100 protein-coding genes, 5 pseudogenes and 1 other annotated feature (1 of these 106 only partly in view) are annotated in these 115,343 nt (G+C 41.4%); of the genes and pseudogenes, 74 read left to right on the top strand and 31 right to left on the bottom strand.

Annotated features, from left to right (window positions below):
* Nucleotides 1-241 precede the first annotated feature (241 nt).
* The 6 genes and pseudogenes from IEW05_RS20820 to IEW05_RS20800 all read right to left on the bottom strand — a co-directional run bounded on the left by IEW05_RS20820 (nucleotide 242) and on the right by IEW05_RS20800 (nucleotide 4,366).
* Nucleotides 242-1,276: pseudogene (locus IEW05_RS20820) on the bottom strand (IS630 family transposase).
* 336 nt (nucleotides 1,277-1,612) lie between these two features.
* Nucleotides 1,613-2,560: a tyrosine-type recombinase/integrase gene (locus IEW05_RS20815; protein ID WP_229753619.1), complete on the bottom strand. Its 948-nt coding sequence runs from the start codon at nucleotides 2,558-2,560 to the stop codon at nucleotides 1,613-1,615.
* Complete coding sequence (locus IEW05_RS25860) at nucleotides 2,554-2,829, bottom strand: hypothetical protein (RefSeq protein WP_229753618.1); 276 nt, start codon at nucleotides 2,827-2,829, stop codon at nucleotides 2,554-2,556. The genes IEW05_RS20815 and IEW05_RS25860 overlap by 7 nt, the downstream gene beginning before the upstream one ends.
* Before the next feature lie 75 nt (nucleotides 2,830-2,904).
* Nucleotides 2,905-3,171: a helix-turn-helix domain-containing protein gene (locus IEW05_RS20810; RefSeq protein ID WP_188541785.1), complete on the bottom strand. Its 267-nt coding sequence runs from the start codon at nucleotides 3,169-3,171 to the stop codon at nucleotides 2,905-2,907.
* A 559-nt stretch (nucleotides 3,172-3,730) separates the two neighbouring features.
* Nucleotides 3,731-3,937 (bottom strand): helix-turn-helix domain-containing protein, encoded by a 207-nt coding sequence (locus tag IEW05_RS20805; RefSeq protein WP_188541784.1) that lies wholly within the window; start codon nucleotides 3,935-3,937, stop codon nucleotides 3,731-3,733.
* Nucleotides 3,938-3,985: 48 nt separating this feature from the next.
* Nucleotides 3,986-4,366 carry a sigma factor-like helix-turn-helix DNA-binding protein gene (locus IEW05_RS20800; RefSeq protein WP_188541783.1) on the bottom strand — a complete coding sequence of 127 codons (381 nt, stop codon included), beginning with the start codon at nucleotides 4,364-4,366 and terminating at the stop codon, nucleotides 3,986-3,988.
* A 936-nt stretch (nucleotides 4,367-5,302) separates the two neighbouring features.
* Between IEW05_RS20800 and IEW05_RS25660 the strand changes: the two genes are divergently transcribed.
* The 8 genes from IEW05_RS25660 to IEW05_RS20760 all read left to right on the top strand — a co-directional run bounded on the left by IEW05_RS25660 (nucleotide 5,303) and on the right by IEW05_RS20760 (nucleotide 11,845).
* Complete coding sequence (locus IEW05_RS25660; protein WP_194434153.1) at nucleotides 5,303-5,455, top strand: hypothetical protein; 153 nt, start codon at nucleotides 5,303-5,305, stop codon at nucleotides 5,453-5,455.
* 63 nt (nucleotides 5,456-5,518) lie between these two features.
* Nucleotides 5,519-5,740, top strand: coding sequence for a hypothetical protein (locus IEW05_RS20795; protein WP_188541782.1), 222 nt, complete (start codon nucleotides 5,519-5,521; stop codon nucleotides 5,738-5,740).
* Nucleotides 5,741-5,913: 173 nt separating this feature from the next.
* Nucleotides 5,914-6,318, top strand: a complete 405-nt coding sequence (locus tag IEW05_RS25655; RefSeq protein WP_194434152.1) for a hypothetical protein — start codon at nucleotides 5,914-5,916, stop codon at nucleotides 6,316-6,318.
* A gap of 27 nt (nucleotides 6,319-6,345) precedes the next feature.
* Nucleotides 6,346-6,579 carry a hypothetical protein gene (locus IEW05_RS20780; RefSeq protein WP_188541779.1) on the top strand — a complete coding sequence of 78 codons (234 nt, stop codon included), beginning with the start codon at nucleotides 6,346-6,348 and terminating at the stop codon, nucleotides 6,577-6,579.
* 631 nt (nucleotides 6,580-7,210) lie between these two features.
* Nucleotides 7,211-8,629 carry an MFS transporter gene (locus tag IEW05_RS20775; protein WP_188541778.1) on the top strand — a complete coding sequence of 473 codons (1,419 nt, stop codon included), beginning with the start codon at nucleotides 7,211-7,213 and terminating at the stop codon, nucleotides 8,627-8,629.
* Between the two features lie 628 nt (nucleotides 8,630-9,257).
* The gene (locus IEW05_RS20770) at nucleotides 9,258-9,500 is read left to right on the top strand and encodes a hypothetical protein (RefSeq protein ID WP_188541777.1); all 243 of its coding nucleotides are present in this window, start codon (nucleotides 9,258-9,260) and stop codon (nucleotides 9,498-9,500) included.
* Between the two features lie 134 nt (nucleotides 9,501-9,634).
* The gene (locus IEW05_RS20765) at nucleotides 9,635-10,585 is read left to right on the top strand and encodes a sensor histidine kinase (protein WP_229753616.1); all 951 of its coding nucleotides are present in this window, start codon (nucleotides 9,635-9,637) and stop codon (nucleotides 10,583-10,585) included.
* A 267-nt stretch (nucleotides 10,586-10,852) separates the two neighbouring features.
* On the top strand, nucleotides 10,853-11,845 hold the full coding sequence (locus tag IEW05_RS20760) for an alpha/beta hydrolase (RefSeq protein ID WP_188541776.1): 993 nt from the start codon (nucleotides 10,853-10,855) through the stop codon (nucleotides 11,843-11,845).
* Here IEW05_RS20760 and IEW05_RS26200 read toward each other — a convergent pair.
* The 3 genes and pseudogenes from IEW05_RS26200 to IEW05_RS20750 all read right to left on the bottom strand — a co-directional run.
* Nucleotides 11,841-11,986: pseudogene (locus tag IEW05_RS26200) on the bottom strand (IS256 family transposase); the annotation flags it as partial. The gene IEW05_RS20760 and the pseudogene IEW05_RS26200 overlap by 5 nt on opposite strands.
* A gap of 143 nt (nucleotides 11,987-12,129) precedes the next feature.
* Nucleotides 12,130-12,222, bottom strand: a pseudogene (locus tag IEW05_RS20755) (IS3 family transposase); the annotation flags it as partial.
* 48 nt (nucleotides 12,223-12,270) lie between these two features.
* Entirely contained in the window at nucleotides 12,271-12,447 is a 177-nt protein-coding gene (locus IEW05_RS20750) for a helix-turn-helix domain-containing protein (protein ID WP_188541775.1), read from the bottom strand.
* Between the two features lie 36 nt (nucleotides 12,448-12,483).
* Between IEW05_RS20750 and IEW05_RS20745 the strand changes: the two genes are divergently transcribed.
* Complete coding sequence (locus IEW05_RS20745) at nucleotides 12,484-12,876, top strand: hypothetical protein (RefSeq protein ID WP_188541774.1); 393 nt, start codon at nucleotides 12,484-12,486, stop codon at nucleotides 12,874-12,876.
* 27 nt (nucleotides 12,877-12,903) lie between these two features.
* Nucleotides 12,904-13,200, top strand: coding sequence for an IS3 family transposase (locus tag IEW05_RS20740; RefSeq protein WP_194434151.1), 297 nt, complete (start codon nucleotides 12,904-12,906; stop codon nucleotides 13,198-13,200).
* Between the two features lie 142 nt (nucleotides 13,201-13,342).
* On the opposite strand, the gene IEW05_RS20735 is transcribed toward IEW05_RS20740, so the two are convergent.
* Nucleotides 13,343-14,560 (bottom strand): AraC family transcriptional regulator, encoded by a 1,218-nt coding sequence (locus IEW05_RS20735; protein ID WP_188541772.1) that lies wholly within the window; start codon nucleotides 14,558-14,560, stop codon nucleotides 13,343-13,345.
* A 341-nt stretch (nucleotides 14,561-14,901) separates the two neighbouring features.
* Here IEW05_RS20735 and IEW05_RS20730 point away from each other — a divergent pair, with 341 nt between their 5' ends.
* The 6 genes from IEW05_RS20730 (at nucleotide 14,902) to IEW05_RS20705 (ending at nucleotide 23,894) form a co-directional block, all read left to right on the top strand.
* Nucleotides 14,902-17,259, top strand: coding sequence for a glycoside hydrolase family 2 TIM barrel-domain containing protein (locus IEW05_RS20730; protein WP_188541771.1), 2,358 nt, complete (start codon nucleotides 14,902-14,904; stop codon nucleotides 17,257-17,259).
* A 372-nt stretch (nucleotides 17,260-17,631) separates the two neighbouring features.
* On the top strand, nucleotides 17,632-20,220 hold the full coding sequence (locus tag IEW05_RS20725) for a family 78 glycoside hydrolase catalytic domain (RefSeq protein ID WP_188541770.1): 2,589 nt from the start codon (nucleotides 17,632-17,634) through the stop codon (nucleotides 20,218-20,220).
* Nucleotides 20,221-20,352: 132 nt separating this feature from the next.
* Complete coding sequence (locus tag IEW05_RS20720) at nucleotides 20,353-21,810, top strand: family 43 glycosylhydrolase (RefSeq protein ID WP_188541769.1); 1,458 nt, start codon at nucleotides 20,353-20,355, stop codon at nucleotides 21,808-21,810.
* A gap of 2 nt (nucleotides 21,811-21,812) precedes the next feature.
* Nucleotides 21,813-22,940 carry a GDSL-type esterase/lipase family protein gene (locus tag IEW05_RS20715; RefSeq protein ID WP_188541768.1) on the top strand — a complete coding sequence of 376 codons (1,128 nt, stop codon included), beginning with the start codon at nucleotides 21,813-21,815 and terminating at the stop codon, nucleotides 22,938-22,940.
* A 327-nt stretch (nucleotides 22,941-23,267) separates the two neighbouring features.
* Entirely contained in the window at nucleotides 23,268-23,561 is a 294-nt protein-coding gene (locus IEW05_RS20710; RefSeq protein WP_194434150.1) for a hypothetical protein, read from the top strand.
* Between the two features lie 12 nt (nucleotides 23,562-23,573).
* The gene (locus tag IEW05_RS20705; RefSeq protein WP_188541766.1) at nucleotides 23,574-23,894 is read left to right on the top strand and encodes a hypothetical protein; all 321 of its coding nucleotides are present in this window, start codon (nucleotides 23,574-23,576) and stop codon (nucleotides 23,892-23,894) included.
* A 718-nt stretch (nucleotides 23,895-24,612) separates the two neighbouring features.
* Here IEW05_RS20705 and IEW05_RS20700 read toward each other — a convergent pair.
* Entirely contained in the window at nucleotides 24,613-25,545 is a 933-nt protein-coding gene (locus IEW05_RS20700) for a carotenoid biosynthesis protein (RefSeq protein WP_188541765.1), read from the bottom strand.
* Nucleotides 25,546-25,682: 137 nt separating this feature from the next.
* On the opposite strand from IEW05_RS20700, the gene IEW05_RS20695 reads away from it, so the two are divergent.
* Both IEW05_RS20695 and IEW05_RS20690 read left to right on the top strand, forming a co-directional pair.
* Entirely contained in the window at nucleotides 25,683-26,225 is a 543-nt protein-coding gene (locus IEW05_RS20695; RefSeq protein ID WP_188541764.1) for a TetR/AcrR family transcriptional regulator, read from the top strand.
* Nucleotides 26,226-27,787: 1,562 nt separating this feature from the next.
* Nucleotides 27,788-27,979, top strand: coding sequence for a hypothetical protein (locus tag IEW05_RS20690; RefSeq protein ID WP_188541763.1), 192 nt, complete (start codon nucleotides 27,788-27,790; stop codon nucleotides 27,977-27,979).
* A gap of 56 nt (nucleotides 27,980-28,035) precedes the next feature.
* Here the strand turns inward: IEW05_RS20690 and IEW05_RS20685 are convergent, their stop codons facing one another.
* Nucleotides 28,036-28,326: a transposase gene (locus IEW05_RS20685; protein WP_188541762.1), complete on the bottom strand. Its 291-nt coding sequence runs from the start codon at nucleotides 28,324-28,326 to the stop codon at nucleotides 28,036-28,038.
* 306 nt (nucleotides 28,327-28,632) lie between these two features.
* A complete protein-coding gene (locus IEW05_RS25650) occupies nucleotides 28,633-28,842 on the bottom strand; it encodes a helix-turn-helix domain-containing protein (RefSeq protein WP_194434149.1) in 210 nt (69 codons plus the stop codon).
* A gap of 540 nt (nucleotides 28,843-29,382) precedes the next feature.
* On the opposite strand from IEW05_RS25650, the gene IEW05_RS20680 reads away from it, so the two are divergent.
* The 24 genes and pseudogenes from IEW05_RS20680 (at nucleotide 29,383) to IEW05_RS20570 (ending at nucleotide 60,330) form a co-directional block, all read left to right on the top strand.
* The gene (locus tag IEW05_RS20680) at nucleotides 29,383-32,280 is read left to right on the top strand and encodes a family 78 glycoside hydrolase catalytic domain (RefSeq protein ID WP_188541761.1); all 2,898 of its coding nucleotides are present in this window, start codon (nucleotides 29,383-29,385) and stop codon (nucleotides 32,278-32,280) included.
* 324 nt (nucleotides 32,281-32,604) lie between these two features.
* Complete coding sequence (locus IEW05_RS26150; RefSeq protein WP_188541760.1) at nucleotides 32,605-32,757, top strand: alpha/beta hydrolase fold domain-containing protein; 153 nt, start codon at nucleotides 32,605-32,607, stop codon at nucleotides 32,755-32,757.
* 591 nt (nucleotides 32,758-33,348) lie between these two features.
* Nucleotides 33,349-33,645 carry a hypothetical protein gene (locus IEW05_RS20670; protein ID WP_194434148.1) on the top strand — a complete coding sequence of 99 codons (297 nt, stop codon included), beginning with the start codon at nucleotides 33,349-33,351 and terminating at the stop codon, nucleotides 33,643-33,645.
* Nucleotides 33,645-33,827, top strand: a complete 183-nt coding sequence (locus IEW05_RS20665) for a hypothetical protein (RefSeq protein ID WP_188541758.1) — start codon at nucleotides 33,645-33,647, stop codon at nucleotides 33,825-33,827. Before IEW05_RS20670 ends, IEW05_RS20665 begins: the two co-directional genes overlap by 1 nt.
* Nucleotides 33,808-34,548, top strand: a complete 741-nt coding sequence (locus IEW05_RS20660) for a hypothetical protein (RefSeq protein WP_188541757.1) — start codon at nucleotides 33,808-33,810, stop codon at nucleotides 34,546-34,548. Before IEW05_RS20665 ends, IEW05_RS20660 begins: the two co-directional genes overlap by 20 nt.
* Nucleotides 34,549-34,666: 118 nt before the next feature.
* Nucleotides 34,667-36,940, top strand: a complete 2,274-nt coding sequence (locus IEW05_RS20655) for a beta-glucosidase family protein (RefSeq protein WP_188541756.1) — start codon at nucleotides 34,667-34,669, stop codon at nucleotides 36,938-36,940.
* A 165-nt stretch (nucleotides 36,941-37,105) separates the two neighbouring features.
* Nucleotides 37,106-38,050, top strand: coding sequence for an ABC transporter permease (locus IEW05_RS20650; RefSeq protein ID WP_229753612.1), 945 nt, complete (start codon nucleotides 37,106-37,108; stop codon nucleotides 38,048-38,050).
* A gap of 13 nt (nucleotides 38,051-38,063) precedes the next feature.
* Entirely contained in the window at nucleotides 38,064-38,954 is an 891-nt protein-coding gene (locus IEW05_RS20645) for a carbohydrate ABC transporter permease (protein WP_188541755.1), read from the top strand.
* A gap of 115 nt (nucleotides 38,955-39,069) precedes the next feature.
* Nucleotides 39,070-40,815, top strand: a complete 1,746-nt coding sequence (locus IEW05_RS20640) for a sensor histidine kinase (protein ID WP_188541754.1) — start codon at nucleotides 39,070-39,072, stop codon at nucleotides 40,813-40,815.
* Nucleotides 40,816-40,831: 16 nt separating this feature from the next.
* Nucleotides 40,832-42,427: a helix-turn-helix domain-containing protein gene (locus IEW05_RS20635; RefSeq protein WP_188541753.1), complete on the top strand. Its 1,596-nt coding sequence runs from the start codon at nucleotides 40,832-40,834 to the stop codon at nucleotides 42,425-42,427.
* Nucleotides 42,428-42,794: 367 nt separating this feature from the next.
* On the top strand, nucleotides 42,795-44,342 hold the full coding sequence (locus IEW05_RS20630; RefSeq protein ID WP_229753608.1) for an ABC transporter substrate-binding protein: 1,548 nt from the start codon (nucleotides 42,795-42,797) through the stop codon (nucleotides 44,340-44,342).
* A gap of 760 nt (nucleotides 44,343-45,102) precedes the next feature.
* On the top strand, nucleotides 45,103-45,375 hold the full coding sequence (locus IEW05_RS26195; RefSeq protein WP_229753602.1) for a hypothetical protein: 273 nt from the start codon (nucleotides 45,103-45,105) through the stop codon (nucleotides 45,373-45,375).
* 148 nt (nucleotides 45,376-45,523) lie between these two features.
* Nucleotides 45,524-45,958 (top strand): hypothetical protein, encoded by a 435-nt coding sequence (locus tag IEW05_RS25645; protein WP_194434147.1) that lies wholly within the window; start codon nucleotides 45,524-45,526, stop codon nucleotides 45,956-45,958.
* Between the two features lie 9 nt (nucleotides 45,959-45,967).
* Nucleotides 45,968-46,165: a hypothetical protein gene (locus IEW05_RS20620; protein WP_188541752.1), complete on the top strand. Its 198-nt coding sequence runs from the start codon at nucleotides 45,968-45,970 to the stop codon at nucleotides 46,163-46,165.
* A complete protein-coding gene (locus IEW05_RS20615; protein WP_188541751.1) occupies nucleotides 46,137-46,616 on the top strand; it encodes a GDSL-type esterase/lipase family protein in 480 nt (159 codons plus the stop codon). The genes IEW05_RS20620 and IEW05_RS20615 overlap by 29 nt, the downstream gene beginning before the upstream one ends.
* Nucleotides 46,617-47,437: 821 nt before the next feature.
* Entirely contained in the window at nucleotides 47,438-50,065 is a 2,628-nt protein-coding gene (locus IEW05_RS20610) for a glycosylhydrolase-like jelly roll fold domain-containing protein (protein WP_188541750.1), read from the top strand.
* Between the two features lie 212 nt (nucleotides 50,066-50,277).
* A pseudogene (gene tnpA, locus IEW05_RS20605) lies at nucleotides 50,278-50,710 on the top strand (IS200/IS605 family transposase).
* A gap of 870 nt (nucleotides 50,711-51,580) precedes the next feature.
* Nucleotides 51,581-51,769 carry a hypothetical protein gene (locus tag IEW05_RS20600; RefSeq protein WP_188541749.1) on the top strand — a complete coding sequence of 63 codons (189 nt, stop codon included), beginning with the start codon at nucleotides 51,581-51,583 and terminating at the stop codon, nucleotides 51,767-51,769.
* Between the two features lie 602 nt (nucleotides 51,770-52,371).
* Nucleotides 52,372-52,644, top strand: coding sequence for a hypothetical protein (locus tag IEW05_RS26190; RefSeq protein WP_268238759.1), 273 nt, complete (start codon nucleotides 52,372-52,374; stop codon nucleotides 52,642-52,644).
* 35 nt (nucleotides 52,645-52,679) lie between these two features.
* Nucleotides 52,680-52,907, top strand: a pseudogene (locus IEW05_RS25960) (beta-xylosidase family glycoside hydrolase); the annotation flags it as partial.
* A 261-nt stretch (nucleotides 52,908-53,168) separates the two neighbouring features.
* Nucleotides 53,169-55,607 (top strand): glycoside hydrolase family 2 TIM barrel-domain containing protein, encoded by a 2,439-nt coding sequence (locus IEW05_RS20585; RefSeq protein ID WP_188541746.1) that lies wholly within the window; start codon nucleotides 53,169-53,171, stop codon nucleotides 55,605-55,607.
* 475 nt (nucleotides 55,608-56,082) lie between these two features.
* A complete protein-coding gene (locus IEW05_RS25845; protein ID WP_229753600.1) occupies nucleotides 56,083-56,466 on the top strand; it encodes a glycoside hydrolase family protein in 384 nt (127 codons plus the stop codon).
* Between the two features lie 134 nt (nucleotides 56,467-56,600).
* A complete protein-coding gene (locus IEW05_RS20575) occupies nucleotides 56,601-58,400 on the top strand; it encodes a family 43 glycosylhydrolase (RefSeq protein ID WP_188541745.1) in 1,800 nt (599 codons plus the stop codon).
* A 448-nt stretch (nucleotides 58,401-58,848) separates the two neighbouring features.
* Nucleotides 58,849-60,330, top strand: coding sequence for an ABC transporter substrate-binding protein (locus IEW05_RS20570; protein WP_229753598.1), 1,482 nt, complete (start codon nucleotides 58,849-58,851; stop codon nucleotides 60,328-60,330).
* A gap of 351 nt (nucleotides 60,331-60,681) precedes the next feature.
* On the opposite strand, the gene IEW05_RS20565 is transcribed toward IEW05_RS20570, so the two are convergent.
* From IEW05_RS20565 to IEW05_RS20540, 5 genes are all read right to left on the bottom strand, one after another.
* Nucleotides 60,682-61,457, bottom strand: a protein-coding gene (locus IEW05_RS20565) for an IS5 family transposase (RefSeq protein ID WP_188541743.1) whose coding sequence is annotated in 2 segments (ribosomal slippage) — nucleotides 60,682-61,130 and nucleotides 61,130-61,457 — 777 coding nt in all. Because the reading frame shifts where the segments join, the coding sequence is not laid out codon by codon here.
* A 273-nt stretch (nucleotides 61,458-61,730) separates the two neighbouring features.
* Nucleotides 61,731-68,291 carry a helicase-like domain-containing protein gene (locus IEW05_RS20560; protein WP_444543953.1) on the bottom strand — a complete coding sequence of 2,187 codons (6,561 nt, stop codon included), beginning with the start codon at nucleotides 68,289-68,291 and terminating at the stop codon, nucleotides 61,731-61,733.
* A gap of 44 nt (nucleotides 68,292-68,335) precedes the next feature.
* Complete coding sequence (locus IEW05_RS20550; protein WP_188541740.1) at nucleotides 68,336-68,791, bottom strand: DUF6075 family protein; 456 nt, start codon at nucleotides 68,789-68,791, stop codon at nucleotides 68,336-68,338.
* Nucleotides 68,775-69,845 (bottom strand): ParB N-terminal domain-containing protein, encoded by a 1,071-nt coding sequence (locus IEW05_RS20545; RefSeq protein ID WP_229753596.1) that lies wholly within the window; start codon nucleotides 69,843-69,845, stop codon nucleotides 68,775-68,777. Before IEW05_RS20545 ends, IEW05_RS20550 begins: the two co-directional genes overlap by 17 nt.
* On the bottom strand, nucleotides 69,814-70,626 hold the full coding sequence (locus IEW05_RS20540) for a ParA family protein (RefSeq protein ID WP_188541739.1): 813 nt from the start codon (nucleotides 70,624-70,626) through the stop codon (nucleotides 69,814-69,816). Before IEW05_RS20540 ends, IEW05_RS20545 begins: the two co-directional genes overlap by 32 nt.
* A 509-nt stretch (nucleotides 70,627-71,135) precedes the next feature.
* Between IEW05_RS20540 and IEW05_RS20535 the strand changes: the two genes are divergently transcribed.
* From IEW05_RS20535 to IEW05_RS20505, 7 genes are all read left to right on the top strand, one after another.
* Nucleotides 71,136-71,978: a helix-turn-helix domain-containing protein gene (locus IEW05_RS20535; protein ID WP_188541738.1), complete on the top strand. Its 843-nt coding sequence runs from the start codon at nucleotides 71,136-71,138 to the stop codon at nucleotides 71,976-71,978.
* Nucleotides 71,979-72,218: 240 nt separating this feature from the next.
* Complete coding sequence (locus tag IEW05_RS20530) at nucleotides 72,219-73,589, top strand: ABC transporter substrate-binding protein (protein ID WP_188541808.1); 1,371 nt, start codon at nucleotides 72,219-72,221, stop codon at nucleotides 73,587-73,589.
* A gap of 127 nt (nucleotides 73,590-73,716) precedes the next feature.
* Nucleotides 73,717-74,607 (top strand): carbohydrate ABC transporter permease, encoded by an 891-nt coding sequence (locus tag IEW05_RS20525; RefSeq protein ID WP_188541737.1) that lies wholly within the window; start codon nucleotides 73,717-73,719, stop codon nucleotides 74,605-74,607.
* A gap of 23 nt (nucleotides 74,608-74,630) precedes the next feature.
* The gene (locus tag IEW05_RS20520) at nucleotides 74,631-75,542 is read left to right on the top strand and encodes a carbohydrate ABC transporter permease (protein ID WP_188541736.1); all 912 of its coding nucleotides are present in this window, start codon (nucleotides 74,631-74,633) and stop codon (nucleotides 75,540-75,542) included.
* Between the two features lie 21 nt (nucleotides 75,543-75,563).
* The gene (locus tag IEW05_RS20515; protein WP_188541735.1) at nucleotides 75,564-76,421 is read left to right on the top strand and encodes a metallophosphoesterase family protein; all 858 of its coding nucleotides are present in this window, start codon (nucleotides 75,564-75,566) and stop codon (nucleotides 76,419-76,421) included.
* Nucleotides 76,418-77,626, top strand: coding sequence for a Gfo/Idh/MocA family oxidoreductase (locus IEW05_RS20510; protein WP_188541734.1), 1,209 nt, complete (start codon nucleotides 76,418-76,420; stop codon nucleotides 77,624-77,626). Before IEW05_RS20515 ends, IEW05_RS20510 begins: the two co-directional genes overlap by 4 nt.
* Nucleotides 77,623-78,153: a GNAT family N-acetyltransferase gene (locus tag IEW05_RS20505; RefSeq protein WP_188541733.1), complete on the top strand. Its 531-nt coding sequence runs from the start codon at nucleotides 77,623-77,625 to the stop codon at nucleotides 78,151-78,153. The genes IEW05_RS20510 and IEW05_RS20505 overlap by 4 nt, the downstream gene beginning before the upstream one ends.
* A gap of 77 nt (nucleotides 78,154-78,230) precedes the next feature.
* On the opposite strand, the gene IEW05_RS20500 is transcribed toward IEW05_RS20505, so the two are convergent.
* The 4 genes from IEW05_RS20500 to IEW05_RS20485 all read right to left on the bottom strand — a co-directional run bounded on the left by IEW05_RS20500 (nucleotide 78,231) and on the right by IEW05_RS20485 (nucleotide 81,485).
* Nucleotides 78,231-79,073: a YitT family protein gene (locus tag IEW05_RS20500; protein WP_188541732.1), complete on the bottom strand. Its 843-nt coding sequence runs from the start codon at nucleotides 79,071-79,073 to the stop codon at nucleotides 78,231-78,233.
* Between the two features lie 53 nt (nucleotides 79,074-79,126).
* On the bottom strand, nucleotides 79,127-79,621 hold the full coding sequence (locus tag IEW05_RS20495) for a cation:proton antiporter regulatory subunit (RefSeq protein WP_188541731.1): 495 nt from the start codon (nucleotides 79,619-79,621) through the stop codon (nucleotides 79,127-79,129).
* A gap of 106 nt (nucleotides 79,622-79,727) precedes the next feature.
* Nucleotides 79,728-80,084: a hypothetical protein gene (locus tag IEW05_RS20490; protein ID WP_188541730.1), complete on the bottom strand. Its 357-nt coding sequence runs from the start codon at nucleotides 80,082-80,084 to the stop codon at nucleotides 79,728-79,730.
* 123 nt (nucleotides 80,085-80,207) lie between these two features.
* Nucleotides 80,208-81,485: an ArsB/NhaD family transporter gene (locus tag IEW05_RS20485; protein ID WP_188541729.1), complete on the bottom strand. Its 1,278-nt coding sequence runs from the start codon at nucleotides 81,483-81,485 to the stop codon at nucleotides 80,208-80,210.
* Nucleotides 81,486-81,838: 353 nt separating this feature from the next.
* Between IEW05_RS20485 and IEW05_RS20480 the strand changes: the two genes are divergently transcribed.
* The 10 genes from IEW05_RS20480 to IEW05_RS20435 all read left to right on the top strand — a co-directional run bounded on the left by IEW05_RS20480 (nucleotide 81,839) and on the right by IEW05_RS20435 (nucleotide 91,016).
* Nucleotides 81,839-82,135, top strand: a complete 297-nt coding sequence (locus IEW05_RS20480; protein ID WP_188541728.1) for a hypothetical protein — start codon at nucleotides 81,839-81,841, stop codon at nucleotides 82,133-82,135.
* A 59-nt stretch (nucleotides 82,136-82,194) separates the two neighbouring features.
* Nucleotides 82,195-82,869: a PspA/IM30 family protein gene (locus IEW05_RS20475; RefSeq protein WP_188541727.1), complete on the top strand. Its 675-nt coding sequence runs from the start codon at nucleotides 82,195-82,197 to the stop codon at nucleotides 82,867-82,869.
* 4 nt (nucleotides 82,870-82,873) lie between these two features.
* Nucleotides 82,874-83,371: a PspC domain-containing protein gene (locus IEW05_RS20470; protein ID WP_188541726.1), complete on the top strand. Its 498-nt coding sequence runs from the start codon at nucleotides 82,874-82,876 to the stop codon at nucleotides 83,369-83,371.
* Between the two features lies 1 nt (nucleotide 83,372).
* Nucleotides 83,373-84,074, top strand: coding sequence for a PspA/IM30 family protein (locus IEW05_RS20465; protein ID WP_188541725.1), 702 nt, complete (start codon nucleotides 83,373-83,375; stop codon nucleotides 84,072-84,074).
* Nucleotides 84,075-84,184: 110 nt separating this feature from the next.
* A complete protein-coding gene (gene liaF / locus IEW05_RS20460) occupies nucleotides 84,185-84,835 on the top strand; it encodes a cell wall-active antibiotics response protein LiaF (RefSeq protein WP_188541724.1) in 651 nt (216 codons plus the stop codon).
* An 18-nt stretch (nucleotides 84,836-84,853) separates the two neighbouring features.
* Nucleotides 84,854-85,933, top strand: coding sequence for a sensor histidine kinase (locus IEW05_RS20455; RefSeq protein ID WP_188541723.1), 1,080 nt, complete (start codon nucleotides 84,854-84,856; stop codon nucleotides 85,931-85,933).
* A complete protein-coding gene (locus IEW05_RS20450) occupies nucleotides 85,917-86,561 on the top strand; it encodes a response regulator (RefSeq protein ID WP_444543954.1) in 645 nt (214 codons plus the stop codon). The genes IEW05_RS20455 and IEW05_RS20450 overlap by 17 nt, the downstream gene beginning before the upstream one ends.
* A 164-nt stretch (nucleotides 86,562-86,725) precedes the next feature.
* Nucleotides 86,726-87,517 carry a YwmB family TATA-box binding protein gene (locus IEW05_RS20445; protein ID WP_188541721.1) on the top strand — a complete coding sequence of 264 codons (792 nt, stop codon included), beginning with the start codon at nucleotides 86,726-86,728 and terminating at the stop codon, nucleotides 87,515-87,517.
* A 218-nt stretch (nucleotides 87,518-87,735) separates the two neighbouring features.
* Entirely contained in the window at nucleotides 87,736-89,283 is a 1,548-nt protein-coding gene (gene zwf / locus IEW05_RS20440) for a glucose-6-phosphate dehydrogenase (RefSeq protein WP_188541720.1), read from the top strand.
* 149 nt (nucleotides 89,284-89,432) lie between these two features.
* On the top strand, nucleotides 89,433-91,016 hold the full coding sequence (locus tag IEW05_RS20435) for a peptide chain release factor 3 (RefSeq protein WP_188541719.1): 1,584 nt from the start codon (nucleotides 89,433-89,435) through the stop codon (nucleotides 91,014-91,016).
* Nucleotides 91,017-91,131: 115 nt separating this feature from the next.
* Here IEW05_RS20435 and sspI read toward each other — a convergent pair whose 3' ends face one another.
* Nucleotides 91,132-91,365, bottom strand: coding sequence for a small acid-soluble spore protein SspI (gene sspI, locus IEW05_RS20430; protein WP_188541718.1), 234 nt, complete (start codon nucleotides 91,363-91,365; stop codon nucleotides 91,132-91,134).
* Nucleotides 91,366-91,492: 127 nt separating this feature from the next.
* Here sspI and IEW05_RS20425 point away from each other — a divergent pair, with 127 nt between their 5' ends.
* The 8 genes from IEW05_RS20425 (at nucleotide 91,493) to IEW05_RS20390 (ending at nucleotide 101,240) form a co-directional block, all read left to right on the top strand.
* Nucleotides 91,493-92,167 carry a potassium channel family protein gene (locus IEW05_RS20425; protein WP_188541717.1) on the top strand — a complete coding sequence of 225 codons (675 nt, stop codon included), beginning with the start codon at nucleotides 91,493-91,495 and terminating at the stop codon, nucleotides 92,165-92,167.
* Between the two features lie 38 nt (nucleotides 92,168-92,205).
* Entirely contained in the window at nucleotides 92,206-93,012 is an 807-nt protein-coding gene (locus IEW05_RS20420) for a TrmH family RNA methyltransferase (protein WP_188541716.1), read from the top strand.
* Nucleotides 93,013-93,266: 254 nt separating this feature from the next.
* Nucleotides 93,267-94,127, top strand: a complete 861-nt coding sequence (locus IEW05_RS20415; protein WP_188541715.1) for a DNA-binding protein — start codon at nucleotides 93,267-93,269, stop codon at nucleotides 94,125-94,127.
* A 421-nt stretch (nucleotides 94,128-94,548) separates the two neighbouring features.
* Nucleotides 94,549-95,829 (top strand): MerR family transcriptional regulator, encoded by a 1,281-nt coding sequence (locus tag IEW05_RS20410; protein WP_188541714.1) that lies wholly within the window; start codon nucleotides 94,549-94,551, stop codon nucleotides 95,827-95,829.
* A 164-nt stretch (nucleotides 95,830-95,993) separates the two neighbouring features.
* Nucleotides 95,994-97,805 carry an FAD-dependent oxidoreductase gene (locus tag IEW05_RS20405; protein ID WP_188541713.1) on the top strand — a complete coding sequence of 604 codons (1,812 nt, stop codon included), beginning with the start codon at nucleotides 95,994-95,996 and terminating at the stop codon, nucleotides 97,803-97,805.
* Between the two features lie 144 nt (nucleotides 97,806-97,949).
* Nucleotides 97,950-100,148, top strand: coding sequence for an ATP-dependent helicase (locus tag IEW05_RS20400; RefSeq protein ID WP_188541712.1), 2,199 nt, complete (start codon nucleotides 97,950-97,952; stop codon nucleotides 100,146-100,148).
* A gap of 113 nt (nucleotides 100,149-100,261) precedes the next feature.
* Complete coding sequence (gene yunB / locus IEW05_RS20395; RefSeq protein ID WP_188541711.1) at nucleotides 100,262-100,993, top strand: sporulation protein YunB; 732 nt, start codon at nucleotides 100,262-100,264, stop codon at nucleotides 100,991-100,993.
* Between the two features lie 40 nt (nucleotides 100,994-101,033).
* On the top strand, nucleotides 101,034-101,240 hold the full coding sequence (locus tag IEW05_RS20390; protein WP_229753594.1) for a hypothetical protein: 207 nt from the start codon (nucleotides 101,034-101,036) through the stop codon (nucleotides 101,238-101,240).
* Between the two features lie 129 nt (nucleotides 101,241-101,369).
* Here the strand turns inward: IEW05_RS20390 and IEW05_RS20385 are convergent, their stop codons facing one another.
* Nucleotides 101,370-102,383: a M23 family metallopeptidase gene (locus tag IEW05_RS20385; RefSeq protein WP_188541807.1), complete on the bottom strand. Its 1,014-nt coding sequence runs from the start codon at nucleotides 102,381-102,383 to the stop codon at nucleotides 101,370-101,372.
* Between the two features lie 228 nt (nucleotides 102,384-102,611).
* On the opposite strand from IEW05_RS20385, the gene lipA reads away from it, so the two are divergent.
* The gene (lipA, locus tag IEW05_RS20380) at nucleotides 102,612-103,505 is read left to right on the top strand and encodes a lipoyl synthase (RefSeq protein ID WP_188541806.1); all 894 of its coding nucleotides are present in this window, start codon (nucleotides 102,612-102,614) and stop codon (nucleotides 103,503-103,505) included.
* Between the two features lie 28 nt (nucleotides 103,506-103,533).
* Entirely contained in the window at nucleotides 103,534-103,866 is a 333-nt protein-coding gene (locus IEW05_RS20375; RefSeq protein WP_188541805.1) for a YutD family protein, read from the top strand.
* Between the two features lie 26 nt (nucleotides 103,867-103,892).
* Here IEW05_RS20375 and IEW05_RS20370 read toward each other — a convergent pair whose 3' ends face one another.
* The 3 genes from IEW05_RS20370 to spoVV all read right to left on the bottom strand — a co-directional run bounded on the left by IEW05_RS20370 (nucleotide 103,893) and on the right by spoVV (nucleotide 107,622).
* On the bottom strand, nucleotides 103,893-105,365 hold the full coding sequence (locus IEW05_RS20370) for a S41 family peptidase (RefSeq protein WP_188541710.1): 1,473 nt from the start codon (nucleotides 105,363-105,365) through the stop codon (nucleotides 103,893-103,895).
* 131 nt (nucleotides 105,366-105,496) lie between these two features.
* On the bottom strand, nucleotides 105,497-106,300 hold the full coding sequence (locus IEW05_RS20365; RefSeq protein WP_188541709.1) for an NAD kinase: 804 nt from the start codon (nucleotides 106,298-106,300) through the stop codon (nucleotides 105,497-105,499).
* 74 nt (nucleotides 106,301-106,374) lie between these two features.
* Nucleotides 106,375-107,622, bottom strand: a complete 1,248-nt coding sequence (gene spoVV / locus IEW05_RS20360) for a dipicolinic acid transporter SpoVV (protein ID WP_188541708.1) — start codon at nucleotides 107,620-107,622, stop codon at nucleotides 106,375-106,377.
* Nucleotides 107,623-108,094: 472 nt separating this feature from the next.
* On the opposite strand from spoVV, the gene IEW05_RS20355 reads away from it, so the two are divergent.
* Nucleotides 108,095-108,808, top strand: a complete 714-nt coding sequence (locus IEW05_RS20355) for a DUF2225 domain-containing protein (RefSeq protein ID WP_188541707.1) — start codon at nucleotides 108,095-108,097, stop codon at nucleotides 108,806-108,808.
* A 75-nt stretch (nucleotides 108,809-108,883) separates the two neighbouring features.
* On the opposite strand, the gene IEW05_RS20350 is transcribed toward IEW05_RS20355, so the two are convergent.
* A complete protein-coding gene (locus IEW05_RS20350; protein WP_188541706.1) occupies nucleotides 108,884-109,117 on the bottom strand; it encodes a hypothetical protein in 234 nt (77 codons plus the stop codon).
* Complete coding sequence (locus tag IEW05_RS20345; protein WP_188541705.1) at nucleotides 109,114-109,287, bottom strand: YycC family protein; 174 nt, start codon at nucleotides 109,285-109,287, stop codon at nucleotides 109,114-109,116. The genes IEW05_RS20350 and IEW05_RS20345 overlap by 4 nt, the downstream gene beginning before the upstream one ends.
* A 95-nt stretch (nucleotides 109,288-109,382) precedes the next feature.
* On the opposite strand from IEW05_RS20345, the gene IEW05_RS20340 reads away from it, so the two are divergent.
* Together IEW05_RS20340 and IEW05_RS20335 are read left to right on the top strand one after the other, a co-directional pair.
* On the top strand, nucleotides 109,383-111,194 hold the full coding sequence (locus IEW05_RS20340; protein WP_188541704.1) for a M3 family oligoendopeptidase: 1,812 nt from the start codon (nucleotides 109,383-109,385) through the stop codon (nucleotides 111,192-111,194).
* Nucleotides 111,195-111,434: 240 nt separating this feature from the next.
* Nucleotides 111,435-111,860, top strand: coding sequence for an O-methyltransferase (locus IEW05_RS20335; protein ID WP_188541804.1), 426 nt, complete (start codon nucleotides 111,435-111,437; stop codon nucleotides 111,858-111,860).
* 101 nt (nucleotides 111,861-111,961) lie between these two features.
* Here the strand turns inward: IEW05_RS20335 and IEW05_RS20330 are convergent, their stop codons facing one another.
* Entirely contained in the window at nucleotides 111,962-112,177 is a 216-nt protein-coding gene (locus IEW05_RS20330) for an alpha/beta-type small acid-soluble spore protein (RefSeq protein ID WP_188541703.1), read from the bottom strand.
* Nucleotides 112,178-112,351: 174 nt separating this feature from the next.
* A complete protein-coding gene (locus IEW05_RS20325) occupies nucleotides 112,352-113,326 on the bottom strand; it encodes an aldose 1-epimerase (RefSeq protein WP_188541702.1) in 975 nt (324 codons plus the stop codon).
* A 135-nt stretch (nucleotides 113,327-113,461) separates the two neighbouring features.
* Nucleotides 113,462-113,728: a binding site (T-box leader), on the top strand.
* A gap of 204 nt (nucleotides 113,729-113,932) precedes the next feature.
* On the opposite strand from IEW05_RS20325, the gene trpS reads away from it, so the two are divergent.
* Nucleotides 113,933-114,916: a tryptophan--tRNA ligase gene (gene trpS, locus IEW05_RS20320; RefSeq protein WP_188541701.1), complete on the top strand. Its 984-nt coding sequence runs from the start codon at nucleotides 113,933-113,935 to the stop codon at nucleotides 114,914-114,916.
* 226 nt (nucleotides 114,917-115,142) lie between these two features.
* Nucleotides 115,143-115,343, top strand: partial view of a heme o synthase gene (cyoE, locus tag IEW05_RS20315; protein ID WP_188541700.1) — the start only. 738 nt of this gene lie beyond the right edge of the window; only the first 201 of its 939 coding nucleotides appear in the window; its start codon is at nucleotides 115,143-115,145; the stop codon falls past the right edge of the window.

Genomic DNA, 115,343 nt, shown 5'->3' with positions numbered 1-115,343 from the left:
TATCTCTTATTAAGTACTATATCGATAAAGAAATAAAACAGATATTCGACAGCCCTCTTTAAAGAATTTTAATATGGATTATTGTGATGAACGAAAAAAATGTTCTCATGATTACAACAGATGGTTTGCTAAAGAGAAAGCGGAAATGGAAGTGAATCTTGCATTTATAAAATAGACATGGTTAATACAATATAGTTAGGCACTCTGTCAGCTTTTGAAGCTATATAAACCGCAATTAAGATTATAACCTGGCAAGCAGTCGATCGACGCTTCCTAGCGGTTGCTTATTGATACGCTTCATAAATTGACTTACATGAAGTCGAATCTTATAAAATTTCTCAAAAAAGATGTTGTTCACCACGTCCGCTTTGAGCCACAACCATAACCCTTCCACCGGATTAAGGTTAGGACTATGCGGCGGCAGAAAGACTAACTGCAGACGAGGATGATCCTTCAAAAAAGGCTGTAACTCCGTGGCGTGATGAATCCGGCTATTGTCCAGAATCAAGGCGATTTCCCCACTCGAATACGCTGAGAGAAGATCTTGAAGAAATCGAATAAAAGCTGCAGTATCCGCCTTTTCTTCTTCCCGATGATGGACTTGCCCGGTTTCATAATTAATGGCACCAAATAACTTGGCTCCTTCGTGTTTACCGTACGTTGACACTTTGCGTTGCTTGCCATGCGGAAACCAACTGTATTGCAAGGCTTGATAAGACCGGATCATCGATTCGTCTTCAAAGAGAAAATGACTGATTTTTTCGGCTTCAACCTGTTTTTTGAGCGCTGCAAAGGTGTGTTTTTTGAAATACGCTTGAGCATCTTCGTCCGCATTGGCCAGCGTATAGGTTGCTTTGGTAAAGCTGAAATTCATTCGTTTTAGCATAGCGCTAATCCCACGCACGCTCATTTTGACGTCAAATTATTGTAGGGTCTGTTCTGCAACTAGCGGTAGTGTCCAGGTATACAGAGCTTCAAAACCCATATCTACTGGTTGTTGCTGTTCCAGCATCGCCGCTAACTGTTTACGCTGTTCCTCCGTGAGTTTTGTCGGTTGTCCAGGAGAGTGTTCCATCTGTAGACCGCTCAAGCCTTCCGACTGGTACGAATACCAATACCGACTGATGGTATGACGTCCACGGCTCAGGAGTTCACCGATCTCATCGAAAGTATGTCCTTCCAAACGTAGACGGACCGCCAGATATCTTTCATAGAGCCGTTTATTTGAATCTTGTTTCATCGCTACATTCAATTGTTCGATTTCGTTGGTATTCATTTCATCGCCGCCTTGGATGGTATTGCTATTCATTCTCCGATTTGGCGATTAGAATGACTTCGGTTCTTTCTTAATTGCGTTCTATATAGATAGTTTTGTCCAAAGAAATATAGGATATGACTTAAAATCCTGCGGTACGTGAGTACCGTACGGGTTCGACCCCCGTCCTCGGCATCCTTGGTTTATAAGGTCTTTTTCCGAAAAACCTTGTTTTTTGAAGTGACTTGGGAGAGAACTTTTTATCCAGTTCTCTCCTGTAGTTCTCTCCTTTTTCTGAAAGAGAGACAATCGTGTTAAAGCGCTATTTCTCCTGATATGGAGGAGGATGCGCTTTTTTTAATTTAAAAAATTTAGAACTCCGTCCATTGTTTTTGCCGCAGAGACCTTGGATTTGTACTCTAGATGAGAATACGTATTTGCTGTTGTATTATAATTGCTATGACCCAACCATTCCTGTACTTCCTTCTTGCTTACACCATTTGCGAGCAATAAGATTGCGCAACTATGCCTTAAATCTTGAAAGCGAATATGACGAAAACTATGTTTTTTCAGAGTACTGGTAAAGTTTTGCGTGACATATCCAGGCTTTACTCGCTGTCCCATTTTGTCTAAGTAGATGTATTGCTCGTATTGGGTGCAATAGGAATCTCCGCAAATAACTTTGTTTAGTTTTTGCTGCTCAAGAATACGTTTCAACAAATCTTCAAAAGTTGGCACAAGAGGTAATGTACGGCGGCTGGGTTTATTTTTCGCCCGATCTTTCTCTACAATGTGTTCATGCCCTTCAAAGTAAACCGGAGTAACAGTGTGCTTGATGCTTATTGTCTTATTAATAAAATCAATCGCGGTCCACTTCAATCCAATGATTTCACTTCTTCGTAATCCATAAAAAGAAGCGAGAATTACTGCCAGTTCAATAAGCTGCCCTTTAACTTTGTTGAAAAGTAAGTTGATTTCTTCGTTGTTATAAAAACTTCCAACAAATTCGATTTTCTTCGGACCTTCCACTATATCCGCCGGGTTTATGTTGATTAAATTGTTTTTTAAAGCATACTTTAGGGCGGTATGGATATTAGCATGATAGTGGATCACCGTATTCGTCGTAACGCCATTTTCATCTAGCTCATACTGATAATAATCTTGTAGGTGACTTGGCAACAGTTCCTTTAGATGTAGTCCCAAATTTTCGAAATAAGGATTAATGTGATTTACGACAACATTGTGGTACGAAGCAAAGGTAATGAACTCAACTTTATACCTCATCATGGCAAGCCATTTCAACATAAAGTCAACGAATAGAGGATCTTTATCAGATTTTTCTGTAGGTGCCTCTTTTTTTGTGTTTCTTGGACAAAGCGATGTTCTTTCTCTTTTTCAACGGTAGTTTTGAAGGTGCGACGCATTTCGATTAACATTGCTTCGGCGCGCTTTTTATTGCCCTTTACCGGTAAGCCAGTAGGAATCCACTTTGGTTTGCGCTTGCCTTCCTCATTTTTGCAATTAAGAACAATGTAAAAAAGATCTTTCTTTTCTTGTAGGTGGCCTGCTATCAAAACTTTTCCCTCCTGAATATGCAGCCAAACTCCTACCATTGACTACTTTAATATAACATAGTTGAGAGTTTTGATTCAATGCAGTAAAGCGTTAAAGTTTGAGGTCTTTTTATTACCTATACTGATTGCGAGGTATTCAATGATATGGATTTTAGGTATCTTGTATATTTTTCCTATTCTAAAGTGTCCTATACGACCAGCCTGTAGAAGTTTATAGGCAGTTTTTTTACTGATATCTCCGAGCATGAGACATAGCTGATCAATATTAACTACATCAGGATAATCCTGATACATAAATTTTAGAATTGATTTTAGTTCAGCAAACTGTAAATCAGTATGCATACAAAGCTCCTCCTGATTAATATTCAAATATGCAGGTGTATTGAATGCTTGTGTGAATATGCAAGAATATATGGCCATCTTATAGATACCCTATTCAAGCTGCCGATGGTTAAGCGGCATCATAGCTTGTTAAGCTCCCCCTCTTCCGAGCAGGCTACCCCCAATACAGTGACGTTGGCCGGGTAGAAGTATCATTATCCCAAATGTCAACTATGGCGAATCATCCCACCACAGGATGATTTATGCCGGAAATTTATCGCTTAGGTTAAGATTTAACCTTCATGGCGTATCCGCATTGTCGCTTCTGTTTAACAGAGACATAAGGAACGTGCTTGAATAGGATTATATGTTATTTTCAATGAACAAAAAGTTTTAGCAAGTAGCCTAGTTATCGTGTGATGGCTACTACAATATAAATTGGAAAATGAACCTGAAATAGCAACTGAATAAATTAGTTTCTTATATCCGTTCGATAAATGAGAGAATATATAAATTATTCAGGAAGTAATGAGGAAACGCTATTAATAATAATATGAGAATACAATTTTGCTAATCAAATTTATGTTTTTTTTAGGTATCGACTAAGATCAAAACGTCGAAGCGCCAAAATGAACTCAAGAGTTAAGTGTTGTTTACAATCCTCATCTAAATGCCCATTTTTCATTGAGTACTTATTAATTAATGGTTGATATTGTAAGACTAGCTCAGCTTCGGCATTTTGATTGCCATTTTGCGCTAGCTCAATTAAGTCAATAAATTCATCCATGAGTCGTCATTCCCTCTAGTAGAAATTTAGGTAGAAGCGTGTTGTTATTTACAAATACAATAAAAGTTTATCTTTTATCTTAGATAATGTGTGTGCCTTAACTTTACTGATCGCTTGTCTTGTTACTCCTAAACTAATAGCTATTTCTTTATCAGTTAGGTCTTTGCAATACTTCATACGTAAAACTTTTTTTTCGATATTGCTTAGGTTTAGCTCGTCAATAATTTGAGTTAAGAATGAATGCTCTTCTACTTGAATGGAAGATGAAAAGTTTATATTAACACTGACGCTATAAAGAGATTTCTCATCAAGCGGTACAATTCGTGCAGAATAATATTTGTACCTTTCTGAAGTAATCTCTACTGGCTCGCTGTAAACAAAGCTTCGCGTAACTGCTGAATCCTTTCTGAATTGCATTATTTTCGTCATTACTATTAGGCATACTTTCATCTCCTCTCAGCAAAATAAATAGGAAAGACTGATGAAAAAGGCAACTTTAAACGCAAAAAAATGTAAAATAAAAGATTTGTAGTATTTTTTTTTGTATTAAAATGTCGATAATAAAAAGCCACAGATTCTGTTTGCGGCTTTTGGGGGATGACCTTTATTTGTTTTAAGGGTGTATATGGAATTTTAGGGTATATTGGTAAAACTTATTTCTCAAAATGTGAAAATAATAACATTGTTACTTAAAATCGTAACCTGTATGGATCATTATAATTCTTTTGAATAATACAGTAAACAACATAAAAAATATTGCAGTTGTTGTTTTCGATCTTGGTTATTGCCGACTAGTTTATAGCAATATGAACTTGAATAACTTGAAGCCTTAATTTATGACATCATAGAATCCCTACGTTTCTGTTCCTCATATTCACTAACACTCATTTTTTGTAATGTCATTTGTACTTTTAGTCCACCTTGAACGTTTCCTTCGAGATAGAGACCATATTCAGTACCGTAAAACAACTTTAGTCTTTGGTGTAAATTCTTAAGTCCATAGCTTCCATAGATTGTTGAAAAGGGTCATTTATTTTTTGTTTAGGCTTACAATATCTTTTTCTACCATTCCAAACCCATTATCCTTCATTATTAACACTATTTTATAATCACTCGTAGATTTTCCTATATAGCGAATCAAACTATCGTTTCCGAGTAGAAAGATCCGACAACTCGTTAGTAATTGCTAGCAAGACAGCATCCTCTTTTACAGTGGAAAATTTGGTTAACTACGGCCCTGCTACCATGACAACTGGTTATTTTTATGAGAACAACAGTTAAGTCTCAACGGGAGTCAGAAATTTCAGTTACAACGGGAATGACATTATTATTCAAATGAACGAATACGAAACAGTCTTTATAGAGATGGCGAATATTATACCGGCATTAAGTACGACATTTGCTATCCAGGATGACTTTAATAATCAAACATCAGGAGCATCTCCATCTGGCTGGACAACTTCGGGATTGAGCGAGGCAAGTATCACTATTACTAATAAGCCGGGTTATTTTGGATAAGAGTCTTCGTATCAGTCGTTCATCGACCTCAACCGGACAATCGTAGAAAAATCATTCGTTCCATTGAGCGAAATTATTAAGGTAGAGATGAAGGTTCGCACAGATGCGACGGACAAATGGTTTAGTGCGCCATCAATTTACGATAGCAACGGCACTGCTGCTGTAAATCTGGCCTTTGATGTTGCAGGGAAAATCTCATATCAAAACTCAAGCGGGACGGCATTACAATCGTATTCGTCTAAGACTTGGTATAAGATTCTACTCGTAATTAATACAGATAAGTAAACTTTTGTTTTAAATGTTAATGGGGTAAAGCTATTGAATCAAGAGGCGCTTACAACATCTGTAGCGAACATTGCCAAGGTGAAGTTTAATACCGAGAATGCAGCAGGGGCTTCCGATTTCGATAATGTCAAAGGCTATCAGCAAAACGTTAGCGACAAACTTACTATTACGATATGGGAAGTGGGCCTGTTGCGGATGGCTATATACAGGTTACCTCTTCCATCCAATTCAGTTCCGCAACTGGTTATGGGTTGTCCGGTAGTGGACTAGATCAGCGCAACCGGAACATTTCAGAGTCTTTTAAGGCGGATTTTGTCTTCAGTAAAAGTACTTATACTTTCTCCAAGACATTGAATAACGGAATGTATGAGGTGCGAGTACTAATAGGAGACGCCACTGCTGCTCAGTGTGGAAATATATCCGTTAATGCAGAGGGGCACACGAAAGTTCAAAGTTTAACTACTTTGACTGGTGAGTTTAAAAAAGAAGTGTTTCTATTTACCGTGGAGGATGGGCAACTTGATCTTGAATTCGCTGCAACAGGAACCGATACATCAGCGCGAGTGAATGCTATATAAATTACTCCTACTCAGTATTTCTATGATATGGGTAACGGTCCTGTAGAAACAGGTTATGAGCAGGTGACTCCAACAACATTGTTTGAAGATACCAATGATTATGGATTGGCAGGTACAAGTTTAGATCAAAGGAATAGAAATAATTCCGACGCTTTGAAGAGAGAGTTCATATTTAGTAAGAATCCCTTTGGCTTTTCAAAGATTGTTGAAAATGGAACATATGAGGTGGAGGTTCTGATTGGGGATGCCACTTCAGCTTAAACTGGAAGCATTAAAGGCCGAAGGGTAAACAAAGCTTCAGAATATTACAGCAGCAAGCGGAGTATTCAAAGAGGAGGTATTCAATATAACGGTATCGGATGGAAAGTTGGATCTGGAGTTTTCAGCAAGTACATCTATATAAGACATAAGTAAAGTTGTTGATCCCTAGTCCCTTAGCAATATCAACTATGCATTTACTTTATTATTTTGAATGGAATAATAATTTTTTTTGTTACAAAAAAAGTATTGTGGTGATATATATGAAGTTTACAAAATTGTATACTCCATTTCAGAAACGAAATGATTGAAATAAGGAGGAAAAATATATTTATCAATGTAAGCGTTAACTTTATATGCAGAATGATTTATATTTGGGAAATTAAATTTTGATTTTATACGTGTTGGAGGGGAAAATGATGAAATAATATATAAGCAGAAGTAAATGCAAGCTCATTCCAAAATGATTAAATTCAATTCGCAGGATCAGGTGAAGCAAATAGGAAGGGTTAACTTGTTTAAGTAATTTAGATTTAAAGTCAATTACTTAGCTGAATAACACTGTATTATGAGGTAAATATGATATTTGAAAAAGTTAGATGCATAATTCTGAGTGAATATGGAGGATTACAAAATGGGGAAAGCTGATAAAAAAATATGTAGGGAAGAAGCAGGTACAGGGAATATAGTGGGGATTGATAAAAGGATACCTTTTGGGGAAAAATTTTCTCTTGCATCATTAACAGGAGTAACAACATTTTATATTACTATGATAGGCACTTGGTTATTATTTTATTATACGGATATCATGAAGATAAATGCAGCATACGTAGGGGGAATGTTTGTTGTAATCAGAATTTTGGATGCCGTAGTAACACCTGTTTTTGGTATATATCTTGATAGACAAAATACCCGATGGGGTAAGTATAAACCATGGGTTATACTTATATTGATGGGGTTGGCCTTTTTTGGATTTTTTACCTTTATACCGGTTAATTTCGGAGAAGTAGGCAATATCATATATGTTACAGTGACATATTCCATTTTTAGCCTCTTTATGTCCTTGAACCAGGGGCCAGGGCTCGGTCTGACAACAGCAACAACAAAAGTTCAGGAAGACAGAATGAATATTTCAATTTGGAGTTTTGCAATATTGTTGATTGCTTCGATAACTGTAAATGTGGGAACGCTTCCAATAATTAATGCATTGGGAAGTGGAAACCAGGCAGTAGGGTTTAGAACGTTTATGATGATTGCAATGATAATTACTATTATTTATACGCTAGTAGTCATGCGTGTTTCAAAAGAAAGATTTGTAGTTACTAAAGAAAACACAGGTAAGATGGATATTAAAACGTCATTAGGATTATTTTTAAAAAATAAATATGCAGTTATTGCAGTGGTATATTCTTTTACAATAAATCTGAGTTCTGCTATTCGCTCAGGAGTTGGTATTTATTATTATAAATACTACTTTAATGATGAAAATATGATGATCACAATGGGGCTTATACAGCTACTTCCTTTGATTATTGGAGTAGCCTTAAGCTCAATTATGACAAAAAAATTAGGGCTCAAAAAGATAATGCTCGTTTCGGTAATTTTTAGTATGGTGACAGGCACTTTAATGTTCTTTGTACCCCCAACTGCGACTGGAAAAATAATGTTTTATATACTTAATGTTATCGGCGGGACTGTGACTGGGATAGCATCACCGGTACAAGGAACAATGACGCCACTTGCAGCAGATTATGGCGAATATAAATTTAATATGAGTAGTGGAGGCTTTATTGGTTCATTAAGTGGTTTCGCACAGACATTAAGCACTGCTGTTGCAGGAGGTTTTACAGCTATTACATTGTCTGCGGTTCATTATGTACCAAATGTTCCCCAGACAGCGACAGCATTGTGGGGGATTAAAGTTTTGATGAGTATCATACCAGCAGTTATCACCCTATTGGGTCTTATTTTGATCAAATGGGATATGACGGATGATAAACATAAAGCAATAATTAACGAAATAAATCAACGAAGAAGTGAAAAATCAGCATAAAAAAATAAGGTCCATTCGAGATTCTGAGGAATCCGCATCCAGATGATGAAACAAACACATCCTTTCACTCGCAGGTCTCGTCAGTGTTTAAGGGGGATGGGAAAAAGGATCTGTATATCATTATAGCTGACAGATGGCTGCCACATGTGATGGATCTAAAATAAAGTGAATACGCTTCGATGATTGAATCGATATTTAACCCTGGGCACTTCCCAACCAGATTTTGAAAAGATGGCTGTTATGAATCACATGGGTTCATCTACATCGGATTATGTTTGGCTGCCAATCCGGTTCGACGGGAAAATGGCTTTTCTGGATTGGAAGGATGAGTGGAAAATAGAAGACTATGAGTAATTAAAAGCAAGTTGGAGTAATCGCAGTATTGCCTGTTCTTCATTCATAACAAAAATAATACAAATCGATAAGTTCAAGGTATTTAAGCCGCTGAAGCCAATAATTAATGTCATTCTCATCAACTAATGAAGAAATTGAGGACTATTCCATACGGAGCAATACTTTCAGTAGGGAATAGTCTACCGGTTAAAGATTCCTCAAAATCAAATCCCACTTCTTCTTAATAATTAGAATAGGCAACCGAAATTAGACCAATAGAAAGAAGGTAATTACCTTGGAATTAAAAGATCACGTAAAGCTTGTAGATCTAATACAGAAAGCAAAACTATGTAGTGGTGATGTGTATTATAAAAGTGGAGAAGGCGATGTACTTAACTTGAAATCGCTTCTTACACAATTATTACTGCAGTCCATTGTAGATACTGATTCATCAATTCTAGCGGGAGGGCAAATTGTGTGTTTCAACGATGATGAGGCCATTCATTTTTCTGAGTACGTTAAAGACACTAAGAAGTAGTATTTGGTTGCTAGCGCTGCCTTGCACAATTATATGGCTGGCTGCTGATAATCAGATATAACATCAATGAGTCAAGTGCGAGTATACGATGATTGCAGTTTGTGAGATGGATTTAAGGGCGGTGCTACAAAAAAATGAAAAAATACATTCACAAGAGAATAAGCATTTCAATGAAATTGGTCTTGTTTGTTCTTGGTGTACTCATCGCGACATTCTTGCTGCTAATAGGCTTTACTCTTCTGCTTCGATACATTGGTATTATTTCACTTACATCTTCTCCAAGTAAAAGAAATGGAGGCATTCTGTTTACGGTTGTTTTTCTCTCAGGATTTTATATATTGATAGCTACTTCTATTACTACCTTTCTCAGCCATAGAGTATTAAATCCCATAAGTAAGGTTATTGAATCCATCCATAGAGTTGCAGGTGGAGATTTTAGCGTTGAGGTGGATTTGAAAGGAAGCAACGAGTTGGAAGAAGTTTCTATTAATTTAAATAAAATGATTAGAACACTGTCAGGTATTGAGACACTGCGAAACGATTTAATTAATAACTTTTCACATGAATTTAAAACACCTATTGGTTCCATATGCGGTTTTGCCCAAATGCTAAAAAAAGATACATTGTCAGAAAAAGAAAAACGGGAATATATTGACGCTGTCATTGAGGAATCCGAGCAATTAGCCTCGCTTATCGGCAGTGTACTTACTTTGGCAAAGTATGAGAATCTTGAATTCATGATGGATAAAACTTCATTTAGGCTTGATGAACAGGTCAGAAATACAATCATTTTGATGGAGCTCGAGTGGTCTGAAAAGAATATTACCGTCAATACCCACTTGGATGAAACGGTTTATAATGGGAATGAGGATATGACAAATCAAATTTGGGACAATTTGTTAGATAATGCAATCAAATTTTCCCATGAGAATGGCTTGATAAATATTATCGTTTTTTTAATGATTATACAAACTGCCCTAAGTCATCTGCTCTCCGGTGGTATTCATATTTCATCTGTCGCTGTGTTATATCAGAATGGTCAGGAGAAGCGATGTATTTCCATAAAACTGTATAGGAATTGCTGAGGAGACAAATCGACTGGATGTACTGCCGAAGGATATTAATCGAAAGAAAACAACTTCAAGCAGCTAAAGTGTTAAGAAGATAAGCTGTTAATAATGTCCATAAAAGACATCAGTCTTCACTTTGAGGTGGATATCTTTATTGAGATTTAAACGGAATTCTGCTAAATAATCGTCGGAAATCTGCTAGATAAGAAATATTTGGAATTGTATAGTTTTTTGAGGCTAACATAAAAGCAAAGATAATTCATGTTTAGAGGAGGAATTTAAATGATTCAAGAAACTTACTCGCTTTGGACAAAAGAAGAATTCGCGTATCCGGTTGTAGGAGAGTTTATACCCAATATAGTCACTTATATTCACGATGATCAACAGGTACGGCCTGCAATACTAGTTGTTCCAGGCGGAGGATATTGTGCTGTTTCTAATTCTGAAGGGGAAGTTGTTGCAAAGGAATTTTATAATAAAGGATATAATACATTTGTCGTTACTTACACGACCAATCTCTTAATGAACATACCATTAAAATGGCAACCATTGAGGGATTTATCTAAAGCAATCATGCTTGTCAGAAAAAATGCAAAGCGATTTCATATTCATACGGACCAAATAGCAGTATGTGGTTTTTCTGCTGGTGGACATCTGACAGGCAGTCTAGCAGTTCATTATGGTGACAATGAGTTGAAAATTAAAGAGGATTTTAATAGAATAAGTAATCGCCCAGATGCTGTAATCTTATCGTACCCAGTGATTACAACTGGAGAAAAAGCTCACCGAGATTCATTCATGGCTCTCTTGGGTAAGGACGCGTCAGATCAAGAGTTAGCGTATATGTCTTTAGAAAAACATGTTACTTCCACCACTCCTCCTGTATTTTTATGGCATACGGCGACAGATGAAGCCGTGCCAGTAGAAAATAGTATACTTTTTGCTGATGCATGCAAAGAACAAGGTGTACCTTATGAAATTCATGTGTTTTCAGAAGGTCAACATGGATTGTCGCTTGCGAATGAGGAATGGGCTTCTTACAGTTATGGCGGGGATTACACGATGCAGCAGTTATTTGAGACGTTGCAGAATTTGGTTGATAACGGTATCGAATTACCTGAGCCTTTTAACATGTTTGGTCATATTCCTAAAGGTTTGAGCATAAAAGAAGTTTTTAAAAATGCTGTCGACAAAATTCAACCAGCAAAGCCGGATAAAGGCATTGCTAGTTGGCCAGAATTAGCACATCACTGGTTAGGAAGGGTGCTCAATTAGGGCTGTTGCGTGCACCCGCCTCATCGCTCGACATGAATGCCTGGATTTCCACGCGCATGATGGACTCCATGTTATCTTTTATAAACTGAGTGACAAGATTTCAAATAGATTATTCATTAGATTTTCGGGTACAATAGTCATCAAGTAGGGTCCCTTCTTGGTGGTGTCGTAATCCCGAGAATACCCTACTTTTTTGCTGTCTGACTAGGCTCCAAATCCTGGTACACAGACTATTTTACGCCGTCGTCCCCCGTCAAGTAGACAGTATAAATAATAAAAGAATTTTAAGCGGCGTTGGTCCTAAATTTCACAGGACTGAGGCCGTTTAGTTTTGTCTTTAACTGTTCGTTATTATAAAAGTGAATGTAAAACTCGACACCTTTTTTGAGTCTTCAAAGGTCAGTTAGGTATGCAGATAGTATTTCTCACATTTTAGGTTTCAACCCTTCAAAACTGTACACTTTGTAACGCTGCCGCCACACCTGTATTGAAGCCTTGGATATACCAAACTTTCGGGCCTTCGCATTTAATCCGATAATTCCCTCTTTAATTTCTAGAAGGATCGCTAATTTCTCTACTGCTGTAATGTTCTTTGTTTCCATAAGAAACTCCGCATACATTATGGTTGACCCCATAAAGTGAAACAACCTTGGAGGTGTTATTGCATTGGCAACGAGAGTGATTTACACGGTAGAACTAAAGATGAAAGCCATCGAAATGAGGATATGGCAGGAGTTCCGGTACGAGAGGTTTTGGAGGAGCTGGGAATACAAAATAACACACAGTTAAAGACATGTAAAGACATGGATGAGATGGTACCGAAAAGACGAGTTGCATCGTCTGGAGTAGCCTGTAGGGAAACAATACAGCTATGGGAAAGGTCCAGAACACTCTTCAGAGCTCGAAAAAGTAAAGGCAGAAAACCGGTTCTTGAAGCAGTAAGTAGACCTTCTAAAAAAGTACAAGGAGTTGGAGAGGAAGTGGAATCAGCAGTACTGTTGTCTGGATCGAGTCCATTCGAGGCGAAGTGACGGTGTCTGAGGCTTGTTCATGGCTGAATGGCAAGGGCGACCTACTACCGCTGGAAAGCGGCTCTGGAGACAAAGGATGTGGACAAGACGATAGAGAACATTCGGGGAATTTGTATCCGCCATAGATTCCGGTACGGGTATCGAAAAATTACAGCACTGCTTAGAAGAGAACAACGCATAAATCACAAACGAGTTCAACGGATTATGCAACGTGAGGGGCTTCAGTGCCGCGTGAAGGTGAAAAAACGAAAGGTCACTGGGCACCCTGTACAACCAGCTGAAAATTTGCTCCAGCGCCAATTTCACACCGAAGCGCCTCTGTAAAAGCTTATCACGAACATTACCTATTTGCCATTTGGCGGTAAGGTGTTGTACTTCTCGAGCATTCGTAACGCTATTAATTTAAGTGAACTAAACAAGACCAAGGTTGTCTGAAAGGGGAATAGATCCAATCGTAAATAAGAAATTAAACTCTGTTGCTAAAATCCAGCAATTTATTTTTATCACGATACATTTTTGGCGTTTCGCCCATATATTGTTTGAACAACTTGCCAAAATGACTCTGCGATGAAAAGCAAAGATAATTAGAGATAGTTAATATACTTGCATCAGAAAATTTCAACATATTTGCACTAGCTTCAATTCTTTTCTTCTGGGTATATTGTTGTATCCCCATCCCAACTTCTTTAGAAAATTGTCGATTCAAATAGTTTTTATGAATTTTAATTACTTTTGCCAAATCTTCAATAGTAAATTGTTTGTTTAAATTCTTTGCAATATAGTTTTTACATTGCTCTACATAAGAATGCTGGCTCTTGCTATTGTTTAACTGTTGCACTCTTTCGGCATAACTTATTGAGACCTCTTGCATGAGTTGATATATAGAAGGAATATCTTTACATGTTTCTAATATTTGCAAGTACAAATCACTCATTAAAAAGGAGGTCAGAGGATCCAAGCCACCTTCGATTGCAGCACGAGAAGCAAGAATTATAGTTGTGCATGCTAAATATTCATTTTGCTTGAAAGATTTTTTTGCTAATTTTCCAACGCGATCCTCCTGAAATGAGAGTAAAACAAAGTTTTCGAAATCTTTAACAGCGTGAACATTACCGCATTTAATCATCTTTTGGAAATTCACTTCGTCGGTATAGTTATATCGTTGTAAATCGTATTCAGAATTTTCGAAAACATAATTTTCATAAATATTATTGAATCCTTCGGAATTATCTAAATTGTTGCTTGCGTTAGTAATTATATCATGATCTTTGACAGGTATTTCGGTAATTGCATAAAAAAGAGTCGATAAGGCCGAACATAACTCGTCAATCGATTTTGTAAGAATTCGGAATGTTTCAGATTTAATTTTGTGTTGAAGCATATATTGACTTAACAAATCATCAGAAATTGGTAGTGTGCAAACAGGTCCAAAGATGATGATATTTTCCATGGAATCTTTGAGTGAACCGTACAATATCTTCTCCTCAAATTCCAATATAGGAAGTTTATTATTATGCAATCGGTTTACTATTGAATTACATAATGATTCATCTGTAAGAAGAGGATTGCAACAAGTATCATTTCCGAGGCTAAATAAGGTAAAACTTCCAGTTGCGTCTAGATATAGAACTGGAATATGTGTCATTCGATAAATTCGTTCTAAAAAATAAAATATTTTTTCCATAAATACCTCCTTAATTATAAACTTCATTTTAAGACTATCACACAGCTTCCATATTCACTACAACATTAAGTTTTTAATGTTATAAAAAAGATATTATCGTTATAAAAAAAAAATGAACAACATTATATATTACGTTTAGAAGTCTAATAACATGCCCTAAGGAGTAAAGTGAAATCGATTATGTTTGTAGGGCGCAATAGAGAGCATGGTCATAGGAGAATTTTGAAAACGATTGCAAAAATGAAAGACAATAATTGTGTAAATCGCAGAAAAGTATGTATGTTCAACATTTAAACATCTTATGCTGCAGATTTATAAAAAAAAATTAAGGAGAATATGATATGCAAAAAAAAGATTTTAATAACAATTGGATACTTAAAGATAAGAACGGAAATGTGAAACATGTTACGCTTCCATACGATGCAATGATACACGAAATAAGAAAACCAGATTGTCCGAGTGAAAGTGGGGGAGCATTTTTCCCAGGTGGAATTTATGAATATGAAAAGAGTTTTGAAATTCCAATTGAGTGGGCAAGCATGAGCGTGACATTCCAATTTGAAGGAGTCTATAAGAATAGTAAGGTTTATATTAATGATCGAGAAGTGGGAGGCTGTGCATACGGATATTCTCAGTTTTATGTAAATGCTGATGGGGCACTACATTATGGCAAAAATAATACCATTCGTGTAATTGTTGATAACACTAAAATGCCTAATAGTCGATGGTATACAGGAACGGGAATATATCGCCCGGTATGGATGTTGGTATCAGAGCAAAGCCACATTGAGCTTAATGGTGTTCAGATTACAACGTTATCACATAATCCAGCATTAATTCGGATCACTACCGTTCATACTGGAGGAGAACGCGTATTTGTAGAAGTTCTTGATGATGGAGACGTAGTTGCTAAAGGCAATGGGAATATATTAGAGCTGTCTATTCCAAAAGCAAAACTATGGAGTGATAAGTCACCTAATTTATATCAATGCCGCGTGGCCTTGTTGGATAATGATGTTATTGTAGATGAGATAATTGAAACATTCGGTATAAGACTGATTGAGTGGAGCAATAAAGGTCTTTTTGTAAATGGACAAGAAACATTGCTGCGTGGAGGATGTATCCACCATGATAATGGAATTTTAGGTGCTAGCAGTTATAGAAAATCTGAAGAACGTAGGGTACGAATGTTAAAGGAAGCGGGATTTAATGCAATCCGAAGTGCACATAACCCAGCAAGTATTGCTATGTTGGAAGCGTGTGATCGTTATGGGATATACGTAATGGATGAAACATGGGATATGTGGTACAACCACAAAAACAAATTTGATTATGCAAGCGACTTTGAAGCAAATTATAAGTCTGATATTAAAACTTTGGTAGAAAGAGATTACAATCATCCAAGTGTAATAATGTATTCAATTGGCAATGAGGTAAGTGAACCGGCAACTAAAAAAGGACAAGACTTGACACGTGAAATGGTATCCTTTATACATTCATTGGATCAATCACGTCCGGTGACAGCAGGTATAAATCTGATGATTATTTATCGTTCAGCTCAGGGAAAAAGTATTTATAAAGAAGATGGTGGTCTTAGTAGTGAGGATCAAACAAAAAATACTAATATGAACAGTACAATGTTCAATATGCTTGCTTCCGTGGTAGGAACAGGCATGAATAAGGGAGCAAATTCAAAAAAAGCTGACACTATTACCACACCATGCTTAGATGCACTGGATATTGCTGGCTATAACTATGCTTCTGGCCGCTACCCACTAGAAGGAAAAGCACATCCCAACCGAATTATTGTAGGTGCAGAAACATTTCCGCAGGATATAGTTAAAAATTGGAATATGGTAAAAAAATTCCCTTATCTTATTGGGGATTTTATGTGGACTGCATGGGATTATCTGGGTGAAAGTGGAATTGGAGCATGGTCATATACACAAGATGGAAGAGGTTTTAGTAAACCGTATCCATGGTTATTAGCTGATGTAGGGGCATTGGATCTGTTAGGAAATCCAAATGGTGAAATGTTCTTGGCACAGGCAGCTTGGAACTTGCTTGAAAAGCCTGTAATTGCAGTACAGCCAGTAAATCACCCAGGAGTAAAACCGGCAAAGGCTGTGTGGCGTGGAACCAATGCAATGCCTAGTTGGGCTTGGAAAGGCTGCGAAGGGAACAAGGCTGTAGTAGAAGTTTATACAAATGCCTATGAGGTAGAGTTGCTGCTAAATTCCAAACGTATCGGAAAAAAGCGGGTAAAGGGATGTATGGCAAAATTTAGAATCAAATATGCTCCAAATAAATTGGAAGCTGTTAGTTTTGATAAACATGGTTATGAGTTGAGCCGTAGTGAGCTTTATCCTGCAACTGGAAAAATCTCCATAAGAGTTACTCCTGAAGAAAGTACAATTATAGCAGGGGATATCGTTTACATTAAAGTGGAGATGGTAGGTGAAAACGGTGTAATAGAATGTAATTCCGATGTAAAATTAAATGTTTTTGTCGAAGGTGGAGAATTGTTGGCATTTGGCAGTGCTAACCCTAGAACTTTAGAAAATTATGATGAGGGGAGTTTCACTACATATTATGGAAAGGCTCAGGCAGTGGTTCGGAGCAATGACATCGGCACCATTTCTGTAACAGTCACAGGAAACGGTATGTCACCGACCACCACCCATATTACTGTAATATAAAGATTCATTTGTAGAATTAGGCGAGTATAGATACACAAAGTTTGTGCTATCATGGTGGGATTTAATAGCTACTGGGAAAAATCAGGCTAAAGAAATATGGCGATTTATATGAAAAAGTGAAGGCTGTTGCACCATGTATTGCCAAAGAAGAATAGCATAGAACTCAATATAAAAGAAAAGTGAAATTTAAATTAAAAATAATTTATAACGATATATTTGTCCAATAAAGGAATTGAAAACGGATTCTTATTGGAAGGTAGTACAGATGAAAAAGATAGGTTTCTATCCGAGTTTGATTAGAATTTTGTAAGGTGCACTAACCATTAATTGAAGGTATATAGAAGTAGTATTTGGATGAAAGGAATGTAAAAAATGAAAGCAATTAATTTAAAAACAGAATATCTTGTAAAACCTATTGGAATTAGTACGACCAAGCCACGCTTCTATTGGAACTGTGATGAAGGAGAAAGTCAGAGTGCTTATCGGATCATATCTAAGCGGGATGGAGTACTTACATGGGACAGTGGGGTAATTAGGTCTGAACATATGACCCATATCCAGTATGAAGGTGTACAGCTTAAGAGTAGGGACAGAGTGGAATGGTCTGTGAAGCTGTGGGATGAGCAGGGTCTCGAGGGTGAATGGACGAACTCTTGGTTTGAAATCGGACTTATAAAAAAGGACGATTGGAAGGCAAAGTGGGTCAGCGGAAATTATAAACCAAAGAAAAATATGCGATATCCAGTAGATTGTTTTAAAAGAGAGTTCAAAATTGATAAAGCGGTTTCCAAGGCACGACTTTATATTACAGCTTGTGGATTATATGAGGCTAAAATCAACTTTGAAAAGATTGGTGATTTTTGCCTTGCACCAGGATGTACGGACTATAGGTATCGCTTACAATGCCAGACCTATGATCTCACCAGTATGATAAATAATGGGGTTAATATACTTGAATTACAATTAGCTGACGGCTGGTACCGCGGATCCACAGGATGCTTTGGATTTACAAATGTATATGGCCGTCAGACAAAATTATTATCTCAATTGGAAATCGGGTATGTGGATGGCACCACAGAGATGATTATCAGCGATGAATCATTTTGTTGGAGTAACGATGGACCAATCCGGTTTGCAGACCTTAAGGATGGAGAAATTTATGACGCTGCTTACGTTCCTACCTATCAAGGAATGGCTAAACGCACAACTGAAGAAGTAGTACCTACTGCATCTAATAATGTCGATTTGAAGGAACATGAGATCTTTGAAGCTGAGCTTATCACAACTCCTTCAGGTAAGCAGGTTCTTGATTTTGGACAGAACATTGCAGGATTCCTTGCATTTAATATAAAGGGAAAAAAGGGGCAGGAAATCACGTTGCGATGTGGTGAAATCCTGGATGAGCAGGGGGAATTTACACAGGAAAATATGCAGGTGAAAAAACCAGTAAAGGAAATTGGCAAGATAAAAGAAATATTATTTATTAGCGGAAAAAAACTGAAAGATGAGATGCAGGCAACTCCCAAGCAGGAAATTAAATTTTTCTGCAGTGGCAAGGAAGATCATTACAAGATGACTTTTTCTGTCTTTGGTTTCCGTTATGTGATAGTTGAGTCAGATATTGAATTTGAAGCTTCTTCATTTCGGGCTATTGCGGTATATTCTGCAATGGAACAGACAGGTAGCTTTAATTGTTCCAACGAAGCAGTTAATCAATTTGTTAAAAATACTTTATGGAGTATGAAGGGGAATTTTCTTGATCTACCCATGGACTGTCCAACACGTGAACGATTGGGGTGGACTGGCGATGCTCAGGTTTTCTTCCAAACAGCGACCTATTTTATGGACGTTCCTGCATTTTTTCGTAAATGGCTTTATGATGTAAAAGATGGACAATTAAAAAATGGAAAATCAAGCGCAGTAATTCCATATGCGGGAGCACGAGCTTTATATGATAGTACAGGGGGGTCTGTTGGATGGGCTGATGCAGTTGTATTGATTCCATACCGGTTCTGGAAATGCTATGGTGATCAAAGAATGCTGGATGAATTTTATGAAGTCATGCGCAAATATGCAATGTATATGATAAAGAATTCAGGATATCGTGATAAAAAACAGGATAAATTGAATCCTTACCATAAATATGTCTACGAAAAGGGAATGCATCTTGGCGAATGGCTGGAACCAGAGGAATTTATGGATAAAAGGATTGGACCGCGAGTTCTTCATACAGAGATATGTACAGCCTATTTGCATTATACAATGACATGTATGGCAGAAGTGTCCGATGTATTAGGAAAGAAAGAAGATGCAGTATTATTTCGAGAATATGGAGATGGCGCTAAAAAAGCATATAATTTTTTGTATCTAAAGCAAGGAAGTATAGATACAGATCGGCAGGCAAAATTAGTGCGCCCTTTGGCATTTGGCATAGCAAGTGGTGAAAAGAAAAAGAATTTGGAACAACGCCTGATCCAGGTAGTCAAGAGCAGGGATTACCGAATTGGTACAGGATTCTTATCGACCCCGTTTATACTACCAGTACTGTCTCAGGCTGGTGCACATGAGGTGGCGTATCGGATGCTTGAGAATGAAAAGTCGCCAAGCTGGCTTGCAGAAGTGAAGGCTGGTGCTACAACGGTATGGGAGGACTGGGAAGGGAAATTTAGTCAGAATCACTATTCTCCTGGTGCAATGTGTGAATGGTTGTTTCATACTGTTGCAGGAATCCGTGTGAGTGGTGAAAACCATTTTATAATTTCTCCATTACCAGGAGGTACATTTTTTTATGCAGAGGCAGAATATAAGAGTCTATATGGAAAAGTAACAAGTAAGTGGATGAAAACAGATGCAGGGTATTCTTTGGAAATATTTATACCAGCTAATACCTCAGCAGATATACAACTACCAAATGGTGTAAATCAGGTGGTTGGCGCTGGCAGACATGTATATATGTTTTAAATGGAAGATTTACAAAGTGTGAATTTAATCATAAAACAATGAGCAGAGTGACTCATAATGAAATCGACATAAAGTTGAATGAAACTCTAAATGAAGTGTTAAGACAGAGAATAATGAGAGGAGATATTTTATATGAAAAAATTACAAGTATTCAATCCGTACCTACCGGCTTACGAGTATATCCCGGATGGTGAACCACATGTATTCGGAGATAGGATTTATATATTTGGAAGCCATGACAGATTCGATGGAGAAAAGTTTTGTCTAAATGATTATATATGTTATTCGGCACCAATTATGGATTTGACTGAATGGAAATATGAGGGTGTCATCTATAAAAAAACACAGGACCCACGCATGTCAGATGGAACGCATGAATTGTGGGCTCCCGATGTGGTTCAGGGAAAAGATGGGCGTTACTATCTTTACTATTGTCCGGATGACAGCATATTGTCCATAGGCGTCGCTGTATGTGATACACCAGCGGGAAAATATGAATTTCTGGGAGTAGTGAAAGATAAAGAAGGAAGGTACATTGGGGAAAGAGAGGGTGATACGATACAGTTTGATCCAGGTGTGTTTGTAGATGACGATGGGACAATATATCTGTATTCCGGTAATGGACCAAGAGTACCAGAGGATATAGGTAAGGAACCTAAAGCTTCGGTCATTATGACATTGGAAGACGATATGGTAACCGTTAAAAGGGAACCTCAAAAATTACTTCCAGTACTGGGCGATGAAGGGAGTGGGTTTGAAGGGCATGAATTATTTGAGGCAAGTTCCATCCGGAAAATACATGGGCTCTATTATCTTGTATATTCCTCAGTTAATCTGCATGAACTATGTTATGCGGTGAGTGATCGGCCTGATGGAGGCTTTCAGTATGGTGGAGTCATCATCAGTCATTGCGATATTTTTGAAGGTACAAATAGAAATAAACCTATATACTGCTTTGGAAATAATCACGGTGGTATCGAATGTATCAATGGGGAGTGGTATATATTTTACCACCGTCAGACAAATAGAACCGTATTTTCTAGACAAGGCTGTGCAGAAAAAATTCGCATTCTTGAGGATGGTAGTATTCCGCAGGTGGAGGTTACCTCATGTGGCTTAAATCAGGAACCACTTCTTGGAATTGGAACCTATCCAGCAGGAATTGTATGTAACCTGTACGGAGATAAAGGAGCTACTTTTTCTCATCCGATGGCTATGGGAATGGAATATCCCTATGTGACCCAAGAAGGACAGGATTATGAGCCTGGAGAATCGGATGTACCTCCACGACAGTATATTACTAATGGAAAAAATGGAATGGTGGCAGGATATAAATATTTTCAAGTTGATGAGATAGCATATGTGTCCGTCAAGATACGTGGAACTGCCAGTGGAAAATTGATAGTTCGTACTTCACCACACGGAGAGAGCGTGGGATATATACCTTTGGAACCGTGTGTAGAATGGAAAGATTTTTATGGGGAAATTCAATTTTTTAAAGGAATTCATGGTATTTTCTTCTGTTATGAAGGCACCGGGGTGTTGGATTTATTAGAATTTACATTACATGAAAATGAGATGGTGGATTAAGTATGGAACAATGGGTTAGCACATGGGGACAGGCACATACGGAAATAAAATATTATAGTCCGAATTATAAAGACAGTACAATGCGTTTAGCCATAGCAAATAATCTGAATGGTGAGAAACTACGGCTTCGTGTTTCTAATATTGAAGGAAAAAAGCCATTACATATTGTTCAGTCTATGGTAGACAATGTACAGAATCAGCAGCAATGTATATTATTTAGAGGAAAAAAGGAGGTGGTACTACTCCCAGGAGAAGAAAAATACAGTGATCCGGTTATAATGCCAGTGAGATCTGGTGAGTTTTTGACCGTAAGCATGGCATTTCAAGGGTCTGTCATATCTGGTAATAGCATTGAAGAATGTGTGCAGTGTAGCAAAAAGGGGAATTATGTGGAACACTCTCAGTTTAAAACGGTGCACAGGAGTAAATCGGCATGTTATCATGACATGCAACAGTCAATTCCGGCACTATCATCGATAGAAGTATTTACTGTAGAACAGGCCGAAACTATTATCTGTTTTGGGGATTCAATTACACAGCAGAGTTTTTGGACAAAACCTTTTTGCGATGAACTATATAGGAATAAACCGGGAGAAGTATCGGTTGTAAATAAAGGTATTGGTGGAAATCGATTACTGAAGGGGTCGCCTGGTGGATTATTAAAGTTACTTGGTAAAGCTGGAATTGAGCGCTTTGAACGGGATGTACTGGGAGAAGCAGGAGTTAAGACCGTAATCCTGGCAATTGGTATTAATGATTTTGGTATGGGTGGTAAACCAGGTCAAAAGGATTGGACGTCAGCTGAACAATTAATTGAAGGTTATGTTAATATTTTGAAGAGAGCAAAGAATAAAAATATCAAATCAGTAGGAACAACACTACTTCCTAGAGGTGGATCTTTGGGATATCGACCGGAACAGGAAAGAGAAAGGCAAAAGTTTAATGATTGGGTCAGATCAACTGATATGTTTGATAAAATTATCGATTTTGATTATATCCTTCGTGACCCTAGAAATACTGAACAGATGAACTTTGTTTATGATAGTGGTGACCATCTTCATCCAGGTCCTGTAGGAGGAAAGAGGATGGCAATGCAGGTATTACAGGAACTCTACGGTATAAATAATTGATATTTCAATAATAACAAGAAGTAGGAGCTTTAAAGATTATTGAAAGGTACAAGTTATGGGAAAAGGAAGAATATGATTTCCCGGTTATAGGAAAGTTTATTCCGAATATTGTTTCATACATTCATGATGAAGATAATAATATCAGGCTGGCAATCCTTGTAGTACCAGTTGGCGGATATTGTATGGTATCTCATATGGATTTTTGATTTCTATGATGCTCAAGGTCTCCTAGATGAAATGGTCTCTCCTGCTCTTCTTTAACTACCGGTCGCTACAATTGAAGATTGTCCACTTGACTAAAATAAAGTAGGGTACAACTGCCTGATTGTGCCGGAGCAAAGGTCGGTATCTTACAGCTTTCTGCTAAAAGTAAAGGACATGCTTGAAAACCATATTCCAGTGATTTGGATTGGTGAGAAGCCAGAGCATGCGAAATGGAAGTTGTTGATGAATCAAGTTTGGGAAGACCAGAGATTGATTCGCTTATCTTCGAAAGATCAAGTAATTGAAGCTCTGCAGAAGCGCAGGATTCGTCCAAATGTTAAGCTGGAAGGGACCATGAATCTCGCAATTGCGGCAAGAGAAGATGAGGAGAACGGAATTACGTATTGCATGGTTTAAGGGTACAATGTGGTGAAGAATTCTCCGGATGATTTAAACCCAGATGAGCTAGCAGTAAGTACACTTTACCGAAAAGGAACAAGCAAAGGAACGTATCGTTGGCCAGGTGAGAAGAGCCGGAAAATTGATCAGGTCAGTCTAAAGGGTACTAGAAAAGTCTATCAGTCCAATTCATGGAACGGAGAAAAAATCCCTATTGATTCTATAGAAAACAACGGGCGTTGTGAGGGACAAATCTCCATTGAAGAAGATAATTTTGTCTTATTGGGTGTTGTTAATGGAACTGAAAGATCAAACCTTAAAATTTCACACCAGAGGAGAAGACTTATATAAGAAGTAGGTTTTCAGCGGCATCCAAACAATTCATTTTTAGCGACTGTCGGTTTTAATGGACTTAGCCGTTTATTCATTATTGATCCAAAAACAGAGTTGTATGTGGAATCCATTTATCCTGTGAATCCTAACGTCAAGGGTGGTGTATCACCATTTGATATTGTTCAAACTAATGAAAATATCATTAAACCGCTTCAGATCTACTATTTATATTGAACTCTTTCCAAACTGACTGATGAAGATGGATGGCTTAACAAGGAGTATACTTATAATGGTCTACATTTGAGCATTTCCAGTTGTGAGATTGTTATATTCAGAAATATTTGTAAGACTAAAATAGGTGTCCCCTTAGCCCATGCTGGCTAATGAGATACCATTTTTTATGAGGAAGAGGAAAAACGATAAAAAGGTTAAATATGCCCAAAAGCACAACAATCAACTTCCTTTCGTACATTATCGATTGCAAGAAAAATGTTTACAATAAGTACGAAAATTGTATAAGCAGTTTCTTAATGAATTCTGGGTAAATGTACTCCTATTTTCAGAGCATATCGGTATTCAGATAGCAGACCTAGATAGCCTGTGATCCCCTCGAAGGTCGCCTTATTTACTTTATTAAAATAAGCCAAAAAGAAAATATGCGACCGTTCACTGGCGAATACCAGGGAATGATCGCAGCTTATATGTGTCAGTTTCTATTTACACTACAAAATACCTTTTAGTTAGGATTAACCTGTTTACTCAATGTATTTTGGCCTTTTTTATAAATCCAGATCAAATAAGTGCAATGGATTATAGAAACAATTACTATTGGTAGAATTGCTTCTGTTATTCCCATAATAATAGCATTTACAAGCGCATATAGGTCAAGAAAAACGGGGATCGTTATCATTAAAGCATCTTTTCTTTCTATAGCTTTATTATGTTTAGCGAATCTTATTAATATGAACAAACTAATTGAATAATTGAAACAGAGCATTACGAGTTCTGCAATTTTTGAGTTCATGCTTGCGAACGGTACGCCAAATAATAAAAATTGATTTATAGGTGTAATGAGCAACAATACTGTCACAACAATAGAAATTAATGGATAAGCCACAGCAACCCAATTCTTATGACTTCTATTGTACCAATTTCTACCTATTGCCACTGCTGCTGCGAAGAATACCATCATTGTTAACCATCCCGAGAAATTAGAGAAAGGGATGTTTACATAACCGCCTTCATAATATTTTGTCCAATTCCATTGACCCTCGGAGACACCATTAATAATATGGAGATCAAAAACTGAAGTTGGGTCAAGTGTCAAATCTTGAATTGAAGCAAGAACACCTACACCTAACGGGATTGCCCATTTAGGCAATTTAAGATGTTCGACTAGAATCATAGATACATAGAAGATTGCACCTTCTATAAAAAGAATGCTGAGGGGCACTTTTCCAAACATCATGACACGATCGAGGCTATAGTAATATGTGCCGGCAAATACTCCAATGTTTTCAAAAATTCCTGCGGTAAGCATATAGCATGATAGCTCCAGAATCCGATTCATCGGCTTTTCTTGTTTTATTGCATGTGCAATACAGAAAAACAATAATATGCTACCGATAATCTCATTGATAAACCAACTAATAGGTGTACCAAAAATCATATAGGTGTACCAAAAATCATAATATTATCCACTCCTTTTATAATGTTGACACGTGTAAACATTTTGAATTATATTATTAAAATAGTATAGCAGTCAATTCAGTAGAGTTAATTTATACACGAAAGGGATAAATGTAAATGTACACAGGTGAGAATCCGAAAGCTCTGTTATCGATTCAATTATTATCAAACGCATTAATGGAAGAATTGGATAGCAAAAAATATGAGAATATTACTATAAAAGACATATGTAGAACCGCTGATGTTTCTCGACAAACTTTTTATAATATTTTTAACACGAAAGATGAATTATTAAGGTTATGTATTAAAGATATTTTTGAAGAGATAATGAAAAAAAGAAGTTCAGAAGAACATATGGATGCTAAAACATCCCTAAGCATCTTTTTTGAAACATTTTATAGTAAAAAATCATTTATGGATATTATAGTAAAAAGTAACCTTGAATATATTATGATTGAAGAGCTTATGTTATCCATAACTAATCTTGCTCAAATATCAGACACAGAAGGTATTGTTTCGCATATGGATTATATTTTGGCTTTCTATTCAGGTGGACTTGCTCAATATTTGTTTCACTGGTGTAAAGATCCTAATAGGATAAGTCTTGAAGAACTGATTCAAGTTTTATCAGAACTAAGAGTACCATTTATAACTTCTTAAAAACTCACTTTGTAACAACTACAGTGAAATTTTTAAGCCTCTACTTTAATTCTGTTGCATATCTGCTGACTATGGTAAAACCAATGGATGAGGTGGAGATACTTTTGCGAATAAAAGCTCTTCTCAGACGTGCACACACTATTTAAAACCATATCTAGTTAAAGAGATGTAAAATTAAGTTCCGATGCTCTGACTGTGATCCACAAAGAGTAGGTTCAGATATTCTGCCCGGAGGAATTTTACCTGATTTATAGACTGCTTTCTTGTCAGAAAAATATTTACTCGTGTTCAATAAATGGACGAAATATGGGAATGAACGTAGGGAGTGCAGAAAATACAGTTAACGTTCATATTAATCGTCTACATAATCGTCTTAAATGGCTATCAATTCTTACTGTAAGGGGACTTGAGTATAAGGCTTCGAAAAAAACTGATTGAAAAGCAGTTCTGTTGATTGTCTTAATTTTGGTGAAGAGGAGCGTAGCATTGGCTAAATAAATCCTCCACTCTGGAGGTAACATCTTGTAAGGTAAATAGTCGGTCGAAGTCGGCGATTGTTAATTTCGAGCTAAAATTAACACTTCTTCATGAGGTCGCCTCGTTTCGAATGGTTTATAGGGGACAAACACTTTTTCGAATGAGTGCTCTTTTTGCTACCTTTTTGCTTAATCAACTGACCTGATTGAAAAAAACTAAACAAGCGCAGGTTGGTGGTTTGATCTGTGGTCTCAATGATTGGTTGAATTGTAATACATTCATCCGTGTTTATTTTGATTATGTAAACACTTGTGGACTATATGTTGATTCGGACAGGTATTATATATGAGCTTTTCTTTAGAGAACTTGGAACTTAATTTCTAAGGTCACGTTGAGCATGACTATTGGAGTGATGGTTCACATTAGAAGTACATTGTCGCGCTTATTTCGTAAAAGGATAGATTGAACAAATTAATAAGAAATTGTTTACACTAAAAATAGTTCCAATATATCTTCGGTAGGGGTCTGTGAAACTTAAGTTGGAGTTGCTTTAATGGCTTACACTTATGCGGTAATCAATATTGTGGAAAATGAAGGTATTAATGTGTATGAAAAGCAATTGATCTAACGCTATCTATAGCATTTAGAAAGCAAATTGTCTGAGGACGAGATGCTTTTTTGGGTGCGTCCAGCATGGGCGTCATCTCTACTGTGAAAATCCTGAGCGGAGGCTGGCAAGCGCCTACCGTTTACCATGGCAAGGGTGTCCACTGTGAGGTGAAATCTGAAGGAAGCCGGAGGCAAAAGCACGACCTGAGGTACACGAATCCAATGTGAGACGGTGGCAGCCGAATGAGTCACCACTACATAACAAAATCCAAAGCTGCCAAGGACTGCAGCCTTAAACTTGGACAGGTACGGGCTGAAAGATGACGTTCTTACCTGGGGAGGCCTGCCGGATGTGCAAGAAAAAAACTTGTAACCGCAGCCGGGAGGCTGCGCCGAACCGGTAGGAGTCAGGTCATAGTATGTTAACTGTGTCAACAGCTTACGGTAGGGCTGAACCGAAAGGAGAGTGAAAACCGATGCGTTCGTATGAAGAGCAACGACAGCAGAATATCTCGCTAGTGAGATTGCTGCAAAGAGAAGGGGGAAGCCGCCAGGGTATGCCGGAGCGCCGAGTTCTTCGTCGGCACAAGTCGTCCTTTCCTCTCGCTAAGCAGAGAGCAATCTGCTGGAGCGAATGCTCGAAGGAGACAACCTCGGCTCGCGTATAAACGAGTGATACAGAACTGTAGAAACACCCGGTGTGGACAATGTAACGGTAGCGAATCTACAAGCGTACTTGAGAACACATTGGGAATTGCAGTTCGATTCGGTTAAGCCACGATGCGTACGTTGGAGTGTAGACTAATTCTACATTGTTAGCTGCGGCCCAGTTCTTTACTTTGAGGTGCAAATGCGTAGAAAAATTGTCCAGAATGATGAACAAACATACCGACCGGTGATACCGGCACCGAAGCACATGGAAGAAGCGAAGAATATCCTGATGCTTCTTCGTTTTTGAAGCATGGTCATACAACTGATCTGTTTTAGAATTCAGAGCAGCAAGCAGATGTTTCACACCATGCGGTCGGTTGTAGGTCGCCCGCAGCCAAATCGGTCAACGTATTTGAAACCAACCTTTCCCGCGGTAAGGTTGAAGCGAGAGTGTACCAAACTCAACCATATAAATTATACGCCCGTCTGCTGGAGGGGTGTGCTAGAAGTATTCGATTCGTTTTTTAGACTCTAATTCCGGATCGCTTGATTCCTTCCACGTTTTGTTGTTACGTGAATTTGGCTTCACCCACGATCACCCGTAGGGTTTCGATGGAGATGTAAGAACAATCTTACGTTCCTCCATGGCTTGTTTCGATTTAGAGAGCGATCAATGGGTAAACGGATAACCAGCCACTTTAGGAGGAATTTGAGCAAGTTCAATGATCTCCCCTACGTTTTTCGAAGTGAAGGTGGGCGGACGTCCTCCGCCGTATTTCGGCTTTAATGAAGGTAACCCGTCTTGATTAAATCGATGAATCGTATGCAGGTTATGTTCACCTGAGAAATGATAAAGCCCGCTGATTTCAGGGGATTTCATTTTTTGAGCAGAGCCAGAATGAGCAAAGCTCGACGGACCTGAACCGGATCGGCTCTCTTACAGGCAATCCGTAGGAGGTGGTTGCCTTCTTCCTGAGTTAAGTCACGAACAAAATAGTCATGCCGCCCTCGAGAGTTGGATTTACATATAATAAACCCGTTTTCCCAACTATGATCTCTGATGGAGCACTAGCTCTGCCTTGCAGAATTTAATTGGTTGTTGATAATCAGATAAGACATCAATGTGTCAAATAAAAAAATTAAAATTTAAAAATATGTGATTATATGTACAATTCAGTATTATTGATTTGTAAACGATTATTACAATGAATATATAGATTCATGCGTTAAAAAAACAGCAACACGCTCCCCTAAGGCATTTTTTATCCCTTGGGCTATTTTCATAGAATTAGACGGAATCTTACCAATAAGAAGTCTGAATTCTGTTAGAGCCAGATAACTGGATAGAGTTATAGTTCTGTTATAGGCTAATCTTCACGTGCGTCTATTTGCTGTTGGCACATCAGAGGGGGAATCAAAAATGACAGAACTCAATGTATTTAATCTTACAGCGGAGTACCGCAGTCAATTGCTGGGAACTGGAGTCACCCGACCAAGAATGAGCTGGCAGTTGGAGTCGGATAAGAACGGCACATATCAGACGGCATACCGGGTACAGGTCAATGTTTCCGGTGAAGATTTCATTGCACCGCTTTGGGATACGGAAAAGGTAGAATCGGATTCTTCAGTTCTTGTGCAATATGAGGGACCTGAACTTCGATCCTCGACCCGATACTATTATCGAGTCAAAGTCTGGGATAATTTCGGTAGAGAGTCGGAATGGAGCGAAGCGGGATGGTGGGAAACTGCTCTACTAGATGTTCGAGAATGGAAGGCAGCCTGGATTACGCCAGATCCGCAGCACATTAATCCTCAAGTAGATCCGGCTTTTATGCTTCGGAGGACAGTTCATCTTGAAGGCGGTGAAATCGCTTCAGCACGGATCTATGCAACTGCATTAGGAGTATACGAATTGTATTTAAATGGAGCGAAGGTCGGTGAAGATCTGCTTGCACCAGGTTGGACGAGCTATAATAAACGTCTTCAATACCAGACCTACGATGTAACGAAGCAGGTAAGAGCGGGGGACAATGCGGTTGGCATAATGCTTGCAAACGGATGGTACAAGGGACGTCTGGGATGGGAGAATCAATCTAACCATTACGGCGAACGAAGAGCCGCCCTCGTTCAGCTTCATATCAGCTATGAAGACGGTTCAGAAGAAGTTATTGTTTCGGACGCCAATTGGCGAGGATTAACAGGCCCTGTACGGTTCTCTGAAATATACGATGGTGAAACATATGACGCACGTTTGGATCATCCTGGATGGAGTGAGGCTACCTTTGCCGACGAGGATTGGCAACCGACAGTAACTCTTAACCATCCATTTAGTGGGCTTCGGGCTCAAGAGAACGTGCCTACACGTATAACGGAAATCCTCAAGCCGGTGTCCGTTATCCTGACACCTTCTGGGGAGACAGTGCTTGACATGGGTCAGAACATGGTGGGGCGAATCCGGATGCAGGTGGAAGCGCCGCGGGACCAGATCATCACACTTACACATGCCGAGGTTCTGGATAAAGATGGAAATTTTTACATTGGTAACATCCGTACAGCCAAGCAGACCGTGAAGTACACGGCAGCAGGAGCGGGAAAGGAGAGTTATGCACCTCACTTCACCTTCCAGGGCTTTCGATATGTAAAGATTGAGGGCTATCCGGGTCAAGAGAACGGCTTGCCTCTTGAAGCATTTACAGGAGAAGTAATTCATTCCGAAATGGATCGAACAGGTCACTTTGAATGTTCGGATGAGATGGTCAATCAGTTACAGCGCAACATTGTGTGGGGACAGCGGGGGAATTTTCTAGACGTTCCGACCGATTGCCCGCAGCGCGATGAGAGGCTCGGCTGGACCGGTGATACACAGGTTTTCGCAGGGGCTGCTTTATTCAACTATAATGCCTCGCCGTTCTTTTCGAAGTGGCTCCGTGATTTGGCAGCTGATCAGTTGCCGGACGGTGGCGTACCATTTGTCGTGCCAAATGTGCTTTCAGGCTATTCATCGGCAGCCTGGGGGGACGCGGCGACAATTGTACCATGGGCAGTGTATTCCGCTTACGGGGATAAGCGTCTGCTGTCTGAACAATACAGCAGTATGAAGGCATGGGTGGATTATATTCGTTCGCAAGGTGACAAGGAGCATGTCTGGGATACCGGATTCCATTTCGGTGACTGGCTGGCACTCGATGCAAAAGAAGGCAGCTATATAGGAGCGACCCCAAGCCTTATGGTGACGGCAGCCTATTTCGCTTTGTCGACCCGCATTGTCCGGGATACCGCGGAAGTGCTCGGCTATATTGAAGACGCAGCTTATTATGGTAAATTGGCCAACCGCATTGTCCAAGCTTACCGTAACGAATTCATTACGCCGAACGGCCGGGTAGCTGCCCAGACACAAACTGCGCAAATTCTCGCACTGACCTTTGATCTTGCAGACCCGAAAGACCGACCGAGAATCTCTAAAGAATTGAACGAGATGATAGTAGACAATGACTATCACTTGACAACTGGTTTTGTTGGCACACCGTATCTCTGCTTCGCACTATCAGACAATGGCTACCACGAAACGGCAGTGAAGTTGTTGCTTCAGCAAACTTATCCCGGCTGGCTGTATTCCGTCAGCAAAGGGGCAACGACGATTTGGGAGCATTGGGATGGTATTAAGCCGGACGGATCCTTCTGGAGCGATGACATGAATTCTTACAACCATTACGCATATGGAGCTATTGGCGAATGGATGTACCGGCGAATTACAGGGTTGTCTCCAGAGTCTGGATCACCCGGCTACAAACGAATCCAGATTGCGCCAAAGTTTGAAGGCGGCCGCCTGAGCTATGCCAAAGCACATTTTCGTTCAATTTACGGAGTAATCGAAGCAGGTTGGGCATTTCGCGGGGAACAAGTGGAAGTGAATGTAGTGGTGCCTCCTAACACAACAGCTGATATCAGGCTGCCGGACGTAAAATTAACAGCGGTCCGTGTGAATGAAGATCTGTTAAGTGAAGGAGGCGGAATCCTACGGATTGAGCAGAAAAAAGACGCTGTGTTCTTAGAGGCGGGATCTGGGAAATATGTTTTCACATTCCCGAGAAGTGCTGCAACGTATCGCATTTGGACACCGGATATGCACTTCAGTGAGCTTGTCCAGTGGGAGAGTGCTCGGCAGATTCTGGACCAGCACGCACCAGGGCTAACGGAAAATCTGGGATTACTCCGTAACTTTCCGTTAGCTGCCGCTGCATTTAATCCGATGGGCAGCGTAATATCAGAGCAACAATATGAAGTAATCTCAGCAGAGCTGAGCCTTATCAGCGAATAGAGTTGTTACTTAAAAAGGAGGTATTAAGCATGATCACCGAATAGTATCGTTTACGGTCAGCAGATAAATATAATTATCCCGTCCGGGGTGAGTTTGTTCCTAATATTGTGACATACATTCATGACGAAGATGACCGAGTTCGACCTGCAATGATAGTCGTTCCAGGCGGCGGCTATTGTTTGGTTTCAAATTCGGAAGGATAGCCGGTAGCCAAAGAGTTTAATGATAAAGGCTACAATACTTTCGTTGTTACTTATACAACAAATTTGTTGATGGATAGGCCTTGAAGTTACAGCCTTTAAGGGTTTATCCCGAGCGGTTGTATTGGTAAGGGGAAAAGCGGAAAGTTTTCGTATTCATCCGGATAAAATAGCAATTTGCGGTTTCTCTGCAGGAGGGCATCTTTGTGGTAGTTTAGCTGTTCATTTTGATGCAGAAGAATTGATTCCTGAAGGTGATTATACAAAAAAACAGTAATCGTCCAAATTTGGTAATTATATTCTATCCTATCCGGTAATCACATCAGGGGAATTTGCCCATAAGGATTCATTTAAGGCCCTTTTTGGTGAAGATGCTAAGCCAGAAGAATTAGCGAAGCGCCTTGTACGTGGGAGTACCAGAAAACGAAGCGCTCGGAAGACCCGCTATGGATTTTCAGAAAACAATGGCCACAACTGCACATTAAGGCAGAAAGAAACGCTATTCCTTTGAATATGCAGCAGAATTCAGCGGAAGCTACGGGCAAGACTACGAAGATTTGTTCTGGTGGGTGAAGTGGAGTCTAATGTCTGGAATGAATGCACAAGTGCTGCATGGGGCGTCTTATTCCGGGGCTTATCACGGGAAATATTCAGAGGAAGGTTTCATGGAAAGCGTCGAGTGGTCTGGCTATGAGGCTTTTCTAAGGTTCGTATCGAACTATTGGAACCGAACGCTTTCTGTAGAAGATGATAGAAGATGCCTGGATACAATCGCACGCCTAAATACTGTTTTTCAAAAAAAGCAAAGGTTGACTGTGCAATTTACAGGGCAAGTTACCTCAATCATGGAGAAGCCAGTGAATTTTGCTTGTATGAGGATCAAGGCCTGCTAAGTAATCAGGGTTATTCCTATGAGACGGTGTCGCCGTTTCTTCTGGAACCTCCTACTGCCAAAATTGAAGACGGGCGCCTTGACCGTGATGGGGTAGGGTATAAATGTCAGATTATACCGGAGCAACAGGCGGTATCCTATCCTTTTTTATTAAAAGTGAAAGAAATGCTCGAACACTGTTTTCCATTTTTTGGATTGGAGAGAAACCACAACATGCCCTGCACTTTGCGGATTGGAAGAATTAATCTGAGCGGGAAGAATGGATTCTTTTAATGAAGCAAATCTGGGAAGATCAGAGACTGATTCAAGTTTCCGGCACTAATCAGGTACTAAATGCATTAAAAGAATATCAGATTCACCCGGATATCGAGCTTGATGGAACGATGAATTTGACTACAGCGGTAAGAGAAGATGAGGGAAAACGGATTACGTATTATGCTGTTTATTGGTTATAATGCGGTTCGTCATACCCCGGACGATCTAAATCCGGATGAGCTTGCCGTAAGTGCTATTTATCAGAAAGGCACAACGAAGGGCTCTTATCAGCGCCCGGGCGATCGGAGCAGAAAGACTGTACCGGTTAGCGTGAAAGGAACTGGACAAGTCTATCAGTGTAATCCGTGGAATGGAAAATTGACGGCCATCGATTTTGAGGAATACAACGGGCGATCCGAAGGGGAACTTTCGATTGAAGAGGACGAGCTGGTTGTACTAGCGTTGTTCCATGGAGTGAATGAGATCAATCTAGGAAATGCAAAGAAGGAAATTGCAGGGCAGATTAAGGTTGGAGTTAATCGGTTGGAACTGCAGGAGTTTATACCAAATACACCACAGGAAAGATCATTCCTGCGAAGCAATTTCTCTGTAGAGACTATAGTATTGCCTGTTCAGGTTCTTCGACCTTGGAGAGAGTTGGCTCCTGGATTGGATAAATTCGCAGGGCGAGGTACTTATAATGGAACTATTCATATTGAGCATAAAGCAGCAGACAGAAGATACATTCTGTGTTTAGGTGAAGCTTCCGATACCTTCCAGGTGTTCATTAACGGGAAAAAGACTGCTTTTCCAGATCAGGTCCTGAAAGAAGTGGACATTACGGATGAACTTGAAGAAGGCGATAATCAACTTAAAGTCATCGTCGTTTCCAACCTTTATAATCGTTTAAACAGTGAGTAATAGGATCCAAGAATGCCATTCCCAATTAATGTACCTTATGTTCCGAAGAACTATGGGATTTGGGAAACAGAAAGCAAAAAATGCATCGTTAAAGTACTCAAATAAGGAGCGAATATATATGGCAAGAGATTTGAAAAAGCTTATTTCACAAATGACGCTGGAAGAGAAGGCCGGCATGTGCTCTGGACGCGACTTCTGGCATATGAAAGGGATTGAACGTCTGGGTATCCCCCCAATCATGCTGACCGATGGACCACATGGGCTGCGCAAGCAAAATTCATCCGCCGACCATCTCGGTTTGTTGGACAGCGAACCAGCTACTTGCTTCCCTTCGGCCGCTGGCCTTGCTAGTTCATGGGATCTTGAATTGGTCAACAAGCTAGGTGTTGCTCTTGGTGAAGAGTGCCAAGCGGAAGATGTCGCTGTTTTGCTTGGACCGGGAGCTAATATTAAGCGCTCCCCACTTTGCGGACGTAACTTTGAGTATTACTCCGAAGACCCTTACCTTTCCTCCCGCTTGGCAGCAGGGCATATTCAAGGGGTACAGAGTCAGGGAGTCGGTACATCTCTAAAGCATTTTGCCGCAAATAATCAGGAACATCGCCGTATGACCAGCGATTCGGTTATAGATGAACGCACACTCCGTGAAATCTATTTGGCTAGCTTCGAGTATGCCGTAAAAGAGGCACAACCATGGACAGTAATGTGTTCGTATAACCGAGTGAACGGTAACTATGCTTCCGAAAGCGAATATCTGCTTACAAAGATTCTGAAGGAAGAGTGGGGACATGAAGGCTTTGTCGTATCGGACTGGGGGGCAGTTAACGAGCGTGATGACGCTCTGGCAGCAGGTTTAGAACTGGAAATGCCTGCAAGCGGAGGTCTAGGTGACCGTAAGATTGTTGAGGCCGTTAAGAGCGGAAAGCTGTCTGAAGAGAAGCTGGACCGTGCAGTGGAACGACTTCTGAGCGTCGTGTTCAAAGCTGTGGATAACAGCAAGCAAGGAGCAATATACGATGTGGAGTCACATCATCAGTTGGCGCGTGAAGTTGCACGGGAGAGCATGGTCCTGCTGAAGAATGAGGATAATCTACTACCGCTTCGCAAGGAAGGAAAGCTAGCCATCATTGGTGAGCTTGCTGTTAAGCCGCGTTATCAAGGGGGTGGTAGCTCGCATATTAATCCGACGAAGTTGGAGGATATCCGTGAAGAAATCGTAAAGTCAGCGGGAGCAGGCACCCTGGTTACCTATGTACAGGGTTATGATTTGCTCTCTGATTCGACTGACAAGCAAACTGTAGAAGAGGCAAAGCGCGCAGCTGCTGATGCGGATGCTGCGGTAATTTTTGCCGGACTTCCTGACCGCTATGAATCTGAGGGCTTCGACCGTACCCACCTGAGGCTTCCGGCTAACCAGATTTCGCTGATTGAAGCCGTTGCTGAGGTTCAGCCGAATATTATCGTTGTGCTCAGTAACGGAGCACCGGTCGAAATGCCTTGGCTGGACAGCGTTAAATCCTTGCTGGAAGCGTATCTTGGCGGCCAGGCGCTTGGTGGTGCGATCGCCGACCTGTTGTTCGGTGCTGCCAGTCCGTCCGGTAAACTTGCCGAGACCTTCCCGGCTCGTCTTGAGCACAACCCGTCGCATTTAAACTTCCCGGGCGAAAGCGACCGGGTGGAGTATAAGGAAGGTCTGTTTGTAGGATACCGTTATTATGATGCTAAAGGGATTGATCCGTTATTCCCGTTCGGCTTTGGTCTTAGCTATACAACTTTTGATTATTCGAATCTTGTGCTCGAAAAGTCCGTGATTCGCGAAGATGAAAAAGTTACAGTTACGGTTGATGTGACGAATTCAGGACAGCGTGCTGGCAAGGAAATTGTGCAATTGTATGTCCGCGATATTGTTAGTTCTGTCACGCGTCCGCTCAAAGAGCTGAAGGGCTTTATTAAGATTGATCTGCAGCCTGGAGAGACAAAGGCAGCCACTTTTGTTCTCGATAAGCGCTCGTTTGCGTTTTACAATGTCGACCTTAAGGATTGGCAAGTAGAGAGCGGTGAATTCGAGATTCTCGTCGGCCGTTCCTCGCAGGATATTGCAGTTCAAGGTGTTATTCGTGTGGAATCGGAGGTTGGTTTCCAACCGCTCTTTCACCGGAATACGACAATAGGCGATATTATGGACAATCCCCAGGCACTCGCTGTTGTTATGGAATGGATCCAAAGTACTCCGTTTGCGGATATGTTTGTGGAGCAAGAAGGTGAAGGCTCGGAAATGGCGCAGGCGGTATTGAAATACTCCCCTTTGCGCAGCCTTGTCGGCTTTAGCGGTGGTGCGTTAACCGATGAGGATTTGGCTCGACTGGTGCAGTTACTGAATACGAAAGCGTAACATACAGGAAGACCGCTCCGGCTTTGTAGCCGTGGGCGGTTTTTTAATTACGGAGAAGTCGAAATAGTGATAATAGATAGGTCGGTATTCTGATAGAGACATTCTGCAAAAGTCAGTAACATAGAAGCATAGACAAGAGTTGAAAGGGTGATCAGAATGGCGCAAATGGCGATAAACAGGGAAGCAAATGTCCCTGTGAAAAAGAGAAGCCGAATGCGAAAATACTTGCCGCTAACCTTAATGGTTCTGCCTGGCTTGCTTTATTTATTATTAAACAATTATTTACCTATGTTTGGTTTGATTATTGCGTTCAAGGAAGTGAATTTTACCAAAGGTATTTTTGCCAGCGATTGGGTCGGATTTAAAAACTTCGAATATTTATTTACAACCTCAGATGCATATATCATCACTAGAAATACCATACTTTACAATGTATCCTGGATCATTATTGGAACCGTGCTTGCAATTTTACTGGCTATTCTGTTGAATGAAGTGCGGCAGAAGTTCTTGGCCCGATTCTATCAGAGCATTATCCTACTCCCGCAACTGATTTCCATCGTAATTGTAGCTTATCTGGGTTATGCGATGCTGAGTCTGGATACAGGCTTTATTAACAAGACAATCCTCCCTGCACTAGGCATGGATGATATCATGTTCTACTTCGAGTCCAAATATTGGCCTTATATCCTGACCTTCGTATCCCTTTGGAAAGGTCTCGGGTTCAATGTAGTTGTATATTTTGCAGCAATTATCGGAATTGATGAAGAATACTATGAGGCTGCCCGGCTAGACGGCGCTTCAAAGTGGCAACAGATTCGCGGGATTACGCTCCCTCTGATTGCTCCTATGATTATCATGCTTACGCTGCTATCTGTTGGAAAAATCTTTTACTCCGATTTTGGATTGTTTTATCAAGTGCCTATGAATTCCGGGGCAATCTATGATACGACTAATGTTATTGATACTTATGTATATCGTGGACTGCTTGGTTTAGGCGATGTCGGGATGTCGGCTGCAGCCGGTTTTTATCAATCGATTGTGGGTTTCATACTTGTTCTTACAGCAAATTTCATTGTACGAAAAATAAGCAAGGACAACGCATTGTTCTAGACGGAGGAGACAAATGGCACAAGAAAACCGATCATGGCAGTGGTTTGCAAATATTATTTATATCATTTTGACGGTGGCCTGCCTTGCCCCGTTCGTCCTCTTGCTCGCTTCATCACTGACGGACGAAACAGAAATATTAAAGAATGGGTACTCCTTTTTTCCGAAAGTGTTTAGTACTGCGGCTTATGAGTATTTGTTTTCCGGTGGCGGATCCGGTATATTCCGGGCCTATGGAATTACAATTTTTGTAACGGTCTTTGGAACGGCGGCCGGATTATTTATTACCGCGCTGCTTGCGTATCCAATGTCCCGCAGTGATTACCCGGCTAGTAAGCCATTGGCTTTTGTAGTATTCTTTACTTTGTTATTTAATGGCGGTCTTGTACCAACTTACCTTGTCTATACACAGTTGTTCGATGTGAAGAATACGGTATGGGGGCTTATTGTACCGGGATTGTTAATGAACGGCTTTAACGTAATGCTGATGCAGACCTTTTTCCGCACTTCAATTCCTATGGCGATCATTGAATCGGCAAGTATCGACGGAGCTGGAGAGTTCAGGATCTTCCGGTCGATTATCTTGCGGCTGTCAACGCCAGTATTGGCAACGGTAGGCTTGTTCCAAACTCTGGTATACTGGAATGACTGGATGAATGGGACGATTTATATTAATGACACCAAGCTATATGGTATTCAAAATATGCTAAATCGGATATTATCGGATGCCCAGTATCTCGCCAGTGGTAGTTTTGCTTCTCATGCAAGTGCACTTGCTAATACCGCTCCGCTGGAGACGGTCAAAATGGCTATTGCAGTCATCGGTGTCGTTCCTATTATGGTCACTTATCCCTTCTTTCAGAAATATTTTGTTAAAGGGATCGCCCTTGGGGCTGTCAAGGGATAGACAATCGATCATTGTCGTAAGATAATAATCGAAAGCACAAGCACCGGCAACACCCCATCATTGCGCGTGGCGATGATGGGGTTTTTCCACATTTTGTGAATAGGGAGTGATGGTAGTGGATCGCATACGTCTTAAATGGTCCCCAAATTCGCTACAGTCAAAATTGTTATCGGGTATGCTGATGCTTACCGTCCCTTTACTGATTGTTATTATTCTCGGAAGTCAGTATGCTATCAGCGTAGTACGTTCACAGGTCAGTGATTCCTACAGGAATCTGACCACTTTGTATATGAATCAAGTTGACAACGAGCTGGAGAAAGTGGATAAGTATTTAAACAGTCTTGTCGCCTCTGGCATGCAGTTCATTGCCATTAGTCAAGCAAAAACCGAAAATGATTATTACAAGGCTAACATTTCACTTTTCAACACATTTCAAGATAATCTGCCCTTGTACTCGGCAGTGGACGCATTCTTCATGTATTATCCGGATAGGGACGACTTTCTCTCGGCCGCCAAAACAATCGACGATTACTCACAGTCGATAAAGCTGCAGGAATACATTAAACAGATGATTGATGCCGAACCCGGAGTGAATGGCTTCGGCTCAGCGAGCTGGAAGTCCCAGGAAATTAATGGTGAATATTATATTTTGCATATTATGAGGACAGAAGGTCTGTATATTGGTGCGTGGCAAAAAGCAGATTCTATGATGATACCGATAAATTTTATCAGCTTCGGAACAAAGGGTGGTTCATTGTTCGCCACGGCGGAAGGCAAAGCAATGACAAATAAAGCCTTGGTGGAAAATACAACGGCACAACTTTCTCCAGTTCCGAAGGGATATCAATTATCAGGAGTAAAGAACCAGTTTCTGGTTGTTGGGGCTGCTTCTGTTAAAGGTGACTTCAGCTTAATTGCGATCATTCCCGATGAACAGATTCTAGAAAATCTACCGTATTTCCGGTGGCTGGCAGTCTTAGCCTCCATAGCTTCATTGCTGGTAGTATTAACCGGACTAGCTTATCTCCGAAGGATTGTGCTTGTTCCAATGAATCGTCTTCTTTTAGCAATGAAACGTATCCGAGAAGGTAATCTAAATATTCGTATCGAGAGAAACTCCGGCTCGGATGAGTTTCAGGTCGTGAACCATACCTTCAATAGTATGATGGAGCAAATTCAAGAGCTAACCATCAATGTATACGAAGAAAAGCTTAGTAAGCAGCGAGAGGAACTTCAACGACTGCAACTGCAAATCAATCCCCATTTCTTCCTGAACTCGCTAAACATTATTTACCATCTGGCTAAGGTTAAGGATTATGAGCTGATTAAAGAAATGTCCCAATGCCTGGTCCGCTATTTCCGCTTCATGTTCCGCAGTAATTTGAGCTTTGTAAGCTTAAAGGATGAATTGGAACATACAGCTAATTATCTTAGAATCCAGGAGCTCAGATTTCCGGACCAACTTGCATATTCTGCAGATGTACCTGAATATTTGGTTGGTGAGCTTGTCCCGCCGCTGATAATCCATACATTTGTGGAAAACACTATTAAACATGCGGTTACGCTGGATCAGCCGATTCATTTAACAATTCGTGCAGACATCACTGCCAACAATAACAAGCCTTATCTAAAGCTTTGTATTGAAGATACAGGTAACGGCTTCCCAACTGATGTTCTTTTGGCTATCAGGAAGAATAAGTCACTCGTCAATGAACAGGGAGAGCATATCGGTATCTGGAATGTGCAGCGCCGCTTAAAGCTGCTTTACGGGGATGAAGCTAGTCTGGAGATTTCAAACCAGTTACCTCATGGAGCCGAGGTTTGCGTGATGCTCCCGATGCCAAAAGTAGAGACCGGATAACTTAGGGGGAATGGAAATGTATAATTTGCTAATAGTGGATGACGAGCTTCACGTGGTCAATGGCTTAATTGCGGATCTTGATGTGAAGAAACTGGAAATCACCAATATATATAAAGCTTATAACGTAAGGCAGGCTAAGGAAGTGCTGCAAAATGAATCCATTCATATTATGTTGTGTGATATCGAAATGCCTCTAGGAACCGGCTTGGAGTTACTGGAGTGGGCAAATGAGTATGTGCCGAATGTGCAAACGATCTTTTTGACCAGTCATGCGGACTTCCGTTATGCCAAAGAAGCGCTCAGGTTAGGAGGGCTTGATTATTTGCTCAAGCCAGTTCCTGATGAGGAGCTGGAGCAAGCCATCGAGAAAGCAAAGGCAGAGCTAACTCAGAACAATAAATCGACTGAGCTTGAGCGTTTGTGGAGCAGCAATCATCCATCAATAATCGAGCACTTTTGGACGGAACTCCTTCAGCAAAAGATTGCCCCGAACCCTTCCGCCATCCATAATGCACTTGAAGCGCGAAACATACCATTCTCAGAAGAAATGACTTTCCTTCCCGTTTTGATCAGCGTCCGGCGTTGGAACAAAGAACTGTCTGTGCGTGACGAGAAGATTATGGAGTATGCTTTAAAAAAAACAGGGTTTGAAATCCTGGCCAGGGAGGGGCAAAGCGTACAGATCATTTCGGTAGATCGTGGCTGTTTACTGTTTATTGTTCCCTTTGGTGCCGAGAACCTAGAAGATGACATGATGGAACAGCTATATGCCTCTAGCAAGGAATATATTGACTCTTGTCATTGCTACTTCTATTGCGATTTGTCGGTTTATATTGGAAATGTGGTGCGGATGCACGAAATGGTGAGTGCGCTGTCGCAATTGCGGAATTTCGAACGTAATAATGTAGTATATGAGAACAAAGTATTTTTACTAACCGGGTATAAGGCGTTGCCGGAAGCAAAAGTATCCATCCCCGACATGAGCCGCTGGGCTGCCATGCTCAAGAACGGTATGAAAGAGCAGATTCTGTCGGAGATCCGGGTATTTCTGGATGAACGCATTGCCAGAGGCGAACTGAATGCATCTTTGTTACAGCAGTTCCATCAAAATTTCTTGCAGTCGGTATACTTTGTACTACTGGCCAAAGGAAAGACGGCCAATGAAATTTTTGGCGACTCAGTATCTATGGAGTTGTCACGCGAAGCTCCGAAATCAATTACGAATCTTTTGCGATGGGTTGAGCATTCCACCATGAGAGCATTGTCACAGGTTCCGGAGGATCACCATCCGAGTCATATCGTTGATAATGTGAGGCAGTTTATCATTGCGCACCTTGACCAAAGCGATTTATCGAGAGAAGAAATTGCTCAGCACGCGTTCCTGAATCCGGATTATCTGGCGAGGATCTTTAAGAAGGAAACGGGGCAATCTGTCATGGAATTTCTACTCCAAGAAAGAATTAAATTGGCGAAGGATTTACTTGTAAAGTCGAATCTAACCATTGGAGATATTGCTTCATCAGTAGGCTATTCCCACTTCTCCCATTTCTCTAAAACCTTCAAAAAGCATACAGGCTACAATCCTAATGAGTTTCGGCAAATGTCAAGGTGACAGTATTTGCGGCTATTTTGAAGCCGTGAAGATACTGATTAGAGGCTATTTTAGAACTGATGTTTGATTTTGTCTGTGATTTACCTTGTAATACTAGATAAATGAATTACATTCAGGAAAGGTGAGATGGAAATGATTCGCACTTCCTTTAATACTGGTTGGTCAGTAAGAGCGAGAAGTAGCATTTTATCAGAACTTCAGAATCATTTACCAATTCCAAGAAGTGGTTATGGACACCGAAAGGGGCTTTTAACGGAACAATGAAGGTCGGTAAAGTGCTAAACTTGGGTCGGGAATGTGTTAGAGAACAATAAGTGATAACGCTATCATGGTACTTGTAACGCATTACTAAAAGGGTGGTTGAAATATGAAAATAAGAAAAAAGAAATTTATCGGGATGCTTGCTGCAATTACTGTTTTGTCCGGATTACTTGGTGCATGCTCTTCAAATGGGAATAATAACAGCTCTGGAGAGAACCAAGGCAATAATAATGTTGCAAATACAGGAGGAGAGGAAACATACCACGCCGTAATGGCCATTCCATCATTTCAGTCCGAGCCGAAGGATATGCAGTTGGTGGAAGATGAAATTAATAAGCTGTTAAAAGATAAAGTTAACGCGACCGTAGATATTTTACCAATTGCTTTCGGCAATTGGACTCAGCAAACAAATCTAATGCTTAGTTCCGGAGAAAAATTGGATTTGCTTGTATCAGGTCTTGGGACCTACGCTTCACAGGCGGTCAGCGGTAAATTTGCTCCTCTGGATGATTTGCTCACCGGCCCTGGTAAGGGAATTGCAGATAGTGTCGGTGAAACCTACATCAATGCAGGTAAGGTTAATGGGCATATTTACGGAGTAACTTCGTTACATGATCTTGCCTCTAGTTTTGCATATGTGATGCGTAAGGATCTGGTGGACAAGTATCACATTGACACTGCTTCAATTAAGACTTTGGATGACGTTGAAAAAGTATTACAAACGATTAAAGATAATGAGCCGGGTATTACTCCTCTCGTTCCGAGCGGAGCTGGAAACAACGGAATCGGATTGGTGGAATATCTTCAGCATGATACGCTCGGTGATGCAGCCGCCGTATTTGGCGCCTTAATGGATCCTAATGATTTGACAGTTTCCAATTTTTATGATTCAAAAGATTACAAAGAATTGGTTACTAAGACACATGATTGGTATAATAAGGGCTTAATTCTGCGTGATGCAGCTACAAATCAGGTTGCACCCGGTCAACTTGTGAGAGCAAATAAGGCGTTTAGTTATTTTGGAAGTAGCAAGCCAGGTTACCAAATCAGTGAAAGCCGCGGTACAGACACTGAGATGGTAGTTGTAGAGATGGGAACACCACTGGCTACCACGGGACACGCAACCAGCCTCATGTGGTCTATAGCTCAGAATTCCGAGAATAAAGAAAAGGCAATGGAGATTCTAAACCTCTTCTATACTGACAAAGATCTCATTAATTTGATTAACTGGGGTATAGAAGGTAAGCACTATCAGAAAGTGGAAGATAACGTAATTGATTTTGCACCGGGTGTAGATGTGACAAACAGCAGTTATTTCCCTGGATGGGAATGGATGACTGGAAATGAGTTCTTAGGTTATGTGTTTAAGGGCAATGATCCAGAAATTTGGACTCAGACTAAAGAATTTAATGATAATGCAACGAAATCCAAAGCAATGGGCTTCACATTTAATCCAGAACCAGTTAAAAATGAGTATACAGCGCTTACAAACGTAGCAAATCAATTAAGGATTGGACTTGAATCAGGGGTGCTTGATCCTGAAGAGGTATTGCCTGAGTTCAACGAAAAACTTAAAGCGGCTGGAATTGATAAGGTGATTGCGGAGAAACAAAAACAACTGGATGAGTGGGCTCAACAAAATAATGTAAAGTAACTTTTCAGAAAGTTACCTTTGGACATACTAGATGGCTAAGTAATTCAATATTATACGCTTAAAAAGCTTTAGAAGGGAAAGAGGAGAATTACACTCTTCCGTTCTTCTGACAGTGCGGAGAAGAGGATGAAATTCTCCAGAAGAAATGGCGCGAATACATGTGTTGGGTATTCGCGCTGTTTGCATAGAGGTAAGACCATACCTTGATTTCCTTGGACCGGGATGGTACTTGGGTGTGGACTACAACCATCTTTCGGCAAGCAAGGCAGTCAGAAGACTGAAGGAGATTCAAAAAACTCCGTAGGTCATTCCTGTCTGTGCGGATATCGATGCATTTGGCCCATCTCCTTACTCAGGGGAATTCACCACACAAATTGGTGATTGGTGCAGGGTGTACGGTGTGAAAATATTAGTCACGTAATCAAAGATAATAATGTGCATGTACGGCTTTGTATAGGTATGGGCCGCCGCTTATATCTAACTCTGGTATAAATGAATATTTCCGGAAATTGAATTACCTCCGACAGGGTACTTGTCAACGGTAACTTCTGTACAATATCCAAGCTTGAACCGTTCGTTCATTTGACGCAGTTGGCAGATCTCAACCGAAAGGAATATCTGCCGAAACTCTCTGGCCCAATTCGCTATGAGACCACACTGGATTAGAACAGGAGAGTCTTAAAACGTATGGTTGGACTTAGGTCAGGCATATGAGAGAGCTATCCAGCGAATGGAATAGACAGAGGAAGGCTGACTTCGTGTGGAAAGCGGTGGTAATACACCTCGCCTGGAGATTAGAGACTTTAATCTGCCTGAGCATCCATTTCCCGAGACAGCGGCTGACTTATATACGGTCGAGAGTCACTATGGTCATTTCATCGGCAAAGTCTTGTCGCCAAACCTCAGCAGGCAATGTGCTGCATGGTGGAAACGGAGATGGAGTTTGAAACGGAACACTTTCAGCAGACAGCAGATGGCCAGTCTGATTTTATACTATGATACAACAGATAATGTCTACTTGAGGATCAGTTGAGATGATAAAACGGGTTCATATATGTGCGTTAAATGGGAAGAACTCCTGGATACAGAAGTACCCCTAGGAACAGCAGCACGTATCAAGCTAAAAGCGTTCTTATTTTCAATATGCAATGGATAGCGGTAACTGACAACATATTGGACCAATGCTAGAGATTTTTTCGCATCTTGCAGACGAGACCAACGAAATGTTTGGATATACACGATTTACCGGCAACTTTGTCGGAATATGCGTTCAAGACCTCAGCGGAATGGGCAAGCACGCTGGTTTTGATTATGTCTATTATTCGGAAGACGCGCCTGAATTATTTGATGCTGACCAGAATTCCGGCAATATAGGCCGAAATACTAATAAATCCAGGATAGCTGATCTCCTGGACAATAGTGATACCGCTAAGATTTTAAAGAAACATCACACTGGTATCGATACTCATCCCATGTTTGACGTTATCAAAAGCTTACCTTGGATCAACTGGGCGAATTTACAATGGCAAATATCCCGAACGATTAGATTTAAGATAGCATCTCTGAACTGCTTGGTGATACGGAATAAGTCTGACTTACTATCATTACCAATCTAGGAGGTACATGTGAGCGAATATAATAAAGATGATATTTTAGTTACTCAGGACATGATAAAAGTTATGTTTGAAGCAACTCAGAGACAACGTTTATCCACTTTTACTCAACTGAATAAATCTGCGAAAAAAGGCGGAATTGTATTTGTAGGCGACTCCATTACAGAAGGTTTTCCAATTCATGAGATGCTGCAACAACAGAGGAATTAGTGGAGACAGCTCAACAGGTGTGCTCGATAAACTACGAGATGAAGTATTCGATCTGGAACCAAGCAAGGTGTTTCTCTTAATCGGAACCAATGATCTTGGGGATGGTAAGGATCCACAGGAGGTCGTACGCAACATCAAACAGATTTGTACGCTTATTCATAATCAACTGCCTCATACAAAGGTGTACGTTGAATCTATTTATCCTGTAAATCAAACTGTAGAGAGCATCATGCCGAAAGGCATTAAGCAGACAAATGAACAAATCCGGATTGTCAATCAAAATTTGGCTAACATGACGCGGGAAGTATCGTATACCTACATCGATCTATATCCCAAACTTCTGGATACAGAAGGTCGACTAGACAGAGGATATACTTATGATGGGCTTCATTTGAACACAATCGGTTATGAGGTTGTCAAAGCGGAACTTCAGCTGGTTCTGATGAATTAATTCTTTTTCAATTGGATTCAAAGATATCATAAAAAATATATTGCTAGTCTTATTAGGGCATCTCAAGTGGCCGGTTTTACAGCTTACGGGAATGCTCTTTTTTCCCTGGCCAGGAGGTGAGGGCGGGAGTCGCGACAAATCAACTTTGTAATTCGTTCTACTCCCGGTTTGGAAGTAGTTTATATAGACTATAAAATAATTAAAATAAATATAGGATAAATGCTAATCGAAATTTCAAATACGGTACAAAAATAAAATAAATATATATTTATTAAATTATTGCAAGTGATATATTAATGGAATTTTAAGGAAGAAGGGCTCGGTTTGGAGCCGTCAAAAGATTTTTGCTAATCGTAAAGAATAATCTTAATGAGGGTAAACAATCGTCCGCGCCATCAAGGAGTTCTGTATAGCAATCAAAGATAACTGCCTCAAACTGATATGTACGTGGAATCGTTATATCCTGTAAATGCAAATTTGAAATCGGCTTAGCTTTTGAAATTCGGACCAATGAGCATATTCAAGCCGTCAATACTACACTGGAGAATATTACTTCATAGATGATTTACATTTACATCAATTTGTCCACGAAGTTAATTGATGAAGCAGGACAATTGGTCAAGAACTGTACCTAAGATGGCCTCCACCCGAAAGCTAAAGCTATATGAAAGTCGATAAAGTGATAAATAAGAGGTCGGGATTGTGATAGAGAAGCTACTGTGACACAGCTATCATTTAACTTGTAGCCCATTGAGGTAAGGACTTAATGAACGGGTGCATAAACATTAATAAGAATAACATTCAGGAGGGATAATCATCATATGACACGTTTGTATGAAGTATTAATCGGGAAAGAGGACAATTATATCTTGCCTTTTTTTTGGCAACGGGGCGAAGAGGAAGATGTTCTTCGTGAGGAAATGAAGCGAATCCATGAATCGGGTATACGTGCTGTTTGCGTAGAGGCTCGACCGCATCCGGATTACTTGGGACCAAAGTGGTGGCATGACATAGATATCATCATGGAAGAAGCGCGTATTCGCGAAATGAAGGTATGGGTACTGGACGACGATCACTTTCCAACAGGCAGGGCGGCAGGAAAGATAAAGGATGCGCCGATAGAATTACGAAGATCCTTCTTATCTGAGCGTCATATAGATGCACTTGGTCCAGCTCCTAATGCTTCTTTCATTGTTGAGTATCCTAAGGAGCCATATTTAGCTCACCTGGGAACAAGAGAAACGATAGCAATTATAGCGAGAAAGCGGGATTCCAAAAGTGGTGAACTGATTGGTGAACCAATTGATTTAACCGCAATGCTTACTGACGGTGTGCTATACTGGGCTGTACCGGAGGGATATTGGCGAATTTTTATTCTAATCAAGTCGGATAAAGGCGGCAGCAAAACTCAGGAGGATTATCTGAACCCACTAGTCGCAGAATCGACTCGTGTATTAATTGATACAGTTTACGAAGCATTTTACAATCGGTACCGTGAGGATTTTGGTAAGACGTTAGCCGGTTTCTTTTCTGACGAGCCCGGGTTCTATAACGACAGCAATGAATACGACTTTGAATCATCCGTTGGAAAGAAAGAAGTGGCGCTTCCTTGGAGCAAAGATGTTCCTGAACAACTAAGAAAAGTATTAGGTGAAGACTACATTTTACAACTTCCTCTTCTTTGGCATGATCAGGGAAATAATACGCCACCAATACGATATCACTATATGAATATCGTCAGCAGCCTTTACGGTGAGAATTTCACCACACAAATTGGTGACTGGTGCCGGAAACATGGAGTTGAATACATTGGGCATGTAATTGAGGATAATAATGTACATGCTCGGCTCGGTGCAGGGGCTGGGCACTATTTCCGTGCTCTTGGTGGGCAGGATATGTCCGGTATTGATATCGTCCTCTGGCAAATGGCGCCGGGCTACGACGAATTTTCATTTAAATGGTGGTTTGCCGGTGAATCCGATAGCGAGTTCTTTAACTATGGATTGGGGAAAATGGCCTCTTCTTTGGCTCATCATGACTCCAAAAAGAAAGGTAGAACAATGGCCGAGGTGTTCGGCGCATATGGCTGGGTAGAGGGCCTGAAATTAATGAAATGGATTACGGATCATATGCTTGTGCGTGGTGTAAACTATTTTGTTCCACATTCGTTCTCTGCTAGAGAATTTCCAGACCCTGATTGCCCGCCGCATCTTTATGCCAGAGGCAAAAATCCGCAATTCCGTTATTATAAATATTTAAATCATTACACAAATAGACTAAGCCACTTGCTTTCAGGTGGGACTCATATTGCCTCTGCAGCTGTACTGTACCATGCTGAAGCGGAATGGTCAGGTAAATCTATGTACTTCCATAAACCGGTAAAAGAATTGCTTAGAAGACAGATTGATTGTGATGTACTGCCACTTGATCTGATCGTGGATTCCGTTAGTATTGAAGAGAAGAAACTGAAGTCAGGTAACGAGGTGTTTGACTGTTTTATTATTCCGTATAGTGAAGCACTTCCAATGCAAGGATTGCAGAAAATTGAAGAACTGGCGGAACTCGGTTTACCGGTTATTTTTATAGATGCAATGCCTGTACGCTCAAGTGAAGGCAGTGATGTATCCGAGCTTTTGCAGCGTTTGGAAGATTGCGTGAATGTTTCAATAATTCCGCTTAACAGCATTGCAGGACATCTGCTTTCTAATGGGTTTTATGAACTAAAAGCAGAAGGCGATTATCCTTTCTTACGTCATTATCATATTCGGCATGAAGACTCTGATGTTTATTTCTTCTTTAATGAGCACCCACAACTTCCTGTAGCCACTAATATCAAACTTCCAGTGTCCGGTCGAGTATGTCTTTACAATGCATTCGAGAACCGGACAATCCGCGTATGGGATGTTCCAGATGAAGGTGTTCAACAAATTCCACTTAGCCTGGCGCCATTTGAAACGATTGTCTTCGTATCCGGTGAGGCAGTAGAGGATCTTGTTATTCAAGATGAAATGATTAATGATCAAAAGCATATCGAAGTCTCAAATTCATGGACAATTTCTACAGCTACTTCTGAACAATATCCGAACTTCGAACCCTATATGATTTTGGATCAGTTGGCAGATCTGAGTCGGCAGGAATACTTGCCGAGATTCTCAGGTACCTTCCGTTACGAAACAACGCTGGATTGGAAACAAGATTTGCCGTTGAAAGTAAGTTTGAATCTCGGTGAGGTGTATGAAACAGCTGAAGTGTTGATAAATGGACATTCAGCAGGGATCAAAATCAGTTATCCGTATCGTTTCGATATATCAGATATGATAAAGAAAGGGAGCAATACGTTGACAATTGAAATTACAAATACATTGGTTAAGGATCAACGGGATGTATTCTCAGCTGTTGCGCAACAAGAGCCTAGTGGTTTAATAGGGCCTGTAAGATTGCTATACTAGACTGTCATTTTTAAGATGTTTGCTATTATTTTATAAATTTGAGGCTCCAATAATTGGAGTCTCTTTTTATTATGGTTTTATCCAGTTGAGTGCGTAAAACGCGGGAAACAAATAATTACCCGCTATGGGGGTGCAGGGAACAAGGGTTTGACTACTAAGACCATTCCGATAGAAATGAGATGTTCAGGCTCAAACGAAAGGAATGGTCAAAGATGGATAATAAGAGCTATAGCCTAGCTCACACGAAGTGGATGTGCAAATACCATATCGTGTTCACCCCGAAGTATAGACGGAAAGAAATCTATAATCAAGTGAGGAGAGATTAGTCGGAATTTTCAGATGTCTATTTTAGTACAAGGGAGTAGAAACTCTAGAAGGTTACATGATGCCGGACCATGTTCACATGTTGGAAACGTTTCCGTCAAAAAATGCGGTCTCAACGTTCATGGGATATTTAAAGGGGAAAAGTTTGCTAATGATATTCGAGAAGCATACGCAGCTCAAGTATAAATACGGAAATCGAAAATTTTGGCAGAAGAGTACTAGATAAGTACGGTAGGTCAGAATGAGGCCACCGTAGCCAAATATATTTGTGAACAAGAAACACATGACCAGGCGATAGATAAATTGAATGTAAAAGAATAGGAAGATCCATTAAGTAGTAAAAGGAGCAAAAAGAAAAAAGCCCGTTTTAACGGGTAAGTGAAAATGACAAATTACACTGAGCCTAAACAGAATTGCTGTTAGGCTAGCGTCTTTAGGCCCAGTTTGGCAACAAAGAGTTATACCCAAGAGCAAACCACCCTTTGGTTGGTGGTCCTGATTGTAAAAGAACCGCCAGTTGAACAAGGGGGTTCTTCTACAAGAATGCCCTTCTCACTTCCAATTGGGAAGCGAAAGGGCTAAAAAGTTTTTTCGTTAACTGGAAAGATTGTTAATACTTCGGAACTGTTGTATGCGGGCCCTCATGTACGGTGAAGTGAGGGGGCAGGGGCTTAAGACCCCCTCCTACTCGATGAAAATGAAAGTCGGAATAACGCTAACGAAGAAGTCGAGATATTGATAGAATCATATGACGTAATAGAGGTAACATAAATGTACAGGTCCGTGCAAGTTTTCCTGCTTTATCTGGGGATCATGAAGACATAAGAGTGAGGCCGGATTCATGAAATTTATTATTAATGGACGAAAGTAGAGTTCCATGTGCCAATGCTCGGCTATGTGTAACGTATGTTCAAAAGGGCGATATTTTAAAGGCTTTGTAGCAGAAATAAACCAGACCATGTGTTATGGGAAATCTTATCAGGTGAAATGGGCCGCCGGACCTGATTCTGAAGCCTATATCTACCATTTTATCCAATGAATGGGGAACGCAAGCCGTATTTCAAGAAGATAGAATTACAAGATCACTTGAATCATTTGAAAACTATTCCTACACAGTGTGTATAGTTAAGATTCGGAAGGACGCTCTAGAGGGACTGCAGCAGCTTTTTGTTATTCCTTCGGCGAGTTTTTTTGGAAAGCACGCATCTTCTCTCGCTGTATGGATATGAGCAGGGTACGAACTATTGTTTACTGTATAGCTCGAATTTAGGCAATATGTTTGGTGGTGAAGTGGAACTGGGAGGTGAGGTTTTGGCACTACTGCTGAATACACGGAGCGGAAAAGTTCAAATGCTAAAGGCAAATGCACCTAGTAGCTAGTGTGCTAAGTGCTACTCACTGAAAAGGCTCAGACAGAGTAAGTGATGGCTGTGACGGAAAAGATAATCATTGAACTAAAAAGTAGGGAACTGTCCGTAGAAAGTTGGTCAGCTGGTTCTGTACCGATGGAAACAAAGATTAATCATTTTCTCTGAATATATATGTCCTTATTTCTTGGTTTGAATAACCGGATTTACAGAATACATCGGGTGTCGGAGTCATATTTCACGTAATTTGAAGTATTGAGGCTTGTTGACTCATGTTAGTACGAGGATCTCAGTTGAACATGGAAGGTAACCTGGGTTCCGGCAGTGTTTGGACCCCTTGTCTGCCCTATGATAACGGGGCGATTCTTTTTTATACCATGACGAGGACGGCCGTAAATCGGTGTTTAACATGCTGTAGATCACTGTACGAATTGTAATTCTTTTGCTGGAATAGTTCTTTAAGAGTACAACACTGAACAGCAGAAATTAGTAAGAGTACGAAAAACCATATTCACAGATAGTGAACTGGGAGGAGCGAATGGTCCCCACCTTTATAAATGTAGCGTCAATTATTACTTGCTTGTTGTTGAAGGTGGAACTTGGGGTTCACATGCCGTGACTATAGCATGCTTGAAGAAAATAAATGGTCCACATAAAGTTGATCCAATGAATCTCATACTGACTTCTGCCGCGGCTGCTGCCTTATCCCTTCTGGCTTTCCTTAACGGTACCATTAGGGAGTCTCTGTATGCAGGGCAGAGATTCATTAAATTCAATACATCGGCAGAGTCTAGTAGGCAGACGCCAAAAGTCAATGCATTGCTTGGCGGAGACAGAGCTCAAGTTCGATCCAAAGCATTTCAGCGAATAGCAGGCTTAATCTTATAGTATGACACCAAAGATTATGTGAATTTGCGAATCAGTCAGATGAGAACCTGAGAAAATCCTTGGCACGCGTTCGTTCTATCTGCGGCATGAGGGAAGAGATAGCCGATGCTGAGGTATCATTTGGAGATGCGAAGCGCTGCAAGCTTAAAGTGCACATTCAAGCAGAGCACGCTAGCTTTCAATATTCGGTAGACAGCGAGGGATGGCAGCCTTTTGGGCCGAAACTGGACATTTCCGATTTGTCAGAGTCCCTGAATCGTTAAGCCGATCATTATAACACAAAAGATTAATTGATCTTCTGAAAAATGATACTACAGCCGTAATATTGGAAAAGCATTTGCTTGGTATTACAAACAGCCCTATGGTCAATATGATATCAAGTTTCACCTTGGATCAGTTGGTAGAATTCACAGCATTAGGGCTATCAGAAGGAAAAATTCAAAACATCTTTACTGATTTGTGCAGTATTAAAGGGTTAGAAAGCTAAAACTATATATGACTTTAAATGAAGGGTGAAAACGAGAATGATACGAACTTCTTTTAACGGAGATTGGTTGTTGGGGAATAAAAGTGGGTTTTTCTCAGAGATGCAAGGCAAATCGACACCTCTGAGAAGTATTACCCTTCCACACGACGCAATGATCGAAAGATCACGCGAAAAGCCGGAAACGGGTGCGAGTAGTCATCTTCATGCTTTGGGTTATTTTCCTGAAGGAGAATATGAATATAAAAAGAAGTTCTTTGTGCCTGAGGAGTACCGGCATAAAAGAGTAACAGTTGAGTTTGAAGGCGTGTACGCAAATGCAATGGTATATATTAACGGTAATTTTGCTGGGCAGCATCCGTTTGGTTATTCTAATTTTTATGTCAAAACAGACCGTTTTCTAAAATATGGCGAAGAGAACGAAATTAAAGTTATTTCGCTGAATTATAAAGATACACGGTGGTATTCTGGAGCTGGAATCTACCGCAACACGAAGTTAATTGTTGGAGAACTGGTACATGTTGCAATAGACGGTGTGAAAATATCAACCCCCGAAATCACTAACAAAAGGGCTGTTGTCTCTGTGGCCACTGTAATTGAGAATGAAGGGTTGTCCACCCGAACAGTTAATGTTCATACAAAAATTATCGATTCTAATGGTCTTGTCGTGGCCAGTGACATCGCACCAGTTACAACGTTTGCAGGAGAAAATGCGATAATTAGGCAACGGATTTATGTTAGGACTCCCAAGCTTTGGAGTGTCGGTATGCCTAACTTGTATACTTGCAGAACTTGTATCATAGATGATAACGAACAACTGGATGAAGAGTCGACATCATTTGGGATCCGTTCACTTACACTAGACCCGGATCAAGGAATCTGCATCAATGGTGAGGTTGTGAAGTTGCGGGGAGCCTGTATACATCACGACAATGGCGTAATTGGTGCCGCGACAATTGAACGTGCTGAAGAACGTCGCGTCGAGATACTGAAGAATGCAGGATTTAACGCACTTCGCAGTGCTCATCACCCAATGAGTAAAGGACTACTTGATGCTTGTGATCGCCTCGGTATGCTGGTCATGGATGAAAGCTTCGATATGTGGACCTCAACCAAGTGTGATCACGACTATGCCCTACAGTTCCCTCTGTGGTGGGAGAAAGATATAGAAGCAATGGTAGATAAAGATTTCAACCATCCGAGTGTTATTATGTATTCAATCGGTAATGAAATTCTTGAAACCGGGAGGGCAGTTGATTCGACCTGTGGAAGGAAATTAGCGGAGAAGATTCGTTCCCTGGATAACACCCGATATGTTACGAATTCTATCAACTTGCTGCTTTCCATTATTGATGAAATTGCAAAATCTAGAGAAACAGAAATTCAAGAAGGTATTAATACAGTAATGAACAATATCAAAGATCAAATGGCGGCAGCTACAAGCAGCGAGATGGCAACACAAAAAACGGCTGAATCGTTTGCTTATGTGGATATAGCAGGTTATAACTATGCAGAATCACGGTATGTGCAGGACAAAGAACGCTTTCCCAACCGAGTAATTGTTGGTAGTGAAACGTTCCCTGAGACCATTGATAAAAACTGGAAACTAGTTAAGGAGAACAGCCATGTCATCGGAGATTTTACCTGGACGGGGTGGGATTATATCGGTGAAGCAGGTATCGGTAAATTTTCCTATGATACTGATGAGTCAGCATCCGGCGTAGCCGGCTTATATCCGTGGCTTGCTGCCTGGTGTGGTGATATTGACATTACCGGAAACCGGCGCCCAGTATCTTACTACCGTGAAATCGTATTTGGTTTAAGAAAAGATCCCTTCATTGCTGTACAACGACCTGAGCACTTCGGAAAACAGCAAATTCCGTCTATGTGGAGTTGGAGTGATACTGTATCCAGCTGGTCTTGGAATGGTTATGAGGGGAAACCGGTTATGGTGGAAGTATACGCGGATGCAGATGAAGTGGAACTCCTAGTAAATGGAAAAAAAGTCGGGAGAGCTGCTGCAGGTGAAGATCACCGCTTTAAGGCGATTTTTGAAACTGTCTTTGAGTCTGGAGAAATTACAGCAGTAGCCTTCACGAAAGGATTAGAAACCGGGCGTATGACACTTCAATCTGCTAGCGGTAACGTTCAGTTGCAAATAGAACCGGACCGGACTGAAATTACCGCCTCGGATCGTGATCTTTCCTTTGTCATGATTAGCCTTGTAGGAGACAATGGCAGCCTATTCAACAACTTTGATCGTAAAGTCATGATTCAGGTAGAGGGTGCAGGGATTTTACAGGGCTTCGGCAGCGCTAATCCGAAGTCTGAGGAGAATTTTTTTGATACCGAACGAACTACTTTTGATGGCAAAGTGTTAGCTGTTATACGTCCTATCAGTTCCGGAAAGATCATATTGAATGTCAGTGCTGAAGGATGTGACTCACAAACAGTAGTGATCAACGTTCTTAATGTCTAAACCACTGCTATTTAGTTCAGGATACGATATTTTGAATCAGTTATAACCACAAAATATTAATTGAGCAGCGATATTAAAATGAGAGACCCATTTGTTTTTCCAATTTCTACAGATGGAAAGTATTACATGTATGGTAGTACGGATTAAGATATATGGAATACGAGAACAGGATTTAATGTATACGTAGGAAGTGATTTAAACAATGGGGGAGGTCATTATCCTGTATTTAGAGCAGATAAGGATTTTTATTCGGAAAAACAGTTTTGGGCTCCTGAAGTTTATGAGTACGAGGGATGGTACTACTTGTTTGCCACCTTTTTAAGAAAAGACAGTATTTACAAAGAAACTTCCATCCAGCCTTCGTTCGGATAGTTTACTTAGACCATTTAATGCGTATAGCGAAGGGCTTGTTACTCCGACGAAATGGAACTCATTGGACGGGACTTTATAAATTGATGAGAACGGACTTCTTTGGATGCTATTCTATCATGAGTGGCGTCAGGTCGGGGACGGAGAAATCTGCGCTGTGAGATTATCGGAAGATCTTATGAAAGCGATCAGCAACCCTATTGTACTATTTCGAGCTTCAGAGGCTGCTTGGATTACGCCACTTGAACATCCTCCTGCTATGCTGAATACGGAATTGAAATCAAGAAATATTTATGTAACGCATGGAACATTTATGTATAAAGCGTCCAATGGTGATTTATTAATGCTTTGGGCGAGTCATATCAATAATGTTTATGCTATGGTATTTCACGTTCTGTTAGTCAGAGTATTACTGGACCTCGGCTCCATAATGAGGTTCCACTCTACGATATCGACGGCCCGACATGGTATGATCATTAACTTTAAATGATCAACTGATACTGACTCTGCATGCTCATAATAATACACCTGATGAGCGCCCTATCTTTATTCCCATCACTGAAGAGAACGGTCTTGTAACAATAGAATAAGTACGTATTCAAAACCAGAAGGGAGTTTTTTGTAATGGGTTATGTATGTAATCCTTTAAACATCCCGTACACGTATCAGTTTTTTGACGAAAATGGGGTAATTAGTTCCAACCGGGAAGCAGCAGATCCATCTATGGTGCTTTATAATGGAAAATATCTATTGTTCCCTTCTATGACTGCTGGATTTCTTTCCAGTGATAATCTTAGCGATTGGGAGTTTCATTTGCTTAATGATGTGCCAATATTTGATTACGCTCCTGATGTCAGAGTGATCGGTGAATATTTGTATTTTTCTGCTTCAGATTATACTAAAAATTGTTCGTTTTACCGCACTAAAGACCCATTTAATGGAAGTTTCGAGGAGATAAACGGAACGTTTCCCTTTTGGGACCCCAACCTGTTCGTTGATTATGACGATAAAATCTATTTCTATTGGGGTTGTACCAATAATAGACCTATTTACGGAGTTGAAATGAATCCTGTAGATATGAGTCCTATAGGTGATCCCGTGGAGCTTATCTTTGGTGATGTTACAGTAAAGGGCTATGAAAGAACCGGTGAGAACCACGTCTTACCACGATCTTCTGAACAGATTGAAGAAATGGTCGAGGCACATATGAGCAATAACCCCGACACTTCGGAAGAAATGAAAGCGGTAGTTAGACAGTGGCTTGGCAATGACCCATATATTGAAGGGGCATGGATGGATAAACATAATGGTCAATATTATTTTCAGTATGCCAGCCCTGGAACAGAATATAATATTTACTCTGATGGAGTGTATGTATCGGATAAACCGTTGGGGCCATTTAAATTGGCTAAGAACAACCCTTTTTCGTATAAACCGGGGGGCTTTATGCCTGGGGCGGGCCATGGTTCCACAATGGAAGATAAGCATGGGAATGTATGGCATGCATCATCGATGCGAATCAGTGTAAATCATCAGTTTGAAAGACGAGTAGGGATTTGGCCCGCTGGATTTGATGAGGACGGGGAACTATTCTGCAACCAACGATTCGGTGATTGGCCAATGAGAATTGATCAGACGCAAATGGACCCATGGGAAGATCCGGAGTGGATGCTACTCTCTTACAATAAGCCGGCGAGTTCATCATCCTACGAAGCAGGCAAAGATGCTTCGAAGGCGACCGATGAAAATGTTCGGACCTGGTGGAAAGCTGCAGGAAAGAAACCTGGTGAATGGCTAGAAGTGGATTTGCTGCATGAATGCGATGTGCGTGCTATACATATCAACTTTGCAGACGATCAAACAGATATTATAATACCTGAGAGTGCAGAAAAGAAGATGACCTCAGAAGCTTCTAACCATACAGCAATTAGATATATTGACCGTAAAAAGCATTACACAAGATGGCTTCTGGAAGGTTCAATTAACGGTGAACATTATTTCACTATTGCTGACAAGTCCAATGCTGAATCCGACTTACCGCATGATTTGATAATCCCAAAAGAGGGAGTTAAGGCTCGCTATATCAAATGCACAGTGCAGGAATTGCCTTATCGGCAAGTGGCGTGTATCTCCGGTCTGCGAGTTTTTGGTACTGGTGAAGGAAATAGACCTGTGAAAGCAAGAAACGTTCGGACTGAGCTCGCAAGTGAGCTGGATCTTAATGTCTCATGGGAAAAGCATCAAGTCGTCGGTCACAACGTGATTTGGGGGTTTTCACCTGATAAACTCTATCATAGCTATATGGTATTGGGAAGCAATGAAGTTAAGATCGGTGCATTAGTGAAAGGACAGTCCTTATTTGTTAGGGTGGATTCTTTCAATGAAACAGGAGTTACTGAGGGTGACATTATTCAAGTAATATAGTATTGACGAAGAAAAATGGCTGGGTAACTCCGCCATTTTTTTATTTATGATTATGCTGGCATGCTCGCAAAGCTATAGTTTTACATGAGAAGCTTTGCATGTGCACAACTTAACTAAGAATATAAGAATATAAGAATATAAGAATATAAGAATATAAGAATATAAGAATATAAGAATGATATGCTAGCATGGAAAACTGGGTAGACTATATTCGGTCACAAGGAAATCTTGAACATGTATGGAATACCGGAATTCATCTTGGTGACTGGTATACGCCGGTTAGTTAAATTTGTTTGGTCGATAAAATGCTAAAGATGAAGTCGGGATTCTGCTAGATAAAATAATAAGATAGCGCTATTATTGGAAAATAATCCATTAAGAAGTAAGGGGCGACATGATGAATAAAAAAAGAAATAGAGTCATTGGAACGCTTGAGGGGGTTTTGGTTATGTCCTTATTGTTAACTGCATGTTCAACTAATGGGAATAATAACGCAGCTAATAGCAAGACTGACACTAATACAGGTACATATGGAGAAGAAACATATCATGCAATAATGGCAATCCCCTTACTACAAGGCGAACCGAAGGATATGCAACTTGTTGAAGATGAACTAAACAAGCTGGTTAAAGAAAAAATCAATGTATCTCTCGATTTAATACCGATTTCTATTGGGAACTGGACACAGCAAACAAACCTAATGCTGAGTTCCGGTGAAAAACTGGACTTGCTTCTTACAGGGACAGGAACGTATGCTTCTCAGGCAGCTACTGGAAAAATCATTCCGATAGATGAACTACTCAAAGGTCCTGGTAAAGGAGTTGCCGAAGCATTGGGCGAAAAGTACATTAGCGCTACAAAAATTAGCGGAAAAGTATATGGCGTTTCTTCAATCCATGATCTGGCTCAAAATTATTCATACGCTATGCGTAAGGATCTCGTAGATAAGTATAAGATTGATACCACCGACATCAAAACGCTGGATGATGTTGAAAAGGTATTGCAAATCATCAAGGAAAACGAGCCTAATTTAACACCTATTGTTCCGGGAGGTGCTGGAAGTTCGGTCAGCATGTTGGTCGGATACAACCAATATGATCTACTTGGTGATGGAGTTGGCGTTCTTATGGATCGCAATGAGCTAAAGGTTACTAATTTGTATGAGTCTTCTGAATATAAAGCTTTCCTTACAAAATTTCATGATTGGTATACAAAAGGATATATACTTCGGGATGCAGCTACTAATCAAATTGTTCCGAATCAGCTTGTGAAAGCCGGTAAAGTATTTAGTTATTTAACAAATGGAAAACCAGGTTTTGATGCCCAGGAAAGTCGCGCAGCTGGCATGGAAATGGTCTCGGCAGAACTTAATGGACCGACAGTTTCAACGAATGACGTAACCGGATTTATGTGGGCTATCGCCCGGAATTCTGAAAATGCTGAGAAGGCAATGGAAGTTCTTAATCTGTTCTATACAGATAAGGAAGTCATTAACCTGATTAACTGGGGGATTGAAGGTAAACACTATCAGAAAGTGAAAGGTGACATTATCGATTTCGCACCTGGAGTGGATGCAACTAACACGGGCTATATGCCGAACTGGGACTGGCTGACAGGCAATACCTATCTTAGCTATATCTATAAAGGCGGGGACCCGGAGATCTGGGAAAAAACAAAAGAATTTAATGATACTGCTTCACCAGCGAAAGCACTGGGATTTATCTTTAATATTGAACCTGTTAAGAATGAATACACTGCAATCATGAATGTAACCAATCAATACAAAGTTGGATTGGAATCGGGAACGCTAGACCCCGAGGTGGTATTACCTCAATTTATTGAAAAATTAAAGGAAGCCGGAATTGATAAAGTGATTGCTGAAAAGCAAAAGCAGTTGGATGAATGGGCTCAAGCAAATAATGTAAAATAGAAGCCGAAAAGTTTTTCTAGGTAAAATGACCTGTAGAAAGATAAAGAACAAATTGACTCTGTAATAAAGGAGTTCCTTTATTCAGTTCAAAGTATGAGTGCCAGAAAGGACTAACATTCCTCCCTTTAGTATAATACTGTGAGTTGCAAAAGAACTTTTATTGTAATATGAAGCTTAAGAGAATTGGTGATTTTTGATCAGTTTAAATAGACGAGCGATAGATTAGGAAGGAGTTTCGTTTCTAGAAAATACCAACACAATGATCATAAATTAACCAAATAGTATGAGAATGCTTTAGCCGATCTGAATGTAAATATTCGTATGAATTCCTAGGTTGTGTCTGAAAACTCTTCATTGAGTCAATTTGAAAATGGCAGCTACGTATACAAACGCCAAGAATGACTTGGCCAACTTGTCATAACGAGTAGCCACACGGCGAAAGTGTTTGATTTTATTGAAAAAACACTCCACTAAGTGGCGTTCTTTGTAGCGATACCAATCGACTTTCCATGGGTTTTGACTATTCGCTTTAGGCGGGATGGTGTAGGATGCCTGTTTAGCTGTAATCCAATTCCGAATCACTTCTGAGCCATAGGCCTTGTCACCAAGAATATGACTTCCTGTAATGTCAAGCTTCTGAAGTAAATCAATCGCTGGAACGGAATCGTAGACTTGACCACCCGTCAGGAGAAAAGCAAGGGGGTTTCCTAATCCATCGACGACGGTGTGAAGTTTGGTTATCTTTCCGCCACGACTGACACCGATGTGCTGATTCACTTCGTGCCCTGGGGCGTTTTTTTAGCACCGGCACTATGCTGATGGGCTTTAACCGATGTAGAATCAATGCTCAAGTTTTCAAAGTCAGGTTCGACCTGAAGAGTTTGGAAGATCGCGACAAGCAGTCCGGTATCTCGCCACTTGCAGAAGCGACTGTAGACCGTTTTCCATGAACCATAGCGTTCCTCCGGTAGATCTCGCCAGGCTGCACCACTTCGAGCGATCCATAGAAAAGCGTTAAACATGGTTCTTTCACTTAATTTTGACGGACGTCCTGTTTGGTAGGGTGGAAACATGCCCTTAATTTGTTCCCACTGTTCATCGCTTATTTCGTACCGTCTTTGAATCATGCTTGACGCTCCATTCGTTTTCTCAAATCTTACCATGTTATTTAGTTTTCAGACACACCCTAGTTATCATAAGTATTGCAATTTTTGGATTTATGATGATGTTTAAAGAAATACTTATCAAGAGGAACAGACGTGAAAGTAAGCTTGTGAAGAGCTTGAGGAAAAAAACAAAAGAAACAGTACACAAATACTGGAGACTCTTACTTGGACATTGACATTGATTTTTATAAAGAAAACTAACTTATTTAGTTGAAAATAATTTATAACCATATGCTATACTTCTGGTTCTTCGAGATTAAGATCGTCAGGGGCATTATCCAAATTAGAATCTTCAGATATTATTTCCTGTCCTTGCAGGTCTTTGAATTCCAGTTTTGAATTTATCTCCGATTGCCGAGCGACAAGCTGCTGAAGTTGGTATTCCAAATCAAACGGTTTACCTAATTCCTTTTGTGCTGCAGCAAGCTGCTCTAGCGTCTCGTTTTTATGCTGTATTGTGTCTTGAAGTAAAGAAGGCAGCCTCTCGATCATGTTTTCGAGGCGAGAGATATTTCCCAGTGTTGATCCTCCAAGCTCTGCAGAGTGTGTTTCTACCCCTTGGGCTCTTATATGGACGTTATCATAAATTGAACGGAAGAGAGAGAGTGGAAGACCTCGAAACTGGCCAATAACTTTTGCTGGTTGATCCCTCTCGGTTAGCTTGGCTAAAAGAAGAAGTACGTCCCCGGCTTGTGTTCGTTCCTCATAATGCTTTCCATCCAGCCGAATCATAAAATTCGGTTGATTATTTTGTTCTACTACTTGGATATCTGCTTGGAGTTTCTGGATTTTCTCCTCATACATCTTGAGCATCATAGGATACTGTTTGTGTATACGCTGTTCCAACATCGCCTGCTCATTCTGCCAATTCGTCTTCAGCATCTTTAGCCGCATTACTTCATTATCGACCTCCATTTTTTCCGCCAGCATAGGATTGCCTACGGCGATGGCTTTAACTTCTGCGGCCGATAAGACTGTCTCATCGGCATCCTGGCAGGAGCGGGAAATGCTCTTGCCGGTCATTACCTGGGAGATATAGCTCAGTTTCTGCTCCTGAATTTGCCACAGATAAGAGTCGAATGTCCCTTTGGTAACATAGCGGAAAATCTGTACTGCTTCGTTCATATTACCTTGCCGCAAGATACGGCCATCGCGTTGGGTGATGTCCGAAGGACGCCAAGGGCAGTCCAAATGATGGGCAGCGACAAGCCGAGTCTGTACATTGGTCCCAGTACCCATTTTTTGCGTAGAGCCTAGCAACACACGTACTTCGCCGCGGCGGACCTGTTCAAATAAGGCTTCTCTTGCGGAATCGGTATTAGCATCATGGATAAACATTATTTCATGTTCAGACACGCCGCGATGGATCAACTGTGTTTTGATTTCATCATAAACGTTAAATCGTCCGGGCTTTGGCGTACCACTATCACTAAAAATGACTTGAGTTAATTGTTCAGCCTGTGTTTCATTCCATATATCAAAGACATTCTCAATGCATCGATTCAGCTTAGATTCAATTTCGGCCGGGGCATCTTCATGCACCAAACGGGGGTCAATCGACATCAGTTTTGCTTCATGCGTGAGCTTTAGCATATTATCCTCGCTGGCATCCACATCGTTATTGCGGATTTTTTCGGCACGCTCCACGAATTCGTCCATCATTTTCTGCTGAAAAGGGGAGCATTCACTGACGAAGATGGTTGCCTTATCACCGACTAATTTTGGTGTGGGAAGATTGAGCATATCAGCGGTTTGAATGTCAGCAACCAGTCTAAACATACTCATAAGTTCTGGCAAATTGTGAAACTTGGCAAATCGGGATTTCATCCGATAGCCGCTGCCTTCCGGAGTAATTTCAAGAGAGGAGACAACCTCTCCGAATGTTGCCGCCCAGTTGTCAAAGAAGTCTAAACCTAGCCTTTGCAAAAGGCGGGGCTGAAGGTAACGCTGCATAACGTACATCTCGGACATGCTGTTGCTTATTGGGGTGCCAGTGGCGAACACAACACCGCGTCCTTGATTCATTTCCTGCAGATACTGGCATTTGAGCAGCATATCGGTCGCCCGTTGACTACTGGATTTACCGATACCGGCTACGTTACGCATTTTCGTAAACGTGAAACAGTTTTTGTAAGCATGAGATTCATCGACAAAGAGCATATCTACACCAAGCTGTTCGAAGGTAAGAAGATCATCTTTTTTGCTTTCGTTAGCTAAGCGTTCCAATCGAGATTTGAGGTTGTTCTCAAAAACAACCATTTGCTTGATACTCCAGTTGTCGCCTTTTTCTTTTTTGATTTGGTTGATCGTCTGGGAAACATTGGTGATTTCGTTCTGTAGGAGCTGTTCTTGTCGCTCCCGGGAGATCGGGATCTTCTCAAATTGGCTGTGACCAATGATGATTGCATCGTACTCGCCCATAGCAATACGGGATACAAAACGCTGGCGATTGGATAGTGCAAAATCCTTTTTTGTAGTTACCAGAATATTAGCACTGGGGAAGAACCTTAAGAATTCATTTGCCCATTGCTCGGTAAGATGGTTGGGAACACAATACAGTGGCTTGTGAATCGAACCGATTCGTTTGAGATACATCCCGGAGGCAATCATTGCTGCTGTTTTTCCAGCACCAACCTCATGGGCCATGAGTGCAGTACCAGAATAAATAATACGAGCTGCTACATCCTTTTGGTGTTTGCGTAGACTCATTTCTTCATTCATCGCCTGGAAAACGAGATGATCACCACTGTAAGCTCGCGGGCGAATTGTGTTGAATTTTTCGTTATAAATAGTAAGTAGAGCGTCTGATCGAGTCTTATCCTGAAAGAGCCAAGAAGCAAAGCCCTCTTTCATCTGCTGCTGTTTGGCACGGGCAATCATCGTTTCTTTGGCATTGACAACATACTTAACTTGCTCGCTACCACTTGCATCTAAATAGGTAACAGGGTCGCGAATTGTAATACTTTGAAGATTCAAGCTACTTTCATAAATCTCGTAAGCATTTGCTCGTCTTGTACCGAAGGTTTGATTGACCTTGATGGAGCCCGGTTCGATGCTTTTCCCTGAGACACGCCATGTGTTAGTGAATTCTAAATAATCTACATTTACAGTCTGCGAATTTCGCAGTACTTGAGAGGTCTCGAATGTCTCATACATGAATTCCCTGTAGTAACGAACTGGAATCCAAGGACTTCCGATACGAAAATCAATGTCGCCGGGCAACAAGGGAGCCGGCTGCACACGGGTTAGGGCGTCAACATTTCTTTGAAATAAGTCGGGATGTTCTTGTGCCTTCAGTGTTGCATAAGACAACTTATCCCGGACATTGCCGGACAAGTATTCCTCATCAAGTTCCCAACCTTCCTCTTCGTCACCACTATACTTTTGAGGATTCAAATAAATCCGTTCCCCTAGGGCTTCTTTTACTTCATCAATACTCAGATTACACAGATGAGCAATGTAGGCGAGGTCGATTTGTAAACGATGATTTAAGCATATTTGCATTGCTTCCAGTGGATTGTCGGTATGCTCAGGCAGTGTATTAATTCGAATGGTTGGCCGGGTGAATATCGCGGCTTTGCTCCAAGTTTTCTCAGGTGTAAGATCCTCAATGGAGCGAAGAAGAGGTAGTTGATCATCATCGGTAAAAGCAGAGGTATTCGCCCGATCATTAATATAACCGTGTTGCTGAACGAAGCGGTCATAAACCTGATTAAGATGAGACTGGGCTTTTTGTAGTTCTGGAAGTTCGTATCCATACTCTCGGGTTTGAATATTAATAACATCCATCAGAGCTTGGCGTATACTACATAATCCTTTTATACGGTCTGCCTTTTTTCCCTGAATATTTTGTGGTAGAAGTAATCCATTCTCGCAATAGAAGAGCTGACCTTGGTCTTCGATGAATGTGTAATTTTTGGTTCCCGGTGGAACATTTCTGCTGGATGGTTCTTCGTCCTCTTCCCAAAGAGAAGAGAGCCTGTTTTGAGACTGTTCAGTTGAATGACCAACCAATTTAGGGAAGTTAGCCTGCAGGGATCCAAGCGCTTGCTGGAGAGTAGGCAGCAGAATTTGTTCTTCATCTGGGATACATGCACTAGATTTTTCTGCGCCGTACATACCTCGATCCCACTGCATCTTTCCGAGCATCATATCGGGATGGGAAAGATAATAGCGATTAATAGGAATACCGTCGGAGGTCTCACCAATGTTAACCCATTCAGGCAGTTCTTCTTGGGAGAAGAGAAGGGAGGCATCACGTTTCTGCAGAAACACGATATCCGTTGTAACTGTAGTACCCGCAAGGGATTGAAAGGTGGTGTTTGGCAATCGCACCATACCAATCAAATCGGCTTGTTGAGCAATGAGCTGGCGAACTGTTGAATCCTGTTTATCCATGGTTCCTTTACTAACGATATAGGCTAGCATACCACCTGGCTTGAGTAATTCCAAAGAGCGGAGAAAAAAGTAATCATGGATAAGATGGCTACTGGTAAAGCGGCGATCATGAATACGGATATTATGAAACGGAATGTTGGAAAACATAGCATCAAAGCGCATTTCGCGCCAATCTACGCTCTCGAAGCCTTGTAGGTGTATAGATGCACTAGGGTAAAGCTGGCGAGCAATTCGGCCGGTAACCGAGTCTAATTCCACGCCGTGTAACTCCGCGTTCTCCCAATCTGTGGGGAGTACGGAGAAAAAGTTACCGCTGCCCATCGCAGGATCCAATATGCGTCGCCCTGTTCCTTCCGACAAACCGAAACGCTGAAAGGTAGCATGGATGGTTTGGACAATCGCTTGTTCTGTGTAGAAAGCAGTAATTGTTGAATTGCGGGCTGCTGCATACTCTTCCTCATCCAGTAATTGCTTCAGCTCAGCATATTCATTTTCCCAGCCCTTAGCTGAAGGGTGGAAAGCATTCGCTAGGCCACCCCAGCCCACGTAACCAGCTAAAATCTGTTGTTGTTCCGGGTTTGCCTGCTGCTGTTCACTTTCCAACAGCTTAAGTAACTGTATGGCTTCTACGTTGCGCTTATATTTGCTCTTAGGGCCTGATACATAAGGGGAGTGATCAGGATAAAAACGATAATTTATTGTAGGGGTTGGCAAGGAGATAGGCTGAGCTTCACTCTTTGATTCTTCATCCAGAGGAATACTGCTATCCTTATTTAAGGCTAGAGGGCTATTTGGTATTTCATCGTTTGGAGTTGCATCTTCCGTAGAAGATTGTTCGGCAAAATCAAATAATGTCAATTCAGGTCCTGGCGAAGGAAAAGGAGCGAGTGCTTTATCATAGTGACCTTCCGTTATTAATTGAAGGAGGGTGTCACTTATTTTTTTCCATTTGAATTGCTCTTGATGGGATCCGGTTGAGTCTCTCCAATCAATCGTAACACCTTTTCCATCGTACATATATCCAATTACATGTTCAAAATCGCCTCTAGCACCACTTATGCCATATAACGATTTTAGAAATGCAATCAAATCGGCAGATTTCACGGGATGATGTTCAACCACAAACTGATAGATGTGCTGCTTTCTGGATTCAACACTTTTTCCGCTGGATAACAGAAAGATGAGCATTTCTTCTCCAGTTTGGCCATGAGAAAAATCAGAAGAAGTACTGGGCATAAAAAAAGAACCGCTATGTGGCGGTTCTGAATGGGTGGAAGTGACGATGGGTTCGATTATCTCGGTTTCAGTACGATGTCGTTCAAGATCAATTCTTCTGCCGTCGATTTGATCTGGTTCAGGTGTCGTGATCGTTCCAGTGTATCGTCGGTCTTTGGTATCGGTCGAAGGCCGAGCAACTGCTCGGTCAGTTGCTCCATCCGTTCCAGAGCTGCCTGCTCGACGTTGTGTATCGTCTCCATAAGGATGCCTTGCATCAAGAGAATCTGGAAACGCTGTGGATGATTGTCCCGAAGATAACTCATTGCCATCCGGCCGTACTTGCCCAAAGGCTGCTGGTCTACTTTGACTTCGTTCGAAATGTTCAAGTTGGGATATAGCAGACCGTCGATTTCGCGGTACGTCAGGTTCGGGCTGTTCGAATTGTTCATTTTGCAAACTCCTTTCTGCTTCCATGATTTTAATATATCGAGCAATATCTCCTAGCAGGCTGCGGGCTAGAACATTGATTTGGTTGCCTAACCTTGCTGCCAACGAGAGCGTATGAAAATGAGTGATCGTGGTAAAGTCTACATTATCGGGTTCAGGTAGCTGACAGCGCTGATGAATTAGATAGCGAAGACTGTCCCTAACTAAATCTCCGATGTGCTGTTCCAGACCTTGCAGAGGAACCATTCCTAAGAAATGATCCTTGATATCAAGTTCAATATCCTGTAGCCAATCGTCTAATGAAGTAAGAACAGCTGAACGCGTCATCTGAGAAATGGCCTCAGGTAAAACCAGCGTATCGTAAGAAGTGAGTCTTCCAGCAAGCTCCTCTGTGTCCACCTGATTCAAATTCCAAAGCTGTGGAGCATTCTTACCTGTCGTCTGTGATACGTCAAACAGGTAGGTTAAGGTGGGATTATTGCCCGATATGAAGTCGCAAACCGCGACACTCTTTTCACCTTTGCGAACATACCTTCCTAACTGATTCCACAAAGATAAGGGAGCCAGCATGGTCGCATTTGGTCGTTGGTTATAGATCAGCAAAGTGTTATCAAAGGAATACTTGTAGATTGATGCTGCGAATTCTAAGTAGTCACGCCAAGCTTCTGCGCTGCGAGTAATGTCTGCAATAGCAGATGAGTAAAGATCTCGCAGTTGATCCATACGGCTCATGAAGGGCTCTCCTTTCTTTGGAACTGGGATAGAGAGGTATAGAATTAGATTTCCTGTTCATAAAAGCCCAGCATGTCCTTAGCATCCAGCAGGGAGAACGGGAGGGATGAGTGATCAAAGGAGTGAGTATACTCTGAATACCGCAACTTAATGGATTCAAAAAAGTAAGGCATCAGGTTTGTATCAAACAAAAAGTATGGGCTGTAATTCCGAGGACGGTCCGGATTCAACTCGCTATCACCGGTAAAGCCATTGAACAAATTAAAGGCCAGACGGGTTATTTTCAAGGTTGTGCCGGTTTGCCAGCCCTCTTGCAATCCTTCCAGTCGGATACAGTTATCTTGATGATCGTAAAGATCTTTAATATGCTGGCGGGTTTGCGATGATAGGCCCAATGTGTAGAACAAAGATTTGTGGTAGGAATCTTGCGGTATATTGGCCATTCGCAAATTACCTTCATAGAATTGCTCATGCTCAATATCTTTAAAGTTCGGGCTCATGTTCATCGGCCTCCTTATGATTTTGGGCTGAAGCATATTGCTGTTGATGGGAAAAATACATTTCCAGAGCCTCGTCGATAATCTGCTCAACCTCAGAAGCTTTGCTTTGGCTGGTAAAATATTTGGAAAAGACTTTATGCTTTAATTTGAATGGCGGTGGTGTTTGGCTCCGTGGCTTTCGAGTTGCTTCACCAGATAATATTTTGTTGGTTTGCTCTACGCTGAGCCTTCCCGAGTAACCTTGCAATAGCTCTGATTTTTTCATATCCAACTTAAATCCGTTGTCAGTGATGGATTGTTCGACCATGGATTGCTCACCCTCTGATAAGTAAGACAGGTGAACGGCACATCGTAATGGCAACTCATCAGCATCGACACGCTGTTTTAATCCAGGAATCAGTTTATCGATTCGTAGCAGTCTGGATACAGAATTTTTGGACAAACCGTATTCATGGGCAACCTTTTCCCGACTAGTTGACCTCTGCCCCATTGGGGCAGAAGTATCATTTTCCTTGTTGTACTGCGGGTTTTCTAGCTTTTTTAGCTCATCGATAATATCATTGCGTTTCCCCTGGGAGAACATTTCAGAATGACTTATGGACAACACCTTTGCTTTTTCGGAGGGACGCATATCGTTAAAGGAACGCTGAAGCACATTCGTTTCCACGACATACAGCAGCGCTTCTTCATCGGACAAATGTTCCTTTATAATAGAAGGAAGCTGCTCAAGTCCGACAAGTTGGGCAGCATTCATGCGATTATGCCCTGACAACATCTCGTATTCGTAACCTGTTTCATCCGGTTCAATTGTGCGAATAATGACTGGTACAAGGATGCCGTTGGCTGCAATGCTGTCTACCATATCAGTGAGGCGTTCTCCCTCATACAAGTGGAAGGGATGATCTTTAAAAAATCTTATTTTATTTATAGGAATAGATGGTATATTTCCCTTTGATGAAATTGAGTCTGCATTATGGGATGAATGCTCCGAAAGCTTCAGTAGTTCATCAATATTTCCTAGCTTAGGAGTGATTCGAGGCTTGGGCATATTCATGCTGCATCAGCTCCTTTGCCAGATTTTGATAAGCTGCTGTTACTTTTGATTTAGGCAAATAAGTCATTAAGCTTTGGCTATAAAAGTTGGCTTCTCCGACTTTAACTGAGAGCGGGATTTGTGATGAAAAGATGCGGATGATTTCTCCGTAGTAGTCTTGAACCAATTTGTAAGCTTCCTTGTACAAATTGGTGCGTGGATCACACATAGTCATTAAAATGCCTTCAATAGTAATTCGCGGGTTAATCCGTTTTTTTACCTTCACAATGATGTTAAGTAACTGAGTAAGACCTGTGGCAGACCAGAGTTGTGGGTTAACAGGAATCAGGACGCTGTCACTGGCCGCAAGGGCATTAATGGTCAGTAAGCCTAAAGACGGGTTGGTATCGATGAGGATATAATCATAAAGTTCTTTCATGGGTTCCAGCAGAGTGGCCAGTGTTTTCTCACTGCCCATTTCATCTCGCAGATTAATCTCAGTGACAGATAATTCGATATTGCTGGGAATAAGATCAATATTGTCTTGGTGGTGAATGTACTCCTGTTCCGCAGGAAGTGGATGATCACTCATGAGAGCATCCAGGACGTTACACATACTAATCGCCAGTTGATCCGGCTGCTCAATTCCGAAGCAAAGGCTGAGATTGCCCTGGGGGTCAAAATCCACTAATAACACTTTTTTATTTTCTTGAGATAAAGCATGAGCGAGATTATAAGCAGATGTAGTTTTACCCGTGCCGCCCTTTTGATTGGCTATGGTAATGGTTTTAGCTTTGAGCATTTGAAATACCCTCCCTGGAGCTTTGCTCCAAATATTTGTCAATGGTAGGGAGTGGGCAGGTTCTTGTCAGTTTCTTTCCGAGTTCTTCCCAACATGCAAAAATGCTTACTTTTTGGTTTCGCGGCGGGAAGCCTTACTGTGCTTGGAAAAACGTGAAAAACCCGCAAAAAACCTTGATTTAGCAAGGCTTTTCGCGGGTTGAGGATTCCTCTACTTTGACCTAGATTCCACTACTGACTGAGTAGCTGATGCGACTCAAAATCGAGTGGGAAACCGTGGAGGTTCGAGTCCTCTCACCGGTACCAAGGTTAAATCTTAAGTTCATTAGGTAACTCCTAATGGGCTTTTTTTGTTTTGTATTTTAAGTAAACTCTTCATCATTTCCTCGTGATCAACTCCCACAAATCTATCATTTCATTCTTAATAATTTACAATCCGAAATACCCTTTTACTTGTAGTTTATACCATCCGAATAGTGGATTGTTAACTTAATGAAAAGGGGTGATAGGATGAGAACAACGGAAAGTGCTTACCCAATGCAAGTACTCACTAGTCAAGAACTTGGATGGGACAATATTCAAGTCACAAGATGGCCTACACCACAGCAGGCTATTAGTAAACTCCCCGGAAGTAAACATTTATTAGGAATTCACTGCTCCGCATACTATGAGAACTATTATACAATTCATATCATTCCTGCAGGTGAACCGGTGCTGTGCTCCTGGGGAAAAGCCTCTTTATATTTTCTGCTAATTGAACTCCCCCCTTCATACCTAGAACGTATTGCGCGAGAATCTGGTTTTCTCAAGGAAGGATTTATTCAACTGGAGCGTAAATCTTATGTCAAAGATCCTAAATTGCTGCAGCTCGGACTCTGGATGCTTGAAGAACTTCAGAACGAGGGCAGACAAGGACAAATATATATTGATTCACTCTCTAATATGTTGTCAGTACATCTGTTGAGCCATTATGCCCAGGTGAGCAGGGGAGCGGTGGTCTCGAGAATTACGACAAATCAGGAGATCTATCAAACTATCGAATATATGAGAGAAAATTTAGATGAGGAACTGTCGATCCAGGAACTGGCAGACAGGGCCAATCTAAGCTTGTCCCACTATATCCGACTGTTCAAACAACAGACAGGCCATACGCCGCATCATTACTTAATTCGACTGCGGATTGAACGCTCCAAGTCATTGATTTGCCAAGGTGAATACGGGCTGAGGGAAATCGCTGACCAAGCGGGATTTGCGGATCAAGGACATTTTACGAGAATGTTTAAGCGATTGACAGGAATGACACCAAAGCAATATACCCAAGAAGTGTCTGGAAACAGGATTATCACAAAATGATTGTTTTGTTCAACAAATTCAGCATTTTGTTCAAGATGGGCCAAAACCTTGAAGCTACAATTAAGTTAAAGCTCGGCGGACTAGTGATAGGACCATAAGCCGGGTTAAACAGAGTCTAAGTCTCTATCACAGGTTGTTCAGTCTCACGACTATCAACTTTCCTTATGAGCGGAGACGGACTGTAAATTCAGGAGGAGGCAAACAATGACAATGCTTTATAAAAACGAGGGGAGAAAATCTATGTTGAAGCAAGGGAAAATGGCTCTAATCGTGCTTGTCTTCACATTAATCTTTGCTGGCTGTAGCCAAGGGAACAGTAATCAAGCAGCCGATGCCAAGGGGAATTCCAGTACGGCGAGTCCATCGACACCAGTAAGTGCTACACCAGATCAAGCTGCTCAAGACCCGGTTGAAATCTCATTTTATTATCCGGTCAACGTAGGTGGGCCATTAACGAAGGTTATTGATAGTATGGCAGACTCCTTCATGGTGAAGTTCCCCAATATTAAGGTTAAACCAGTCTACACCGGAAACTATGGTGATAATACGGTTAAAATTCAGGCAGGGGTACAAGCCAAACAGCCGCCGGATGTGGCTGTAATGATGTCCACAGAGCTGTATAGCATGCTGGACATGGAGGCGATCATTCCACTGGATGATTTTATAGCTAAGGATACTGATTATAATAAAGACGATTTTTATCCTGCATTCGTGGAGGATACTCAAGCGGATGGTCATACGTACAGTGTTCCATTCCAGAGGAGTACGATTGTTTTATATTACAACAAGGACATGTTCAAAGAAGCTGGTCTAGACCCAAGTAAACCGCCAGCTAACTGGGAAGAGTTGGTGAGTGATGCTCAGAAGCTGAATCGTGATGGACATACTGGGTTAGAAATACCTGGAAACGATGATTCCTATTGGATGTTCCAAATGCTTGCCCGTCAGAACGCAAGTGATCCGAAGCAGAGCATTATGGGAGACGACGGCAAAAAGGCAAATTTCAATACGCCGGAGAACGTTGAAGCTCTTCAGTTCTGGCTTGATTTGTCTCATAAATATAAGGCTATGCCAGAGGGTGTAATTGATTGGGCTGCCACTCCGACTGATTTCATCGAAGGCAAGACGGCGATGATGATGCACACTAGCGGTAATCTCACGAACGTGAAGAATAATGCAAAATTCGACTTTGGCGTAGCTTTCTCACCGGCTAATAAGCAATTTGGATCACCTACGGGTGGAGGTAACCTGTATATTTTCAAGGATACAAGTCCAGAGAAACAGGCGGCGGCTTGGGAATTTGCCAAATACATGACCGAGCCGGAACAAGCGGCGTTATTCAGTTCGTCATCCGGTTATGTTGGTGTGCGACAGTCCGCCTACGATACAGAAGCTATGAAGACTTATACGGCAAGCTTCCCGCAGGCACTCGTTGCCCGTGATCAATTGGAGTATGCGTTTCGGGAACTATCGACGCATAACCACGGGAAGGTATCCTCGGCCCTTACCAATCAAATTCAGTCCGCGCTAGCGGGGAAAATAGATGCGGCTGGTGCATTGAAGGCGGCACAAGAAGAGGCGGATCGTGCGCTTGCCCCATTTAACAAATAAGTCTGACAGAATTTGAAAGTTCCATATAATAGTCCGACGGGATGCGGATGACACGGCTCCCGTCGGCATTTCTTTACACGAATTCGCAAGATAACAGAGCGGAAGCTGCAAGGAGGAATACACCAATATGAATACCCGTTGGAGCGAGAAGCTTAGGCGGAACGGATTCGGGTGGGGGCTTGTATTACCATCACTATTGTTTCTTTGTATGTTCACGTACTATCCCATGCTTAAATCGGCAGGACTGAGTCTTTTTGAGAAAAATTTAGCTGTGCGTAATCCCGTATTCGTAGGGTTGGATAATTATAAAGCGTTATTGCATGATCCTGTCTTTATTGAAGTATTTCGAAATAATATCTGGTTTGCCGTTGGTACGGTACCGGTTTCTATGGCGCTGGCCTTTGCGCTGGCATTGTTTGCGGATAAAGCGATCCGGGGCAAAGGTATGGTCCGGGTCGCTTTTTTCTACCCGAATATGATCCCGATGATCGCCGCTGCGAGCATTTGGCTATTTCTTTATATGCCTCAGTTTGGTTTGTTCGCTAAGTTTGCTTCCTGGATTGCAGGCAGTGAAGTAAATTTGCTTGGAAATCCCGATACGGTGCTCGCTTCCTTGATTGTGATGACTATCTGGAAAGAAGCCGGATATTTCATGATCTTCTATCTGGCCGGGATGCAGCAGATTCCAAAAGATCTTTATGAGTCAGCTTCGGTAGATGGGGTCGGAGTGTGGAAGCAGCAATTGCGTATTACGATTCCTTTAACCATGCCTACGACGTTATTTGTCACCGTTGTGGCCATCACGAATGCCTTTAAATGGGTCGATCATTTATGGATGATGACTAAAGGAGGACCGGATCATGCCAGCAGTCTGTTGTTGTATTACATCTATGAGACGACCTTTAACTTCAACGATCAGGGGATGGCGGCGGCCATGACTGTTGTTATGATCGTTATGTTGCTCATTATATCCTGTCTCCAGTTTGTTGGATGGGAACGCAAGGTTCATTATCAGTAAAATATGGGAGGGGGTAAATAATCATGGGGAACTCTACCGATCTGTCCTTGCCCGTTAATCAGCGGCTGGAGCGGAAGAGAACGGTGCATGACGACCAGAAGCTTCAATCCGCACGTCGTCGAAGGGTAGCCAGTCAGGTGCTATGGCACGCGATTATGATAGTTTTTGTAGCCGCATGGTTGATTCCACTTGTGTGGGTTATGCGTAATGCTTTCCTTCCGAAGGATGCATCCATTGGAATGGGCTGGTCTTTGAAATTCACGTTAGATAATTTCATACGGGTGTGGCAGGGTGCACCGTTTGGACAATACATGTTGAATACGCTGCTTGTGACCGCAGGAATATTTGCAGTGCAGATTGTTACATTGACGCTGGCTGCATATGCGTTCGCCCGAGTTCCTTTTGCCGGACGCAGTGTTGTATTTATGCTCTTTCTTGTTCAGATTATGGTTCCGCCGGACGTCCTCATTTTCTCTAACTACCAGATTATCAATGATCTGGGGCTGCTCGATACGAAGCTCGGCATTATGCTTCCTTACTTTGCCTCGGCATTTGGTGTTTTCCTGCTGCGACAGGCCTTCAAGCAGCTTCCCTACGAGCTAGAGGAGGCTGCGCGCGTGGAAGGAAGTTCATCACTTGGTATCCTCCGTCGTATTTACGTACCGCTGTCCAAACCGATCTACCTATCGTTCGCCATCGTTTCCATCAGCTTTCACTGGAATGATTTTCTCTGGCCGCTTATTGTGACGAATTCGCCGGAAAATCGCTTACTAACCGTAGGGTTGGGCATGTTCGCCAAATCGACCGAGGCGGGTGCGCAGTGGACCGATGTCAGTGCAGCTACCTTAATCGTGACCACACCGATGCTAATTGGCTTTCTGTTGTTCCAGCGGCAGTTTATCAGCAGTTTTATGCATTCGGGAATAAAAGGATAAAAGATAAGGGGGCAACCTTCAATGAAGCTGATTATTATGGGTGATTTGCATTATCCCGGGGAGCTGGTCGATGCCGATGACGCGATGGAAGAAGCAAGAGATCTATTCTACGGCCAATATCTCGAGGAATTTTTGGCTGTTGAAGCGGATTATCATATATCCATTGGTGACCTGACACATGCCGGAGCGGCCTCCGAATTCGAATTTATTATGAATCATGTCAAACGTTCGCTCCAGGGCGGCCGCTTTTTGTATGTATTGGGTAATCATGATACACATTCCTGTTCTAAAGACAATATCGAGGTCTTGACCGGACAGCAGCGTTATTTGGTTATTGAAGAGGAGGAAGCGGTTCTGCTCTTGCTGGATACCTCCCGAGAGACTCCTGAAGATTGGAGTGGCATGATCGACAGAGAACAATTGGACTGGCTGCGCGTGCAGATGAATAAATATGGCGAAAAACCGCTCTTTGTGTTCGCCCATCATCCAATATACGACACAACTGCTAGATCAACGGAGTCGATGATGTCCCTTGATCCGACAATGGACCTATTGTCTATCCTGAACGAACATCAAGGGCCAGGTATTTTCTTTAACGGTCATAATCATGTTCAGTCGATGGTGCAGAGCGGACGCTGGTACTTTGTCCAGATTGCAGCTGTACCTGATATTCCTACTGCTATAATCGTAGATCTACATGATCAACACATCAGCATCGGGAAAATTCACCTCAATGCTGTACCCTATCAGGAACTTGCAGCGATTTTTGCCAAAGGAATGTACGATTACGATCCTCGCCCAGATGCGGAAGGAGACCAGAGTATTAAACATATGAACTTGTCTCTCTCATTTTTAAAGAAAGAAGAGGTGAGTCCATGACTCGTAAACGTGTCAGACTGGCGATTGTGGGAGGTAACCGAGGAACAAGCTTTTTGAATGCCCTACATGCCTTATCAGATCGGATTGATCTTACGGCTACTTGTGACCTGAATGAACTGGTACTGAACCAGTGGAAAGAGAAGTTCCCCGAAATACGCACATACTCTGATTATTCTCGCATGCTGCAGGACTCCTCTATTGATGCGGTATTTGTGATTAGTCCCATGCATTTGCATGCGCGCCATTCCATCGAAGCTCTGAATGCGGGCAAGCATGTGTTAAGTGAGGTTATTGCTATTCAGTCGCTGGAGGAAGCGTGGGAATTAGTGGAGACCGTAGAACGAACAGGGCTTAAATATATGATGTCGGAAAATTACTGTTTCTCTAGGTCAAATCTGATGGTAAATCATATGGCGCAGCAAGGTTTGTTTGGAGAAATCACCCATGTGGAAGGAGGGTACATTCATGACCTGCGCCATTTGATTCATCATCCAGATGGATCACTTACCTGGCGTGGCCAACTTCACCAGAATTATAACGGAGTTAATTATCCAACGCATTCCCTTGGACCTGCTGCCCAGTGGATTAATCTTAATAAGCCGGGCGGGGACCGGCTAAAAAGTATTTCATCGCATGTCTCCAAATCAAGAGCGTTACAGCACTACTTCAGCGATCAATATGGCAAGGATCATCCGGCGGCCCGTGAAGGCTTCTGGCGTCAAGGAGATTCCGCTGTAGCAGCCTTAATGACCGAGAATGGCGTACTTATTACACTACGTGTCGACTGGACCTCGGTCCGTCCGCATAATAAGACGCATTATATGCTACAAGGGACAAAAGGAGCGTATTTGTCGGGCCGTCATCCGCTTGAGGAGGATCTATTATGGCTGCAGGACCGCTCACCGCTCAATGGGGAAGACGGATCGGAAATGTGGGAGCTAATGTCCAGTTATCAACCCGAATATGATCATCCAAAATGGAAGCAGTGGGGACACTTCGCCGCTGGTACGAAGCATGGGGGAGGTGATTTTCTTGTGCTGGAGGAATTTATCTCCGCAATACAAGAAAATCGGACCCCACTGGTAGATGTATATGATGCCATCACTTGGAGTTCCGTCTTTTTCCTCTCGATGGAATCGGTTAAGGCAGGCGGAAATACGGTGAATTTTCCCGACTTCAAAGCCAGGGCGGGGGTTACTGAATGAGAGATGGACGTTCTAAACTACTCATGAAGAAGACTTCGTTGACTGATTTACCGCAGCTTAGCATACCGGAAGGGTACAGTTTGAGGTCGTTTCAACCAGTCGATGTAACAGAATGGGAATATATTATTCGAATTTCATTCGCGCGCGAGATTGCTTTTGGTGACAAAATTGGATTTCAACCTCCTTTTCATCCGGAGAAAATTTTATTTCTTTGTCATCAGGGTCTTGCTGTTGCTACCGCTGTCGCCTGGGAGAAAGAAGACGGAAATCGAGACTGCGGATATCTGCATATGGTTGGAGTGCTGCCTGGTCACTCGGGTAAGGGATTGGGATATACGATTGCATTGGCAGCACTACATCGGATGAGAGAAGAGGGGAAGCAGGGGGCAATGCTTGAGACTGATGACTTCCGGCTTGCAGCGATCTCAATCTATCGTAAGCTGGGGTTTCATCCTGTATTTGTGGAAAAGGATCATTCGGAGCGCTGGAAGCTCATATTTATGGATTTGTTGTCAGAGGAAGGTTAGTGGGGAATGTCTTTGTCTCTTGAATATAAATAACGAGGAACCTTGCGGTTCCTCGTTAAACAAATAGATGTGGTTACTTACTTCTTAATCGATATAGTACTATCGCGATCATAATCTTTAACAATGGCCTTTAAGCGTGTCTCTTCCAACCGATTACTTTTACATAATAATATCCCACTGTCACCATCTTGAGGTGACTGGATGAGCGTTGATTGCCTGTTAAGGCGAATCAGAAGCTCCTCTTGTATTTCGTGACAGTAATGGCTTGTAATTGTATATGTTCGAGTATAACTCCAACTACTGATTGGAATTTTCACGGTCTCAAAGGCCAGAATATAAGCAATCACTGAATAAAGCGCTTGTTCAAAGCCGAAATAGAATCCTGCAAAAATGAGTATGTGGCAATTCAAAATGAGAATAAGTAAATCAGCAGATACAGGTAATTTGAAATGTATCCATTCAGCAGTTTTCTCCACTGTATCTAGAGTTCCTCCGAACCGTACCGCGAGTCCAATACCGAAACCTAATGATATCCCTCCTCCGAGTGCTGCTGGAATCGGACTTGTAGTAAGTGCCGGAAATGGATGAAGCACGATGGAAGATATCGAGAACACAAGTAGTCCTATGACGGTCAACATACTGAAAGATGCACTAATATTTCTTCTCTGCAGCAAAACCAGTGGTAGATTAAGCAGAAACAAGAATAACCCTAGCCTCATTTCCGTGTAGAATGCCATTACAGCTGATAACCCCGTAATACCTCCTACTACAATACCGTGTGGCATTAAAAATAACTCTAAACCTATTGAAGCAAGCAAGGCCCCGACAATAACTCCTAAGATATTGATGACTGTGGAATTGATTCGCCAGTACAAACGACGAATGTTAACCGGAGAGAATGTCGTGAGTTTAATTCTCAAGCTCACTCCTCCTTTCCAAACCGTAATCAACTCGGTAGGGGGAAGTACTTTAATTAATTACTTCCACTCAGTAAGATCTGTCTAATTTGTTGCTGATGCAGACGCTCTCCTAAGACCACGACAAGAGCATCAGAAGTCAGAAGTAAATCTGCTCCAGGATTAATATGTTTAGTATGATTTTTTTCGACTACAGCAATAATTGTGGCACCGGAACGCTGGCGTATACGAAGGTCACCAATCGTTTTGCCAATCGCTTTGAAATGAGGTTCAAGTTTGTACCACTCAATAATAAGGTCACCAAGAGCAACCTCAATGTTGTCTAATGCAGTTGGTTTATAAGTTGCACCGCCAATAATTGCAGATACGTATCTAGCTTCATCGTCATCAAGTGTAATCATAGAAGTATAATCCTCAGGGTTATCCTGTTCAAGATGGAATATTTCCCGTTTTCCATCATCGTGAATAATAATAGCTAGTTTTTCACCGCTACGCGTATTAGCAACGATCTTTTTCCCAATCCCAGGTAATTCGGTTTCTTTGAAATTCATTAGATTCAAGCCTCCAGTATTAGAAATAAGAAATGACGTAGTGTAACAAAGCCGCCAATTTCTGTTGAGAATAGGGCAAGATTAAATGTCATGGATAAATTAGATGTTACGTCACAAACTTGCTGGTAAATTTAATTGGTAAAAGAAGTGTTCGTTTCATAAAAAGAGAATGAAAAGGTCGAAAATGAACCGATGGAGCAGCTAATAAAAGAAAAGCAACTGCTGATACCAAAAGGTTATGAAACGGGGTTCTGTCCATAATAAAATGGTTATGATAGGCAGTTTTGACCCGCAAAAGTACTTTCGGGCTGCGATGAGAATAATCGCTTTCGTAGATCTCCCTGTCAGTACTTTCACTAAAGCCTAAGCTCCCAGAGGAACCAGGGTAAGAAAGAACCATGAATATTGATAGAAAAGCAACAATGATGATAAACCCGACTGTACCTTTTCTCGTTGTACTCATAGCTCAAATCCTCCCACTCTATACATAATTCCATACCTTAAGGATAGCATAGAAATTCCAGTTTCTCAAAAGAATGAGGATAAATATATGAAGGAAGATTTTTATTTGTTGTTTGGTTTAAAATTAAAAATAACGAAGCAGGATATATAAGCTAGATAATATAATGGATACAATCATTAAAGGAAATCCATATTTAATAAATCGCACAAAAGTAATCGGTTCGCCTTCTTTTGCAGACATCCCCGCCGCGATTAGATTAGCACTAGCTCCAATAATGGAGCCGTTTCCCCCGAGGCAGGCACCGAGAGCTAAACTCCACCAAAGTGGTTCAAGATTAGAAATCCCCATACTTCCCATATCCTGAATCATCGGAATCATGGTGGCGACAAACGGGATATTATCGAGAAAGCTGGATGCAAGAGCACTAAGCCACAAGATCAGCATGGAAGACATAAGGGTATCTCCGCCAGTTAAATCTATGGCACGTTCAGCTAGTTGTTTAATAATCCCCGTTTCTACAAGCCCTCCTACCAACACAAACAATCCTATAAAGAAGAAGATCGTGGGCCATTCCACTGAACGGAAGGCTCTTTCCATCACATGCTCCCCTGTAAAAAGAAGAAGTAAAAAGGCTCCGGCTAACGCCACGGTAGCGGATTCCAAATGAAAAGTTTGATGAGTGAAGAAACCAATCAATGTAATTCCAAGTATAGTTAGACATACCTTTAGAAGCTTCTTATTTGTAATGAGTCCGTCCAAAGGAATATCCATGATTTTTTGACGATTTTCGTCAGTAGTTTTTAGACCCTTTCTAAAAATGAAAACCATTAGCGGCAGAGTTACTCCTAAAATAATCATTACAATGGGGGTTAAATTTTGTAGAAATGAGACAAATGTTAGCTCTGTTACAGCACTGCCGATCATAATGTTCGGAGGGTCTCCGATTAAAGTTGCAGTACCACCTATATTTGATGCGATAACTAATGAGAAAATGTAGGGAAATGTTTTTACCTCTAATTGACGAGTGATACTAAAAGCCACAGGAACCATTAATATAATAGTAGTTACATTGTCCAAAAGGGCTGAGCCAAGTGCTGTAATCGTTGCTAGAAGCCCCAGAATCATTACAGGGTTACCCTTGGCTTTCTTAGCCGTCCAGATTCCAATATAACTGAATAGACCGGTTTCAGCTGTTGTATTCACAATAATCATCATACCGATTAAGAGACCTAAAGTATTGAAGTCAATATGGTGGATTGCTGTCTCCTGATCAATGATCCCAAATACGACCATCAGGATACCGCCGATCATAGCCAGAAGTGTGCGATGAATCTTCTCCGATATAATGAATCCGTAGGTCAATAAGAAAATGCCTAATGCGAGTATTGCTTGATGTTCCATGCTACTCCTCCTTAGATGTATGAAGCACGGAGTCACCTATTAGATTGTCATGTTGAGGTCCAAATTAATCGAATGGGTTAGAAAAAGACAAAAAGAGCCCGCAACATGGCAGGCTCCTCCGATAACTTTCATGTATGTAGTTTAAAAGTGCAATTACCATTATATTACTAGCTTTTTGAAATGTAAAGGTGAAAATGAATCCATGTGGTTCGATCACCCGTATACCTTAGGGATGACAGGCACCTCGACTTAGGTCTAGGTTAAAAAACCGTCTGGGGTCCGTTTTGAAAAAATGAGTTTAAACCTAAAATGAATACATAAGGTTGAGGAATAGGAGAGGCGGTGATAAATCAATGAGAACAAATCGACCAAATGGATTCGCTGTTGTACTGATTGCCCTTGGAGCTTTGATACTGCTTGGTAAGTTAACCCCACTGTTGGGAAGTCTTTTCGGAATTCTGTTTAGTGTACTGGTTATCGCTTTAGGATACTACGGAATTCGTCGGGGCAATGCATTTTTCGGCTGGATCGTCCTTATCTTCGGGATCTTTTCCCTGATCTCCAAGTTAGCCTGGATTATCGTGCCGGTGCTCGGAATCGGATTGATTGTATATGGGATCTCATCCCTTAAGGGACGTCGAGGTTACTAATAGCATACAAATTGGAGATATTAAGTTGAATGACCGAAAGGTAGGAGGGAAGAGATGTCATGAGTGTATTTCGTCGAGTACGTGATATTACAGTAGCCAATTTAAATGAACGGTTAGAACAGTCACAAGATCCGGTTCGGTTGATTGATCAGTTTCTAATCGAGACTCGTCAGGAAATCGCTGAGGCTGAGAAGCTTCATCAACATTATGCAGGTCACACGAAGCAATTGAAGCAACAAGTGGACCAAGCGAAGGTCATGAGAGATAAACGGGAAGAGCAAGCATTGCTAGCGCTTAAAGCTGGAGAGGAACATCTCGCAAAGATGGCCCTACAAGAAAAGTTGCTATATGAGGAAAAGATCGAACAGTATTCTGGTCTATACGCTCAAAGCCAAGAGTCACTTCAGGAACTTGAGAATCAATTACATGAATTGAAAACCGAATATCAAGTAGTCTATAGCAAGAGACAGTACTACTACGCAAGAATGGAGACTCTCCGTTTGCAACAACGCATGAACCAACGAATGAGCGGTTATGGTACGCAAGATGTACCGAAAATGTTCAATCGTCTGGAAGATCGAGTCTCTGATATGGAATGGGAAGCACGCAGTCTTCGTGATTTACGGAAGGTTGGTCAGGATTTCGTTAACCAAGCGGGATCCATGGTTCAATCTACTCTGGAACAAGAGCTCTCCCGTTTGAAGCAGAAGCTGAACAACAAAGGAGAGGAGTAAGGAAATGAGATTATACCGTTCTAGACGAAACCGAATGATCAGCGGTCTGATCGGCGGAATTTCAGAGCAAATAGGATTCAGTTCCTTCGCATTGCGAGTATTAGCTTTAATTAGTATTCCAGTTACAGGCGGAACGACGATCTTCATTTACTTTATCGCCGCTCTGGTCATCTCCAAGGAGCCATACAATCCACATGACCCGCATTTTAACGGTGGATGGAACAATGGCGGATATAACAATACTTACGGATCAGGAAATCCAGGAGGGCACTATGAGGACCCTCGGTTTAGACAACGTCCACCAGTTGGTGGAAATCCATTCGGCGGGAATCCTTTTGAAAGCCAGCCGAGATATGCTGGAAGACCAACAAATAATGGATTTGAATCCAATGATGCATCAAACCTGGACTCCATGATGCAAGATATTGAGAAGAAAGCAATGAAAAAAGAACTAGAAGAGCTTCGTAAAAAGCTCTCTAACTACGAGAAGGGAGAAATATAAAATGGGAGTATTTAAAAGAATTAAGGATATCACGAAAGCGTCGGTAAATGATTTGCTCGATAAGGTGGAAGAACCAATTGTTATGCTTAACCAGTACCTGCGTGATATGGAGGTTGAAATCCGTGACGCTGAAGTAACAGTGGCGAAACAAATGGCCAACGAGCGCAGAATGAAACAACGTTTGGATGAAGCTGTACGCATCTCCATTCAACGTGAGAGCCAAGCTGAAGTTGCTCTGAAGAATGGCCAGGAGGAATTAGCACGTAAGTTACTGGAAGAGAAAATTCATTATGATCAAAAGCAAGTTGAATATCATGATTTGCATACCCAATCCGAAGCTCAAGCAACGGAACTGAAACAACAACTCCACGAAATGAAAGACGAGTTCTACAAGTTGCGTAATAAACGTAACGAGCTTGTGAATCGTGCTCAAATGGCAAAAGCTAGAAAGCAAATGTCTCAAGTAAGTAGCCTGCATTCGATTGAGAGCGGCAATGCATCACTTGGTTTCCACCGCATGGAAGAGAAGATTATGCAAATGGAAGCTGAGGCTGAAGTTTCAGGTATCGCTTACCGTGGAGCCTCTACTGGAGCCTACATTAGCCCAGCTGATGCTGAGAAACAATTGAAGGTAGACGCACAACTTGATGCACTTAAATCCAAACTAAACGGTTCTGCAAAACGTGAGGATGCAGCTGAATAACGTATTCACGTCAATTAGACAATATGGTATGCTATAAAGTGGTGAAGCCATGCGGTATGAACTATACCGTTATGGCTTTTCCAATCTTATGAACCGACGGGAGGTGCGACATGGATAAGCGAAAAAGGTTCTTAGCTATAGCTCTAATTGGACTTGGGGTTCTAATGATTTTTGGCAAATGGCTAGGCTTTTTCACCATTGTTGCCCTCTTTATTATTGCATATGGCATTTATAAGGTTCGTCAGGGTGAGGATGTAAAGACAGGCTATATTCTCCTTGCTGTGGGCGGGGGAATGATCCTACTAGATCATTTTATGCTTGTGATTGCTACGCTTATGATTTCTTTAGGATTCTATTACGCAAAAGTGAGAAAAACACAACCGTTAGGAAATCATGTACAGAAACAAAATATAACATCTAACATTCATTGGGATCGCGATCCATGGACCCTGCGCAATACAAGCATGTGGCATGTGATCGGAGAACTCGATATTGACTTGTCCCTCGCCATTGAGGAAGGTCAATCTAATATACTCATGTTTCATGGTATCGTTGGTGATATTGATTTAATCATTCCAGATGACTATGGAGTAGAGATAGAGGCTTTTGTATTATTTGGACAAATTGATTTTGATCAAGAGAAAGAGACGGGTATGTTAAATCGTTTATATTGGAAATCTCCAAATTATGATACAAGTGAATCAAAAGTGAAAATAATTATTTCTTACTTAGTAGGAAATGTGGATATAAGACTAAATTAAGATAGGAGGATCGCCCGAATGAAGAAGAGGAAATCAGTAAATATGTTATCTCGAAGCATGCGGGAAGGAATCCTTCTATCTTTTATTATTTTGGCAGCCGTTGTTTATGTGCTGTATACATATGGATACTTTAGCCCGTCAACTTCATGGAGAACAGGGATTCATGCAGGCCTCTCCTTATTAACATTATTAGTTGGAATCGGTGCAATTTATGGTTTTTTACAAGGATATCGCTCGAAACGAAAAATTGATGTGTTGCGTGATTCTCTTTTGCAATGGGAAAAAGGAAATCAGACCGGCGTCGTCCCAAAACTCGGTGAAGACGAGATGGGGCGCCTTGGTGAGCAGTTGGAGAGGATCGGGAAGCGATGGGAAGAGCAAGTTACCTCACTCCAGCGGCTCTCTACTCATAACGCTCAATTAGCTGAGCAAGCAAGGGTTTCAGCCATTGTAGAAGAGAGGCAACGACTTGCCCGTGAGCTTCACGATGCAGTCTCGCAACAGCTTTTCGCGATATCCATGACGGCTACGGCTGTCGGGAGAACATTAGATAGGGATTTTGAGAAAGCCAAGCTTCAAGTTGAACTAATTGAAGAAATGGCCTCGGTTGCTCAATCTGAAATGAGAGCTCTCTTGCTTCATTTGCGCCCTGTCTACTTAGAAGGGAAGGAATTATCCCAAGGGTTGCTTGAGCTAGTCAAAGAGCTAAAGACCAAAGTACCAATGGAACTTGTGCTTGAGATGGATGAGCAGTTAACGCTAGGCAAAGGAATTGAGAATCATCTATTCCGAATCATTCAGGAAGCTATGTCGAATACGCTACGTCATGCCAAAGCAGATAAAATGGAAATTCGCATTCATCAGCGGGGAGACGTGGTGAAGGTTACACTTAGAGATAATGGGATTGGTTTTGAATTGGATGAGAAGAAGCAGGTGTCTTACGGCTTATCGACGATGCAGGAACGCGTACATGAGGTCGGGGGGTCCATTCAATTCGTTACAGCACTAGGTAAGGGGACCAGGATTGAGATTACTATACCTTTGATGAATGAGGAAAGTGGGGAGATCCAAAATCATGGAGATGGACAAGGAGATTAAAGTACTGCTCGTGGATGATCATGAAATGGTGAGAATCGGACTTGCAGCGGTGTTGGGTACTGAAGATGGTATTGAGGTTGTTGGTGAAGCGAGTAGTGGAGAGGAAGGCATCCGTCTTGCGCAAGAGTATAAACCTGATGTCGTACTCATGGATCTTGTCATGGAAGGTATGGATGGTATTGAAACTACAAGACAATTACTGGCATTATACCCTGATTGTAAAGTAATTGTGCTCACAAGCTATTTGGATGATGAGAAGATGTATCCGGTCATCGAAGCCGGAGCATTTAGTTATTTATTAAAGACTTCTCGTGCTTCTGAAATTGCTGAGGCTATTCGCGCCGCAGCACGTGGACAATCGGTACTCGAATCACAAGTAGCATCCAAAATGATGAATCGTTTGCGTCAACCCAAATTAGAGACACCAGCTTACGAGGAACTGACCGAACGCGAGATGGATGTACTGAGATTATTAGCGCAGGGCATGTCCAATCAGGATATCGCTGATCAATTAATAATTGGGATCAAAACGGTTAAATTTCACGTGACTAATATTTTGGCCAAACTAGGTGTAGATGATCGCACACAGGCAGCTATTTATGCATATAAAAATGGTCTGGCGGAATAATTATACTATAATAGTTGCTAGTAAGCTTTTGTATCTGATCTAGAGACATCCTGAGGGATGTCTTTTTTTGTGGGTATTATCTAATCCAGAGTATAAAATCATAGCTCATAGGACATCCTATTTCATAGATTGATAGATTTGACAGGGTCAGGAGTGGGATGTTTATGCGGAAGCTAGGAGCTTATGCACTTATTATTATATTAACTGCAGGTGTACTACTTGGATTTGGGAAATGGAATAACAATGAGTCCAGTAAAGATCACCCGATTGAGGATGCTGGAGAGCAATGGGCCCAATTGAGAGCTATTGGAAATGAATTTGTTCAAGGAACGATTCGCGCAACAGTTAAATGGCAGGGAGAATGGAACACCTTGCTTTCACCCGAGGAGGCCGCTGGCGTCTTGTCATCTCGGCTTGGGTTATCCTCACCAAAGTTCGATACAGTCCAAGATCACGATCAATATCACGCTACAGGAGATATGAACGGAGTACATTCCAAACTTTCAGTTACGATTCAGGAGAAAGGGCAGCTTTATGTCGTATTACGAATGGAAGCTGAAGGAACGGAAGGTATGGATGCACTTAATAATTTACAGTATAATTATGGTAATTCACTACTGGATGAAGGAGTTGTCGTTCAGTGGAATGCAGCTTTACAAGGAACATCGTCTACTGTAAATGCTGGAGATATCAGTGGTCCTCAAGAATCTGCTACGCAAGGAGAGATGTTGCAGCAAATAGAAGAGCAGGTATCGAGCACTATACAGCCTTTACATTTAGTGGAGAGTTATGAAGATGTGAATACGCTTAGTCGTTCTTACGAAGTCCCAGGCCTACCATTGGCTGTTATGAGCGGTGATCACAAGATTGCACTTCAAGTGGCTCTACACCAGAATTCGGATACGGGTCTTCAGGAAATTTCGGTGGGTTCACCTCTTCTAACAATTGAATATTAGATGAATCTTAAATGAAACTTAAATGAAACTTAAATGAATTTTAGATAAAAGTTAGATGAATTTTCGCGAAATACATCTATTTTTGATATTTATTTGATAGCATCATCCCAGAGTATATGATAAAATTACATGACATCTATGATGGCTAGTTAAGTTCATCTGAATGATGGGGATTGAATAAATATGCACTATATTATATATAGAAAGAATGAGGAGCCATGGCTGATATTCAAAATCTAGAATCACTGCAGACACCTGGAGCGGTATTTTTTATTTTCGGAGCAACTGGAGATTTGGCACGTCGTAAGCTTTTTCCTGCTATTTATTCACTATACAAAGAAGGAAAGCTTGCTGAAGATTTTGCGGTTATCGGCGTGGCGCGTAGACCGCGTTCGCAAGAAGAGTTCCGAGACGATGTTCATCGTTCAATCGAAGAGTTTTGCCGTTATAAAGTAGAGGATGCTACAAATTGGACTCAATTTGTTGAGCATTTTTTCTATAAATCACTTGATATTAACAATATTGATGGATATCATGAACTGCGTGATTTAACAGAAACGGTGGAAGCACGCTTTGAAATACCTGGAAATCGGTTATTTTATTTAGCTCTTTCTCCAGAATTGTTCGGAAGTGTGTCATACAATTTACAAAAGGGTGGCATGCTCAGCAGTGCTGGTTGGCACCGTCTTGTCATTGAGAAGCCATTTGGTTATGATCTGTTGTCGGCTCAGAAGCTGAATGAAGAATTGAACCAAGTGTTCAAAGAAGAAGAGATCTACCGGATCGATCATTATCTTGGTAAAGAAATGGTCCAAAATATCGAGGTCATCCGTTTTGCGAATGCTTTCTTTGAGCCTCTTTGGAACAATAAACACATTGCAAATATTCAAATCACTCTCAGTGAGACCGTTGGTGTCGAAGAGCGTGGAGGATATTACGATCACTCGGGAGCGTTGCGTGATATGGGACAAAACCATATGCTGCAAATGCTAACGATGATTGCAATGGAAGCACCAAGCCGATTGTTCCCGGAAGATATTCGGGACGAGAAGGTGAAAGTACTACGTTCCTTGCGTCCATATGCTTCTGCGGCTGAGGTGAAGGAGAATGTGGTACGTGGCCAATATGCTCCTGGTGAGAGTAGAGGCAAATCATTATTAGGATATCGTCAGGAAGATAAGGTTGCCCCTGACTCTAATACGGAAACATATTTTGCGGCTAAAGTACTCGTTGATAATTTCCGCTGGGCTGGTGTTCCGTTCTATATTAGAACTGGCAAACGCCTACCTGTGAAAACAACTGAAGTTGTTGTTGAATTCAAACAAATGCCTACGAACGTTTACTTGGGTCAGAAGCATACACTAGAACCAAACCTGTTGGTTATTCGTGTGAATCCGATGGAAGGCATTTATATTAAGATTAATGCCAAGAAACCGGGTTCCGAATCCAAAATTGAGCCTTTAGCTATGGAATTCTGCCAAAGCTGCCAAGTGGGAATTAACTCACCTGAGGCTTATGAGCGCCTTATTCATGATGCGGCGAATGGTGATTCCACTTACTTCACGCGTTGGGATGAAGTAGCGACCGCTTGGGCGTTCGTGGATCGAATCGCGGCAGCTTGGGGACAAAACCCAAGCGACATTAGCTCCTATCCTGCTGGTTCATGGGGACCTGAGGAAGCCGATGAACTGCTCGCTAAGGATGGTTTCCATTGGTGGCCGGTTAACGGTCAAGAAGAAGATGACGTTGTATGGATTAAGTCCTAGTGATTTGAAAGAATAGTTCAACTGAACAAAAGTCCAGTATTAAAGCCGTCTTTCAAGCGCACCTGCATGGAAGCGGCTTTTTTGCGTACGAACAGACAAAATATGTTACAATATAATACGTGACTTTGTGCAATGAAAGGAAAGTGAGAATGAGCAAAGCATTGGAACAAGAACTGCAACGTGAAGTGGATAAACGCAGAACGTTTGCGATTATATCTCACCCGGATGCCGGGAAAACGACTTTAACGGAGAAACTGCTCTTATTTGGTGGAGCTATCCGTCTTGCGGGCTCTGTAAAAGCTCGTAAAGCTAGTAAACACGCAACAAGTGACTGGATGGAGATCGAGAAGCAACGGGGGATTTCCGTTACTTCCTCTGTCATGCAGTTTGATTATAACGGTCATCGCATTAACATTTTGGATACCCCTGGTCACCAAGATTTCAGTGAGGATACCTACCGTACGTTAACGGCCGCCGATAGCGCCGTGATGTTGATCGACGTTGCTAAAGGGGTCGAGGCTCAGACGATCAAATTATTTCAGGTCTGCGCGCAACGTGGAATCCCGATCTTTACGTTTATTAACAAGTTAGACCGTGAAGGTCGCAGTCCATTTGAATTGATGGAACAGATCGAGCAAGTGCTTGGTATCCGTTCCGTGCCGATGAACTGGCCTATTGGTTCAGGACGTGAGCTATGTGGCGTATATGATCGCATGAATAACCAAGTTGAATTATTCCAAGGTGACGATCATACCCACATTCAAGTGAAGAAGGTTGAAGATTATCAAGATCCTGTAATCCGTGAAATGGCGGGTGATTATTTACATGATCAACTGTGTCAGGACTTGGAGTTGCTTGATGTGGCAGGAGATCCATTTGATTTTGAAAAAGTAAAACGAGGCGAGTTAACACCCGTTTTCTTTGGTAGTGCGGTTAACAATTTTGGAGTACAGACTTTTCTTGAGAGCTTTCTAAAGCTTGCTCCTAAGCCTGAGCCACGTCGTAGTACGGCAGGCGATGTTGAACCAACGAATGAGAAGTTCACGGGATATGTATTTAAAATCCAAGCTAACATGAATCCAGCTCACCGCGACCGTATTGCATTTCTGCGTATTGTTTCCGGTAAGTTTGAACGTGGGATGTCAGTAAAGCATGTGCGCGTAGGTAAAGACATTAAGCTGTCTCAGCCACAGCAGTTCCTGGCACAAGATCGTGATATCGTGAGCGAGGCTTATCCTGGAGATATTATTGGATTGTTTGATCCAGGTATTTTCCGGATTGGGGATTCATTAAGTCAGGGTAGTGAAGTGGTATTTGACGAGCTTCCGACATTCTCGCCTGAGATTTTTGCTAAGGTGACAGTGAAGAATGCACTGAAACATAAGCAATATCAGAAGGGGATCGAACAGTTAACGGAAGAAGGAACGATTCAGGTATTCACTACGGTTGGTTTTGAAGACACGATTCTAGGTGTTGTAGGGCAACTTCAATTTGAAGTGTTCGAATACCGGATGAAGGGTGAATACGGTGTTGATGTTCAATTGCAACGTATGCCATACCAGTTCGCACGTTGGATCGTAGGAGACAAGATTGATCCGTCGAAGTTCCGCATCAATTCCACGCTGGTTAAGGATAAGAAAGGCAATTACGTTGTCTTGTTTGAGAATGAATATGCGATGCGTACAGCTATGGATAAAAATCCAGATGCGAAGTTCCTTGAGGTCGCACCTTAAGTCCGTAAATAGAGCGAATATTGTATCAGAGTTTCCTCTTAGATAAACAACAAGCCTTTTCCTGGCCTTAAGTGGCCAAAGAAAAGGCTTGTTGTTTATCAATGCGGGCAATAGCTTATTTCACTTGTCCCAAATCAGTTGCTTCTGATTTGTTGTGGAGCATAGAGATTAAAGCATCCTGTTTGGCCTGATCCATGTTCTTCCACATGATCTCGAACATCACACCGAGTCCAGGAAGTGCAGCTTCCTGGGCATCAATGGAGCCCTCAATCATGCTACGAAGATCCTCTTCATTTTTACCGTGAATTTTGTGCATAACGGCTTGGCGCAAATTGAGAGTTAACGGCACGGAGTATCCCTCCTTGAAATAGTACTTGCCCGATTGTTAATGTTCCCGATGTTAGAGCCGAAAATACAAGTTTGAGAATGATTGTGATATACTAAAGCGATTAATAATGTCATGGGTAGGTGAAGTTATGGCGCATTCAGTAAAAAAACAGTTTGCAGTCATTGGTATGGGACGCTTTGGCCTTAGTGTTGCGAAAGCCCTTAGTGATATGGGGTTTGACGTTCTCGCTATCGATACTGATGAGCATAGAACTCAGGCTGTATCTAATATTGTAACGCATGCCGTATCGGCGGATTCCACGGATGAAGAAGCACTTCGCGCATTAGGTATTCGAAATTTTGATGTTGTCGTTGTGGCAATTGGTCAAGATATCCAAGCCAGCATTTTGACGACGTTGATCCTGAAGGACCTTGGCTTACCGATCATTATCGTTAAGGCACAGAATGAACTTCATGGGAAGGTATTGCATAAAATAGGGGCAGACAAAGTGATATATCCTGAACGGGATATGGGGCTTCGCGTTGCTCACCATCTTACTTCACCTAATATTCTGGATTATATCGAATTATCAGATGAATACAGTATTGTTGAACTACGTGTTACCAAAGGTATGTTAGGGAAAAACTTGAAAGAGCTCGATATTCGGGCACAGTTCGGATGCAATGTGATGGCAATAAAACGCGGATCAAAGATGAATATTTCTCCTGCTGCAACTGATCGGCTTACGGATGAGGACGTACTTGTTATTGTAGGCGAGAAAAATGATCTGACGAAGCTAGAGCTTGCTTATTCGGAATCATAAAGTGACTATTTAACTTAAATATAAGGATGAAGAGACTGATGCAGATATTGTCTCCGCAGAATGCTCGGGTTAAGGAATGGGCTGGACTGCTTGAGAAGAAAAATAGGGACAAACATAATAAATATTTGATCGAAGGCATTCATTTGGTTCAGGAAGCGCTGAAGGCGCAGACTGATATTGAATGCGTATGCTATGAGATAGAATCCGGCATTCCGGGTGAATTATCCGGCGCTGCACAGGCTCGTTTGGATGTGGAGTGGATTGGTGTATCTTCCGCAGTGATCGCTAAATGCAGCGATGCGAAGACGCCACAGCCAGTCTTTGCGATTCTTCGTAAGCAAGCTGGCTCACTTGTACCTCTACTGCAGCGTGAGAATAGTCTTGTTGTTGTGCTTGATGGTGTACAGGACCCTGGAAATGTGGGTACAATCATTCGTAGTGCGGATGCAGTCGGAGCGGATGGGGTTATTGTTGGTGCAGGCTGTGCAGATATTTACGGACCTAAGGTACTTCGTTCGACAATGGGATCGTTGTTTCATTTACCTGTCGTTCATGGGAACCTGAATGAGATTTTACCCCAAGCCAAGCAGCATGGAATAGCACTAGCGGGTACTAGCTTACAAGCTGCGCATAATTGTTACACTTACGATTTTAAGGGCCCGGTGTGGCTGTTACTAGGTAGCGAAGCCAAAGGTCTTAGCGATGAAGTGCGAGAGCTTATGGATGATGGGCTGATTATTCCAATGCGTGGTCAGGCGGAATCGCTTAATGTAGCAATGGCGGCTTCTGTCTTGCTTTTTGAGGCGCAACGGCAGCGTTATTATTCACCACAAATCAACTCATAACAAAGTAAAGAAACTCGTATTACCCCCAATCCATGACCGAACGATTCTCAAGTTTTTCTCTTGATTATCGTTCGTTTTTTTATTTTTTTCCAGTTTTTTATGTAAGGTTCTCCCTAGGAGTACCGCATACTGCCCGATTAGTGACCAATCTCACTTACATATATGGTAATATAGTAAATAGTTAGAAATAACATACATATTTAACCTATGGATAAAAATAAATTTAGATAGTAAGGGATAAGGAGGACGATAAATTGAACTTAGATTTAGAAGATATCCACGTTGATTCTTTAACCGATATTTTAAAAGCTTCATTCTCACTTGAAAATTGGGAAGGTATGCTATTGGTAGCTGATAGATTGTATAAAGCGATATCTGACCTGTATGAAACAAAGCAACTGGAACGTGCGAATAATAATACATTCACGTCGCTTAATCTAAAGAATAGCATCGTATATTATTTTGGATTCTCCCTTTGTTCCAAAGGGATAGCATTACAAAAACAAGGAAGATACAGCGAGTCGAGAGCGTGTATTCAGCAATATTCCGACCTTAGCTGGATTAATGGATTGGACGATGAAGGCTGGGTTGAGGTGGAGTATTATCGTAATATAGCAATAGCTAATAGATATGTTATTGATCTAACAGAAGGTAAAACATACGTGTTGCAAGATTATGTTGCATTTATACGGAACAATAGAGAGGAATTACTTCCAGGTTTAATAACTATATTGGAATCGGCAATAACTTTCGACTACTCAATAGATTCAGTTGTGGCTGAATTTGGAGAGATTATTGATAGCATGTGTGAGTTCTATAAGACAAAAGCTAAAATACGGTATTATGTGGACTATAAATATCTACTTGCTAGATACTATCATAAACAAGATAGGAACGAGATTGCTATTCATACTATATTGAAGTCTTTGCAAACAAGTAGTAACTTAAAAGATGATACAGGGATTATAAAATCCGTAGCCCTATTTGAATTTCTAAGAAACCATGCAAACAACACACAACATCAAGTGTATAAAAACATAATGAAAAACATTTTGGAAGGAGGAGTGAATGATGAAAAAGGTATTCTTATTGACGGTATTCCTAGTGTTAGTTAGTTCAGCAACTGGTGTCGCAACAACTAATGCAGAGAGAGACTTAAAAGGTTCAGTAACATCACCACCGATAACTTATTCACCTTTAAATCACGGAATGGATCACTAATTTGGTACTTGTCTAAAAATCAAAAATCATACTACAAGCCGAGCTGATATCAGGCGTTTCCCTGACTTCGCTCGGTCTTTTTTCATTTTGGTCTAGTTGGCATTTAAACTTGAAGGGAGCATGCATGAGCCAATTTTCATATTGCGCAGTATTTGATGTTCGGGTACGATAGCGGTAAGGAACATTATGATGGAAAAAGGCCTTGGGTGTCCTAAGCCATCCTCAATGTACTGTTATCGACCAACTTGTGATTTATTTCACTAAGTAGATGGGGTTATTTTTTACATTATGTAGCTCTCAAAGGAGTAATCTATAATGAAAATTGGTAAATTTTCAAAGAAGCATAATATTACCCAGGATACCATTCGCCATTATATTGATATGGGGCTACTTGTTGTTGAGAAGCAGGGTTGTCAGTATAAATTTAGTGAAGAGGATAGCCATGATATCGAAAAAATCTTTAAGCTAAAGCAATTAGATTTTTCACTAACAGAAATCCAGGAAATCCTTTGTTTTAACCGACTAGAGGGTGATAAATCAGATGCTTATAGAAATTTATACTTATCCTTATTGGAAAGAAAACAAGACCAAATCATTAAAGAACAGCAAAAATGCAATGAGATTAATCTGCTGTTAAAAGATAGAATTAAAGAGTTGAAGATGGACGGAATAAGTACGAAGAGAAATTTAGGGTTTCCCTTAGCTGCTATCGGACTTTTACAATGCCCTGATTGCGACAAAACATTGGATATTAGTGGCGGGACTGTAGAGAAGAATATGATGTTAGAGGCAACAATACGATGTGAATGTGGTTACACAGCGATAATAGACAATGGAATTTATATTGATGAGAAAGTGGCGAGAAAAAAATTAATGCCTACGAAGAGAGAGTTTTTCGAAGCCGCTTCACCTAACTATATTAACTTTCTGTATAATGGCACTACTACATTAATTGATTACATACAAACACATGGAAATAACCCTAAATATATAATGGAGCTTGATAATTGTACGGGTAGATTTTTGATGCACTATATTGATTATTTGCCAAAAAATTGTACCTATATTCTCATTTGTCATGACAAAGAAAGAATAGCTAATATGAAAAAGAATCTAGAGTTACAATACGAGCATAATCATTTTATTTTTTTCTGTTGTGAACTAGATAAATTACCGATCAGCAAATCTTCAATTGACATCATTATCGATCATTGGATGAGTAAAACGTATGCAAAAACAAGTAATAAAGTTTTACTTGATGTTGTAGCGCCTTATTTGAAACAAGAGGGCCTTCTGACGGGAGCATTCCCTCATATTGGTGCTAAATGTAAGGACTTTATCAACATCCCATTGGAATTAAGAGGCTATTTCAATAAAAATATCATATTTGAGAAATTGGAAAGTTTGGATCTTTCGCAATTAGAGGCAATAGACTTAGGCCCGATCATCGAAGACAATCCCTATATTGATATTAGAAATAAGGAGCTATTTCAGACTATTTATGTCGGAAAGAAGAAAATAAACTTTGAGGTCATTACCTCTATACATGAGCAACATGAGCATGAGATACAACACAAACATAATAGGATTTCCTAAATTCATATCTTTCCCCCCCACTAAACCCTTGGGTTAACCCCAGGGTTTTTATTTTTCTTCATTTTTTTAAGTTCATTTTTTCACAAAGTATCCTTGACATGGTGATGACCCGACCATTTACGCTTAATGCATGAATAATTTTTATACATCAAGGGGGAAAAAGAATGAAAACGAATTTGAAAAGGGTAGGGTTTGTATTATTGGGATTTGTATTGATGATAAGCTTAGTTGCTTGTTCCAAATCTACTTCGGATACGAATACTACACCAGATGAAACGGAGACTTCCGGTAAGTATAAAGCAGGTACTTACACAGCAACTTCAAAAGGTAACAATGGGGATGTAACAGTTGAAGTCGTATTTGATGAAAATTCGATTGTATCCGTTACCGTGAAGGACAATAGTGAAACGAAAGGTCTTAGTGATAAGGCCCTCGAACGGATACCTGTGCAAATCGTTGAGGGACAGACATTGGCAGTTGATGTTGTGTCAGGCGCATCTAATTCGTCAAAGGCTATCCTTGCAGCAGTAGAAGATTGTGTGAAGCAAGCTGGTGGCGATGTGGATGCTCTTAAAGTTGCGGCTGTGACTGAAGATAAACCGCAGAAGGACTCTGAATTAACAACGGATGTTGTTGTTATCGGTGGAGGTGGCACAGGTCTTGCAGCGGCTGGTTCAGCATTTGAGAATGGCGCGAAAGTAATTGTGCTTGAAAAATTGGCTAACTTAGGCGGTTCTACGGCGTTATCAGGAGGAGCTATTGCGGCAACAGGTTCAAGGTTCCAAAAAGAACAGGGTATTGAAGATTCGCCAGAATCATGGCTTACGCTGTGGAAAGAACGTCAAAGCACAAGTAATCCGGATAGTAAATATCCTGATTATGACCGCGTACTGACCTTCATGGATGATGCAGTAGATACAACACATTGGTTGGTTGATTCCATGAATCATAAGTATAAAAGTGTTGAAGGATTTGGAGTTGACCCAGTAGCTCGCCTCCACTTCCCGGAAGTAAGCGGGGCAAGTATCATCGAAAATATGCAAAAAACGCTGAATGATAAAGGGATCGACATTTTTACAGAAACAAAGGCAACTGAACTAATCACAGATGACAAGGGTGATGTCATCGGTGTTAAAGCTGAGAATGCGGAAGGAACTTTGATCGTTCATGCAAAGAAAGTCATTATTGCTTCTGGTGGGTTTGCTAAGAGTGAGGAACTTATGAAGCGTTTCTTACCAGAATTTGTTGAAGATATGGATATTAGTGCAGCAGCTGCAGGCAGCACGGGTGATGGAATTGTGATGGCAGAGAAATTAGGCGCAGCACTATATGAAGATCCATGGATTATCGGATTGGGCTTTGCAAGCCGTATTCCTGAATTGCGCGTTCTAGAATGGGATCCAACGAAAATATTGGTGAATGAAAAAGGCGAGCGTTTTATGAATGAGAATAGTCACTATGCGGTTGTAACTAATAAAGTCGCCTCCAACGAACAAGTATGGATGGTTATCGATTCAAGTGAAGCTAATAGCGAAGTGATTAAATCCATTGAAGGACAACTTCCAAACGATGAAATTGCTGTTGGCCAAACATTTGAACAATTAGCTGCTGCTATGCAAGTGCCAGAAGCCGCGTTAGTGAAGACGATGGATACTTTTAATGCTGGTGTTGCAAGCGGTAAAGATGCTTTCAAGAAAGATGCTAAAATGCTCGTTGCTGTAAACAAAGGACCTTATTATGCATTTAAAATCAATCCACGGACAATGGGTACTTTTGGCGGAGTGAAGATAGATGAGAACTATCGTGTTCTAAAAGAGGATGGATCTGTTATCAATAATCTCTATGCAGGTGGAGAAGCGGCGAATCGTTATCTTTATAACCAAGTTTATATGACAGGCAGCGCAGTCCAATATGCATTAACTAGCGGTCGTTTAAGTGGAGCTCATGCTGCAAAAGCAATAGCAGAAGGAAAATAACATGAAATGATTCTCACAAGATGAAGAACATTTACCTGGGCACATGGCTCGGTAGAATGTTCTTCATTTTGCTTTTTATTTGAGCATAAGGCCTGGTTTCTGTTATGATTAACTTTTTGAAAGTTATAGAGAGGGCCTAATAGCATGCATACATTAGAAAGTTATTTTATCCGCAAGCAGCAGGAAATCGGTGTTGAGCTAAATGAAATCCAGCAGCGTGCGGTTGTACAAACCGAAGGGCCAGTATTACTCTTGGCTTCTCCTGGTTCAGGGAAAACAACAACGCTCATTATGCGGATTGGTTATCTTATGGAAGAGAAAGCGGTAGACGCTTCACGCATTAAGGCGGTTACCTTTAGTAGAGCATCCGCTAATGATATGAAGGAGCGGTTTAAGTATTTTTTTCCCGAGTTGCCATCCGTTGATTTCTCAACGATTCATAGTCTTGCCTTTGAAATCGTGCGAGAGTATTTTTGGAAGACGAGAACTTCCTATCAGATCATTGATGGCAATATAGAAATAGATGAACAGTTGGATTTAAGTAACGACGAGATATCTCTACCTTTGCATAAGAAAATTATTCTAAGAGATTTGTTCAAATCTGTAGTGGGCGAGAACATCACCGACGATCAGATGGATGAACTAACAACGTATATTAGCTTTATTAAGAATAAAATGATTCCCGAAGATCAGTGGACGTCAGTCGCATGTCAAGTCCCTGAGGCTGCTCGCATTCTTCGTGAATACGAGACATTCAAGCAATCCGGTCACAATATGTTGCTAGTTGATTTCGACGATATGCTCACAATAGGAAATGCAGCATTAGCAGAGGACCATGTACTCCTGCGCAAATATCAGCAAAAGTATGATTATGTGATGACGGACGAAAGTCAGGATACCTCTATGGTACAACACGCTATCATCGAAAAATTGGTTCAAGTGCATAACAACCTATGTGTTGTTGCGGATGATGATCAATCCATTTACAGTTGGCGAGGGGCGGAGCCGTCCTATTTGCTGAATTTTAAGCAAGTCTATCCGAGCGGAGTTATTCTGTTCATGGAACAAAACTATCGTTCTTCCAAGGATATTGTGGATGTAGCGAATCAGTTTATTAAGCAAAATAAAAAGCGATATAACAAAAATATGCATACGCAGAATCCCGCGGCCAAACCTATTTCGATTGTTCAATTTGATCATTATGAGAATCAGGCGAAATACTTGGTACAAGCGATCCAGAAGGTCGAACATCTAAATGAAGTTGCCGTATTGTATCGGAATAATGCATCTTCAATCAACCTTATGAACCAATTTGATCGCGCTGGTATTCCTTTTTACATGAGGGATTCTGACAATCGGTTCTTCTCTCATTGGGTAGTTGGCGATATTCTTAATTTTATGCGGATGACATTTACAGATAAACGACCAGATATTTTAGAGAAAATCCATACGAAGTTCAATGGGTATATTACCAAAACTCAGATGGTTGCATTGAAGGAAATTGATAATCAAGAATCGGTGTTTGATAATTTGTTAAACTACGTACCTCTGCAGGATTATCAAATTAAACATATTCATAAGTGTAAAGAGATTTTTGAGCAAATGCGCGGAATGCCCCCGCTGGAGGTCATCAGAATCATTCGCACAAAGCTCGGATATGAGAAGGCCTTGGAAAAAATGTGCGAACGTCTAGGATTTCGCAAAGAGTATCTGATGGGCATTCTGAATACTTTAGAGGAGATTGCCGATACCTTGGAATCAATGGAGGAATTCGCTGGGCGATTACAGCATTTAGAACGAGTGCTGAAGACGTCAAAATCGAAGAAGGGGCACAATGCCGTTACCTTTTCTACCTTCCACAGTGCCAAGGGGCTAGAATTTAAACAGGTTTATATGATTGATCTGATTCAAGGTATTATTCCATCTTCAGAAGACCTCAAACAGAGTTCCTCTAGCGGGGATAATGAATTATTGGAAGAAGCAACCCGGCTATTTTATGTTGGAATGACTCGGGCAAAGCTGGACCTAGAGCTACTCTCGTACAAGGAACGGGATGGTAAGAAGGTGGTGGAATCTAAATTTGTAGGCACTGTCCGCCGGATCGTAAATCCCCCCGTTAAGATTAAACAAGAGGTACCCTTGATAGCGAAACCTAATAATCCCAATGCCCTTAGAACGATGGCTGAAATTAAATTGTTGATTCGTGTACATCATGCCAAATTTGGAGACGGTGAAATTGTTGATTTGGACGAAGATATCATAGCAATTCAATTCCCTGTAGGTATTAAAAAATTGTCGGTGAAGGCGTGTTTGAGTGCAGGGCTTTTAGAACCCGGTCTTTGAAATTAGGGTTGATTTCATACATGGAAGGAGTTCCTCCGGCTGTCCTTCTTTTTTTCCTTCGTCCCGCATAACTTGTATAAGAGTTTCACCGCTGCCGTCGAGGGGGTTAAAATATGCGGATAAGACGTGGGTGGCACAGCCGGAGAAGAAGGAGACCAAGGAGTAGGCGGAAGATATGGCTTTTTGTAGCTATCCTTATTTTGTTTTTATTTGTTCAATTTTTTCAGTATATTGAAAGAAACATGAAAGAGCCTATTATGCACTTGGCTCAAATTAGGGTGAAGCAAATTGCAACGGAGTCCATTAACGACGCGATTACAGCTCAAGTTGCGAATCAGGCGGGTGTAGACGATCTAATCGATTGGAAGACCGATCAGAATGGAAAAACTACCGGATTTATGCTGAATTATTCAGCTCATATGCGTATTACCTCGGATACGATCAAGACGGTACGGTCCACATTGGATCAAGTGTCGAGATTGTCGGAACATATTCCGCTAGGTCAAGCTTTAGGAAGCCCCATCATTGCCTCATTTGGCCCTAAAATTCCAATAAAGATCGAGCCTAAAGGGGAAGTGAAGGTAGATCTGGATACCCGTCGTCAAGATGTAGGGATTAATAGTGTACTTGTTGAGGTATTCTTACGGGTGAAGACAGAGCTCTCCATCGTTGTACCGTTTGATATGGGTCCTCAATCCGTAGAAACGGAAATTCCTATATCATATTTGCTAGTTGTTGGCGACGTCCCCGCATATTATTACGATAACAAGGGGAATCCGGTGGGAGAGAATGGTTCGAATGCACCAACGATCTCGCTACCAGCTCCAGAAACAAGCACCCATTAATTGTGATTGGCACATGATAAAAAGAGGCGCTCTCAATAACATGAGCGAGAGATTAGAAAAAGTAAATCTAACGCTGAACTCAGTAGTTAAAGTAGATGTAATGCTCAGAGATGTTTGGGATATCCCTGTAATGGAGAAGGTTTTCAAGCAACGATTAAAGGAAATTATCCTGCGAGAAAGACTATTTCCACGGAATTTGCACACCAAGGCGGTCCTAATGGGCTTAAAGTTCAAATTGATGCGGTAGCATATAAGGGGAAATAATATCATACAGCAAGTCAAAAAAGACAGCGATTATCGCTGTCTTTTTTGATCAATAACGCCCAAACTTAGCGTTAATTAGGTTTTTTCACCCTAAAAGAGAACCCGTTACGTGTTAGTTAGCTGCCTTGTTTGTTAGTTGTTTTCTTTCTAGAGTTTCCCATCTTTTGAGCAGTGGATAGGGATCAAATGCCCACTCTGTTACCCCAGTGTCTTGGTAGATCCCATAATGAAGATGGGGCGGGAACTTCCCTTGTGTTCCTGGGGGGCCATAACCACTACTACCGACCCAACCAATCGTTTGACCAGGCGTGACAATGTCTCCAATCTCGATCTTTTTCTCATAGCCATGTAGATGCGCATAATAATGGTATCTGTTGTTCAAATCGCGGATACCAATTCTCCACCCCCCATAAGGGTTCCATCCTTTTGTCTCCACAACTCCGTAACAGACACTTCGTACAGGAACGCCACTAGAAGCGAATAGGTCGGTACCTTCATGAATCCGGAGACCTCCCCATCCACGGCGTGCCCCCCATGTATCACGGTAAGTATAGTTGCTCTTTACAGGTAATGGAAAGGCACTTCCTGATAAATCAACTTTACCAAATGCTTTGTATATTTTTGCAAATTGCCAGATCCGTGATACAGCAGAATCATTCTGGTAATAACGCCATAATGCGATCCGAAGATCTTCATCCTTGTAACCTAATCTCATCAAATGCGATACCATGCTGAACAAAGAGTCCCTGTCATTCTCAGGATCGGCTGATCCATCAGCGGTTGCATCTTGACCTATTCCACCAAACATGGCAATTGTTGCTGGATTCTTGTCATCTAGATTGGGATTAAAGGGGCCAGCCCACATCGTTTCTTTAAATCGAATGCCGGCTAATCTAGAGTTCTCTTTCTTGATTTCTTTCCGTGGTGTAATAGAACGCTCGTATTGATCAAGAGCCGCGATCCAATACCAAGGAATTTGTGTCAGTATCTCAATTTCTTCATATAGATTGCGCCTCTGATCATAAATGCTCAAGTCTGAGGTCGTATTTGGCTTATTAGATGCTTCAGCTGAAACTGTGACAATCCCCAGACCTGATTCGTTCAAAAATGAGCTAAGAATGATCATGTAAAGTAAACTGATAATGATTCGGCAGTTAACAGATAATACTAGTGACCGCAAGGCGAAATCCCTCCTTTGGTTCAGTTTGGCGCTCACTCAGGGGAGCAAACAACGTCTCCTTAGGGTTAGACAAAGGTTGTGTTTTTATTCCCATTTGACAAGGAGGTTTTTCCAGAGCATTCATGGTATAATAAATCTCACTACATCCTATATCATTAGAAGGAAGGTCTTACTCTGTCCAAGTCTGTGAAAGAACCCAAACCGGATTGGATTCGAATCAAGTTAACCACTGGTGATAATTACGAAGATATCAAAAATATGATGCGCTCCAAAACACTACATACGGTGTGTGAGGAAGCACGTTGTCCTAATATATATGAATGTTGGGCTAATCGGACTGCTACGTTCATGATTTTGGGCGATATTTGCACCCGAGCTTGCCGCTTTTGTGCAGTAAACACAGGGATGCCAACCGAACTTGATCTAGGGGAACCGGAGCGGGTTGCCGAAGCTGCTGAAAGAATGAATTTGCGTCACTGTGTCGTAACCAGCGTAGCTCGCGATGATTTGAAAGACGGGGGGGCTACGATTTTTGAGGAGACGATTAAGGCTATTCGTACCCGAACTCCACTCTGTACAGTAGAGGTATTGATCCCTGATTTCCTCGGAGATGCTGAATCACTTCAAATTGTGATGAATGCAAATCCTGATATTCTCAACCACAATATTGAAACGGTGGAACGCATGTCCGACCGTGTACGGGCCAAGGCTAAATATCGTCGTTCCCTGGAGTTATTGCAGCGTGCGAAGACGATGAAACCCGATATCCCAACAAAATCCAGCATTATGCTTGGTGTAGGTGAGGAATGGGAAGAAATTTTGCAGGCTATGGATGACTTGCGTACTGTGGACTGCGATATTCTAACAATTGGTCAATACTTGCAGCCGTCTCCAAGTCATTTGCGTGTTGAAAAGTATTACACACCTGAACAGTTTGCCCAGTTGAAAGAGGAAGGTATGAAACGTGGCTTTAGTCACGTTGAATCTGGACCTCTCGTCCGTAGTTCTTATCATGCGCATGAGCAGGTCAAATCAGCGAAGAGTAACAAGGAAGGCGTTAATATGTAATTTCAAGCGGTAAAGGGGGAAATAGGTGTTGATTCAGATCGGCGGTAGAACTTACGAGCTTATACAGAATTATAAGGATGCCTGGGATTCAGAGGCTTTCACACAGAGATATAGTGAAGTATTAGATCGATATGATTACATTATCGGGGATTGGGGTTACGAGAAGCTACGGCTCAAGGGTTTTCTGCGAGACAATCATCCCAAGGTGACGCGAGATACGGCTTTCTCTGGAATCACGGATTACATTAATGAATATTGTAACTTTGGCTGTGCGTATTTTGTTCTCCAGAAAATGAAGGATGGACTCAAAGAGGCTCCTTCCAATGTGACTATAGAAGAAGAAAAAACGGTTCCCGAGTAAAGGGAGCCGTTTTTTTTATGACAACATTATTTATTTGCTAGGTGCACAACGCCTTGTTTATAACTCCACTCTACAGATGGGAATTTCTTTTGGAAATCATGCAATTCGATATAAGTTTCATTGTTGACTATTTTGATGCTTGAATTAGCTTTAGCAAATCCACTCTTGATTCCATTAGAATCCGTTATAATGACCTTTTGATTCTCCTTACTCCAGGAAACATTGCCACGCACTAACGAACTTAGTAAACGAGAGGGAGCGTAAATCTTATTACCGCTTTGAATGATATCGATGTATCCACTGAAGGATACGCCATTGATACTAAGGGATGAAGGACTGCCGTTAACCTCAAGTTGTTGTATTCCTGCCTTGTAGAATCCCGTAACGAGCTGAGCTGCGTAGTTGTTGATCACTTCTATATCAGGCTTCAATCCGATGTGGTTGAAATCCATTTGATTAGGTGTTAAATAGCGTTGAACAGTTAGCTTCAACGTACTGCCGTTGGACAAGGAATACAAATTTTGTATTCGTGCCTTGCCATAGGTTTGTGCTCCAACGACTGTGGCAACACCGTTATCTCGTAGTGCTCCGGTCAATATTTCGGAGGCGCTGGCGGTTAATTCATTGGTCAGAACAACAACAGGGATACCAATATCCTCGCCGTCTGTGATAAGTACGGGCTCCAGTTGATTGCTCTGATCTGCGGTGTACATTAAAGTGCCATTCTTGATGAAATGTTTGGCAATGTTAGATGCAGAGTTGACATAACCGCCTAGATTGTCGCGGAGATCTAGTACTAATGATTTCATCCCTGCGGAGCGAAGTTTAGTCAGTGCGGCCACAAATTCCTTATCGACGGATTCAGAGAAAGAAGAAATGGCGATATAACCGATTTTGCCTGAAGAGATATAACGACTATGGACGGAAGGAAGGACAAATTGAGATCTTCTGATAGGAAAATCTAGTATTTTACCATTACGATTAACTGTAATTACAACTTTGGTATTCTCTTCACCCTGTATCAGCATAATGTCCTCACTTGAAGTGATGGTGTGACCATCAGCTTTCACGATGATATCGTTTTGGCGTAAACCAGCTTGTTGGGCAGGAGAACCAGCGAGTACATCAGTAATATAAAGCTTGTTGTTCATAAAGCGATGGGTTATCCCTATCCCTACATATTGCTGATTCATTCCGTTCATAAAATCTTGCATTTCTTCATTGGTAAAATAATCGCTATAAGGATCATCCAATGTGTAAACCATGCCGCGGATGGCGTTCTCAATAAATTCTTCTCGATCTACTCCTTCAATATTGTAGGCATTTAAATAGTCTAGTACTTCCTGAATGATTGCTAGATCTGATGCTTGCGTCGTTACAGAAAGTTCAGTAGAGTCCGTTGTAGTAACAGTCATGGCTCCAGCAACATGTGGTAGCCCGATCAAAGATACTGATAAAATAGTGATTAGAGCACCAAAACGTATTTTTTTTAAGAACATCTTATTATCGTCCCTTCTATTAACTAGTTCTACTATTTATTATTGAATAAAAGAATCACAGAGGAAGGCGGATGACCTGACAGATCATCCGCCTAATGGGAAAAGGAATAGAACAACAATATTTCAGGACATTAACCCAAAAATGCGTTCCGCACCCGGGTCCAGAAAGGGAAAGGACGGTAGCGGACAAAGCTTACTTTTTGTTTGGCGACCTGACATCGAACCGAGATCAGATCGTCTACAGGCATACTGACATGATCAATAGTAAGCATCAGATTCTGCTCTTTACGAGAGTATATATCACAGTGATGATGGGCGGGAAGAACTAAAGAGGAACCCATGGTGCGAAATACCCTATTATTGATCGAAGCGATCTCAGAAATTTGCAAGGCTTCGATGGTAGGGTGAATGATGGCTCCACCGAGACTTTTGTTATAAGCTGTACTTCCAGATGGAGTAGAAACGCATATTCCGTCTCCTCGGAACATTTCGAATACTTGATCGTTGATATCGACCTCTGCCATAACGGTACCGTCTACACTTTTTAAAGTGAATTCATTAAGGCAAATAATAGAAGAGGTACCCGATTTCTTAACGATTTCAAGTTCAATTAACGGATATCTAACAATTCTAGGTTGTATTTGATCCATCTCTCCTTGATTGCCCATAAGTCGCACAAGCTCAGGGATTTCATCACTTTTCCAATCTGCGTAGAAACCAAGATGGCCTGTATGTACTCCAACAAAAGCGATGGACGGGATGCGGTCGATAAATGTATGGAATGCATGAAGCATCGTGCCATCTCCTCCGATGGAAACCACGATATCCGGATTTTCTGCATCAAGTTGCAGTCCGTACTGGGGTGCCAATTTATGAAAGGTCTCGCTTAGATCAACGGACAATTGGTCTCCACGGTCAAGAACGTAATATCTCAAGATGACAAACTCCTTTAATTTTCCTTTTGTAAAGATCATAATCAATTCTGAAACAGAACACAACGGTTCATTTTCTATTTGTGTTGCTTACTCTTGGGAGAATTCCAGTTCCGATGAATGATTACCGAGAGAACAGACAAAATAAGCAGTGTGGAAATGATTTTAAGAAATAGTATGAAAGTACCAGGAACCGCACCCCATCCTAGTGCTTCTTCTATTCCTGTTACGGAAATTTGTGAGGCCATTGCCGGGAGAGTACCCATGACGGGATGCCATAATAAGATAAGCAGGGTTGCCGCTAAAAAAGCATGGAGCAATCGGGCCATTAGGAAAGGAAAGTAACGGAGATCAGCTCCGTTCAAAATACTGGCTACCTGGGCATGAACGGATAAACCACCCCAGGATAGAATGAAAGCTGCAGCTGCAGCTTTAAAGACAAGTGGAACAGAAGCAGGTCCTGCAGCAGCTTTTGCGCCAAGTGTAACCTCGAATAGTCCACCTAGTAAAGGTTCCGCTAGAGCGGGGGGTAACCCGATATAGGGAAGAATCGTCCGAACCCCAGAATATAAAGTGGTCATCACGCCGGATACGGTTAGAACCTCAAGCACAACGGAGAAGAATACGACAAGACCACCGACAACGGTCATCAATTGAAGTGAGGATACAACCGCTTGCTGTAGCAATTCTCCTAGTCCTCGCCCGTCTTGTATACGTGCTTCATGCATGGCTTGTATCGCCCTGCGGAGACTAAAGCGGTGTGAAGTAGATTTTAAGGCTGCAGGGGAGCTAGAGGAAGGTTTATTACTTTTGGTACCATAGAATCTCATCACAAAACCGATCAATATGGCACTTCCGTAATGGGAGAGTGCTAATATTCCAGCTAATTTAGAATTCCCAAAGAAGCCGACCGATACGGCACCAATGAGAAAAATGGGATCGGATGATGTTGTAAAAGCAACAAGCCTTTCCCCCTCTTCCCTGGTGACCAGACGTTGTTCACGCAATTTGGTAGCTAGTTTGGCACTTACCGGATAACCAGATGCAAAGCCCATTGCGGCTACAAAACCACCACTACCTGGTATGCGGAATAAAGGCTTCATCAGGGGATCCAATAATTTACCTAGAAAATGAACTATGCCAAATCCAAGCATGATATCGGATATAACAAAAAAGGGAAATAAAGATGGGAATAGCACGTCCCACCAAATAGCTAGACCTCTTACCCCCGCCTCCCATGAAGAACCGGGATATGATAACATAAGCACTCCTAAGGTCAGTACGGCAATGAGCAGGAGTGGAATAATCCAGCGCTTAAAGTTCATGTTAATCCCTCCACATTGAAGTCAATAGTGAAGTGTATGACCTAAGAGGGACAAACAGCACAAAAAAAATAAGAAAGCGATTTCAAAAGTACTGGTTTCTTGATTTATTTATGTTAGAATAAGACTAAAGGATCATTGACTTCGCATAATTAATTATTGTGGATGGAGTGATTAATATGAGTTTTGTTGCAGGTGCTCTCGTATGCGCCTTTGTATACGTCATTCGCGCATCTCTCGTCCATTCAGGTGAAGAGGATTGGCGCAGTTATTAGTCATAAATATCTTTTATGTAGAAGCTCCGTTAGGAGCTTTTATTTTTTTTTGGTATAATATGAGATGCGAATATAAATACAGCTTAGAAATTGGAGTTGAATTAGTGATTGTGGTTTGTCCTGTTTCCCATTTTGTGAATACACCTCAGGAATAACAACGTCGACCTGCCCATTGTGGCATATGGAGAGGAAGAAGAAGAATGGAACTGGAAAAAAGGGAACTAGAACCTCTATTTAAAATTAAGATTACTTGTACATATTGTGAAAACGAGTTTCAAACGTCACGTGTTCGTCCTAGCTTTAAACGAGCGATGCGGAATGATACTGATTTTTGTAGTTATTATAAGAATGAAAATCCTGATTACTATGTTGTACGGATTTGCCCATCTTGCGGATTTGCTTCAACTGAAAATTCGATGGATCGGTTATCTGATATTCAACGTAAGAAATTTCAAGAGACGATTTCAAGTCGGTTTGTGAAAAAGGATTACGGAGGTCAGCGTGATTGGGAAACAGCGCTAGAGACCTACAAGTTCGGGTTATTAGTTGCACAGACAATTGGGGAGAAAGAGCGGATTATCGCAAGCTTGCTTCATCATATTGCTTGGTTATATCGGTACCAGAACAACAATGAACAAGAGCAGCGTTTCCTGAAGTATTCCATGGAGTCTTACATACGTGTTTATGAAAATGAAGGTGTTGGTGGATCCGACGCAAGACTGATGTATTTAATTGGTGAATTGAATCGTCGCATTGGTTCTTATAATGATGCAGTTAAATGGTTCTCACGAGTGATAAATGATAAGAAAATTGTAGATGCTGCCATGATTCGGGCATCTCGGGAGCAATGGAAATTCCTTCGTGAAGAAATGTTGAACGGCGGGCATGAACTACCGGAGGAAATGCAAAGTTAGTGACTTGATGCAACAACGGGGCTATTCTCATGTGAGAATAGCCCCGTTATAGAAAGCTTATAACTTTCTTTACAACTATCTACGGATGACCTTATCCGTCAATAAATAATCGTTGTCACTGTCCAGTACGAAAAGCTTATTCCCGCAGCAAGGAAATACAAGCAGCTTTTTCTTACCTTCACGGACGCTCTTTACTTCATTAGTCTTCATCGGGAGTAATACATTATCCTTACCGCAAAAAGGACACGCTTGTGCAAAAACGTCGCCCATGATGATGTCATAAGGCAGTGACTTATTGAAAGGGATCATGAAGAATGATCCGAATCAGTGGACGAGGGAGTTGCTGCTTCTTCTTTGGCTAATTCTGCAATTTTCTGTAGCAAAATATGTTGAGGCATATGCATGAGTTGCTCAATCGGCACATTTAACTTGGCGGCTAATTTAACAGCAGTATCTGCTGATATTTGTAGTGGTTTCATATACGAAAGATCCCTCCTATCAATTTGGCTACTATAACCTCTTATAGTTATACACTTATATAGTAGTTTACTTCAACACTTAAGGACAAGAAAGGATGATCAGCTTGAGACAAGTACACGTACCAATTACACCAACATGGGAATTAGACTCCATTTTTCCTGGAGGATCTACATCCAATGAATTTCAATCTTTCCTGAAGAAACTAGATGAGGATATTGCTAAAATACATAGCAGTATTAAGGAAAAAAGCGCGCCGCAATCTCTAAAGGATACAGCAACATTCGATGAAATTATCGCTGGTTTGCAAAGTGCCAAGTCCAGAATTTCTGAAGCGAATAGCTTCGTTTCTTGTTTGGGTGCGCAGAACCAGCATGATAAAAAAGCTGTGCAACTCTCCGGAAAGGTCACTGCACAAAATGCTCAATTACAGAATGTGATGACCTTATTTCAAAATATTCTACGCACAACAGAAAATGAAGTGTGGGATGCTTGGATGTCACGTGAGGAGATCTCACCTATTTCATTTGTGCTTAGTGAGATGCGTAATGATGCACGTGAAAAACTGTCTCCTGAGCTTGAAAGTCTTGCTTCTGACTTAGCAGTGGATGGTTACCACGGCTGGGGACAACATTATGATACGATTGTTGCTAAGGTAGGTGTACCTAAAACTGAAGAAAATGGGGAGATAACGATGCTCTCCGTGGGACAAGCCGCCAACAAGCTTGACGATCCCGATCGAGCAGTTCGTGAGGAGACGTTTGAGGAATGGGAGAGAGCTTGGGGTCAAGTAGCTGATTACGCTGCGGATACACTGAACCGACTTGCAGGATTTAGACTTAAGCTATACGAAAGACGTGGCTGGGACGATATATTGAAGGAACCGCTTGCGATCAATCGGATGTCGCATGAAACTTTGGATACGATGTGGAAGGTTATTGAGGAAAGCAAACCTGTTTTTGTAACGTATCTTGAGCGTAAAGCAAAGCTCCTTGGCCTAGAGCGCTTGAATTGGTGCGATGTGGATTCTCCACTTGGAGAGGCTACAGGGAAAATCACTTACGATCAAGCTGCTCAAGACATTGTAGAACAATTTAGGAGCTTTAGTCCTAAATTAGCCGATTTCTCTGCAGAAGCATTCAATAAACGCTGGATCGAAGCTGAGGATCGTCCAGGGAAACGACCAGGTGGTTTCTGTACTTCTTTGCCAAACAGCAAGCAAACACGTGTCTTTATGACTTTCGGGGGTACGGTCTCCAATCTTTCAACTTTGGCGCATGAGCTCGGACATGCTTATCATCAATACTTAATGGAAGAGCTACCTGTATTTAATCAAGATTATGCGATGAACGTAGCTGAGACAGCATCAACCTTTGCCGAGATGATCGTTGCTGATGCACTCGTTAAGAATGCAAATAGTAAAGAAGAAAAAATAGGCCTCTTGGCTGATAAAGCGCAAAGAAGCATTGCCTTCTTCATGAATATTCATGCCCGCTTCCTGTTTGAAACTTCTTTCTACGAGAAGCGCAAGCAAGGTACTTTGGATGCGACTGAACTGTCCGCATTAATGGAACAAGCTCAAAAGGAAGCATTCTGTGAAGCATTAGGTAGTTATCACCCTAATTTTTGGGCCTCGAAGTTACATTTTTATATTACCGAAGTCCCGTTCTACAATTTCCCCTATACTTTCGGTTACATGTTTAGTACAGGTATTTATGCTCAGGCTCAGCGAGAAGGTGCTGCTTTTGCCGCGAAATATGACGCATTATTACAGGATACGGGTATAATGACAGTCGAAGAGCTTGCAGCGAAGCATCTTGGTGTTGATTTGAAGAAACCTGACTTCTGGCGAGAAGCGATGTCGTTGGCCATTGCCGATGTAGAAGCATTCCTTGAATTGACGAAATAATAAAAGAGCAGATCCTCTAACAAAGGATCTGCTTTCTTTTTTACCAAAAAACAACAAAAAAACATGTCGTAATTTAGCATATCTTGATGATTTTAAGCTAGGTCTGAAATCTAAAGATTGTTTATATAGTAATATATAACCATTTTTGTTGTATGTTGTTGATAGCTGTATAATAATGGAATATAATGAGGCATAAGCCCTATAAGTAGGCAATCATATTATATGGGAAGGAGGGTGGATATTCTGCAAACCGATCAACTTTCACTTGCCAGGCAGCTTGACATGGTATTTAGAGAATTGGATCCGGAGCTCTCGGGAATGACTTCTGGAACTGTATTTATTCAGATTCGTAATAATGCCATCGGGAAATTCGGTATCCGCCATAATCCGATTGCTGGCCGAAATGGTCGACTATCTGAGGAGGATAAGGGAATGACCGTGTGCCAATTGCAGTCATTCCGAGCTATGGCGATTGAAGCTTTAAAGTTCAAACGGCACTGGACGCATGGAGAAATTAGTTATGAATTTGCTCTGCGTCAAGAAATGATCGTTGTCGATGCCATTATGGAGTCTAATTATAACATGGCCAATTTAATGATACATCGATACTCCAGAAAAGATTCCTCCACTACATACCAAGAATATAATTCAGACATGACTTCTTAAGTGAAAATCTTAACATACTGATAGCGTTTACACATAAACACAAGACAGGCGATCTGCACATGCAGACCGCCTGTTGACCTATTGGTTGAAAAGGGGGAATACTATTGACGACCCGACAATTGCTGTTCTGCCAATTGAACCAGACGTTTAGTGATATAGCCCCCTAGGGAGCCAGTTTCGCGAGAAGTGTAGTTCCCATAGTAACCGTCTGCTGGAATTTGAACGCCCAATTCTTGAGCTGCTTCCATTTTCAGCTGTTGTAGTGCAGCAGTCGCTTGAGGTACAACAAGATTGTTAGAGCGGTTTTGACCTGCCATGTTTCTCACCTCCTTTGCCTTTATGAGTTTAGTATGGTTTGTAGGCTCTAAAATATGCGCTCTAGCTTCTAACTATGGTAGTGGTAATTGTTGCATTTTTTTCTTATCAGGAATTTGAAATAAAAAAAAGAGCTGCCCACACTAAGGTGGACAACTCTTCTCCTACATCAATAATTAAGTAGTGGTAGGATGAATTATATCTAGATTAACGTTTAGTTCAATGGATTGGCCTGGTTGAAGATCAATTAAGCCTGTTATTTCATCTGATAAATTACAATTTGGTGCATCTGGCATCCAAGTATATGGTTCAATGCACAAAAATTGATCTGCCTCACCTTTTGTATAGAGAACCCAATGCTTGAAGTACTCCGGATCTGCAGAATATCGTATCCCGTAACCATCATCACGAGTCAAGAGAGCAACGACTGGTTTGTCACCAATTTGAAGCATTGTATCAAAATTTGTTCCTTGCATGTTGAGCCCTTCGTTCAACTTCTCCAAATCACCAAGAGGTGATATTTCCCCAGTTGGTACAAGCTCATCATCTGATACATAGATTCCAGATGACGGAAGATGCAAGTTCCATTTCTCAGGTTCACCATCCAGAAGGAACCAGGTATGAAGACCAATACCAAATGGTGCGGACTTCTGTCCTAGTGAGGTAACTTTAAAACTTTGTGTTAGAGAAGCTCCTTGTAGTCGTAAGGTCATCTCCAACTTGAGTGGTACAGGATATTGCCGAATCCAGTTCGGGTCATTTGCAGTTAGAAATTCTGTCGTTACGGCACAACCGTCCTCATCCTCTTGAATGTCACTAACACACCAGGATTGTGTGCGATGTAGTCCATGAATATGGTTGTCATTCGCCGTATTACGGTCAAATTGATATTCCTGGCCATCATAAGTGAATTGTCCTCTGCGAATCCGTCCCGGAGGAATCAGAAGTGGAATCCCAAAATGGTACGGCTTCTGCAGGTAGAAATCAAGATCGCTCTCATCCGGACCGCGCAGCACATCGCGCTGCTGAACATGATCCCACATGCTAATTACATTATTGCCGAGGCGGGGTAGCAGCGTGACTTCAAGTTCGCGGCTATGTAAGATGTACGTGTCGTAACCGTTCCATTGCCCTTTGGTCACTTTTTTCATATCGGTGCTCCTTTTCCCACATAATAATCATTTAGTAAGCTCTTCTGTCCTATCATAACACTTTTTCTCTTGGACGAAAAACGGATTTGACATTGTTAGTAAAACACACTTATGATATGACTAATAAAAGTATAATTGAACGCGATGATGAGGATAAGTAAGCTATGAGGAATTCCTTCAGAAAGCCGGTGGTTGATGTGAACCGGAGGAGCCGAATTGTCTGAATGGACCTCAGAGCGCTTAGCAGAAATGAATGAACAGTGAAGCCGTTCCTCAAAGTATGCTTGCCGGGAGTTCTCCGTTACAGAACGGTAAAGGCCAGTTTGATCTTGAAGCGAAGGTTTCGTTTCTGTAGTTGATCTCTGGCGAATAAGGGTGGCACCACGGTCTCACGTCCCTTGCGGACTGTGGGCTTTTTTTGTGTTTGGAATTAATTATAAGGGACAAGTTGATGAGTCTAAGCGTATGCTAACGAAATGAGTTTTGTACGAAGCTATTTCAGTTAGAAAATGCTATACAAAACTAAGCGTATGCTTACGAAGTAAGTTTTGTACGAAGTTTATTCAGTGTAGAAAATGCTATACAAAACTTTTAGGGGGAAATAATATGAAAAAAGTACTCTCTGGCATTCAGCCCAGTGGAAAATTAACACTCGGAAATTATATCGGAGCGATTAAGAATTTTGTCGCGCTACAGCATGAATATGCATGTAACTTTATGGTAGTTGATCTTCATGCAATTACTGTACCTCAGGAACCAGCGGACCTGCGAGAACAATCTGAAATGGTAGCAGCTTTATACGTTGCAGCCGGAATTGATCCTGCCAAGGCCAATATCTTTATGCAATCCCACGTTCCACAGCATGCCGAGCTCGGATGGTTGTTAACAACGATGATATCTATGGGAGAGCTTGAACGGATGACTCAGTTCAAAGATAAAGCTGCAGGTAAGGAATCTGTGGGCACAGGATTGTTTATATATCCGGGTCTTATGGTAGCTGATATCCTGCTCTATAATGCGGATCTCGTTCCTGTTGGTGAAGACCAGAAGCAGCATCTAGAGCTCACTCGTGATGTTGCGGGACGGTTTAATCACCGTTATGGTGAGTATTTTACGATTCCTGAGCCGTATATTCCGGAAGTAGGGGCACGTATTATGTCGCTGGATGATGCTTCGAAGAAAATGAGTAAAAGTAATCCGAATGCAGGCAGCTGGATTGCTCTCCTTGATGAACCCGCTGTTATCCGTAAGAAAATTAGCCGTGCTACAACGGACTCTGGTAGTGAAGTGAAATATGATCCGGCTAACAAACCTGAAGTGAGTAATCTAATTACAATTTATAGCCAGTGCGCGGGACTGTCTATTGCTGAGGTAGAAGCGCGTTATGAAGGTAAAATGTATGGGCCTTTCAAGAAGGATTTAGCAGAGGTCGTTGTTGGGATGCTTGAACCGATCCAGCAGCGGTATCGCGATATAAGGGAGTCTGGTGAAATCCGGGGTATTCTAGCTCAAGGTGCAGAAAGAGCAGCGGAGACCGCAGAAAAGACCTTAAAAGATGTGCAACATTTAATGGGATTTCTGGCGAAGTAAAAACGTTCCTTCAAACAAATATGGCAACTATGAAGAGACCTGGGCATAGATAAAAGTTTGCCTAGGTTTTTTTTGTGAAGTCACGAAATTGTCATAATAACTCCATGATTATCAAATGATTGTCAAACACTTTCGGGGTTTGATATGATAAAGTTCATAGTAAGAGAATATTTTACGAAATTTTCTTGCGGATTTAATATATATAAATTAGGAGGAATATTGACGCATGGGTAAACCTTTAAGTTATCATGCTCCTGCGGATTCAGCTACGTTGTCCGTGAGACCAACTCCTCCGGGAGAAACGGCAACTTGGAAGGACTTTGTAGCTTTGACAAAGCCGGGAATTCTTCGTTCGAATCTGATTGCCGTATTTGCCGGGTTCTGGCTAGCCTCTCATTGGGAGCTTCAATATGGAAAATTGATTATG

It is taken from the genome of Paenibacillus segetis (assembly GCF_014639155.1).
Lineage (GTDB): Bacteria > Bacillota > Bacilli > Paenibacillales > Paenibacillaceae > Fontibacillus > Fontibacillus segetis.
This window is presented reverse-complemented; position numbering and strand designations above follow the sequence as displayed.

What these genes read in the sequence shown, in the direction of transcription:
- IEW05_RS20815 (WP_229753619.1), bottom strand. Translation starts at nt 2,560, where the DNA reads ATGTTGAAATGGCTTGCCATGATGAGGTATAAAGTTGAGTTCATTACC.
- IEW05_RS20810 (WP_188541785.1), bottom strand. Translation starts at nt 3,171, where the DNA reads ATGCATACTGATTTACAGTTTGCTGAACTAAAATCAATTCTAAAATTT.
- IEW05_RS20805 (WP_188541784.1), bottom strand. Translation starts at nt 3,937, where the DNA reads ATGGATGAATTTATTGACTTAATTGAGCTAGCGCAAAATGGCAATCAA.
- IEW05_RS20800 (WP_188541783.1), bottom strand. Translation starts at nt 4,366, where the DNA reads ATGACGAAAATAATGCAATTCAGAAAGGATTCAGCAGTTACGCGAAGC.
- IEW05_RS25660 (WP_194434153.1), top strand. Translation starts at nt 5,303, where the DNA reads ATGGCGAATATTATACCGGCATTAAGTACGACATTTGCTATCCAGGAT.
- IEW05_RS25655 (WP_194434152.1), top strand. Translation starts at nt 5,914, where the DNA reads ATGGGAAGTGGGCCTGTTGCGGATGGCTATATACAGGTTACCTCTTCC.
- IEW05_RS20780 (WP_188541779.1), top strand. Translation starts at nt 6,346, where the DNA reads ATGGGTAACGGTCCTGTAGAAACAGGTTATGAGCAGGTGACTCCAACA.
- IEW05_RS20775 (WP_188541778.1), top strand. Translation starts at nt 7,211, where the DNA reads ATGGGGAAAGCTGATAAAAAAATATGTAGGGAAGAAGCAGGTACAGGG.
- IEW05_RS20765 (WP_229753616.1), top strand. Translation starts at nt 9,635, where the DNA reads ATGAAAAAATACATTCACAAGAGAATAAGCATTTCAATGAAATTGGTC.
- IEW05_RS20760 (WP_188541776.1), top strand. Translation starts at nt 10,853, where the DNA reads ATGATTCAAGAAACTTACTCGCTTTGGACAAAAGAAGAATTCGCGTAT.
- IEW05_RS20750 (WP_188541775.1), bottom strand. Translation starts at nt 12,447, where the DNA reads ATGGAAACAAAGAACATTACAGCAGTAGAGAAATTAGCGATCCTTCTA.
- IEW05_RS20740 (WP_194434151.1), top strand. Translation starts at nt 12,904, where the DNA reads ATGGCAAGGGCGACCTACTACCGCTGGAAAGCGGCTCTGGAGACAAAG.
- IEW05_RS20735 (WP_188541772.1), bottom strand. Translation starts at nt 14,560, where the DNA reads ATGGAAAAAATATTTTATTTTTTAGAACGAATTTATCGAATGACACAT.
- IEW05_RS20730 (WP_188541771.1), top strand. Translation starts at nt 14,902, where the DNA reads ATGCAAAAAAAAGATTTTAATAACAATTGGATACTTAAAGATAAGAAC.
- IEW05_RS20725 (WP_188541770.1), top strand. Translation starts at nt 17,632, where the DNA reads ATGAAAGCAATTAATTTAAAAACAGAATATCTTGTAAAACCTATTGGA.
- IEW05_RS20720 (WP_188541769.1), top strand. Translation starts at nt 20,353, where the DNA reads ATGAAAAAATTACAAGTATTCAATCCGTACCTACCGGCTTACGAGTAT.
- IEW05_RS20715 (WP_188541768.1), top strand. Translation starts at nt 21,813, where the DNA reads ATGGAACAATGGGTTAGCACATGGGGACAGGCACATACGGAAATAAAA.
- IEW05_RS20700 (WP_188541765.1), bottom strand. Translation starts at nt 25,545, where the DNA reads ATGATTTTTGGTACACCTATTAGTTGGTTTATCAATGAGATTATCGGT.
- IEW05_RS20695 (WP_188541764.1), top strand. Translation starts at nt 25,683, where the DNA reads ATGTACACAGGTGAGAATCCGAAAGCTCTGTTATCGATTCAATTATTA.
- IEW05_RS20690 (WP_188541763.1), top strand. Translation starts at nt 27,788, where the DNA reads ATGCGTTCGTATGAAGAGCAACGACAGCAGAATATCTCGCTAGTGAGA.
- IEW05_RS25650 (WP_194434149.1), bottom strand. Translation starts at nt 28,842, where the DNA reads ATGAAATCCCCTGAAATCAGCGGGCTTTATCATTTCTCAGGTGAACAT.
- IEW05_RS20680 (WP_188541761.1), top strand. Translation starts at nt 29,383, where the DNA reads ATGACAGAACTCAATGTATTTAATCTTACAGCGGAGTACCGCAGTCAA.
- IEW05_RS20665 (WP_188541758.1), top strand. Translation starts at nt 33,645, where the DNA reads ATGAAGCAAATCTGGGAAGATCAGAGACTGATTCAAGTTTCCGGCACT.
- IEW05_RS20660 (WP_188541757.1), top strand. Translation starts at nt 33,808, where the DNA reads ATGCTGTTTATTGGTTATAATGCGGTTCGTCATACCCCGGACGATCTA.
- IEW05_RS20655 (WP_188541756.1), top strand. Translation starts at nt 34,667, where the DNA reads ATGGCAAGAGATTTGAAAAAGCTTATTTCACAAATGACGCTGGAAGAG.
- IEW05_RS20650 (WP_229753612.1), top strand. Translation starts at nt 37,106, where the DNA reads ATGGCGATAAACAGGGAAGCAAATGTCCCTGTGAAAAAGAGAAGCCGA.
- IEW05_RS20645 (WP_188541755.1), top strand. Translation starts at nt 38,064, where the DNA reads ATGGCACAAGAAAACCGATCATGGCAGTGGTTTGCAAATATTATTTAT.
- IEW05_RS20635 (WP_188541753.1), top strand. Translation starts at nt 40,832, where the DNA reads ATGTATAATTTGCTAATAGTGGATGACGAGCTTCACGTGGTCAATGGC.
- IEW05_RS20630 (WP_229753608.1), top strand. Translation starts at nt 42,795, where the DNA reads ATGAAAATAAGAAAAAAGAAATTTATCGGGATGCTTGCTGCAATTACT.
- IEW05_RS25645 (WP_194434147.1), top strand. Translation starts at nt 45,524, where the DNA reads ATGCTAGAGATTTTTTCGCATCTTGCAGACGAGACCAACGAAATGTTT.
- IEW05_RS20615 (WP_188541751.1), top strand. Translation starts at nt 46,137, where the DNA reads ATGAGATGCTGCAACAACAGAGGAATTAGTGGAGACAGCTCAACAGGT.
- IEW05_RS20610 (WP_188541750.1), top strand. Translation starts at nt 47,438, where the DNA reads ATGACACGTTTGTATGAAGTATTAATCGGGAAAGAGGACAATTATATC.
- IEW05_RS20585 (WP_188541746.1), top strand. Translation starts at nt 53,169, where the DNA reads ATGATACGAACTTCTTTTAACGGAGATTGGTTGTTGGGGAATAAAAGT.
- IEW05_RS25845 (WP_229753600.1), top strand. Translation starts at nt 56,083, where the DNA reads ATGCTATTCTATCATGAGTGGCGTCAGGTCGGGGACGGAGAAATCTGC.
- IEW05_RS20575 (WP_188541745.1), top strand. Translation starts at nt 56,601, where the DNA reads ATGGGTTATGTATGTAATCCTTTAAACATCCCGTACACGTATCAGTTT.
- IEW05_RS20570 (WP_229753598.1), top strand. Translation starts at nt 58,849, where the DNA reads ATGTCCTTATTGTTAACTGCATGTTCAACTAATGGGAATAATAACGCA.
- IEW05_RS20560 (WP_444543953.1), bottom strand. Translation starts at nt 68,291, where the DNA reads ATGAGCCGTATGGATCAACTGCGAGATCTTTACTCATCTGCTATTGCA.
- IEW05_RS20550 (WP_188541740.1), bottom strand. Translation starts at nt 68,791, where the DNA reads ATGAGCCCGAACTTTAAAGATATTGAGCATGAGCAATTCTATGAAGGT.
- IEW05_RS20545 (WP_229753596.1), bottom strand. Translation starts at nt 69,845, where the DNA reads ATGAATATGCCCAAGCCTCGAATCACTCCTAAGCTAGGAAATATTGAT.
- IEW05_RS20540 (WP_188541739.1), bottom strand. Translation starts at nt 70,626, where the DNA reads ATGCTCAAAGCTAAAACCATTACCATAGCCAATCAAAAGGGCGGCACG.
- IEW05_RS20535 (WP_188541738.1), top strand. Translation starts at nt 71,136, where the DNA reads ATGAGAACAACGGAAAGTGCTTACCCAATGCAAGTACTCACTAGTCAA.
- IEW05_RS20530 (WP_188541808.1), top strand. Translation starts at nt 72,219, where the DNA reads ATGTTGAAGCAAGGGAAAATGGCTCTAATCGTGCTTGTCTTCACATTA.
- IEW05_RS20525 (WP_188541737.1), top strand. Translation starts at nt 73,717, where the DNA reads ATGAATACCCGTTGGAGCGAGAAGCTTAGGCGGAACGGATTCGGGTGG.
- IEW05_RS20520 (WP_188541736.1), top strand. Translation starts at nt 74,631, where the DNA reads ATGGGGAACTCTACCGATCTGTCCTTGCCCGTTAATCAGCGGCTGGAG.
- IEW05_RS20515 (WP_188541735.1), top strand. Translation starts at nt 75,564, where the DNA reads ATGAAGCTGATTATTATGGGTGATTTGCATTATCCCGGGGAGCTGGTC.
- IEW05_RS20510 (WP_188541734.1), top strand. Translation starts at nt 76,418, where the DNA reads ATGACTCGTAAACGTGTCAGACTGGCGATTGTGGGAGGTAACCGAGGA.
- IEW05_RS20505 (WP_188541733.1), top strand. Translation starts at nt 77,623, where the DNA reads ATGAGAGATGGACGTTCTAAACTACTCATGAAGAAGACTTCGTTGACT.
- IEW05_RS20495 (WP_188541731.1), bottom strand. Translation starts at nt 79,621, where the DNA reads ATGAATTTCAAAGAAACCGAATTACCTGGGATTGGGAAAAAGATCGTT.
- IEW05_RS20490 (WP_188541730.1), bottom strand. Translation starts at nt 80,084, where the DNA reads ATGAGTACAACGAGAAAAGGTACAGTCGGGTTTATCATCATTGTTGCT.
- IEW05_RS20485 (WP_188541729.1), bottom strand. Translation starts at nt 81,485, where the DNA reads ATGGAACATCAAGCAATACTCGCATTAGGCATTTTCTTATTGACCTAC.
- IEW05_RS20480 (WP_188541728.1), top strand. Translation starts at nt 81,839, where the DNA reads ATGAGAACAAATCGACCAAATGGATTCGCTGTTGTACTGATTGCCCTT.
- IEW05_RS20475 (WP_188541727.1), top strand. Translation starts at nt 82,195, where the DNA reads ATGAGTGTATTTCGTCGAGTACGTGATATTACAGTAGCCAATTTAAAT.
- IEW05_RS20470 (WP_188541726.1), top strand. Translation starts at nt 82,874, where the DNA reads ATGAGATTATACCGTTCTAGACGAAACCGAATGATCAGCGGTCTGATC.
- IEW05_RS20465 (WP_188541725.1), top strand. Translation starts at nt 83,373, where the DNA reads ATGGGAGTATTTAAAAGAATTAAGGATATCACGAAAGCGTCGGTAAAT.
- liaF (WP_188541724.1), top strand. Translation starts at nt 84,185, where the DNA reads ATGGATAAGCGAAAAAGGTTCTTAGCTATAGCTCTAATTGGACTTGGG.
- IEW05_RS20455 (WP_188541723.1), top strand. Translation starts at nt 84,854, where the DNA reads ATGAAGAAGAGGAAATCAGTAAATATGTTATCTCGAAGCATGCGGGAA.
- IEW05_RS20450 (WP_444543954.1), top strand. Translation starts at nt 85,917, where the DNA reads ATGGACAAGGAGATTAAAGTACTGCTCGTGGATGATCATGAAATGGTG.
- IEW05_RS20445 (WP_188541721.1), top strand. Translation starts at nt 86,726, where the DNA reads ATGCGGAAGCTAGGAGCTTATGCACTTATTATTATATTAACTGCAGGT.
- zwf (WP_188541720.1), top strand. Translation starts at nt 87,736, where the DNA reads ATGGCTGATATTCAAAATCTAGAATCACTGCAGACACCTGGAGCGGTA.
- IEW05_RS20435 (WP_188541719.1), top strand. Translation starts at nt 89,433, where the DNA reads ATGAGCAAAGCATTGGAACAAGAACTGCAACGTGAAGTGGATAAACGC.
- IEW05_RS20425 (WP_188541717.1), top strand. Translation starts at nt 91,493, where the DNA reads ATGGCGCATTCAGTAAAAAAACAGTTTGCAGTCATTGGTATGGGACGC.
- IEW05_RS20420 (WP_188541716.1), top strand. Translation starts at nt 92,206, where the DNA reads ATGCAGATATTGTCTCCGCAGAATGCTCGGGTTAAGGAATGGGCTGGA.
- IEW05_RS20410 (WP_188541714.1), top strand. Translation starts at nt 94,549, where the DNA reads ATGAAAATTGGTAAATTTTCAAAGAAGCATAATATTACCCAGGATACC.
- IEW05_RS20405 (WP_188541713.1), top strand. Translation starts at nt 95,994, where the DNA reads ATGAAAACGAATTTGAAAAGGGTAGGGTTTGTATTATTGGGATTTGTA.
- IEW05_RS20400 (WP_188541712.1), top strand. Translation starts at nt 97,950, where the DNA reads ATGCATACATTAGAAAGTTATTTTATCCGCAAGCAGCAGGAAATCGGT.
- yunB (WP_188541711.1), top strand. Translation starts at nt 100,262, where the DNA reads ATGCGGATAAGACGTGGGTGGCACAGCCGGAGAAGAAGGAGACCAAGG.
- IEW05_RS20390 (WP_229753594.1), top strand. Translation starts at nt 101,034, where the DNA reads ATGAGCGAGAGATTAGAAAAAGTAAATCTAACGCTGAACTCAGTAGTT.
- IEW05_RS20385 (WP_188541807.1), bottom strand. Translation starts at nt 102,383, where the DNA reads ATGATCATTCTTAGCTCATTTTTGAACGAATCAGGTCTGGGGATTGTC.
- IEW05_RS20370 (WP_188541710.1), bottom strand. Translation starts at nt 105,365, where the DNA reads ATGTTCTTAAAAAAAATACGTTTTGGTGCTCTAATCACTATTTTATCA.
- spoVV (WP_188541708.1), bottom strand. Translation starts at nt 107,622, where the DNA reads ATGAACTTTAAGCGCTGGATTATTCCACTCCTGCTCATTGCCGTACTG.
- IEW05_RS20355 (WP_188541707.1), top strand. Translation starts at nt 108,095, where the DNA reads ATGGAACTGGAAAAAAGGGAACTAGAACCTCTATTTAAAATTAAGATT.
- IEW05_RS20350 (WP_188541706.1), bottom strand. Translation starts at nt 109,117, where the DNA reads ATGATCCCTTTCAATAAGTCACTGCCTTATGACATCATCATGGGCGAC.
- IEW05_RS20345 (WP_188541705.1), bottom strand. Translation starts at nt 109,287, where the DNA reads ATGAAACCACTACAAATATCAGCAGATACTGCTGTTAAATTAGCCGCC.
- IEW05_RS20340 (WP_188541704.1), top strand. Translation starts at nt 109,383, where the DNA reads ATGATCAGCTTGAGACAAGTACACGTACCAATTACACCAACATGGGAA.
- IEW05_RS20330 (WP_188541703.1), bottom strand. Translation starts at nt 112,177, where the DNA reads ATGGCAGGTCAAAACCGCTCTAACAATCTTGTTGTACCTCAAGCGACT.
- IEW05_RS20325 (WP_188541702.1), bottom strand. Translation starts at nt 113,326, where the DNA reads ATGAAAAAAGTGACCAAAGGGCAATGGAACGGTTACGACACGTACATC.
- trpS (WP_188541701.1), top strand. Translation starts at nt 113,933, where the DNA reads ATGAAAAAAGTACTCTCTGGCATTCAGCCCAGTGGAAAATTAACACTC.